The organism is Afipia sp. GW821-FHT14H12 (assembly GCF_058803465.1).
Genome location: NZ_JBXAOZ010000002.1, coordinates 288,358 through 401,197, shown reverse-complemented (window position 1 = coordinate 401,197; position 112,840 = coordinate 288,358). Strand labels below are relative to the sequence as shown.

106 protein-coding genes, 1 tRNA gene and 1 pseudogene (2 of these 108 running past the window's edge) are annotated in these 112,840 nt (G+C 62.6%); 59 read left to right on the top strand and 49 right to left on the bottom strand.

Annotated elements, in window-relative coordinates; translation table 11 throughout:
* The 5 genes from AC1RNA_RS13455 to AC1RNA_RS13435 form a co-directional block, all read right to left on the bottom strand.
* Positions 1–996: the 5' portion of a beta-ketoacyl-ACP synthase gene (locus AC1RNA_RS13455; protein WP_492951429.1), read on the bottom strand. 285 nt of this gene lie to the left of the window's left edge; the window shows 996 of its 1,281 coding nt (coding positions 1–996); the start codon lies at positions 994–996; the stop codon falls past the left edge of the window.
* 15 nt (positions 997–1,011) lie between these two features.
* Positions 1,012–2,211 (bottom strand): beta-ketoacyl-ACP synthase, encoded by a 1,200-nt coding sequence (locus tag AC1RNA_RS13450; protein ID WP_492951428.1) that lies wholly within the window; start codon positions 2,209–2,211, stop codon positions 1,012–1,014.
* A complete protein-coding gene (locus tag AC1RNA_RS13445; protein ID WP_009339180.1) occupies positions 2,208–2,675 on the bottom strand; it encodes a 3-hydroxyacyl-ACP dehydratase FabZ family protein in 468 nt (155 codons plus the stop codon). Before AC1RNA_RS13445 ends, AC1RNA_RS13450 begins: the two co-directional genes overlap by 4 nt.
* Positions 2,676–2,686: 11 nt before the next feature.
* Positions 2,687–2,968 (bottom strand): acyl carrier protein, encoded by a 282-nt coding sequence (locus tag AC1RNA_RS13440; protein WP_002711294.1) that lies wholly within the window; start codon positions 2,966–2,968, stop codon positions 2,687–2,689.
* A gap of 174 nt (positions 2,969–3,142) precedes the next feature.
* Positions 3,143–3,427, bottom strand: coding sequence for a hypothetical protein (locus tag AC1RNA_RS13435; RefSeq protein WP_009339181.1), 285 nt, complete (start codon positions 3,425–3,427; stop codon positions 3,143–3,145).
* Positions 3,428–3,654: 227 nt separating this feature from the next.
* On the opposite strand from AC1RNA_RS13435, the gene AC1RNA_RS13430 reads away from it, so the two are divergent.
* Entirely contained in the window at positions 3,655–4,278 is a 624-nt protein-coding gene (locus AC1RNA_RS13430; RefSeq protein ID WP_048756272.1) for a ParB-like protein, read from the top strand.
* A gap of 34 nt (positions 4,279–4,312) precedes the next feature.
* Here the strand turns inward: AC1RNA_RS13430 and AC1RNA_RS13425 are convergent, their stop codons facing one another.
* Both AC1RNA_RS13425 and AC1RNA_RS13420 read right to left on the bottom strand, forming a co-directional pair.
* Positions 4,313–4,771: an MgtC/SapB family protein gene (locus tag AC1RNA_RS13425; protein ID WP_492951427.1), complete on the bottom strand. Its 459-nt coding sequence runs from the start codon at positions 4,769–4,771 to the stop codon at positions 4,313–4,315.
* Positions 4,772–4,777: 6 nt separating this feature from the next.
* Positions 4,778–6,556 carry an ATP-binding protein gene (locus AC1RNA_RS13420; protein ID WP_492951426.1) on the bottom strand — a complete coding sequence of 593 codons (1,779 nt, stop codon included), beginning with the start codon at positions 6,554–6,556 and terminating at the stop codon, positions 4,778–4,780.
* A gap of 363 nt (positions 6,557–6,919) precedes the next feature.
* On the opposite strand from AC1RNA_RS13420, the gene AC1RNA_RS13415 reads away from it, so the two are divergent.
* A tRNA-Gln gene (locus tag AC1RNA_RS13415) sits at positions 6,920–6,993 on the top strand.
* Positions 6,994–7,095: 102 nt separating this feature from the next.
* Here the strand turns inward: AC1RNA_RS13415 and AC1RNA_RS13410 are convergent.
* Positions 7,096–8,100, bottom strand: a complete 1,005-nt coding sequence (locus AC1RNA_RS13410; RefSeq protein ID WP_492951425.1) for a SphA family protein — start codon at positions 8,098–8,100, stop codon at positions 7,096–7,098.
* 186 nt (positions 8,101–8,286) lie between these two features.
* Between AC1RNA_RS13410 and AC1RNA_RS13405 the strand changes: the two genes are divergently transcribed.
* The 5 genes from AC1RNA_RS13405 (at position 8,287) to AC1RNA_RS13385 (ending at position 14,010) form a co-directional block, all read left to right on the top strand.
* Complete coding sequence (locus tag AC1RNA_RS13405) at positions 8,287–9,282, top strand: HlyD family secretion protein (RefSeq protein WP_492951424.1); 996 nt, start codon at positions 8,287–8,289, stop codon at positions 9,280–9,282.
* A gap of 389 nt (positions 9,283–9,671) precedes the next feature.
* Complete coding sequence (locus AC1RNA_RS13400; protein WP_009339188.1) at positions 9,672–9,866, top strand: hypothetical protein; 195 nt, start codon at positions 9,672–9,674, stop codon at positions 9,864–9,866.
* 404 nt (positions 9,867–10,270) lie between these two features.
* Positions 10,271–12,637: a TonB-dependent siderophore receptor gene (locus AC1RNA_RS13395; protein WP_492951423.1), complete on the top strand. Its 2,367-nt coding sequence runs from the start codon at positions 10,271–10,273 to the stop codon at positions 12,635–12,637.
* A 12-nt stretch (positions 12,638–12,649) separates the two neighbouring features.
* Positions 12,650–13,804: a PepSY-associated TM helix domain-containing protein gene (locus AC1RNA_RS13390; RefSeq protein WP_492951422.1), complete on the top strand. Its 1,155-nt coding sequence runs from the start codon at positions 12,650–12,652 to the stop codon at positions 13,802–13,804.
* Positions 13,801–14,010 (top strand): hypothetical protein, encoded by a 210-nt coding sequence (locus AC1RNA_RS13385; RefSeq protein ID WP_492951421.1) that lies wholly within the window; start codon positions 13,801–13,803, stop codon positions 14,008–14,010. Before AC1RNA_RS13390 ends, AC1RNA_RS13385 begins: the two co-directional genes overlap by 4 nt.
* A 29-nt stretch (positions 14,011–14,039) precedes the next feature.
* Here the strand turns inward: AC1RNA_RS13385 and AC1RNA_RS13380 are convergent, their stop codons facing one another.
* Positions 14,040–14,531, bottom strand: a complete 492-nt coding sequence (locus AC1RNA_RS13380) for a MarR family winged helix-turn-helix transcriptional regulator (RefSeq protein WP_009339201.1) — start codon at positions 14,529–14,531, stop codon at positions 14,040–14,042.
* A gap of 150 nt (positions 14,532–14,681) precedes the next feature.
* Here AC1RNA_RS13380 and AC1RNA_RS13375 point away from each other — a divergent pair, with 150 nt between their 5' ends.
* Together AC1RNA_RS13375 and AC1RNA_RS13370 are read left to right on the top strand one after the other, a co-directional pair.
* Positions 14,682–15,830, top strand: coding sequence for an efflux RND transporter periplasmic adaptor subunit (locus tag AC1RNA_RS13375; protein WP_492951420.1), 1,149 nt, complete (start codon positions 14,682–14,684; stop codon positions 15,828–15,830).
* A gap of 2 nt (positions 15,831–15,832) precedes the next feature.
* Complete coding sequence (locus tag AC1RNA_RS13370) at positions 15,833–18,982, top strand: multidrug efflux RND transporter permease subunit (RefSeq protein WP_492951419.1); 3,150 nt, start codon at positions 15,833–15,835, stop codon at positions 18,980–18,982.
* Between the two features lie 22 nt (positions 18,983–19,004).
* Here the strand turns inward: AC1RNA_RS13370 and fabF (AC1RNA_RS13365) are convergent, their stop codons facing one another.
* Both fabF (AC1RNA_RS13365) and AC1RNA_RS13360 read right to left on the bottom strand, forming a co-directional pair.
* Positions 19,005–20,267 carry a beta-ketoacyl-ACP synthase II gene (gene fabF / locus AC1RNA_RS13365; protein WP_492951418.1) on the bottom strand — a complete coding sequence of 421 codons (1,263 nt, stop codon included), beginning with the start codon at positions 20,265–20,267 and terminating at the stop codon, positions 19,005–19,007.
* A 36-nt stretch (positions 20,268–20,303) separates the two neighbouring features.
* The gene (locus AC1RNA_RS13360; protein WP_492951417.1) at positions 20,304–21,587 is read right to left on the bottom strand and encodes an MFS transporter; all 1,284 of its coding nucleotides are present in this window, start codon (positions 21,585–21,587) and stop codon (positions 20,304–20,306) included.
* 129 nt (positions 21,588–21,716) lie between these two features.
* Between AC1RNA_RS13360 and AC1RNA_RS13355 the strand changes: the two genes are divergently transcribed.
* From AC1RNA_RS13355 to AC1RNA_RS13340, 4 genes are all read left to right on the top strand, one after another.
* The gene (locus AC1RNA_RS13355) at positions 21,717–22,349 is read left to right on the top strand and encodes a TetR/AcrR family transcriptional regulator (RefSeq protein ID WP_492951416.1); all 633 of its coding nucleotides are present in this window, start codon (positions 21,717–21,719) and stop codon (positions 22,347–22,349) included.
* Positions 22,350–22,438: 89 nt separating this feature from the next.
* Positions 22,439–23,326: a 3-hydroxyisobutyrate dehydrogenase gene (gene mmsB / locus AC1RNA_RS13350; RefSeq protein ID WP_492951415.1), complete on the top strand. Its 888-nt coding sequence runs from the start codon at positions 22,439–22,441 to the stop codon at positions 23,324–23,326.
* Between the two features lie 15 nt (positions 23,327–23,341).
* Positions 23,342–24,565 (top strand): TIGR03862 family flavoprotein, encoded by a 1,224-nt coding sequence (locus AC1RNA_RS13345; RefSeq protein ID WP_492951414.1) that lies wholly within the window; start codon positions 23,342–23,344, stop codon positions 24,563–24,565.
* Positions 24,566–24,679: 114 nt separating this feature from the next.
* Entirely contained in the window at positions 24,680–25,879 is a 1,200-nt protein-coding gene (locus AC1RNA_RS13340) for an ABC transporter substrate-binding protein (protein ID WP_009339210.1), read from the top strand.
* A 58-nt stretch (positions 25,880–25,937) separates the two neighbouring features.
* On the opposite strand, the pseudogene AC1RNA_RS13335 reads toward AC1RNA_RS13340, so the two are convergent.
* A pseudogene (locus tag AC1RNA_RS13335) lies at positions 25,938–27,159 on the bottom strand (MFS transporter).
* A 92-nt stretch (positions 27,160–27,251) separates the two neighbouring features.
* Between AC1RNA_RS13335 and AC1RNA_RS13330 the strand changes: the two are divergent.
* Positions 27,252–28,148, top strand: coding sequence for a LysR family transcriptional regulator (locus AC1RNA_RS13330; protein ID WP_009339212.1), 897 nt, complete (start codon positions 27,252–27,254; stop codon positions 28,146–28,148).
* 11 nt (positions 28,149–28,159) lie between these two features.
* On the opposite strand, the gene AC1RNA_RS13325 is transcribed toward AC1RNA_RS13330, so the two are convergent.
* On the bottom strand, positions 28,160–29,977 hold the full coding sequence (locus tag AC1RNA_RS13325; protein ID WP_492951413.1) for an ABC-F family ATP-binding cassette domain-containing protein: 1,818 nt from the start codon (positions 29,975–29,977) through the stop codon (positions 28,160–28,162).
* Positions 29,978–29,982: 5 nt separating this feature from the next.
* A complete protein-coding gene (locus tag AC1RNA_RS13320; protein ID WP_492951412.1) occupies positions 29,983–30,441 on the bottom strand; it encodes a YaiI/YqxD family protein in 459 nt (152 codons plus the stop codon).
* A gap of 194 nt (positions 30,442–30,635) precedes the next feature.
* Here AC1RNA_RS13320 and AC1RNA_RS13315 point away from each other — a divergent pair, with 194 nt between their 5' ends.
* The gene (locus AC1RNA_RS13315; RefSeq protein WP_009339215.1) at positions 30,636–31,688 is read left to right on the top strand and encodes a Ppx/GppA phosphatase family protein; all 1,053 of its coding nucleotides are present in this window, start codon (positions 30,636–30,638) and stop codon (positions 31,686–31,688) included.
* A 43-nt stretch (positions 31,689–31,731) separates the two neighbouring features.
* Positions 31,732–32,412 carry an RlmE family RNA methyltransferase gene (locus tag AC1RNA_RS13310; RefSeq protein WP_492951411.1) on the top strand — a complete coding sequence of 227 codons (681 nt, stop codon included), beginning with the start codon at positions 31,732–31,734 and terminating at the stop codon, positions 32,410–32,412.
* Between the two features lie 34 nt (positions 32,413–32,446).
* Here AC1RNA_RS13310 and AC1RNA_RS13305 read toward each other — a convergent pair whose 3' ends face one another.
* Both AC1RNA_RS13305 and AC1RNA_RS13300 read right to left on the bottom strand, forming a co-directional pair.
* A complete protein-coding gene (locus tag AC1RNA_RS13305) occupies positions 32,447–34,105 on the bottom strand; it encodes an LTA synthase family protein (RefSeq protein WP_492951410.1) in 1,659 nt (552 codons plus the stop codon).
* Positions 34,080–35,543 carry an MFS transporter gene (locus AC1RNA_RS13300; protein WP_492951409.1) on the bottom strand — a complete coding sequence of 488 codons (1,464 nt, stop codon included), beginning with the start codon at positions 35,541–35,543 and terminating at the stop codon, positions 34,080–34,082. The genes AC1RNA_RS13305 and AC1RNA_RS13300 overlap by 26 nt, the downstream gene beginning before the upstream one ends.
* 334 nt (positions 35,544–35,877) lie before the next feature.
* Here AC1RNA_RS13300 and guaB point away from each other — a divergent pair, with 334 nt between their 5' ends.
* From guaB to guaA, 4 genes are all read left to right on the top strand, one after another.
* Complete coding sequence (guaB, locus tag AC1RNA_RS13295) at positions 35,878–37,374, top strand: IMP dehydrogenase (RefSeq protein WP_492951408.1); 1,497 nt, start codon at positions 35,878–35,880, stop codon at positions 37,372–37,374.
* Between the two features lie 78 nt (positions 37,375–37,452).
* On the top strand, positions 37,453–37,815 hold the full coding sequence (locus AC1RNA_RS13290) for an MAPEG family protein (RefSeq protein WP_009339220.1): 363 nt from the start codon (positions 37,453–37,455) through the stop codon (positions 37,813–37,815).
* 16 nt (positions 37,816–37,831) lie between these two features.
* The gene (locus AC1RNA_RS13285) at positions 37,832–39,133 is read left to right on the top strand and encodes an RsmB/NOP family class I SAM-dependent RNA methyltransferase (protein WP_492951407.1); all 1,302 of its coding nucleotides are present in this window, start codon (positions 37,832–37,834) and stop codon (positions 39,131–39,133) included.
* Between the two features lie 102 nt (positions 39,134–39,235).
* Positions 39,236–40,831: a glutamine-hydrolyzing GMP synthase gene (gene guaA, locus AC1RNA_RS13280; protein WP_492951406.1), complete on the top strand. Its 1,596-nt coding sequence runs from the start codon at positions 39,236–39,238 to the stop codon at positions 40,829–40,831.
* A gap of 32 nt (positions 40,832–40,863) precedes the next feature.
* Here the strand turns inward: guaA and AC1RNA_RS13275 are convergent, their stop codons facing one another.
* Complete coding sequence (locus AC1RNA_RS13275) at positions 40,864–41,853, bottom strand: GlxA family transcriptional regulator (protein WP_492951405.1); 990 nt, start codon at positions 41,851–41,853, stop codon at positions 40,864–40,866.
* A gap of 60 nt (positions 41,854–41,913) precedes the next feature.
* On the opposite strand from AC1RNA_RS13275, the gene AC1RNA_RS13270 reads away from it, so the two are divergent.
* Entirely contained in the window at positions 41,914–42,612 is a 699-nt protein-coding gene (locus tag AC1RNA_RS13270) for a DJ-1/PfpI family protein (RefSeq protein WP_492951404.1), read from the top strand.
* A gap of 106 nt (positions 42,613–42,718) precedes the next feature.
* Complete coding sequence (locus tag AC1RNA_RS13265) at positions 42,719–43,060, top strand: Lin0512 family protein (RefSeq protein WP_492951403.1); 342 nt, start codon at positions 42,719–42,721, stop codon at positions 43,058–43,060.
* Between the two features lie 24 nt (positions 43,061–43,084).
* Here AC1RNA_RS13265 and AC1RNA_RS13260 read toward each other — a convergent pair whose 3' ends face one another.
* Complete coding sequence (locus tag AC1RNA_RS13260) at positions 43,085–43,480, bottom strand: RidA family protein (protein WP_492951402.1); 396 nt, start codon at positions 43,478–43,480, stop codon at positions 43,085–43,087.
* Positions 43,477–44,400, bottom strand: a complete 924-nt coding sequence (locus AC1RNA_RS13255; RefSeq protein ID WP_492951401.1) for a LysR family transcriptional regulator — start codon at positions 44,398–44,400, stop codon at positions 43,477–43,479. Before AC1RNA_RS13255 ends, AC1RNA_RS13260 begins: the two co-directional genes overlap by 4 nt.
* 95 nt (positions 44,401–44,495) lie before the next feature.
* On the opposite strand from AC1RNA_RS13255, the gene AC1RNA_RS13250 reads away from it, so the two are divergent.
* The 3 genes from AC1RNA_RS13250 (at position 44,496) to AC1RNA_RS13240 (ending at position 46,174) form a co-directional block, all read left to right on the top strand.
* Entirely contained in the window at positions 44,496–45,128 is a 633-nt protein-coding gene (locus AC1RNA_RS13250; RefSeq protein WP_492951400.1) for a pyridoxamine 5'-phosphate oxidase family protein, read from the top strand.
* A gap of 22 nt (positions 45,129–45,150) precedes the next feature.
* Positions 45,151–45,708, top strand: coding sequence for a methylated-DNA--[protein]-cysteine S-methyltransferase (locus AC1RNA_RS13245; protein ID WP_492951399.1), 558 nt, complete (start codon positions 45,151–45,153; stop codon positions 45,706–45,708).
* A 91-nt stretch (positions 45,709–45,799) separates the two neighbouring features.
* Positions 45,800–46,174: an ArsC family reductase gene (locus AC1RNA_RS13240; RefSeq protein ID WP_492951398.1), complete on the top strand. Its 375-nt coding sequence runs from the start codon at positions 45,800–45,802 to the stop codon at positions 46,172–46,174.
* A 43-nt stretch (positions 46,175–46,217) separates the two neighbouring features.
* Here the strand turns inward: AC1RNA_RS13240 and AC1RNA_RS13235 are convergent, their stop codons facing one another.
* Positions 46,218–46,850: a PAS domain-containing protein gene (locus tag AC1RNA_RS13235; protein WP_009339231.1), complete on the bottom strand. Its 633-nt coding sequence runs from the start codon at positions 46,848–46,850 to the stop codon at positions 46,218–46,220.
* 286 nt (positions 46,851–47,136) lie between these two features.
* On the opposite strand from AC1RNA_RS13235, the gene AC1RNA_RS13230 reads away from it, so the two are divergent.
* From AC1RNA_RS13230 to AC1RNA_RS13215, 4 genes are read left to right on the top strand one after another with little or no spacing between them, the layout of a single operon-like run.
* The gene (locus AC1RNA_RS13230; RefSeq protein ID WP_492951553.1) at positions 47,137–47,859 is read left to right on the top strand and encodes an ABC transporter ATP-binding protein; all 723 of its coding nucleotides are present in this window, start codon (positions 47,137–47,139) and stop codon (positions 47,857–47,859) included.
* Positions 47,852–48,568, top strand: coding sequence for an ABC transporter ATP-binding protein (locus tag AC1RNA_RS13225; RefSeq protein ID WP_492951397.1), 717 nt, complete (start codon positions 47,852–47,854; stop codon positions 48,566–48,568). The genes AC1RNA_RS13230 and AC1RNA_RS13225 overlap by 8 nt, the downstream gene beginning before the upstream one ends.
* Positions 48,569–48,570: 2 nt before the next feature.
* Positions 48,571–49,434, top strand: coding sequence for a branched-chain amino acid ABC transporter permease (locus AC1RNA_RS13220; RefSeq protein WP_048756237.1), 864 nt, complete (start codon positions 48,571–48,573; stop codon positions 49,432–49,434).
* A 1-nt stretch (position 49,435) separates the two neighbouring features.
* Entirely contained in the window at positions 49,436–50,404 is a 969-nt protein-coding gene (locus tag AC1RNA_RS13215) for a branched-chain amino acid ABC transporter permease (RefSeq protein WP_009339235.1), read from the top strand.
* A gap of 3 nt (positions 50,405–50,407) precedes the next feature.
* Here the strand turns inward: AC1RNA_RS13215 and sugE are convergent, their stop codons facing one another.
* Positions 50,408–50,722, bottom strand: coding sequence for a quaternary ammonium compound efflux SMR transporter SugE (gene sugE, locus AC1RNA_RS13210; protein WP_009339236.1), 315 nt, complete (start codon positions 50,720–50,722; stop codon positions 50,408–50,410).
* Positions 50,723–50,924: 202 nt separating this feature from the next.
* Here sugE and AC1RNA_RS13205 point away from each other — a divergent pair, with 202 nt between their 5' ends.
* The 6 genes from AC1RNA_RS13205 to der all read left to right on the top strand — a co-directional run bounded on the left by AC1RNA_RS13205 (position 50,925) and on the right by der (position 56,854).
* On the top strand, positions 50,925–52,547 hold the full coding sequence (locus tag AC1RNA_RS13205; RefSeq protein WP_040298333.1) for a peptide chain release factor 3: 1,623 nt from the start codon (positions 50,925–50,927) through the stop codon (positions 52,545–52,547).
* Positions 52,548–52,666: 119 nt separating this feature from the next.
* Positions 52,667–53,251 carry an NnrU family protein gene (locus tag AC1RNA_RS13200; protein ID WP_197083216.1) on the top strand — a complete coding sequence of 195 codons (585 nt, stop codon included), beginning with the start codon at positions 52,667–52,669 and terminating at the stop codon, positions 53,249–53,251.
* 2 nt (positions 53,252–53,253) lie between these two features.
* Complete coding sequence (panB, locus tag AC1RNA_RS13195) at positions 53,254–54,084, top strand: 3-methyl-2-oxobutanoate hydroxymethyltransferase (protein ID WP_009339239.1); 831 nt, start codon at positions 53,254–53,256, stop codon at positions 54,082–54,084.
* Between the two features lie 161 nt (positions 54,085–54,245).
* Positions 54,246–54,890, top strand: a complete 645-nt coding sequence (locus tag AC1RNA_RS13190; RefSeq protein ID WP_492951396.1) for a tetratricopeptide repeat protein — start codon at positions 54,246–54,248, stop codon at positions 54,888–54,890.
* 4 nt (positions 54,891–54,894) lie between these two features.
* Positions 54,895–55,413: a hypothetical protein gene (locus tag AC1RNA_RS13185; protein ID WP_492951395.1), complete on the top strand. Its 519-nt coding sequence runs from the start codon at positions 54,895–54,897 to the stop codon at positions 55,411–55,413.
* A gap of 55 nt (positions 55,414–55,468) precedes the next feature.
* A complete protein-coding gene (der, locus tag AC1RNA_RS13180) occupies positions 55,469–56,854 on the top strand; it encodes a ribosome biogenesis GTPase Der (RefSeq protein WP_492951394.1) in 1,386 nt (461 codons plus the stop codon).
* Positions 56,855–56,860: 6 nt separating this feature from the next.
* Here the strand turns inward: der and AC1RNA_RS13175 are convergent, their stop codons facing one another.
* On the bottom strand, positions 56,861–57,601 hold the full coding sequence (locus AC1RNA_RS13175; RefSeq protein ID WP_009339243.1) for an SDR family NAD(P)-dependent oxidoreductase: 741 nt from the start codon (positions 57,599–57,601) through the stop codon (positions 56,861–56,863).
* Between the two features lie 186 nt (positions 57,602–57,787).
* On the opposite strand from AC1RNA_RS13175, the gene AC1RNA_RS13170 reads away from it, so the two are divergent.
* Complete coding sequence (locus AC1RNA_RS13170; RefSeq protein WP_492951393.1) at positions 57,788–58,291, top strand: GNAT family N-acetyltransferase; 504 nt, start codon at positions 57,788–57,790, stop codon at positions 58,289–58,291.
* 6 nt (positions 58,292–58,297) lie between these two features.
* Here the strand turns inward: AC1RNA_RS13170 and purF are convergent, their stop codons facing one another.
* The 6 genes from purF to AC1RNA_RS13140 form a co-directional block, all read right to left on the bottom strand.
* On the bottom strand, positions 58,298–59,803 hold the full coding sequence (gene purF / locus AC1RNA_RS13165) for an amidophosphoribosyltransferase (RefSeq protein ID WP_009339245.1): 1,506 nt from the start codon (positions 59,801–59,803) through the stop codon (positions 58,298–58,300).
* A 79-nt stretch (positions 59,804–59,882) separates the two neighbouring features.
* Positions 59,883–60,527, bottom strand: a complete 645-nt coding sequence (locus AC1RNA_RS13160) for a CvpA family protein (RefSeq protein WP_009339246.1) — start codon at positions 60,525–60,527, stop codon at positions 59,883–59,885.
* A 250-nt stretch (positions 60,528–60,777) separates the two neighbouring features.
* Positions 60,778–62,190 (bottom strand): DNA repair protein RadA, encoded by a 1,413-nt coding sequence (gene radA, locus AC1RNA_RS13155; protein WP_009339247.1) that lies wholly within the window; start codon positions 62,188–62,190, stop codon positions 60,778–60,780.
* 78 nt (positions 62,191–62,268) lie between these two features.
* Positions 62,269–63,459, bottom strand: a complete 1,191-nt coding sequence (gene alr, locus AC1RNA_RS13150; RefSeq protein ID WP_492951392.1) for an alanine racemase — start codon at positions 63,457–63,459, stop codon at positions 62,269–62,271.
* A 59-nt stretch (positions 63,460–63,518) separates the two neighbouring features.
* Positions 63,519–65,015 (bottom strand): replicative DNA helicase, encoded by a 1,497-nt coding sequence (locus tag AC1RNA_RS13145; RefSeq protein ID WP_009339249.1) that lies wholly within the window; start codon positions 65,013–65,015, stop codon positions 63,519–63,521.
* A 140-nt stretch (positions 65,016–65,155) separates the two neighbouring features.
* The gene (locus AC1RNA_RS13140; protein WP_048756227.1) at positions 65,156–66,406 is read right to left on the bottom strand and encodes a cyclopropane fatty acid synthase; all 1,251 of its coding nucleotides are present in this window, start codon (positions 66,404–66,406) and stop codon (positions 65,156–65,158) included.
* A gap of 250 nt (positions 66,407–66,656) precedes the next feature.
* Here AC1RNA_RS13140 and AC1RNA_RS13135 point away from each other — a divergent pair, with 250 nt between their 5' ends.
* On the top strand, positions 66,657–67,463 hold the full coding sequence (locus AC1RNA_RS13135) for a hypothetical protein (protein ID WP_492951391.1): 807 nt from the start codon (positions 66,657–66,659) through the stop codon (positions 67,461–67,463).
* A gap of 111 nt (positions 67,464–67,574) precedes the next feature.
* Here AC1RNA_RS13135 and rplI read toward each other — a convergent pair whose 3' ends face one another.
* The 4 genes from rplI to rpsF form a co-directional block, all read right to left on the bottom strand.
* Positions 67,575–68,171 (bottom strand): 50S ribosomal protein L9, encoded by a 597-nt coding sequence (gene rplI / locus AC1RNA_RS13130; protein ID WP_009339252.1) that lies wholly within the window; start codon positions 68,169–68,171, stop codon positions 67,575–67,577.
* A 56-nt stretch (positions 68,172–68,227) separates the two neighbouring features.
* A complete protein-coding gene (locus AC1RNA_RS13125; protein WP_492951390.1) occupies positions 68,228–69,193 on the bottom strand; it encodes a DUF2232 domain-containing protein in 966 nt (321 codons plus the stop codon).
* 145 nt (positions 69,194–69,338) lie between these two features.
* Complete coding sequence (gene rpsR, locus AC1RNA_RS13120) at positions 69,339–69,578, bottom strand: 30S ribosomal protein S18 (protein ID WP_009339254.1); 240 nt, start codon at positions 69,576–69,578, stop codon at positions 69,339–69,341.
* A gap of 5 nt (positions 69,579–69,583) precedes the next feature.
* The gene (gene rpsF / locus AC1RNA_RS13115) at positions 69,584–70,036 is read right to left on the bottom strand and encodes a 30S ribosomal protein S6 (RefSeq protein ID WP_009339255.1); all 453 of its coding nucleotides are present in this window, start codon (positions 70,034–70,036) and stop codon (positions 69,584–69,586) included.
* Positions 70,037–70,432: 396 nt separating this feature from the next.
* Between rpsF and fabD the strand changes: the two genes are divergently transcribed.
* The 7 genes from fabD (at position 70,433) to gmk (ending at position 77,261) form a co-directional block, all read left to right on the top strand.
* Complete coding sequence (gene fabD / locus AC1RNA_RS13110) at positions 70,433–71,389, top strand: ACP S-malonyltransferase (RefSeq protein ID WP_492951389.1); 957 nt, start codon at positions 70,433–70,435, stop codon at positions 71,387–71,389.
* 17 nt (positions 71,390–71,406) lie between these two features.
* Positions 71,407–72,144, top strand: a complete 738-nt coding sequence (gene fabG / locus AC1RNA_RS13105) for a 3-oxoacyl-[acyl-carrier-protein] reductase (RefSeq protein WP_492951388.1) — start codon at positions 71,407–71,409, stop codon at positions 72,142–72,144.
* A gap of 393 nt (positions 72,145–72,537) precedes the next feature.
* Entirely contained in the window at positions 72,538–72,777 is a 240-nt protein-coding gene (locus tag AC1RNA_RS13100) for an acyl carrier protein (RefSeq protein WP_009339258.1), read from the top strand.
* Between the two features lie 84 nt (positions 72,778–72,861).
* Complete coding sequence (fabF, locus tag AC1RNA_RS13095; protein WP_492951387.1) at positions 72,862–74,127, top strand: beta-ketoacyl-ACP synthase II; 1,266 nt, start codon at positions 72,862–72,864, stop codon at positions 74,125–74,127.
* 97 nt (positions 74,128–74,224) lie between these two features.
* A complete protein-coding gene (mltG, locus tag AC1RNA_RS13090) occupies positions 74,225–75,586 on the top strand; it encodes an endolytic transglycosylase MltG (protein ID WP_492951386.1) in 1,362 nt (453 codons plus the stop codon).
* Between the two features lie 131 nt (positions 75,587–75,717).
* Positions 75,718–76,605 carry a YicC/YloC family endoribonuclease gene (locus AC1RNA_RS13085; RefSeq protein ID WP_048756222.1) on the top strand — a complete coding sequence of 296 codons (888 nt, stop codon included), beginning with the start codon at positions 75,718–75,720 and terminating at the stop codon, positions 76,603–76,605.
* Positions 76,606–76,610: 5 nt separating this feature from the next.
* Positions 76,611–77,261: a guanylate kinase gene (gmk, locus tag AC1RNA_RS13080; protein ID WP_009339262.1), complete on the top strand. Its 651-nt coding sequence runs from the start codon at positions 76,611–76,613 to the stop codon at positions 77,259–77,261.
* On the opposite strand, the gene AC1RNA_RS13075 is transcribed toward gmk, so the two are convergent.
* On the bottom strand, positions 77,158–78,213 hold the full coding sequence (locus tag AC1RNA_RS13075; protein ID WP_492951385.1) for a hypothetical protein: 1,056 nt from the start codon (positions 78,211–78,213) through the stop codon (positions 77,158–77,160). The genes gmk and AC1RNA_RS13075 overlap by 104 nt on opposite strands.
* Before the next feature lie 335 nt (positions 78,214–78,548).
* On the opposite strand from AC1RNA_RS13075, the gene AC1RNA_RS13070 reads away from it, so the two are divergent.
* Positions 78,549–78,869, top strand: coding sequence for a hypothetical protein (locus tag AC1RNA_RS13070; protein WP_009339266.1), 321 nt, complete (start codon positions 78,549–78,551; stop codon positions 78,867–78,869).
* Between the two features lie 6 nt (positions 78,870–78,875).
* On the opposite strand, the gene AC1RNA_RS13065 is transcribed toward AC1RNA_RS13070, so the two are convergent.
* The 6 genes from AC1RNA_RS13065 to lptG all read right to left on the bottom strand — a co-directional run bounded on the left by AC1RNA_RS13065 (position 78,876) and on the right by lptG (position 86,396).
* Entirely contained in the window at positions 78,876–79,940 is a 1,065-nt protein-coding gene (locus tag AC1RNA_RS13065; protein ID WP_492951384.1) for an alcohol dehydrogenase catalytic domain-containing protein, read from the bottom strand.
* Positions 79,941–79,945: 5 nt separating this feature from the next.
* Complete coding sequence (gene rsmA, locus AC1RNA_RS13060) at positions 79,946–80,797, bottom strand: 16S rRNA (adenine(1518)-N(6)/adenine(1519)-N(6))-dimethyltransferase RsmA (RefSeq protein WP_492951383.1); 852 nt, start codon at positions 80,795–80,797, stop codon at positions 79,946–79,948.
* Positions 80,794–81,804 (bottom strand): 4-hydroxythreonine-4-phosphate dehydrogenase PdxA, encoded by a 1,011-nt coding sequence (gene pdxA / locus AC1RNA_RS13055; protein ID WP_492951382.1) that lies wholly within the window; start codon positions 81,802–81,804, stop codon positions 80,794–80,796. The genes rsmA and pdxA overlap by 4 nt, the downstream gene beginning before the upstream one ends.
* A gap of 5 nt (positions 81,805–81,809) precedes the next feature.
* Positions 81,810–82,754 (bottom strand): SurA N-terminal domain-containing protein, encoded by a 945-nt coding sequence (locus AC1RNA_RS13050; RefSeq protein WP_009339275.1) that lies wholly within the window; start codon positions 82,752–82,754, stop codon positions 81,810–81,812.
* Positions 82,755–82,818: 64 nt separating this feature from the next.
* Positions 82,819–85,263 carry an LPS-assembly protein LptD gene (locus AC1RNA_RS13045; RefSeq protein WP_492951381.1) on the bottom strand — a complete coding sequence of 815 codons (2,445 nt, stop codon included), beginning with the start codon at positions 85,261–85,263 and terminating at the stop codon, positions 82,819–82,821.
* A gap of 50 nt (positions 85,264–85,313) precedes the next feature.
* The gene (gene lptG / locus AC1RNA_RS13040) at positions 85,314–86,396 is read right to left on the bottom strand and encodes an LPS export ABC transporter permease LptG (RefSeq protein WP_492951380.1); all 1,083 of its coding nucleotides are present in this window, start codon (positions 86,394–86,396) and stop codon (positions 85,314–85,316) included.
* A 453-nt stretch (positions 86,397–86,849) separates the two neighbouring features.
* Here lptG and AC1RNA_RS13035 point away from each other — a divergent pair, with 453 nt between their 5' ends.
* From AC1RNA_RS13035 to AC1RNA_RS13025, 3 genes are all read left to right on the top strand, one after another.
* A complete protein-coding gene (locus AC1RNA_RS13035; protein ID WP_492951379.1) occupies positions 86,850–88,352 on the top strand; it encodes a leucyl aminopeptidase in 1,503 nt (500 codons plus the stop codon).
* A gap of 33 nt (positions 88,353–88,385) precedes the next feature.
* Positions 88,386–88,853 (top strand): DNA polymerase III subunit chi, encoded by a 468-nt coding sequence (locus tag AC1RNA_RS13030; protein ID WP_009339282.1) that lies wholly within the window; start codon positions 88,386–88,388, stop codon positions 88,851–88,853.
* 174 nt (positions 88,854–89,027) lie between these two features.
* Positions 89,028–89,597, top strand: a complete 570-nt coding sequence (locus AC1RNA_RS13025; protein WP_040298336.1) for a hypothetical protein — start codon at positions 89,028–89,030, stop codon at positions 89,595–89,597.
* 6 nt (positions 89,598–89,603) lie between these two features.
* On the opposite strand, the gene abc-f is transcribed toward AC1RNA_RS13025, so the two are convergent.
* The 3 genes from abc-f to AC1RNA_RS13010 all read right to left on the bottom strand — a co-directional run bounded on the left by abc-f (position 89,604) and on the right by AC1RNA_RS13010 (position 92,246).
* The gene (abc-f, locus tag AC1RNA_RS13020; RefSeq protein WP_492951378.1) at positions 89,604–91,463 is read right to left on the bottom strand and encodes a ribosomal protection-like ABC-F family protein; all 1,860 of its coding nucleotides are present in this window, start codon (positions 91,461–91,463) and stop codon (positions 89,604–89,606) included.
* 56 nt (positions 91,464–91,519) lie between these two features.
* Positions 91,520–91,735 carry a hypothetical protein gene (locus tag AC1RNA_RS13015; RefSeq protein ID WP_245258158.1) on the bottom strand — a complete coding sequence of 72 codons (216 nt, stop codon included), beginning with the start codon at positions 91,733–91,735 and terminating at the stop codon, positions 91,520–91,522.
* Positions 91,736–91,952: 217 nt separating this feature from the next.
* Complete coding sequence (locus tag AC1RNA_RS13010) at positions 91,953–92,246, bottom strand: hypothetical protein (RefSeq protein WP_009339289.1); 294 nt, start codon at positions 92,244–92,246, stop codon at positions 91,953–91,955.
* 295 nt (positions 92,247–92,541) lie between these two features.
* Here AC1RNA_RS13010 and ndk point away from each other — a divergent pair, with 295 nt between their 5' ends.
* The 3 genes from ndk (at position 92,542) to AC1RNA_RS12995 (ending at position 94,976) form a co-directional block, all read left to right on the top strand.
* Entirely contained in the window at positions 92,542–92,964 is a 423-nt protein-coding gene (ndk, locus tag AC1RNA_RS13005; RefSeq protein WP_009339292.1) for a nucleoside-diphosphate kinase, read from the top strand.
* 121 nt (positions 92,965–93,085) lie between these two features.
* Positions 93,086–93,943, top strand: a complete 858-nt coding sequence (locus AC1RNA_RS13000) for a TerC family protein (RefSeq protein WP_009339294.1) — start codon at positions 93,086–93,088, stop codon at positions 93,941–93,943.
* 196 nt (positions 93,944–94,139) lie between these two features.
* Positions 94,140–94,976, top strand: coding sequence for a YjbE family putative metal transport protein (locus AC1RNA_RS12995; RefSeq protein ID WP_009339296.1), 837 nt, complete (start codon positions 94,140–94,142; stop codon positions 94,974–94,976).
* Here the strand turns inward: AC1RNA_RS12995 and AC1RNA_RS12990 are convergent.
* The 3 genes from AC1RNA_RS12990 to purM all read right to left on the bottom strand — a co-directional run bounded on the left by AC1RNA_RS12990 (position 94,966) and on the right by purM (position 97,906).
* Positions 94,966–96,048, bottom strand: coding sequence for an autotransporter outer membrane beta-barrel domain-containing protein (locus tag AC1RNA_RS12990; protein ID WP_492951377.1), 1,083 nt, complete (start codon positions 96,046–96,048; stop codon positions 94,966–94,968). The two genes, AC1RNA_RS12995 and AC1RNA_RS12990, sit on opposite strands and share 11 nt — an antisense overlap.
* Before the next feature lie 134 nt (positions 96,049–96,182).
* Positions 96,183–96,836: a phosphoribosylglycinamide formyltransferase gene (gene purN, locus AC1RNA_RS12985; protein ID WP_048756212.1), complete on the bottom strand. Its 654-nt coding sequence runs from the start codon at positions 96,834–96,836 to the stop codon at positions 96,183–96,185.
* The gene (purM, locus tag AC1RNA_RS12980) at positions 96,833–97,906 is read right to left on the bottom strand and encodes a phosphoribosylformylglycinamidine cyclo-ligase (protein WP_009339299.1); all 1,074 of its coding nucleotides are present in this window, start codon (positions 97,904–97,906) and stop codon (positions 96,833–96,835) included. Before purM ends, purN begins: the two co-directional genes overlap by 4 nt.
* A 159-nt stretch (positions 97,907–98,065) precedes the next feature.
* On the opposite strand from purM, the gene AC1RNA_RS12975 reads away from it, so the two are divergent.
* From AC1RNA_RS12975 to AC1RNA_RS12955, 5 genes are all read left to right on the top strand, one after another.
* Complete coding sequence (locus AC1RNA_RS12975) at positions 98,066–98,608, top strand: CDP-alcohol phosphatidyltransferase family protein (protein WP_040298270.1); 543 nt, start codon at positions 98,066–98,068, stop codon at positions 98,606–98,608.
* A gap of 8 nt (positions 98,609–98,616) precedes the next feature.
* Positions 98,617–99,306: a P-loop NTPase family protein gene (locus AC1RNA_RS12970; protein WP_492951552.1), complete on the top strand. Its 690-nt coding sequence runs from the start codon at positions 98,617–98,619 to the stop codon at positions 99,304–99,306.
* A gap of 172 nt (positions 99,307–99,478) precedes the next feature.
* Entirely contained in the window at positions 99,479–101,665 is a 2,187-nt protein-coding gene (locus AC1RNA_RS12965) for an RNA degradosome polyphosphate kinase (RefSeq protein ID WP_492951551.1), read from the top strand.
* A 13-nt stretch (positions 101,666–101,678) separates the two neighbouring features.
* Positions 101,679–103,211 (top strand): exopolyphosphatase, encoded by a 1,533-nt coding sequence (gene ppx, locus AC1RNA_RS12960; RefSeq protein ID WP_492951376.1) that lies wholly within the window; start codon positions 101,679–101,681, stop codon positions 103,209–103,211.
* A 148-nt stretch (positions 103,212–103,359) separates the two neighbouring features.
* Positions 103,360–104,493, top strand: coding sequence for a hypothetical protein (locus AC1RNA_RS12955; protein WP_492951375.1), 1,134 nt, complete (start codon positions 103,360–103,362; stop codon positions 104,491–104,493).
* An 8-nt stretch (positions 104,494–104,501) separates the two neighbouring features.
* Here the strand turns inward: AC1RNA_RS12955 and rnd are convergent, their stop codons facing one another.
* Positions 104,502–105,650: a ribonuclease D gene (gene rnd, locus AC1RNA_RS12950; protein WP_492951374.1), complete on the bottom strand. Its 1,149-nt coding sequence runs from the start codon at positions 105,648–105,650 to the stop codon at positions 104,502–104,504.
* 390 nt (positions 105,651–106,040) lie between these two features.
* Here rnd and aspS point away from each other — a divergent pair, with 390 nt between their 5' ends.
* From aspS to AC1RNA_RS12935, 3 genes are all read left to right on the top strand, one after another.
* On the top strand, positions 106,041–107,813 hold the full coding sequence (gene aspS, locus AC1RNA_RS12945) for an aspartate--tRNA ligase (protein WP_492951373.1): 1,773 nt from the start codon (positions 106,041–106,043) through the stop codon (positions 107,811–107,813).
* 47 nt (positions 107,814–107,860) lie between these two features.
* A complete protein-coding gene (locus AC1RNA_RS12940) occupies positions 107,861–110,161 on the top strand; it encodes an NADP-dependent malic enzyme (protein WP_009339307.1) in 2,301 nt (766 codons plus the stop codon).
* Positions 110,162–110,320: 159 nt separating this feature from the next.
* Positions 110,321–110,773 carry a DoxX family protein gene (locus AC1RNA_RS12935; protein ID WP_492951372.1) on the top strand — a complete coding sequence of 151 codons (453 nt, stop codon included), beginning with the start codon at positions 110,321–110,323 and terminating at the stop codon, positions 110,771–110,773.
* Positions 110,774–110,777: 4 nt separating this feature from the next.
* Here AC1RNA_RS12935 and AC1RNA_RS12930 read toward each other — a convergent pair whose 3' ends face one another.
* From AC1RNA_RS12930 to AC1RNA_RS12920, 3 genes are all read right to left on the bottom strand, one after another.
* The gene (locus AC1RNA_RS12930; RefSeq protein WP_048756207.1) at positions 110,778–111,323 is read right to left on the bottom strand and encodes a dihydrofolate reductase family protein; all 546 of its coding nucleotides are present in this window, start codon (positions 111,321–111,323) and stop codon (positions 110,778–110,780) included.
* A gap of 10 nt (positions 111,324–111,333) precedes the next feature.
* Positions 111,334–112,278: a polysaccharide deacetylase family protein gene (locus AC1RNA_RS12925; RefSeq protein ID WP_492951371.1), complete on the bottom strand. Its 945-nt coding sequence runs from the start codon at positions 112,276–112,278 to the stop codon at positions 111,334–111,336.
* 109 nt (positions 112,279–112,387) lie between these two features.
* Positions 112,388–112,840, bottom strand: partial view of a L,D-transpeptidase gene (locus AC1RNA_RS12920; protein ID WP_492951370.1) — the end only. It continues 891 nt past the right edge of the window; the window shows 453 of its 1,344 coding nt (coding positions 892–1,344); its start codon lies beyond the right edge, outside the window — the gene reads right to left on this strand; its stop codon occupies positions 112,388–112,390.

Sequence of the window (112,840 nt, the reverse complement as noted above, 5' to 3'; positions counted from 1 at the left end):
CGAGATGCCGAGATATTCCATCTTGTCGTTTTCCGGCGTGCCGGTGCCGTGGGCGTTGATGTAGTCGATCTGTTCGACGCTCATGCCCGCATCGTCGAGCGCCTTGCGCACGCAGCCGATGATCGGCTTGCCGTCGGGGCTCGAGCGGGTGCGATGGAAGGAATCGGCGAGTTCGCCGCAACCGGCCAGCACACCCAGAATTTTGGCGCCGCGCGCGGTCGCGGCTTCATAACTTTCCAGCACCAGTGCGCCTGCGCCTTCCGCCATCACGAAGCCGTCGCGGTTCTTCGCGAACGGGCGCACGGCGGCCTGCGGCGGATCGTTGTTGGTGGACAGAGCCGAGAGCAGCGAGAAGCGGATCAGCGCTTCGGGATTCACCGAGCCGTCGGTCGCAACGCACAGCGCGGCATCGGCCTCGCCACGGCGGATCGCCTCGACGCCGAGCTGGATCGCGGTCGCGCCCGATGCGCAGGCGGTGGAGAGCGAAATCGGCGAGCCCTTGGTGCCGAAGCGTTCGACCAGATGGTCGGCAACGGAGCCGAACAGGAAGCGTTTGTGGAAGCCCGCGAACTTACCGCCGCCGCTGACCTTGAGCATAGCGTCGTAGTCGATGCCGGATGTGGCGCTGGTCGCGCGCGCGGCTTCAAGACGCGCCATCCATTCGACTTCGACGGGCGCAACCGCGAGAAACAGCGGGCCGGGGAAATCGCCTTTGCTGCCGATGGCCGCTTGAGTCACCGCTTCCTCGGTGGCGAGGTCCGCGAGCTTGTCGGACAGCGCCGTGGATGTGAACGGCTCGATCGGAATGAAATCGACGGTACCAGCCATGGTGGTGCGCAGCCCGTCGGTCGGAAAGCGGGTGATGGTGCGGATTCCGGATTCGCCCGCCGTGAGTTTTTTCCAGTTCTCGGCCTTGCCCGCGCCGAGCGAGGTGACGACGCCCATGCCGGTGACGACGACGGTGGGGCGGCCGAACTTGTCTTTCGCTGCGGTCATGCGGGTTCTCCGATCTCAGGCCGGAACAGATTCGACCAGCGCCATGCCTTCGCCCCGCCAGTGTCCGGTGTTGACCACGACAATCTGGGAGGGGGAGGCGGTAGTTTCAACCTCAAGGCCGGTCGTATCGTTGGCTGCGAACAATTTCCCCCTGGACAGCGACAGCGCGGCCAGCGCGAGTCCGAGCGGAAACTGGGCCTCGATGAGATGGCCGAACGAGGTGCCGAGCGCACGCACTGGCGCGCCTGCATGTTTCTTCAGGAAGGCGCGTTCTTCATCGGTGGCCTGAGCAGCGCCGGTCGCGCTGGTGAGGATCGGCGCATCCGCCTTTGCACCGAGCTTCGCCCACAGGCCGTCGAGCACGGCGGTGATGTTGCCCGGCGTCGAGCGGCGGGCGTGATCCGCGACGACATGCGTGAGCCGCGCGAACGGCTTGGCGCCACGTGCCTGCGCGTGGTCTTTCGATTCGATCACGAGGAAGACACCGCCAGAGCCGAGCGCGAAACCGGAATGGCTTGCATCGCGTGCCCAGACCGGAGCGAACTTGTTCTTCAATGCGAAGTCGCCGAACTCGTAGAGCATCAGCAGGTCTTTGCGCTCGCCATTATGCGCGGCCCCCACCAGTGCGATGTCGCTCTGGCCGGAGACGATCCGCGCAAGCGCGATGCGGAAGGCATCGGTACCGGCCGCTTCCTCGCCCATGAAGGTGCGGGAGGAGCCGGTGACGCCGTGCACGATCGAGATGTTGCCCGCGAGCAGGTTGGACAATTGCGCCAGAAACAGTGTCGGACGCAGGTCGCTCATCAGCCGCTCGTTCAGCGTGCCGGGGGCGGCGTTGCCCTGCGCCTGATCGTTGATGACCGCAGCATCGACGGCGAGATCGCGCTCGCCGCCGCCTGCGGCAACGATCATGTCCATGCGCGAGAGAATGTCGGTGTTGCCCTTGAGGCCCGCGCTGTCGAGCGCAAGACCGGCCGCGTAGGTGCCGATCCGCTGCCAGGCTTCCATCTGGCGCTGGTCGCCCTTCTTCGGAATCTGCGCGTCGTAGTTCAGTTTGACGATCGGATGCACCGGGTAGGGCGCGAAAGTCGCTTCGTCGACATTGACCTTGCGCGCCTCGAGCGCGTCCCAATGCTGGTCGAGGCCTTCGCCCAGCGACGAAGCAAGACCGATGCCGGTGATCCAGACCTCACGGGTTGAAGAGGTGTTGCTCATGACGTGGCCTGTCCGGGGAAGCCGATCTGCCGGGCCATCTGTTCCATGTGGCCACGCAAATCTGCGTTGGGAAACGGGGTGTGGCGGAAGGTGAGTTCCGCATTGCATTTCAGCTTGCCGTCAACACTGATCTTAGCGGCGGTGACGGCGAAACCGGAGCCGTCATGGACGACATGCGCGTCCACGGTGAGCGGTTCGCCCGGCTTGATGAAATCGCGCATCTTGGCTTCCTTGACGGAGGCGAGGAACGGCATGCGTTCAAACTTCAACATCGCGATCAGCAACCAGCCCGATGTCTGCGCCATGGTCTCGATCAGCAGCACGCCGGGCATCAGCGGATAGCCGGGGAAGTGGCCCTCGAAGATCGAGCTTTGCTGCGGCACCTGCGCGGAGACGGTGATGCGGCGCTCGCCGACATTAAGATCGACGATGCGATCGACCATCTGGAAATATTCGAGGCGCATGGGCGTGCGCGTCAGGCGCCCTTGGCGGCGACCAACTCGTCGATGCGCGCGCTGAGGTTTTTCAGGACGAAGTACTGTTCCGTCGTCGCCTTGCCGTCGTTGACCTCCTGCGTCCACTTCTCCAGCGGCAGCTTGATGCCGAACGCCTTGTCTATGGCGAACGCGATATCGAGGAAGTCGAGGCTGTCGATGCCGAGATCATCGATCGCGTGGCTTTCCGGCGTGATGGTATCGCGCGGGATATCGCAGGTTTCAGCAATGATCGTGGCGACCTGATCGAACGTAGAAGACATTCATTAAGCCTTTGATTATTCTCGGTAAACGCCGATCGGCGCAAAGGAGAGCACGGCCCGGTTAGCGCACCCCCATCGGCACGTCCGAAGCAAATGTTCGTATAACGGAGCGGGGCGATGAGTTCAATGGCGGCGAGACGGCCCTCCCGGGCGGCTCACGAAGGCGTTTTGGCCCTAACTATGGGGCGAAGTGTCGATTTCCCCGCAATTGCGCAGGCCCATCATGATGCAATCCTGCGTCTGCCGCATGTGATTGAGGCTGGTGACGAGCCACACGCCGACCGCGATCAGGACAACCGCAAACACGGTCGCGGCGAGATTCGCCCACATCCGCTGACGATAGTCGACCGGTTCCGGCGCAGGGGATTGCTGGGGAGACAAAGGCGCAGGCTTGGCCGGTCGCGGGCTGAATTTCACCACGCGGCGCTCACTGTCGGGAAAATCAGGCGGACGCGCCATGTCTTTAAAGTCTCGCCTTCAGAGTCCGGCTCAGGGTCCGGTTGCTTCTGTCATTCAGGATAGGTCTGCATCATCATCGGGACAAGGCGCCGTGGCGACCCATTCGGGGGATACCAATTCGATTGTCCGATGCCGCACAAGTGATCCGCTGTCGCTCCTCACAAAATGGATGAACTGGCAACATTGCGATCCATCGCCTGCGAGGGACGAGCCGAAGGAGGATCAAGATGGTCATCAAGCGCGAGCCGGTGCTTGAGCCGGTGCCGATCATGTCGTTGCGCCCGACCCAGATGACGGTCGGAATGCGGGAGGTGAAGGAAAAGCGGAAGCGCTGGCGCGAACACGATGACAGGAAGCGCGCGAAACTGCTCGGCAGGCACCAGATCCCTGTCGTGGTCGGGCCTGACAAGATGAATTATGTGATCGATCACCATCACTTGGCGCGAGCACTTCATGAAGAGGGCGAGAAGGATGTGCTGGTCAGCGTGATTGCGGACCTGACCATGGTGGACCCAAAGGCGTTCTGGGTCGTGCTCGACAATCACCGTTGGGTCTATCCCTACGACGAGAACGGAGAGCGGCGTCCTTACAAGGATTTGCCGAAGAATGTCGGCAAGCTGAAGGATGATCCGTTCCGCAGTCTCGCCGGCGAGCTTCGGCGCGTGGGAGGTTTTGCCAAGGACACGACGCCGTTCAGCGAATTCCTGTGGGCGGATTTTCTGCGGCGGCGATTGGTGCGCAAGGTCGTCGACAAGGATTTCGAGAAGGCGATGGAAAAGGCTCTCGCGCTCGCCAAGAGCAAGGACGCGATCTACCTGCCGGGCTGGTGCGGACCGGCCGACGATAATTGAGCAGAGTGTTGCCGTGACGGCTAAGGTGATGCGCTTAAGTCGGCTTTTCGCCTGAAAGTAGCCGGTGCAGGGTCCGCTCCAGCGGGCCGCCCGCGATCAGGAGGATGAGCGCCACGGCGAGCGCGACGGCGACGAGCCGCCATTCGCCCGCGCCGCAGATCACGCCAACGCAGGCGGTGAACCAGACGCAGGCGGCACTCGTCAGGCCGTGGACCTTGTGCTGGCCGGCGACTTCGGCGTGAACGATGACACCCGCGCCGAGAAAGCCGATGCCGGTGAGGATGCCCTGGATGACGCGGCTTGTTGCATCGGAAATCCGGGCTTCGCCGGATATCGGCATGGCGAAGATGACGGCCGCGGCACAGGCTAGGCCGACGAGGCCAAGCGTGCGCATGCCGATTGGCTTGCCGTGCAGGTCGCGATTGAGGCCGATCGCGGCGCTTGCGAGCGTCGCAACCCCAAGCCGCAGCACAATGTCGTCCCAGGCGATCATGGCTTGCTACCGCAGCGGCTTCTTCAGCAGCGAATAGCGGTCCGGTTCCAGACCCAGCGGCGAAGTCGGCTGCAACATCGGCGAATCGACCAGCCGTTGCAGCGGACGATCGCCCATGCGTTCGGCAAACCGATCCGAGACGTGCGGATCGCTCGGTGCGTCGCGATGCGTGGTGGAGCCGCGCCAGCGGTCGACCACCGAGTTGACGAAATTGATGTCGTGCCCGTTGTCCGATATCGGCGTGGTCGCAATTGTCGCTTCGCTGCGCGGCAATTGGTGCGCGGGCACTTCCTTGAAGCGCAGCCGCGTCGGCAGCGCGACGCCTTCACCGAACGCCAGCACTTCACGGGTGCCGAGCGACGGCACGAAGGACAGAAGGTTGGCGGCGGCATCCGAGACGGCGGAGCGCAGCAGCCCCTGGTCGCGTTCGTTGGCGAGCCGCATGGCGAACAGCGTGTTGCACTGGGACAGGATGGTGGCGTCGAGTTCGGCCGGACGCTGGGTGATGAGGCCGAGATAGACGCCGTATTTGCGGCCTTCCTTGGCGATGCGCGAGACCGCCTTGCGGGTCGGGCCGAAGCCGATGGTGCGGTCGGCGGACGCATAACGATGCGCTTCCTCGCAGACGAACAGCAGCGGCGAGGCGCCGTCGCTCCACAGGCCGAAATCGAATGCCATGCGGCACAGCACCGAGACGACGGAATCCACCACGTCGGCGGGAAAGCCCGCGAGTTGCATCACCGTCATCGGCTTGCCGTTGGCGGGCAGGCGGAACAGGTGGCTGATGACTTCGGCCATGCTGTCGCCGCCGACATTGGCGTTCTCGAACATAAAGCTGTAGCGCGCATCGTTGCGCACGACTTCGATGCGCTGGATCAGCTTGTGATAGGTGATGCGCGAGGAGCGATTTTCCAGCCTGCCCATGCGTTCGTCGATCAGCGAGATCAGATCGACCAGGCGATAGGGCACCGGCGTATCGGGCGTGAAGCCGGAGGCGCGCGGCTCGGAGCGCTTCAATCCGTGCCGGTCGGAGTTGCCGTATTGCAGATAGGTCGCCTTGGCGATCGGGATGACTTCGGAGAGGACTTCCATTTCATCGGGCACGCCGGGACGGCCGCCGAACAGAACGTCCACGAACTCCTCGAAATTGAACAGCCAGAACGGCAATTTGAGATTGCGCGGGTTCAGCACCTGCGCGCGCGAACCGAAGCAGCGGCCGTATTCGTTGTGCACGTCGAGCAGAAAGACGCGCAGGTTCGGCCGCGCCAGCAGGATCTCGTTGAGCAGCAGCGAGACGCTGGTCGATTTGCCGACGCCGGTGGAGCCGAGCACGGCGAAGTGCTTGCTCAGCATTTCCTCGATGTTGACGTAGGCCGAGATCGCCGAATCCTGCTGTAGCGCGCCGATGTTGACCTGATCGCGGCCCGTGGGCGTGTAGATGGTGCGCAGCTCGTTGGTCGTCAGGATGTCGACGGCATCGCCGATGGTCGGATAGGACGTGACGCCGCGCTGGAAGCGGCCTTCGTGCGAGATTTCACCCAGCAGGTCCACCGACGCGACGGCAATATGGTTGTCGCGCATGTCGATGTTCTCGCGCGACATCTCGGTGATCATCGCGACGATGGTCGCCCGGGCGCTCCGGATGCCGAAGAACTGGCCGACGGTGGCGTGCAGAGTGGTGGGCGTCACCTCGGGGCTGGCCATGACACCGATACGGGCTTGTGAGCCCCGCACGGAGACGACACGGCCAAGGGCGGCGATCTGGGGAACGGGCGGATTCAGCATGTGAGTTTGGCTTCGGAGACCTGTTTTCCGGCCAACTATGCGCCCGCCATGTTGCAGAAATTGTTAAGGGATAGCGGAGTTTGGTCGGGTTTGGGCAGGCCGAACTGCCGCCCTTTCGGGGGCTCGGCGTCTCCGGTGCCGATTTTGCAGCCTTTGTCGCCATTATCTAATGGCGCCAGGAGCCGGGCGGCTGCCACGGCTTAAATACATTGTTTACCGTCTCGAAGGAGGGCGGTGGTTCCATACCGTGGGGATGGCGGGCGGAAAGGGGTAGACCGCCGCCCGTTCGCACTTTATATCCACCCCGCGATCGCGATTTGCCGGCCGATTTGAGACGCCCTGCGTCCTGTGCCGGCAACGCATTGGGGAATGGTGTAACGGTAGCACAACAGACTCTGACTCTGTTTGTCTTGGTTCGAATCCAGGTTCCCCAGCCATCACCGGCTTAAACTTCCACAATTCCTCGCTAATTCAGAACAATTGCAGTCTCTCACGCGATCCTTGTCGCGAAACGCGGATATTCGCAGCCGGATGCCGTGTCAGTACTTCGTGGTGATCGGCTTTTCGTGAGCCTTCGGTGAGAGCTGGAAGGTCAGCCAGACATTCCAGCCTTCCGGCCGGTTTTCGGCGGCGAATTCCTTGTAAGCCTTCACATTGACGTAGCCCTGCATGTCATTGATCGGGAACAGGTAGCCGATCTGCGGGCCGACACCTGCGACACGGGATTTGAAATCTCCCAGCACGGCTCCCGAACCGCTGTCGCCGGTCACCTGCTGGAAGTAATAGCCCACGAGGCCGATCATCCATTGCTTCGTGACGAAGTGCGACGCGCCCAAATCCAGATGGAGATCGACGCCGTTCTGATATTGCGTGGAGGTGTTCTTGAAATTGTAAGTGGCGCCGAGCACGGCAGAGAATTCGTTGCCGGTTTGCGGATTGAAGTAGGTGTAGCCGAAGCCGCTGTCGATCGCGCCGTGGCCGATACCGAGATTGGCGAGGCGTCCCTTCTGATAGGAGCCGACCGGAACGTCGCCGGTGCCGTACCACAAGAAATTGTTGACGCCCTGATTCCACTTCAGCGTGAATTGCGGAATGACGTCGCCGACATCAACCAATGCATCGGTGCGATGGCCGGAGATGGTGTTGCCAAGAGGGCCGGTTAACGTTGCATCGATCGACGCCTGATTTCTGCCGGCGACGCCGAGAAGGCTGACGGCGGCCTGCGCGCCGAGAAAAGGCGTTGCGAATGTGTAGGTCGGGCCGAAAATAGCGAGGTCGCCTTGTCCCTTGAGGCCGGCGACGACCGCGCCGCCGCGCGTGAAGGCCTTGCTTCCGCTCGCATCGACCGACGTGTGATAATAGAGCGTGACCCAGGACCAGCCGGGAGCGCCCGGTGCGGCAGCCAGACTGCCATTTATTCCCGGAAGCCAGAAGCTGATGCCGCCTTCATCGGCATGCGCTGAATTGTTCGATACACCGGCAAAGGCAATGACGCCGACGATCAATCCGAATAAGCGCGGCGAGCTGACCAAGGATCGTTTCATCGCTGCCCCCATGGCGCCTGTCTTTTGAAAAACGCGCGCCGAATCTTCGTGGTGGTCTCAACGTCGCACAGTCCATCGCATCGAGACAGATTTATTTGTACCTTTCACTCAAGGGAACCGTGCCCACTTATGCTTCATCTTAGCATGGATGCTGAATAGGCGATATATATCGCGGATATTGTCTTCGTGAACGATCTCGTGGTCGGGATATCTGTACTTGCTGTGAGGCCTGCGCTTCCGCATGGCGTCGCCCGGGTTAACGTCTATCTGGTGCTGCTGTTCGTACTGGTGAAGCTGCACATCGTCCGTTTCAATCTGTTCTGGAAGGTGTCGCCGCTTCTGGTGCTATGCCTGCTGATGTTCGGATTGTTCATTCCGATGGGGTGGGGCGCGCCGTCGGGGCCAACGCTGGTTGTCAGGCAATCGATTGCGATCGTGCCGGATGTTGCCGGCGAGGTGATCGATGTGCCGGTCGAGCCGAACACGCGCCTGAAGGCAGGAGATGTTCTGTTCAAGATCGATCCGGTTCCTTACCAGGCTCAGGTAGGTGCGCTGGAAGCGCAATTGAAGCTTTCGGAGTTGCGCCTCGCGCAGATGACCCAATTGCTTGAACGCGACTCGGGCCGCGCGTTCGACGTGCAGCAGCGGCAGTCGGAAGTCGACCAGCTCAAGGCACAGCTTGAAGGTGCGAAATGGAATCTGGACAAGACTGTCGTGCGTGCGCCGAGCGATGGCTATGTCACCAACGTCGCGCTGCGCAAGGGCGCGCGGGTTTCCAATCTGCCGTTGTCGCCCGTCATGGCCTTTATCGACACCAGCGACACGCTGATTGGCGTCGAGATTGATCAGATCTACGCGCGCTATCTGAAGGCCGGACAGCCGGTCGAAGTCACTTTCAAGTTTCGGCCGGGACAAGTCTACACCGGCAAGGTTGAAACGGTGCTGCAGGCAATCTCGGCGGGACAGGTCCAGGTCTCGGGCACTGCGGTGACGCCGAAAGGCATTCAGGCCGGGCCGCTTGTTGTTCGGATCAGACTGAACGATGCAGCCGTCGCCGAGGATCTTCCCGCAGGGAGCGCAGGCGCCGCGGCGATTTTCACGGATCACATCAAGTCGGCGCATATCATTCGCAAGGTGCTGCTGCGCCAGATCGCGATTACGAATTACATCAATCCGTTTTAGCCGAGAGGGGCTTGGCGGAGTCTCCGATCTGGATTCGACAGAGGCTTCGCTTTCCGGAGCGGCATGGCCGACTGCGCCAGCGTCGATTCCCTGCGATCATGTCGCGCGCCTCTTCGGCTAAGTATCTCAGCCTCTTGGTTCTTTCTTCTCTCTTGTCTGCAAACACGCAGATCCGCCTGCTGCTTGGCAGCCCCCACGTTGGCCTGCGACCAAAGCGCCGATGGGGGGCATTTGGCTGGAATTGGAGCAAACGGAGGTATATCGGTGGGGAAGCAGGCAGAGTCCGGCATATGATACCGTCCCTGCCTGGATTACGCCGAGAGAAGTCGGTTTTGATCTCGCCGGTCGGTGGCAGACGAACTTCCCGCGACGATAAGTGGGAGAATGTCATGTGGACATTGGACAAAAACGCGATCGGTAGAAAACCGAATGACGGTTCTGCCTCGCCAACCTTAATCCTCATAGCTCTGGGTCTGTTTTCTCTGCTCGTGCTTGGCGCGGCAGACGTGCATCGCGACTTGCTGATTGCTGCGATCTTTGCAGTCGGCGAATACGGCATCGAACCTCTCTTCGTCGGCCCATAGCTTCCTGCGATCGTTTAAGAGACCAGAAAGACAGACGGCGCCCGAAGCGGACGCCGCCGCGACAGTTCTTGTCTCGTCGTTTGATGAAAATCGCTTTCGAGATTCTCCGATAATAATGAAGACGCGCGATCCTCACTGCGGTCGAGAATCGTCTTCATGCGTTTAGCATTCGCTTCCTGCGCACTCGCACGATGAGCCGCGAGAAAAATTAGAATCCTTCAAAATCTAAAACTAGAATCTCTCAAAATATATCGCGTGATATTGTCGCGAGGTATGGAAGCCACACGCGCGTCGGCAATGCCGCTTTTCGATGGCTTCTAATTTCCAAAAACGTGTCAACGCGATTCCGCGTGATAGGAGGACAAAGAAATCCGCGAGGGGCGGAATAAATCGTGGGGCACGAAATGAGCGGCAAGTCGAAGGTTTTCAAACGCGCGATCTGCATGGGCGCGGTCAGTTATCTCGCGCTGATGATCAATGCTCCTTCGACAGTTCACGCGCAAACTTTGCAATCATCATCGTCCGCGCTTCCTGCCGTCACTGTCGATGCGCCGAAGCCGCAAGCGAAACGCCGCGCGGCGGTGCGTCCTTCATCGCGTGTCCGCAGCACATCGAGCAACGTCGCGCGCAACAGGGGCACGGAGCAGGCTCCGGCAAATCCGGCGAATGGGCGTGGCCGCCTCGAGCGCGGCACCGGGCCGGTCGACGGTTATCTTGCTCACCAGAGTGTTTCGGGCACCAAGACTGACACGCCGCTTCTGACAACGCCGCAATCGATCTCGGTAGTCACGCAGGATCAGATCGCCGCGCAAGGCGCACAAAGCGTTCAGGATGCGCTTCAATATACGCCCGGCGTATCGCTCCAGAGCTACGGCGCTAACGCATTCTTCGATGGCTTCAAGATTCGCGGCTTCAACGCGGTGAGCTATCTCGACGGCTTGCGTCTGCCGGCCGACAGCACGACCTTCGCCATCCCGAAAATCGAAACCTACGGTCTCGAGCGGCTGGAAGTCGTGAAGGGTCCGTCGTCCGGTCTCTACGGCCAGACCGAGCCGGGTGGTTTCCTCAACATGGTGAGCAAGCGCCCGACGGCGACGACGCACTACGATTTCGAAACGACATTCGGAAACTTCAACTACAAGCAGGGCGCGTTCGACATCGGTGGTCCGATCGATAAGAACGGCGAGTTCCTGTACCGCATCGTGGGTCTGGGCCGGCTGGCCGACACACAGACCGACTTCATGCAGAACAACATGGCGTTCATTGCGCCGAGCTTCACATGGCGTCCGACCAACGACACCAGCTTCACGATCCTGTCGCAGTATCAGAAGATCGACAACAAGGGTTACCAGCAATATCTGCCCGGCCAGGTCACCTTTCTGCCAAATCCGAACGGGCACGTTCCGTACAATACGTATATCGGCGAGCCGGCATTCGATGGTTACAAGCTGGAACAGAAGTCCATTGGCTATGCGTTCGAGCACCGCTTCGACAACAACCTCCAGTTCCGCCAGAACTTCCGTTACATGGAAGTGGACAACGATCTGCGGTCAGTTCGTTCGGAAGGCATGGATCCCGCCAATCCGACGCAGCTTGTCGCGCGTTCCTACAATTACGTGAAGGCGCATTCGCAGAACGTCACACTCGACAATCAGTTGCAGGCCGATTTCCGCACTGGCCCGGTTACGCACAAGGTGCTGCTCGGTTTTGACTTCCTGCATCAGACAGGTCACGTCGATTATCGAACCCAGGGCAGTCAGGCGTTCGGCGGCACGTTCCCCAGCATCAACCCTTACAATCCGGTCTATGGCGCAGTTCCAACTCCGTTCGACGCCCTGTCACCGTTCATCCTGAACAACAACAAGATCGATCAGGCCGGCCTTTACGCCCAAGATCAGATGAAGCTTGACCGCTGGACGCTGACGCTCACGGGGCGGCAGGATTTCGTCAACACGAGCCTGACCAGTCTGTCTCCGGCATTTTATCCGCCTCCCAATGCGTATTCGCGCAGCGATTCCGCACAGACCGGTCGTGTGGGTCTGAACTATTTGTTCGATAACGGCGTGTCGCCCTACATCAGCTATTCGACGTCGTTCGTGCCGAATACGGGCGCTGCCGCCGGTAGCACAACTCCGTTCAAGCCGACGACAGGCGACGGCAAGGAAATCGGCGTCAAGTTCATGCCCAACGGCATGAACCTGATGATGACCGCGGCGCTGTTTGAGATCAATCAGAACGATATTCTGACGGGCAATCCGACGATCTTCTTTACGAGTTTGCAGACCGACTCGGCGCGCTCGCGCGGCTTCGAGTTCGAGGTGCGCGGAAACGTGACCCGCGAACTGGAAATCATTGGCGGTTACACCCGGCTGGATACAAAGATCACGAAAAGCCTGGCGCCGGCTGCGGCCAACAATCTCGGCAAACACCTTCAGGCCGCCCCTGAAGATCAGGCATCTCTCTGGGCCAAATACACATGGTATAACGGCCCAATGGCGGGTTTTGGCCTTGGCGCGGGTGTGCGCTATGTCGGCAAGAGCTGGGGCGACGGACAGAACACGTTCGTCATCCCCGACCATACGCTCCTCGACGCGGCTGTCAGTTATGACTTCTCCTATCTGCGCCCGGACATGAAAGGCTGGAGCGCGCAGATCACCGCAAAGAACCTGACCAACAAGTATTACGTCGAGTCGTGCCTGACTGGTCTGGCCTATTGCGGTCTTGGAACGGCCCGTACGGTTCTGGGCACGCTGCGATACAGCTGGAAATAAAAGGAGTCCAAATTGGCGGCGAGCAAGTCACTGCGGCGGTGGGGATGGGTGCACAAATGGTCGAGCATCATTTGCACGGCCTTCATGCTGCTGTTGTGCGTGACGGGCCTGCCGCTGATCTTCCACGAGGAGATCGATGACGTCCTGCATTCGCAGGTGAAGGCGGCGGATGTGCCTGCGGGCACGCCGCTTGCCAACCTCGACGATGTCGTCGCGGCGGTGAAGGCGCAGAAGCGGGACATGGTGCCGCATTTCCTGATCTGGGATCGCGACGATCCGAACGCACTGATGGTAAGCGTCGGCAAGACCATCGATGCCGATCCGTCAAAGAACACGCTCGCGCGCGTGGATGCGCATACGGCGAAATATCTCGACGCGCCGGATGTCACCGGCCGTTTCACCTACATCATGCTGAAGCTGCACACCGATATGTTTGCCGGTCTGCCGGGCAAATTGTTTTTGGGCTTCATGGGCATCCTGTTCTGCGTGGCGATCATTTCCGGCATCGTGGTCTATGCGCCGTCGATGCGGAAACTCGACTTCGGCACTTACCGGCGCGAGCGGAAGCGGGTGGTGCGCTGGCTCGATGTGCACAATCTCGCGGGCATTCTTTTGGTGATGTGGACGCTGGTCGTCGGCTTCACCGGCGTCATCAACACCTGGGCCGATCTCGTCATCAAGTACTGGCAGTTCGATCAGCTCGCGGCGATGACGGCGCAATACAAGGATCGTCCCGTCGTCATGAACCCGGCCTCGATCAACGAAGCGGTGAAGATTGCGATCAAGGCCGAGCCGGACATGAAGCCGTCCTTCGTTGCGTTTCCGGGCACGATCTTCAGCAGCAAGAGCCATTATGCCGTGTTCATGCGCGGCGACACGCCTTTGACATCGCGTCTCTTGAAGCCCGCGCTGATCGATGCGCAGACCGGCGCGATGACGGACAGCCGTGACATGCCCTGGTACGTCTCGACGCTGCTCTTGTCGCAGCCGCTGCATTTCGGCGATTACGGCGGCATGCCGTTGAAGATCCTCTGGGCGATCCTCGACGTCATCACCATCGTGCTTCTGGTCACGGGACTTTATCTCTGGCTGCGGCGACGAAAATCGGGTGTTTCCATCGAGCGCTCCGTCGCGAGCGTCTCGGCACTGGAGCCGCAGACACCATGAGTGGACGCAGCGTTTTTCCCAAGCGTCGCACGCTCGGGCAGATTTTCGCGGTCCCGGCGCTCATCGGTGTCATGAGCATCGTCGGCGTAGTGGCCGCGCTGGTCGGCGATGGCGTGTGGGACGGGTTGTCGTGGCTGATGCTACTCACGCCGGTCGTTATCTACGCGGCCTGCATTTATATTCCGCGCCGTCCGAAAGCGCGCTGACCGGCGGAGAGCCGGTGGGCGAGCGCGATCTATCGTCGCAACCGCCGTGTCCGGGCCGGTGGGGGCGGGACAGTGTCGGCAACGCTGTCGGCGTTGTTCTTGACGTTATCCTTGACCTGGAGGAGCACGTCGAGCGCGGTCTGGATCGCGGCCGTGGATGTTTCGCGCAGCGCCTCGGAGGCGATAGAATCGCGAAGGCTGTCGAGATCGTCGACGAGCCGCCGTCCCATATCGGTCAAATATAGTTGATTGGCCCGCCGGTCGGTGGGGTGAGGACGGCGTTCAAGAAGACCTTGATCGACAAGGCGATCCAGCAACCGCACCAGCGATATAGGCTGCAATTCCATCACTTCCGCGAGATCGACCTGCGACAACCCTTCCTGCTGACGCAATCGAAAGAGCACGATCCATTGGGCGCGCGTGGTCCCGCGGCTCTTGGCGCGGTGTTCGATATAATTGCGCAGCAGCCGGGAAGATTCGACGAGCTGTGTGATGAACTGCCGTTTGAGATCGAGTGACATGGACGCTGGACCGTGACGGTTGCCATGACCAGGGGGGCGGTTTGGTCTGACGAAGAGTTCATTAGCATGTCATGATATTAAGTGCTTGCATACTAAATAATCGCAGTCATATGAGTAATATGTAAGAGTATCGGGTTTACGAGAGACGGAATGACGAAGCCTGGAATGCCTCGCTGGGGATTTTTGCTGATCGCGCTGGTGGCTGTCGGCGCGCTGGCCGCCGCTTGGCGTGGCCTTGGTTCGCACAAGCCCAAGGCAGGTCCGCCGCCAGCGGTTCCGGTGACGATCGCCCCGGTCGAGAAGGCGGATTTCCCGGTCTATCTGTCGGGCCTTGGAACCGTGCAGGGTTTCAACACCGTGCAGGTCCGCACGCGCGTCGATGGCGAGATCACGCAGATCGTTTTCAAGGAAGGGCAGTTCGTCAAGGAAGGCGATCTCCTGGCGCAGATCGATCCGCGCCCGTTCCAGGCGACGCTCGACGCAGCGAAGGCCAAGAAGGTGCAGGACGAGGCGACGCTTAACAACGCCAAGCTCGATCTCGCCCGCTCGACCAAGCTCGGCGAGTTCGCGACCCGCCAGACTGTGGACACCCAGAACGCCAATGTCGCGCAACTCACCGCGCAGATCGCAGGCGATCAGGCCGCGATCGACAACGCGCAGACGCAGCTCGATTACACCAGCATCCGTGCGCCGATCGCCGGCGTCACCGGCATCCGCATGGTCGATGTCGGCAATATCGTCACCGCGGCGGCGCAGACGGCGATCGTGTCCATCGCGCAGGTCGAACCGATCTCCGTGATCTTCACCGCGCCCGAGCAGCAACTGCCCGCGATCGCGGCTGCGATGAAGCGCGGCCCGCTCAAGGTCATCGCCTATACGACAGATGGGCGGAAGCAACTCTCGGAGGGCGTGCTGGCGCTCATCAACAATCAGGTGGATTCCACCAGTGGAACCATCCGCCTGAAAGCGACGTTCGACAACAAGGATCATGCGCTGTGGCCGGGATTGTCGGTTTCCACGCGCCTTCTGATCGAGACGGTCAAGGATGCCACTGTCGTGCCTGAGGATGCCGTGCAGCACGGTCCCGATGGGCTGTTCGCCTTCGCAGTCGGCGAGGGCAACAAGGCCGTGGTGCGGCCGATCAGGGTCCGGGAAACCGGCAACGGCAAAAGCCTGATCGACAGCGGCCTTGCGCCGGGCGAAGAGGTGGTGACGCGCGGCCAATACCGGGTTCAGGCGGGATCGCTTCTGGCCACGAAGGTTGCTGGCTCAGGCGACAACGAACCGAAAGCTGATTGATCATGGCTTACGGCGGCGTTTCGGCTCCTTTCATCCGCTACCCCATCGCAACTTCGTTGCTGATGGTCGGCGTCCTGTTCGTCGGTCTCGTGGCGTATCCGTCGCTGCCGATCGCGCCTCTGCCGCAGGTCGATTTTCCGACCATTCAGGTCTCGGCGAGCCTGCCGGGCGCCAGTCCTGAAACGATGGCGTCGTCGGTCGCCCAGCCGCTCGAGCGGCAGTTCGCGCAGATTCCGGGCGTCGCGCAGTTGACCTCGACGAGCTCGCTCGGCTCGACGGCGGTGACGATCCAGTTCGATCTCAATCGCAATATCGATGGCGCGGCGAATGACGTGCAGGCGGCAATCAATGCCGCGGGCGGCCAGTTGCCGAAAAGTCTTCCCAGCCCGCCGACCTATCGCAAGGTCAATCCGGCGGATGCCCCGATCATGATCCTGTCGGCGACCTCCGACACGATGCCGCTGATCGAGGTCAATGACGCGGTCGACAGCCAGCTCGCCCAGCAACTCAGCCAGATCACCGGCGTCGCCCAGGTCACCATCGGCGGCCAGCAGAAGCCTGCGATCCGCGTGCAGATCGATCCGGCGAAGCTGGTGGCGAAGGGGCTCGGTCTGGAAGACGTGCGCGCCCAGCTGGTGCAGACCACGGTCGACAGTCCGAAGGGCAACATCGACGGCAAGACCCGCAGCTACACGATCTACGCCAACGACCAGTTGCCGGCGTCGAAAGACTGGAACGACGTTATTATTGCCTATCGCAATGGCGGCCCGTTGCGCATCCGCGATATTGGGCAGGCGGTGTCCGGGCCTGAGGACATGAAGCAGGCGGCGTGGGCGAACGGCAAGCGCGGCGTGTTCCTCGTCGTCTTCAAGCAGCCCGGCGCCAACGTCATCGAGACGGTCGACAAGATCAAGGCTCAGTTGCCGCGGCTTGAGAAAGCCATCCCGCCGGCGGTCAAGATTCATATCATGAGCGACCGCACTACGACCATCCGTGCGGCGGTGGAGGACGTGCAGTTCACGCTGCTCCTGACCATCGCTCTCGTGGTGATGGTCATCTTCATCTTCCTGCGCAGTTTCTGGGCGACCGTGATCCCGAGCGTCACGGTGCCGCTGGCACTCTTGGGCGCCTGCGCGCTGATGTGGATGGCGGGTTATACGCTCGACAATTTGTCACTCATGGCGCTCACCATCGCGGTCGGTTTCGTGGTCGACGACGCCATCGTGATGCTGGAGAACATTTCGCGTTACGTGGAGAAGGGGGAGGACCCGTATCGGGCCGCGCTGAAGGGCGCGAGCGAGATCGGCTTCACCATCGTGTCGATCAGCGTGTCGCTGGTCGCGGTGCTGATTCCGCTGCTGCTGATGGGCGGCATCATCGGGCGCCTGTTCCGCGAATTCGCGGTAACGCTGGCGATGACGATTTTCGTCTCCATGATCGTGTCGCTGACGTTGACGCCGATGATGGCGTCCCGCTTCCTGCAACCGCACCAGGAGCACCAGCAGCACGGCAAGTTCTACCAGTGGAGCGAGCGCATGTTCGACGGCATGCTCTATTGGTACGAGCGTGGCCTGAACGTGGTGATGCGCTGGCGCTTCACCACGCTGATGGTGTTCTTCGCGACGCTGGCGCTGTCCGTGATCCTGTTCATCGCGATCCCGAAGGGCTTTTTCCCGCAGCAGGATAACGGCCTGCTGACCGGCGCCTCGCAGGCCGCGCAGGACATTTCCTTCGCCGACATGAAGCGCAAGCAGGAAGAACTCGGCAAGATCGTGATGGACGATCCCGACGTGTATAGCGTCGCGATGGCAATCGGCGGCGGCGGCAGCGCGCTGAATACCGGCCGTCTTTATATTACGCTGAAGCCGCGGGACGAACGGACGGCGCTTGCGCCGCAGATCATCGCGCGCATTCGCGCCAAGGCCGAGAAGGTGGAAGGCGCGAAACTCTATTTGCAGGCGTCGCAGGACGTGCGCCTCGGCGGCCGCGCGACCCGCACGCAATTCGAATACACGTTGCAGGACGCCAACCTTGCAGAACTGAATGAGTGGGCGCCGAAGATTTTGGCGAAGATGGAGACGTTGCCGCAACTGCGCGACGTCGCGACCGACCAGCAGACCAAGGGCACCACACTGACGCTGACCATCGACCGCGATACGGCGTCGCGCTACGGCATCTCGCCGCAATTGATCGACGACACGCTATATGACGCATTCGGCCAGCGTCAGGTCGCGCAGTATTTCACCCAGCTCAACAGCTATCATGTGGTGATGGAAATCCTGCCCGAGATGCAGGGCGATCTGGACAGCCTCCAGAAGATCTACATCAAGTCACCGACGACAGGCGATCAGGTGCCGCTCTCGACCTTCGTGCGCTGGACCACCGATCCGGTGCGGCCGCTGTCGATCAGCCATCAGGGGCAATTCCCGGCGATCACCATCAGCTTCAACCTCGCGCAAGGCGTTGCGCTGGGGCAGGCGACCGACGCGGTGCAGAAGGCGGTGGCCGAGCTTGGCGTGCCGGGCACGTTGAACGGCAGCTTCCAGGGCACCGCGCAGGCGTTCCAGCAATCGCTCAGCACCATTCCGCTCCTGATTTTCGCCGCGCTCATCGTGGTGTATCTCATCCTCGGCATTCTCTACGAGAGCTACATCCACCCGATCACCATTCTGTCGACGCTGCCGTCGGCGGGTGTCGGCGCGCTCGCGACGCTGATGATCTTCGGCTACGACTTCAGCCTCATTGCGCTGATCGGCATCGTGCTTCTGATCGGCATCGTGAAGAAGAACGGCATCATGCTGGTGGACTTCGCGATCGTGGCCGAGCGCGACGAGCATTTGACGCCGGAAGAAGCGATCCACAAGGCGGCGCTGCTGCGTTTCCGCCCGATCATGATGACGACGATGGCGGCGCTGCTCGGCGGCGTGCCGCTGATGCTGGGCCACGGCACCGGTTCGGAAATCCGCCAGCCGCTTGGCTACGCCATGGTCGGCGGCCTGCTTGTCAGTCAGGTGCTGACATTGTTCACGACGCCGGTGATCTATCTTTACCTCGATCGCCTGTCGAACTGGATGTCGCAGTTCGGGCGCGGAACGCCGTCCGATAGCGATCATTCCGAGCCGCCGAGCGCGGTGTCGGAGGCGGCGGAGTAGTAGGGCTTACCCGCGCAAGCCGTCAGATCTTGCGGAAGATCACGCTGGCGTTGACGCCGCCAAAACCGAACCCGTTTGAAAGCACGTGATCGATCTTCATTTTGCGGGCCTGCCCGCGGATGAGATCGACGCCCTCCGCGGCGTCGTCGGGATCGTCGAGATTCAGCGTCGCGGGCGCGATCTGGTCGCGCAGCGACAGCACCGAATAGATTGCTTCGAGACCACCAGCGGCACCGAGAAGATGGCCCGTCGCCGATTTGGTCGAACTCACCGCCACGCTGTTGTTTGTCCCGAACACCGATTTGATTGCGGTCAGTTCGCCGAGATCGCCCACCGGCGTCGAAGTGGCGTGGGCGTTGAGATACTGGATCTGCGACGGATCAAGCCCCGCCTGTTGCAGCGCCTGTACGACCGCGCGGCGCGCGCCGTCGCCATCCTCGGGGCCGGACGTCATGTGGTAGGCGTCGGCGCTGGTGCCGTAGCCGATCAGCTCCGCGATCGGTTTGGCTCCGCGCGCGAGTGCATGCTCCAGTTCTTCGATCACGAGAAGGCCCGCGCCTTCGCCCATCACGAAACCATCGCGCGCCTTGTCGAACGGGCGCGAGGCCCGCTCGGGCGTGTCGTTGAAACCGGAGGAGAGTGCGCGGGCCGCCGCGAAGCCGCCAAGCGCGGTGCGCTCGACGCAGGCTTCCGCGCCGCCCGCCAGCGCGATGTCGGCTTCGCCCGCGCGGATGATCCGCGCGGCATCGCCGATCGCCTGCACGCCGGCGGCGCAGGCCGTCACCGGCGCGCCCAGCGCGCCCTTGAAGCCATGCTTGATCGAGACCTGACCGGCAGCGAGATTGACGAGGAAGGAGGGAACGGTGAAGGGCGACAGCCGCCGCACGCCGCGCGAATCCGCAAGCCGCACGGAATCGGCGATGGCCGGGAAGCCGCCGACGCCGGAACCGATGATGGTCGCGGTCCGTGTGCGGTCCTTTTCCTCGGCCGGGTGCCAGTTCGCCTGCGCCACTGCTTCCTCAGCCGCGAGCAGCGCGAACAGGATGAAGCGGTCCATCTTCTTCTGGTCTTTGACCGGAGCCGCGCAGTTCGGATCGAAGCCGGCTTCCGGGTCCTCGGTGGTGTCCGGCACGAGGCCCGCCACCTTGCAGGGCAGGTCGGCGCAGGCTGCCTCGGGCAGACGGCGAATGCCCGATTTTCCGGCGGTCAGCCGTGACCAGTTGGTTTCCACGCCGCAACCCAGCGGGGACACCGCACCCATACCCGTAACAACAATCCGTCGCATCGTCCTGCCTTGCCGGAGAAATCTGTCGGTACAGACCTAGGCGACTACGGGGCGTTTGTCACGGCGGATCGACAGGGCGGCGAGCGATGCAATCAGGCACAGGAGCCCGGCTGTGAAGAACGCGGGCAAATAGCTGGCCAGATAGGTCCGCGACAATCCGGCACCTAGCGCCACCGAGGCGGCGCCGATCTGGTGGCCGGCGAAAATCCAGCCGAACACCAGATTGGTGCGCTCGGCTCCGAAGGTCGAGGCGGTCAGGCGCACGGTCGGGGGGACCGTGGCGATCCAGTCGAGCCCGTAGAACACCGCGAACAGCGACAGGCCGTAGAAGGTGAAGTCGGTGAACGGCAGCATCATCAGCGAGAGTCCGCGCAGGCCGTAGTACCAGAACAGCAGCCAGCGATTGTCGTAGCGGTCCGACAGCCAGCCGGACATGATGGTGCCGATGAAATCGAAGATGCCCATCGCCGCCAGCAGCGTTGCGGCGCCCGTGGCGGGAATCGAATAGTCGGCGCACAGCGTAATAAAGTGCGTCTGGATCAGGCCATTGGTGCTGGCACCGCAGATATAGAAGGTGAAGAACAGCACCCAGAAGACGCGGCTTTGCGAGGCCTCCCTCAATGCGCCGAGAGCAGCCGATGTGATCGGCGCATTCGCGGGTGCGGGCGGAGGGATCGGCGTGCTGCCGTCATCGCCAAAGGGGCGCAGCGCGAGATCGGACGGACGGTCGCGCACCACCAGAAGCACGGCAAGTGCGGCGACGGCCATCAGCACGCAGAGCGCGCCGGTGGCGACGCGCCAGCTATAGAGTTCGGTGAGCTTCGCCATCACCGGCAGAAACAGAAGCTGGCCGGTGGCCGAACTCGCGGCGAACATCCCGACGACCAATCCGCGCCGCGCGGTGAACCAGCGCGCGGCGACCGTCGCGCCGAGCACCAATGCAGTCATGCCGGTGCCGAGGCCGACGACGAATCCCCACAGCACGATCAGTTGCCAGACTTCGGTCATGAACAGCGAGAGCACGAGGCCCGAGATGATCGTCGTCAGCGCGCAGAGCACGACATTGCGCATGCCGTAGCGGTTGATGAGGGCTGCGGCGAAGGGGGCCACCAGCCCGTACAGCAGCAGGCGGATCGACAGCGCGCTGGAGATTTCCGCGTTGCTCCAGTGAAATTCCTGCTCCAGCGGCACGATGAACACGCCCGGCGCGCTGATCGAGGCGGCGCTCGCCAGCGTCGTCAGGAAGGTCGCGGCGACGACGGCCCATCCGTAATAGATGTCGCGGGAGGCAACGCGCGCCGAGAGCCAGTTCGAGATCATGGTCGGTCCTGTGGGGCAAGTCGGAAACTGAGAGTATGATAAGTATCATATCACGAGGATTGGATCACAATCCCTTTACGGAGCGGCTTCTTTCGTATTATATGATACGTGACATATAAAGGACAGGCCATGCGTTACGCGCGGGATCACAAAGCGGCGACCCATGAGAAAATTCTGAAAGGCGCGGTCATGCGTCTGAAGGAAAATGGTTCAGCCGGCATCGCCATCGCGGAATTGATGGAGGAGGCGGGACTCACCCATGGCGGCTTCTATGCGCATTTCAAATCCCGCGACGCGCTGATTGAAGAATCCTTCCGCGATGCGCTGGATACGACTGCGCGGCGCTGGCGGGCCCGGGCGGAGAAAGCGCCGAAAGGCGAAGGGCTGGCCGCCATCGTCAATGGCTATCTGACGCGCGAGCATCGCGACGACGTGTCGGGCGGTTGCGCGTTACCGGCGCTGGGCGCCGAACTGGCCCGCTCCAGTACAAAGACGCGGCGGATTTTCACCGCCAAACTTGAAGAGGCGATCGATCTTGTCGCCTCGCAACATGCGGAGCGCCCGACCAGGGCTATGCGCGAAGAGGCGATCGGCGCCATCGCAACCATGGTCGGAAGCCTTCTGCTGGCGCGCGCGGCAGCGGCCGATGAAGAATTATCGGCAGATATTCTCAGGGCGGGCCGGAAGAAGGCGCTGGCGGGGAATGCGGTGCGCGTCAAACGCGCTGTCCCAAAATCCGCACAAGGAAAAGTCGCTCGCTAGCGGCACAGCGCATCTCGTTCTTATGTTGAATATCGCGCTCGCTCCGTTCGGACGCTAAATTGCTTTACGTTCACCAGACGGAGTCGGTCATGACGCAGATTGCTTTTATCGGTCTCGGCAACATGGGCGGGCCAATGGCCGCCAATCTGGTGAAGGCGGGATTTGCGGTTCGCGGTTTCGATCTCGCCGAATCTTCCAAGAAGGCGGCGGCCGCGGCAGGCATCGCCGTTGCAGCCAGCATCAACGATGCGGTGCAGGGAGCCGAAACCGTCATCACCATGTTGCCTGCGGGTCAACATGTCCTCGATGTCTGGAACGAGATCGTGCCGCTGCTCGAGAAGGGCACCCTGATTATCGATTGCTCGACCATCGATGTGGGAAGCGCAGGAGAGGCCCACGAACTGGCGGCGACCGCGGGCCTGCGTTCGGTCGATGCGCCGGTGTCCGGCGGCACCAATGGCGCGAAGAACGCGACATTGACCTTCATGGCGGGCGGCGATCCCAAGGCATTCGCCGCCGCAAAGCCGATCCTGGAAAAGATGGGTGCCAAAATCATCCATTGCGGCGAGGCAGGCGCGGGGCAGGCGGCGAAGATCTGCAACAATATGATCCTCGGCATTTCGATGATCGGCGTCTGCGAGGCGTTCACGCTCGGCGAGAAACTCGGTCTGTCGCATCAGGCGCTGTTCGATGTCGCGTCCACCTCCTCGGGACAATGCTGGTCGCTGACGAGCTATTGTCCGGTACCGGGTCCGGTGCCCGCATCGCCCGCCAATAATGATTACAAGCCGGGCTTCGCCACGGCGCTGATGCTGAAGGACCTGCGATTGTCGCAGGAGGCGGCGCGCGCGGCCGGCGCGTCCACGCCGCTCGGCGCGCATGCGCAGGCGCTTTATCAGGCTTTTTCGGATGCCGGACACGGCATGGTGGACTTTTCCGGCATCATCGCGCAACTCAGGGCCCAGTCGAAGGGATGAAGCCGGTTTGATGTCGTGAGCGCGCCGGATGTTGCCATTATCGGGGCCGGTCCGGCCGGCCTGATCGCGGCCGAAACGGTGGCGGCGGCAGGCGCGTCGGTCATCGTGTACGACCGGATGCCGTCGGTCGCGCGCAAATTTCTGATGGCCGGGCGGGGCGGGCTCAACCTCACCCACAGCGAGCCGCTCGATATTTTCCTTGCGCGCTATAACAACGCGCCGCCGCTTCTGCGCGCGACGATCGAGGCGTTTCCGCCGGAGGCGTTGCGCGACTGGGCGCATGGGCTCGGGCAGGACACCTTCATCGGCTCGAGCGGGCGGGTCTTTCCCAAAACCTTCAAGGCCTCGCCGTTGCTGCGGGCGTGGCTGTCACGGCTGGAAAGTCTTGGCGTGCGGTTCGCGCTTCGTCATCGATGGCTTGGCTGGGACGAGAATGGTGCGCTGCGTTTCGAGACGCCGCAGGGCGAGCAAAGCATGCGACCGCACGCGACGATCCTCGCACTCGGCGGCGCAAGCTGGCCTCGGCTGGGGTCGAACGGCGACTGGCGCGACATCCTGTCGGCGCAGGGGATCGCGGTCAGCGAACTGAAACCAGCGAATTCCGGTTTCCGCGTCGCATGGAGTGACTCCTTTCGGGAGCGGTTCGAAGGCCAGCCGCTCAAGAACGTGGCGCTCGGCTATGAGGCGCGCACATCGCGCGGCGAGATCGTCATCACGAAGGACGGCATCGAAGGCGGCGGCATCTATGCGTTGTCGGCGGCATTGCGCGAGGGCGTTGCCGCGAAGGGACATGCCACGCTCACCGTCGATCTGCGCCCGGATCTCACCTTGCCGGATCTCGTGGCGCGGCTGTCGCGTCCACGCGGCAAGCAGTCGATCGCGACATTTTTACGTAAAGCGCTAACCTTGCCGCCGCACGCGATAGGGCTTCTGCATGAGGCCGCATTGCATCGTGACACGATGCTTTCGGCCATGCCGCCGGAGGAGCTGGCGCGCCTGATCCGCGCGCTGCCCGTACGGGTGGAAGGGGCGGCGTCCCTGGCGCGGGCGATTTCGACCGCGGGCGGGGTGGCTTTTTCGGAGGTCGGTCCGGATTTCAGCCTGCGTTCGCGGCCCGATGTCTTTGTCGCGGGCGAGATGCTCGACTGGGAGGCGCCGACCGGCGGATATCTCCTGCAGGCCTCTTTTGCCACCGGCGTCGCGGCCGGGCGGGGCGCGCTGGCCCGGGTGGGCCGTTAAGAATTTCGGACGATAGAACTATGGCGGTGTCGCATAAAACCGCTAGGCTGTCCGGGAACCACAACCTCGTTCGTCTCTTTCGCGTTGCAAAATAACGATAATCGGGAGTGAAACATGAAGTCCAAATATCTGTCGGCAATCTCGGCCCTGGCCCTTCTCTGCGCGGCCGGCCCGGCATTCGCCGCCGAGGGCGTCAAGATTGGTGTCTTGAACGATCAGTCCGGCGTCTACGCTGATTTCGGCGGCAAATGGTCGGTCGAAGCCGCCCAAATGGCCATCGATGATTTCGGCGGCTCCGTGCTCGGCCAGAAGATCGAACTGGTTAACGCCGACCACCAGAACAAGCCCGACCTCGGCGTGAGCATCGCGCGCCGCTGGTACGATGTCGAACATGTCGACATGATCACCGAACTGACGACATCTTCTGTCGCGCTCGCCGTGCAGGAACTCTCGAAGCAGGAAAAGAAGATCGACATGGTGGTCGGCGCGGGCTCGTCGCGCATCACCGGCGACCTCTGCTCGCCTTACGGCTTCCACTGGGCCTATGACACGCATGCGCTCGCTGTCGGCACCGGCGGTGCCTTGACCGAGGCGGGCGGCAACACCTGGTTCTTCCTGACCGCCGACTATCAGTTCGGCTATTCGCTGGAGCAGGACACCGCCGCGATCGTGAAGGAAAAGGGCGGCAAGGTGCTGGGCGCGGTGCGTCACCCGCTGAACACCTCCGACTTCTCGTCGTTCCTGTTGCAGGCGCAAAGCTCGAAGGCGAAGGTCATCGGCCTTGCCAACGCCGGTCTCGACACCTCGAACGCCATCAAGCAGGCGTCTGAATTCGGCATCGTGCAGGGCGGCCAGAAGCTCGCGGCGCTGCTGTTCACGCTGGCGGAAGTGCACGGCCTCGGCCTTCAGGCGGCGCAGGGCCTGCAACTGACCGAGAGCTTCTACTGGGATCGGGACGACAGGTCGCGCGATTTCGCCAACCGCTTCTTCAAGAAGACCGGCCGGATGCCCAACATGGTCCAGGCCGGTACCTATTCGGCCGTGACCTCGTACCTGAAGGCTGTGAAGGCCGCCGGGACCAAGGATACCGAAGCCGTCACCAAGAAGCTGAAGGAAATGCCGGTGGATGATGCCTTCACCTCGCACGGCAAGGTTCTCGCCAACGGCCGCATGGTCACCGACCTCTATCTGTTCGAGGTCAAGAAGCCTTCGGAAAGCAAGAAGCCGTGGGATTATTACAAGGTGATCGCCACCGTGCCGGGCGACAAGGCCTACCCGACCGCGAAGGAAAGCGGCTGCCCGCTGACCAAGTAAGTTCCGGTCAAGATAAAGAATCCGCGTCACGCGAAAGCGTGGCGCGGATTTTTTGCGGCTATGACGTCCCTGTCGAGGTTACCGCATCCGTTATCAGGGCAATAAAGCCAAAGCTTCCGGCGGCGAGACAGACGGCTGACCATCCCCCGTATGACCACGCTAAGCTGGCTGCGGCTGCGCCGATACCGCCTCCGATGAAGAACAGGCCGACATAGAGACCGTTGATGCGGCCTCGCGCTTCTGGCTGTAGCAAGTTGATGGCACGGCGGCCAAGAATCTGGTCGCAGGTGAAGCCGATGTCGAGAAGGATCGCACCGAGACCTTCTACGGTGAGCGCCAATGTTCGTGACGAGACGAATTCAGCCAATGCACACAGCACGGGCGCCACGATAATGAGAAGATGCGATGCGCATAATCCCCGCCGTGTCCAGCCGCGATCGCCCATCCGGCCCGCTAGCGGTGTCGCAATCGCGCCGGCTGCGCCGACCAGCGCGAAGATCGCAATGCCGCGCGCTGTGAGGTTGAAGGGGCTGGCGGATAGCCGGAGTGCAATGGCAGTCCAGTAGGCGGAGAAGGATGCCATGGCCAGCGAGGCCGTCCATGAGCGCACGCGCAAGACCGGTTCATCGCGCCACAATGTCCAGAACGACCCCAGCAGCCCGGCGTAGCTTATGCGTGCGGCGGGCTGCAGCGAGGGAAGGCGTCGCATCAGAGCGATGGCAAGAACTGCGATCGCCGCAGCAGAGGCCGCATAGAATCCGCGCCAGTCCCAAGCATCCGCCCGCTATTAAACTCGCGAGCGGGCGAGACAGCATGATACCGATCATTAATCCACCCATCACATCGCCGATGACGCGCCCGCGTTCGGATGGATGCGCCATCGCAGCGATGAGCGGCACGAGCATCTGGATCGCGGAGCAGAAGACGCCGAGCACGAACACGCACAGCAGCAAAAGGGAGGGTGTCGGTGCGAGTGCGGTGCAGATCGCGGCAGTGACGGTGCAGGCGAGCGTGAAGCCAATGAGGTTGCGGTTTTCAAAGATGTCGGCGAGCGGCACCAGCAGAAACAATCCGGTGGCGTATCCGAGCAGGGTCGAGGTGCTGACCATGCCAGCCTGTGCGGTGGATATGCCGAAGGACGAGCCGATCAACGCGACAAGGATTTGTGGCGCGGACAGGTTAGTCACAATGACGCCGGTGGCGAGGGCACCCAGCCGGATGAAGGAGCGGGAAACGGTTTGTTGAGGGTCGGGAAGGGTCGTGGCCGGAAGCAGGGTCATTGAAAGCCTCGCAAATGATCGCGAGGCCCTTTAAGCAGCACGCATAATATGCAACAATTCAATTATATCGATAATCAATATGCGTGTTGGTCATGAATACCAATGATCTGGTCGCCTTCGTCGCGGTAGTCGAAACCGGCTCCATCGTCGCCGCGTCCGCGCGGCTGAATCTGACCCAGCCGGGGGTGACGCGCCGCGTGCAGAATCTCGAAGACATGCTTGGTGTGGAATTGCTCGACCGGCAATCGAAGCCATTGAAACCAACAACGGCAGGTCGCGAAGCGTATGAGCAGGGGCGCCGGGTGTTGCGGACGCTGGACGATCTTAAATCGGGGGTTGCGGCCGATGGCGTCGTGCGCGGCGAATTCCGCCTGGGCATTACACCTTATTTATCCGAAGCCGGTTTGAGCGTGCCGCTGGATAGGCTGCGCGCGCAATTTCCATCGCTGAGCCTGCGGGTCATTTCCGGCTGGTCGCTGGAGCAGACGGAGCGGGTTGGCCGCAACGAACTCGATGCCGCTGCGATCTGTCTGCCTGACGGTGTCGCGCCACCGGAAGAACTAGAATGTGACGATCTCGGAACGCAGGCTGTCATTTTCGTCGTCCCTCGCGACATGAAGGTGCCGAAGACGATTGGCCTGCCGGACCTGTCGCGCCTGCCATGGGTCATCAATCATGATGGCTGCGGATTTCGCAGGGCGCTCAAGCGCCGGTTTGACGCAGCGCATCTGCCGTTTCAGATTGCTGTGGAGGCGATCGACCCGGAGCTTCGATTGTCGCTGGTCGCGCGCGGCATGGGAATTGGACTGGCAACGCCTGCGGCTTTGAAGCGCAGCCCCTTTCGCAGCAAGCTGAAGATCGTCAAGGTCGAAAACTTCGAACCCGCCGTGAGGGCATGGGTCGTTCATCGTCCGCCGGCCGGCCGTCTGGCGGCTCCGATCGAAGCCTTCCGCGATGCGCTCGCTCTGGAGCTTCATGAAGTGCGCTGAAGGAAGCCGCGTTACGTCCCGCCCTCGATGTCCTCGCGCAGGATTTCCAGCTCCAGCCATTGTTCCTCGGCGGCCGCGAGATCGGCATGGGCTTTTGTCATCGCGGCGGAGGCGGCATCGAAGGCCTTGCGGTCGCGTGTGAACAGCGTCGGGTCGTCCAACTGGGTTTGCAGTTTCGCGATCTCGGCCTGCAGCTTCGCCATCGTCTTCGGCAGTGTGTCCAGCGCGTGCTTGTCCTTGAAACTGAGGCGGCGTTTCGGAGCGGGCGCGGCGGCGGAAGGAGAAGCTTCCTTCGCGGCCTTTGCGGGCGCGGGCGTGCCCTTGACGGTCTTTTCCTTTAAGTCGCTGCCGCGCTGCGCCAGCATGTCGCTGTAGCCGCCAGCATACTCGACCCAGCGGCCTTGGCCTTCCGGTGCGATCACGGATGTGACGACGCGGTCGAGGAAGTCGCGGTCGTGGCTGATAAGCACCACCGTGCCCTCGTAATCGCCGAGCATGTCTTCCAGCACGTCCAGCGTTTCCAGATCGAGATCGTTGGTCGGCTCGTCGAGCACCAGAAGGTTCGAGGGCTTGGCCAGTGCGCGCGCCAGCATCAGGCGGCCGCGCTCGCCGCCGGACAGTGCCTCGAGCGGCGTGCGTGCCTGTTCCTGCGAAAACAGGAAGTCCTTCATGTAGCCGATGACGTGCTTCGGCTTGCCGCCGACCATGATGTGATCGCCGCGTCCGCCGGTCAGGGCTTCCGAGAGCGTCGATTTGGGATCGAGGCTTTCGCGATGCTGGTCGAGCGTCGCCATTTCGAGATTGACGCCGAGCCGCACCGTGCCGCTATCGGGCGGCTCCGCGCCGGTGAGAAGATTGATCAGCGTGGTCTTGCCCGCGCCGTTGGGGCCGACGATGCCGAGCCGGTCGCCGCGCGCGATGCGGGTAGAGAAATCGCTGACGATGGCGCGCTCGCCGAACGCCTTCGAGATGTGTTTCGCCTCGACCACGAGCTTGCCGGACACGTCGGATTCGGCCGCGGCGAGCGCCGCCTTGCCGGTCGCGCCGCGATAGTCGCGCCGCTGCTCGCGCAGCGCATGCAGGTTGCCGAGCCGCTTGACGTTGCGCTTGCGGCGGCCGGAGACGCCGTAACGCAGCCAGTGCTCTTCCATCACGATCTTGCGGTCGAGCTTGTGCTGATCGCGTTCTTCTTCCGCCAGCACCTCGTCGCGCCATTCCTCGAACGCATCGAAGCCTTTCTCGATGCGGCGCGTCTCACCGCGGTCGAGCCAGACGGTGGCGCGCGACAGATTGGCGAGGAAGCGGCGGTCGTGGCTGATGATGACGAGCGCGCTGCGGCGCGAGGCGAGTTCGCCTTCCAGCCATTCGATGGTGGTGAGGTCGAGATGGTTGGTCGGCTCGTCGAGCAGCAGGATGTCGGGCGAGGGCGCGAGTACGCGCGCCAGCGCGGCGCGGCGTGCTTCGCCGCCCGAGAGGTTCGCGGGGTTCTCCTCGCCGGTGAGGCCGAGCTGTTCGAGCAGATAGCGCGCCTGATAGGAATCGTCGCCGGGGTTAAGACCAGCTTCGACATAGGCCAGCGTCGTCGCGGCGCCGGAGAAGTCCGGCTCCTGCGGCAGGTAACGCACCGTCGCACCGGGTTGGACAAAACGTGTGCCGCGATCCGGTTCGATCAATCCGGCGACGATCTTGAGCAGCGTGGATTTGCCCGAGCCGTTGCGACCGATCAGGCAGACGCGGTCGCCCGCTTCGACGGCCAGTTCCACGCCGGTCAGAAGCGGCGTGCCGCCGAAGGTGAGAGCAATGTCCTTGAGCTGGATAAGGGGAGCCATGTGCCTCAGTCTGATGGTTGCGCGCGCAGAATGCGGCGGATGGCCTGATCGAGCGCCGAGAGAAAAGCAGAACGATCCTTCGGCGAGAAGCCGCGCGGGCCACCGGTGATCTCGCCGCTGGAACGCAAATCCGTCATCAAATTGCGCACGGCGAGCGTCATGCCGATTGACTCTTCCGTGAAGGCCTTGCCGTTCGGCGCGATAACGGACACGCCCGCCTTCACGCAACGGCTGGCGAGTGGAATGTCGGCGGTAATGACGACATCGTCTTTCGTCGCGCGTTCGGCGATCCAGTCGTCGGCTGCATCCATGCCGGACCCGGCGGCGATGCGCTCGATCATCGGATCGTCCGGCACGCGAATGAAATTCCCCGCGACGACGCTCACGGGCCAGTGGTGGCGCGCGGCGACACGGTAGATTTCATCCTTCACCGGACAGGCATCTGCGTCGATATAGATTCGCATATTGTTCGTTCGTTTAACGTCCTGCGTTTTGCGTTGCGATAACATGGCTCGCGCCGCCGCGAAAGCAGGCCCGCATTCCTTTGTTTTCAGGCGTTTTGGCGGGGCGGGAACAGGATGGTTGCGCGAGCCGCCTGCGCTGGTACATTTAATGACGAATGGTGTTTCGCGCCGCCTCGGCGCAGATTTGGATCTGCATGACGGAGCATGCACAGTCACGCGCCGCTGAACAGCGGAACGCGGATTTGCTGGCAGGCGAAGCGCAAGCAAGCCGTGCTCCCAGCGCGCCTGCCTATGCCGCGATCGATCTCGGCACAAACAATTGCAGATTGCTGATCGCGCGCCCGACCGGCGATGGCTTCCGTGTGGTCGATTCATTTTCGCGCATCATCAGGCTCGGCGAGGGGATCGTCTCCTCGGGCCGCATCAGCGATGCCGCGATCGAGCGCGCGGTTGGGGCGCTGTCGGTCTGCCGGGACAAGATGGATGCGCGGGGTGCCGTGCGCCGCCGCACCATCGCAACCGAGGCCTGTCGCGCGGCGGACAATTCCGATCTGTTCCTGTCCCGCATCAAGTCGGAAACCGGAATCGAGCTTGAGATTGTCGACCGCGAGACGGAATCGACATTCGCCGCGATCGGCTGTTCGCCGCTGCTCGACGATCGCGCGCGCGGCGCGATCCTGTTCGACATCGGCGGCGGCTCGACCGAAGTGGTGAAGCTGATGCGGCCCGACGGCCAGCCGGATGCGCCGCCGGTCAAAGGGCCGTGGATTTCGCTGCCGCTCGGTGTCGTCACGCTGGCGGAACATTTCGGCGGCATCGACGTGACGCGGGAGTCCTATGCGGCGATGATCGATGAAGTCGCCCAGCATCTCGCGCCGTTCGCCGCCGCGCATAACGGCGATCTCGCGGGCATGCATCTGCTCGGCACGTCCGGCACCGTGACCACGGTGGCGGGCGTCCATCTTGGCCTCGTGCGTTATGACCGCCGCAGGGTCGACGGGCTCTGGATGAAGGGCCACGACATCGAGGCGGCGGTCGAGAAGCTGATGACGATGACCTACCGCCAGCGCGCCGATAATGCCTGCATCGGTTCCGAGCGCGCCGACCTGGTGCTGGCGGGCTGCGCCATTCTCGACGCGATCCGCGCGGCGTTCCCGGTGCCGCGGCTGCGGGTCGCCGACCGGGGCCTGCGCGAGGGCATGCTGGTCGAAATGATGCGCGAAGACGGCTATATCCAGCCCGTGTAAGATCGCACACGGATACTCAAGCGATTCCTGCAAGGCTCAATTCATGGCGAAAGACACGACGGGGCGGCTGCACGTCACGGTGAAAAGCGGCGGCAAGCGCAAGCTGTCGTCCAAGCTGTGGCTGGAGCGCCAGCTCAATGACCCCTATGTCATGCAGGCCAAGCGCGACGGTTATCGCTCGCGCGCCGCCTACAAGCTGCGCGAGATGGATGACAAATACCATTTCCTGAAGCAGGGGCAGGCGGTGGTCGATCTCGGTGCGGCACCCGGCGGCTGGAGCCAGATCGCAGCGAAGCGCGTCGGCGCGGAAGCGGGCAAGGGCAAGGTCATTGCCATCGACCTTCTGGAGATGGGCGAAATTCCCGGCGTGACGTTCGCGCAACTCGATTTCCTTGCCGACGATGCTCCCGAGAAGTTGCGCGCAATACTGGGCGGTGGCGCCGATATCGTGATGTCCGACATGGCGGCCAACACCACCGGCCATCGCAAGACCGATCAGCTCCGCATCGTCGGTCTGGTCGAAAGCGCGGCCGCGTTCGCGGCCGAGGTGCTCAATCCCGGCGGCGTGTTTCTGGCGAAGGTGTTTCAGAGCGGGGCGGATGCCACGCTGCAGAACGAGTTGAAGCGCAATTTCGCCACCGTGCGCCACGTCAAGCCTGCGGCGAGCCGTCAGGATTCATCCGAGCGCTACGTGCTGGCGATGGGTTTTCGCGGCGGCGCCTGACGATCCGTCGATCCATCGCGGCCTGATCGCAGCCTCATCCCCCGATATCGTACATCATGTGGATGTCGTGCGTGATGTGGTGATTTGAAATCACGCGCGGGGTTCCGCTCGAGGTGTCGATAATATCCTCTCCGATCGCCGAGATGTGGCTGTAGGGGCTTTCGCACGAAGTCGAGAACAGCGAGCAGCCGAGGAAGAAGTTGACGCCCTTCCGGATGCCCAGGAGGTGCAGAAGCGTCGGAGCCAATGACAGGCTGTTGCCATTTCTGGCGTCGAGCTTCTGGCTCTTGACCCCTTCGCCGTAAATGATGAGCGGAATGCGATCGACGAACAGGTCGATATCCGTCCGGAAGCTCTTTTTGTAGGCGGGGCTGGGATAGGTAGCGTGATCGGCCGTGAGAACGATCACCGTGTCCTTGGCGGCGGGCGAAACTGAGAGCCAGTCGATAAATTTACCGAGCTGCTGATCGTAATTATAAAACTGGTTGTAAAGCTGATTGGAGCCGGTGCGGTATTCGGCATCGCAATTCGTCATCCCGAGATGTGTGCCACTCGGATAGACGCCGAGGAAGAACGGTTTTCCAGCCGACTGGAATCTGGCTGTCAGCGTTTGGAGCGCATCGAACGTCTGAAGGTCGGACATCATCGCGCTCGGTTCGTAGAAATCCTCGACGCCGAAAACCTTGTCGAAACCCATATCCGACAGCATGCGGTTCAATGTGCTGTCCGTCGGCGCCGATGTGAGGAAATACGTGCTGTATCCGGATGTGCCGAGGATATGTGGCAGCGAGACCAGTCGCCCGCCAAAGGCCTCGTCGACGTCCGACAGTTTCATCTCCTGTTCCATGCCGAATTTGGGATTTGGCAGGAAGGCATCCCTGTATTGATAGAACGATGTCAGTTGTCCGCGCAGCCCGCGATAAGTCGCTGCCGTGTGATTGAAGTAATTCTCGAAAGTGGTGCCTCGCGCCACGAGCTTGTCCATGTTCGGCGTCAGGTCGAGGCCGAGGTTGTTTTCTGTGTCGATCACCCGGCTGGACAGGCCTTCGGTAAAGATGACGATGACGTTCTTGCCCTTGAGCGAGAGCCCTCGGGTGTCGCCATCTGTCCAGTATGAGTCTTTCATGAATTTGGTGGCACGTGGATCCAGCTTCCGTTTTGGGAGGAAAGCGTATTCACGGTCAGCGGCCGCCACGCTTTTGGCGAAGCTGCCAAGGGGCGTGACCTGCAGGATGATTGTCGCCGCATACAGGATGGCCGCGGCAATCCTGGTCTTCGATCCGAAGCCGCTGGCGCGCGATGTGAAATAGAGCGCGAAATTAAAAAGATTTGAAAACACGAATGCCGTGGCGAGGACGGTCAGGGTCCTGGTTCCGAGCCACTGATATCCGTCGATATTTGCGATGACGAGAGAAGAGAGAAGGTGCCCCGTCAGGAGCACGCTTGCGCCTTGCAGCGAGAGCGCGATGCTCAACAGCAGAAAGAGCAGCCTCCATATCATGCGCGACGATGACAGGATGACGGCCAGGAGCGTGGCATCCAGCAGGATATGAAGCCACAGCGGCGCTGACTCAGCGCCGCGCGTGAAGATCAGGGCGATCGCCGCTGTCACCAGAGCGATAAAAACGCACCGGTAACGCAGGGCATGGCTTCGCCAGTTCGTCCGGTTATCCGAGCCGCTGGTCGCGCACATCGGCGGTGCTCTCGTTGGCGGCGGTATCGGCGGCCTTCGGGCCTTCCATCGCCTCGACCTTCTGGCCGGAAATCTGGTGCCCCGCGTTGGCGGGCAGGCGATAGAACGCCCAGAACGACGACACCGAGATCAGCGAGACCACAACAAACGCAGGCCAGAAATCGATGGCGGTGAGTTCGGCGGCCTGCCGGAAATGCTGCGTGGCTTCGACCGCGAACGCGCCGACCGCGACGCCCGCCGAAATCGCGAGTTGCTGGTTGACGCTGGCGAGCGTAGTGGCGCGGCTCATCTGCGGCGGCTCGATCTCCGCATAGGCGAGCGTGTTGATCGCAGTGAATTGCAGCGAGCGGAAGAAACCGCCGACGATCAGGACAATCATGATGAGCAACAGCGGCGTGCCGGGCATGAACAGCGCGCAGGCGGCGACGGACGCCGATGCGACGAACACGTTGAACAGGATAACGGGCCGAAAGCCGAAGGTGCGGATGATGCGCGCGGCGAACGTCTTCATGCCCATCGCGCCGATGGCGGAGGCGAACGTCACCATGCCGGACTGAAACGGCGACAGTCCGAATCCGAGCTGCATCAGCAGCGGCAGCAGGAACGGTAACGCGCCGATGCCCATGCGGAACAGGAAGCCGCCGCCAAGGCTGGCGCGCAGCGTCGGCAGTTGCAGCAGCGAGAAGTCGAGCACCGGCGAGGCCGTCTTGCGGGCATGGCGGATGTAGAACAGGCCCGAGACAGCGCCGCCCACGATCAATCCGACGACCAACTGCCAGGGCAGGAGATTCAATCCCGCGACCGATAACCCGAAGGCGAGACCGGCAACCGCAAGCCCGGCCAGCAGCAATCCCACAAGGTCGAACCGCTCGAGGCTGTCGCTGGGGATCGGGTCGATGAATCGGATGGCGAGGTAGATCCCGAGAAATCCGATCGGGATGTTGATCAGGAAAATCCAGTGCCACGAAAAATAGGTCGTGATGAAGCCGCCGAGCGGCGGCCCCATCACCGGGCCAAGCAGAGCGGGCACTGTGACCCACGCCATCGCATTGACGAGCGCGCTCTTTTCGATGGTCCGCAGCAGCACCAGGCGGCCGACCGGCATCATCATCGCGCCACCCATGCCCTGCAGGATGCGGGCATAGACGAAATCGGTCAGCGAGGATGAGATCGCGCAGCCGATCGAGCCGACCATGAAAACGGCGATCGCGCAGGCGAACACGTTGCGGGCGCCGAACCTGTCCGCCATCCAGCCGCTGCCGGGAATAAAGACCGCGAGCGAGAGCAGATACGATGTGATCGCGACCTTCAGCGCCAGCGGATTGGTGCCGATGTCGGTCGCAATCGCGGGGAGCGAGGTCGCGATCACCGTGGAGTCCATGTTCTCCATGAACAGCGCACAGGCGACGATCAGCGGAATCAGGCGTTCTTTCTGCATCGTCAGGTTGGTAGCAATGGCGGGAGGATCGGCAAAGCCCGGCCAGAGATGAAAAAGGGGCGAAAGTGGCCGGTCCCGTGGGTGAGGGCGGTCTGGCCGGGTCAACTCGCCGTGAGCGCAGCCGTTCCGGCGCAAGGGCGTGAGGGCGGTATGGCTGCTATCGCCGAAAAGCCTGTCAAAACCGCGAGAAAGGCTTTGAAATACGGGGTCGCCATGCTATCGACCACCGCCAATCCCATCGATGGGCTACGATTCGCGTGTGGTGCCGCAGCGCCGCCGGATCGTCGTACATCCTGAGATGTTATCGCGGCGAGGCCGCTGGAGGGAGTTGGCAATGGCGTCCATCAATCAGACAATCCGGGAAGCGTTCACCTTCGACGATGTGTTGTTGAAGCCCGGTCTGTCGGAGGTCATGCCTTCCGACGCCGATCTGCGGACCCATCTCACGCGCGCCGTTCCTCTCAATATCCCGATCATGGCGTCGGCCATGGATACCGTGACCGAGGCCCGCATGGCGATCGCGATGGCGCAATCGGGCGGCATCGGCGTCATCCATCGCAATTTCAATAGTCCCGAAGATCAGGCCGCGCAGGTGCGGCAGGTGAAGAAGTTCGAATCCGGCATGGTGGTCAATCCGCTGACCATTTCGCCTGACGCGCGGCTCGCCGACGCGCTGGCGATGATGAAGGACCACGGCTTCTCCGGCATCCCGGTGGTCACCGGCGGCAGCAACGGCCAGCCCGGCAAGCTTGTCGGTATCCTCACCAACCGCGACGTGCGCTTCGCCACCAACCCGGACCAGAAGATCTCCGAGTTGATGACCCACGAAAATCTCATCACCGTGCGCGAGGGCGGCGTCAACCAGACCGAAGCCAAGAAGCTCCTGCACCAGAACCGCATCGAGAAGCTGCTCGTCGTTGACGATCAGTACCGCTGCGTCGGCCTCATCACGGTGAAGGACATGGAGAAGGCGGTGGCCTATCCGCTGGCCTCCAAGGATGAGCAGGGCCGCCTGCGTGTTGCTGCCGCGACCACGGTGGGCGATGGCGGATTCGAGCGCACCGAACGGCTGATCGACGCGGGCGTCGATGTCGTCGTGGTGGATACCGCGCACGGCCATTCGCAGCGTGTGCTCGATGCGGTCAACCGCATCAAGCGGCTGTCGAACGCGGTGCAGGTGGTGGCGGGCAACGTCGCGACCAAGGAAGGCACCCAGGCGTTGATCGATTCCGGCGCGGACGCGATCAAGGTTGGCATCGGTCCGGGCTCGATCTGCACCACGCGCATCGTCGCGGGTGTCGGCGTGCCGCAGCTCACCGCGATCATGGATTCGGTCGAGGCGGCGAAGAAGGCGGGCATTCCGGTAATCGCCGACGGCGGCATCAAGTTCTCGGGCGATCTCGCCAAGGCGCTCGCCGCCGGTGCGGATGTCGCCATGGTCGGCTCGCTGCTCGCGGGCACCGACGAGACGCCGGGCGAGGTGTTCCTGTGGCAGGGACGTTCCTACAAGGCCTATCGTGGCATGGGCTCGGTCGGCGCGATGTCGCGCGGCTCGGCCGACCGCTACTTCCAGCAGGACATCAAGGACACGCTCAAGCTGGTGCCGGAAGGCATCGAAGGGCAGGTGCCATACAAGGGGCCGGTCGCCGGTGTCCTGCATCAGCTGGCCGGTGGCCTTCGCGCCGCGATGGGCTATGTCGGCGCCAAGACGCTGCAGGATTTCCACGCCAAGGCGGAATTCGTCCGCATCACCGGCGCGGGCTTGCGCGAAAGCCACGTCCACGATGTGACGATTACGCGCGAGAGCCCGAACTATCCCGGCGGAGCGTAGTTATTACGGCGAGCCCGCGTGCATTCCTGATTGGGATGCGCGCGGGCGATCCATACTTTGATATTTGGAGAACGCCGTATGATGTACCAAGGCATTTTGCTGCCGGTTTTCGTGCTCGTGGCCCTGACCTTCGGGGTGCTGTTCTGGACCGGACAGCGCCTCTCGCTCGCGGGCGGACCTGCACAGGGCTGGTTCAACTATCACCTCCACACTCTGTTCTATGTCGTTGTGGCGCTTGCATTGCCATTGCGACAGGCCGATCTGGTGATGGTGCTGCTGGCATGGGTTTTCGTGGTGCTGCAAATTCTCCATGCCGGTATTTTCATTCGCTCATCGGGCGAAGGTTCGCAGAGTTCCTCGCTCTTTATCGCAGGTGCACTGGTATTGCTGGCGATGTGGGTGTACTTCGCGCTACGCATCCTGTTTCCCACAATCACGTAACGACTGAAGGATAGTCATGACGCCCGCCGCACGGCTGTCCGCTGCCATTGAAGTTCTCGAAGCCATCGACACCAACCGCTCCCCGGCGCAAAGCGCGCTGAAGGAGTGGGGCACGGCGCACCGTTTCGCGGGCTCCGGCGATCGCGCTGCGATCCCCGGGCTGGTGTTCGACACACTGCGCCGCCGCGCGTCGGGTGCGTATGTGATGGACGAAGATACGCCGCGCGGCCGGCTGCTCGGCGCGCTGCGGCTGGAGCGCGGCCTCGACACCGATGCCATCGCGGCCCTGTGCAGTGGCGAGCGTTTCGCGCCCGCGCCGCTCTCGGAGGCGGAGCGCAGCGCATTGGACACGCGCACGCTCGACAATGCGCCACCGGACATCGCGGGTGATTATCCTGAATGGCTCGACTCGCATCTGGCGGAAGCCTTCGGCGATGATCGCGTCAGGGAAGCGGCGGCGATGGCGAGCCGCGCGCCGCTCGATCTGCGCGTCAACACGCTGCGCTCCAAGCCGGAGAAGGCGCTGGCCGCGTTGTCACATCTCGGCGCGCAGCCGACGCCGTGGTCGCCGCTCGGCCTGCGCATCGTGCTCGGGGCGGATGCGCGCAATCCCGGTGTCCATGCCGAGGAGGTTTTCATCAAGGGCGGTGTTGAAGTTCAGGATGAAGGATCGCAGCTTGCGGCCTTGTTCGCGCAGGCAAAACCGGGCGAGCAGGTAATCGATTTGTGTGCGGGGGCGGGTGGCAAGACGCTGGCGCTCGCGGCGATGATGCAGGGCAAGGGCCGCCTGATCGCGACCGACCGCGACAAGCGCCAGCTTGCGCCGATCCATGAGCGGCTGTCGCGCGCGGGAATTCATAACGCCGAAGTTCGGGGCCCTAAGGGAGCCGAGAATCCGCTCTCCGATATCAAGGCGACCGCTGACCTCGTGGTGGTGGATGCCCCCTGTACCGGTACCGGGACATGGCGGCGCAACCCGGACGCCAAGTGGCGGATGCGGCCCGGCGCGCTGGAGGTTCGGCTCAAGGATCAGGCGGAGGTGCTGGAGCGCGCCGCAGCGCTTGTGAAGCCCGGCGGGCGCATCGCCTACATTACTTGCTCCGTATTGCCGCAGGAGAACGGCGGCCAGATTGCAGCCTTTACGGCCCGCCACGGGGACTTCGCCGTGGTGCCGCCTGCCGAGGTCATTGGCGCGCTTGGGGACCGTGCCGGGGCTTTCGGGAAAGCCGTGCGCCAGTCGCCGCAGGGGCTGCTGATGACCCCGCTGCGGACCGGGACCGACGGGTTTTTCGTCTCGATCCTGCGCAAGGCCGGATAACGACACAGGCGGGGTGGCTTTGCCGCCAAAACCTGCCGATAAGGCCGGTTTTGCAGGCGTTCCGGGGTTGCGACTCCGTCCCCCCTCGCGTATCTCCCAGCCATGACAGCACACAGCCAGACCGGTGCCGCGACGCCTGATGTGGCGGCCGCGCACGAGAAGATTCTGATCGTCGATTTCGGCTCTCAGGTCACGCAACTGATCGCCCGCCGCGTCCGCGAGGACGGCGTCTATTCCGAGATCGTGCCGTTCCAGAAAGCCGAGGAAGCCTTCCAGGCGATGAAGCCGAAGGCCGTGATCCTGTCCGGCGGTCCGGCTTCGGTGCTGGATGAGGACGCTCCGTCCGCGCCGATGTCGATCTTCACCTCGGGCGTGCCGGTGCTCGGCATCTGCTACGGCGAACAGACCATGGCGCAGCAGCTCGGCGGTACGGTGGAAGCAGGGCACCATCGCGAATTCGGCCGCGCCGCGATCGAGATCACCGACGACTGCGCGCTGTTCGAGGGCGTGTGGAAGAAAGGCGAGAAGCACGACGTCTGGATGAGCCATGGCGACCGGGTGACGAAACTGCCTGAAGGTTTTCGCGGCGTGGCGAAGGCGGCGGGTTCGCCGATTTCCATCATCGCGGATGATGCGCGCAAATTCTATGCGATGCAGTTTCACCCCGAGGTGGTGCATACGCCGGATGGCGCCAAGCTGATCAAGAATTTCGTGCGCAAGGTTGCGGGGCTGAAAGGCGACTGGACCATGCGCGCCTTCCGCGAGGAAGCGATCGAGAAGATCCGCGCGCAGGTCGGCCAAGGCCGCGTGATCTGCGGTCTGTCCGGCGGCGTTGATTCAGCGGTGGCTGCCGTGCTGATCCATGAAGCGATTGGCGATCAGCTCACCTGCGTGTTCGTCGATCATGGCCTCTTACGCATGGCGGAAGCCGAGACGGTGGTCGATCTGTTCCGGCATCATTACAACATCCCGCTGGTGCATGTGGATGCTTCGAAGACTTTCTTGGGCGAGCTCGCGGGCGTCACCGATCCGGAAGCCAAGCGCAAGATCATCGGCAAGCTGTTCATCGACGTGTTCGATGAGGAAGCCAAAAAGATCGGCGGCGCGGATTTCCTCGCGCAGGGTACGCTCTATCCCGACGTGATCGAAAGCGTGTCGTTCACCGGCGGGCCTTCAGTGACGATCAAGTCGCATCACAATGTCGGCGGTCTGCCCGCGCGCATGAAGATGAAGCTGGTCGAGCCGTTGCGCGAATTGTTCAAGGACGAGGTGCGCGCGCTGGGCCGCGAACTCGGCCTGCCGGATGTGTTCGTTGGCCGTCACCCATTTCCGGGGCCGGGCCTCGCGATCCGTTGTCCGGGCGAAATCACGCCGGAGAAGCTCGACATCCTGCGGCAGGCGGATGCGATCTATATCGAGGAAATCCGCCGCGCGGGCTTGTACGACACCATCTGGCAGGCGTTCGCGGTGCTGCTGCCGGTGAAGACGGTTGGCGTGATGGGCGACGGGCGCACCTATGAATTCGTGGTCGGCCTGCGGGCGGTGACATCGACCGACGGCATGACGGCGGATTTCTATCCGTTCGACATGAAGTTCCTCGCCGAAACCGCGACCCGCATCATCAACGAGGTGAAGGGCGTCAACCGCGTCGTCTATGACGTGACTTCGAAGCCGCCCGGCACGATCGAGTGGGAGTAGGGCGAACCTCGCCCCCGCGCCGCCGTCTAGAATCACGAACTGAACCGCGCGCGATAATCCTGCGGTGTTGCGGCAAGCGTGCGCACGAAGCTGCGGCGCATGGTTTCCTCCGAGCCGAAGCCGCAGCGCGCGGCGATGCGCTTCACCGGCAGCCGCGTGTCGGACAACAGACGCCGCGCGGCTTCCACCCGCAGCCGTTCCACCGCGCGGGCGGGCGTTTGTCCGGTGGCCTCGACATAGCGGCGGCTGAAGCTGCGCTCGCTCATGCCCGCCTGCCGCGCCAGCGTGGGCAGCGACAGGTCGCCACCGACATGATTTGAAATCCAGTGGTGCAGGGGGCCGAAGCGGTCCTCGGCGCTTTGCAGCGACAGCGCGACGCTGAACTGCGCCTGTCCGCCGGGCCGCTTGAGGAACATCACGAGATGCCGCGCGACCGCGAGCGCCATCTCGCGTCCGATGTCTTCCTCGACCAGCGCCAGCGCGAGATCAATCCCCGCCGTGATCCCGGCCGAACTCCACACCGCGCCATCCTGCACGAAGATCGGGTCGGGCTCGACACGGATCGCGGGGAAGCGCCGCGCCAACTCCTTGCATTCGGTCCAGTGTGTCACCGCGCGCTTGCCATCGAGCAGTCCCGCCGCACCGAGCAGGAACGCGCCGGTGCAGACGGACGCGACACGGCGCGCTTGCGCCGCGCGGCCCTGAACCCATTTGACGAGCGCCTTGTCGGTCGACGCTTTGCGGACACCGGCGCCGCCCGCCACCAGCAGGGTATCGAGCGTGGATCGTGCGCGCGGCAGCGGCGCGGTCACGAGGCCAAGCCCGGCCGACGTCGTGACCGGCGCGCCCTTCGGCGCGACGACTTGCAGATCGTAGGGCGCCGCGCCGCCGGATTTCGTGGCGATCACGTTCGCCGTCGCGAACACCTGCAACGGCCCCGCGACGTCGAGCAGTTGCACGCCGGGAAAAGCGAGGATTTCGACGCGGCGCGGCTTTGGCGGAAAACGAGGGGTCTTTGGCATATCCGCCAGAGCCTGTCAGCCTATGGTGGGCTTGTCCAGACCCATTCTTCGGAGCCTCGCATGATCCCGCCCGACACCCACCTTCAGATCGGCTCGCTCTTGTTCGAAGGCCTCGACCAGATCGACCTCACCGGTCCGTTCGAGATCCTGTCGCGCATGCCGAATTCGACCTATCGCCTCTACGGCAAGACCCTCGACACCGTGCGCGACATTCGCGGTCTGCGCCTTGCGGCTGATGCGCTGCTGGCCGATGCGCCGCAACTCGACGTGCTGCATGTGCCCGGCGGTTACGGGCAGGAGATGCTGATGGAGGACGAGGAGGTGCTGTCCTGGGTCCGTAAACAGGCGGCGGGCGCAAAGTGCGTGCTGTCGGTCTGCACCGGCGCGCTGATCTGCGGCGCGGCTGGCCTGTTGAAGGGCAGGCGCGCGACCACGCACTGGTCGGCGTTCGAACTGCTGCCGATCTTCGGCGCCATTCCGGTGAACCAGCGCGTGGTGGCAGACGGCAACATGGTGTTCGCGGCAGGCGTCACCGCTGGCATCGATGGCGGGCTGCGTGTCGCCGCCGACCTGCGCGGCGCGGAGGCGGCGCAAACGATCCAGCTTTATATGCAATATGCGCCCGAGCCGCCGTTCAATGCGGGCACGCCGGAAACCGCTCCCGCGAGCGTCGTCAGCGCCGCCCGCAAGAATGCGCGGGCCATCACCGAGCAGCGGCGTGAGACGGCCCAGCGGGTGGCGCAGCGGCTTGGTCTTTGAAGCCGTCTTGAGTTGGCCAGCTTCGGCATGCTGATCCGGTCTTGTCGTGCCGGACGAGACCGGTTATGGCGATCCAGCTGATGGTTGGTTCAGGAGCAAGACGACAATGGCAAAGGTACGTTGCATCACCGAGATGGGCATGGGCGTGGATGTTCATGGCAAGGATGGCACCAAGGCGGCGCGCCGCGCGGTGTCGGATGCGCTGCGTCACTCGAGCCTGAGCTTCTTTCCTCTGGTCGGCCAGACGCGCGACGACATGTTTGTCGATGTCACGGTCGCCGTGCCGGACCCGAGCGGGGTGGACACCGCTGCGGTCGCGAAGGAATTGCCTTATGGCAAGATCGCCGTGAAGGCGGTGCAGGGCGGTCTGGAAGTGCCCTATGAGGGCAAGGACTCCATCCTGATCGCGAACGCGGCCATCATCGTCTACATCGACGACGGCAAGTGATCGTCATGCCTGCTGTCGGCGGCCTTACACCGCCGCAATGCAGTCGATCTCGATGTCGAAATGGCCGGGCCATGCCGGCACGTTGACGAAAATGCGTGCTGGCGGGTCTTTCGGAAAGTAGCGCGCATAGACCGCGTTGACGGCCGCAAACTTCTCCACGGACGTGCAGTACACGTTGCACTTCAAAACCTTGTCGAGGGACGATCCGGCTGTTTCCAGGCATAGCTTCATCTGTTCGAGCACGATTTCGGTCTGTCTTTCGATGGGTGCATCGATCACTTCGCCTGTTGCGGGATCGAACGGCGGAAAGCCGGAGACATAGACTGTGTCGCCGTGGCGCGTGACCGCAGAGGTTGGCGCCTTCCAGCGTTCGAGGTACGTCGATAGCGGCTCGACCCGGATGATCTCGCGTTTGCTCATGGTGTCCTCTTTGTGGATTCTGATCCAAGCGCCTTCCTGATACGTGGCGCGGCGAACTCCAGAAAATGCCGCATCTTCAGCGGCAGGATATTCTGGCCCGCGTGCATCAGATGAACCGGGATCGGCGCAGGCTCATGGTCCTGCAAAACGATTTTCAGCTTGCCCTGCCGGATCGCCTGTTCGGCCTGATAAGACAGCACACGGGTCAGGCCGATGCCCGCGATCGCGGCATCGACGGCGGCTTCCGCGGTATTGACCGCAAGCCGGCAGACCGGGCGGACCGGTCTCGGAGGTCCTTTTCCCTTTTTTGCGAAGGTCCAGAACGATGCCGGGGAGGCGATCGCAAAGGCCACGCACTTGTGCGCATTGAGATCGTCCGGCGTCTGCGGCGTGCCGTGCGCCTTGAAATAGGCAGGGCTGCCGCAGACCACCCGCCGGATCGCGCCGACGCGGGTGGCCACCATCGTGCTGTCCGGCAGCTCTCCGATGCGCACGGCCATGTCGATGTGATCCTCGATCAGGTCGATGTTCTTGTCCGACAGTGTCATGCGCACGTTGATCTCGGGAAAGCGCAGGAGAAAGTCGTTGACGATGGGCAGGACGTGCAGCCTGCCGAATGCGACAGGCGCGGTGATGGCGAGGCCGCCGCGCGGCGCGCTGTATTCGCCCGTGGCCTGTTCTTCGGCCTCGTCCACCCATTCCAGGATGCGCTTGCAAGCCGCGATGTAGGCGGTGCCGGCTTCGGTCAGGCCGAGCTTGCGTGTCGAGCGGACGAGAAGCTGGGTTTTCAGGTGGGCTTCGAGTTCCGAAACCTTGCGGCTGATGGTGGGAAGCGGGACGCCAAGCTTGCGTCCGGCGGCCGACAGGCTGCCTTCCTCCACGGCCGTGACCAGTAGCGACATTGCCTCGAGCCGGTCCATCTGGTTCTCATTTTTCGAGAGGGTACTTCTCGAAAATACAGGATTATGACTTATTCCGGTAGGCCATATTTTGTGCGCAACCGAGGGAGGGTGCGATGATTCATCGATTTCTCGAGATTGCTACAACGCCCAGCGTCAAGGCGGCGCAGGCTGCCAATGGTGTCGCTGAGTACTGGGAGCACCTCACAAGCACGCGCACGCGCGATCGTTTCACCGAGGCCGAAATAGCCTTCATTGCCGAACGCGACAGCTTCTACATCGCGACGTCGTCGGAAAACGGGTGGCCTTACATCCAGCATCGTGGTGGACCGAAGGGGTTCCTGCGCGTGCTGGACGACAAGAGGCTCGCTTTCGCCGATTACCGGGGCAACCGGCAATACATCACGACCGGGAATCTGGCGGCCAACGATCGCGTCTGCCTGTTCCTGATGGACTATCCCCGGCGGGGCCGGTTGAAGGTTTATGCGCGTGCCGAGGTGAAGGAGGTTCGCGACGATGCTTCGCTGGTGGATCGGTTTGCCATCCCCGGATACAAGGCGAAGGTGGAGCGTGTGATGATCCTGCATCTGGAGGCGTTCGACTGGAACTGCTCGCAGCACATCACGCCCCGGTTCACCGAAGAGGAACTGGCCGAGGCGCTGGAGCCGGTGAGGGCACATCTGGCCGAACTCGAAGCCGAGAACATGCGTTTGCGTGAGATGGTTGGGAAGGAGAAGGCGCTCATCTGAAAGCGCCGGATAAGGGCAAGTCATGAAGAATGACAGCTACGCCATTTTCCAAACACGTTCGGGATTTTGCGGCATCGCATGGAGCGACGACGGTATCACGCGGTTTCAGTTGCCCACGGATAACGCCGCTGCCACGGAGCGGTTGCTGCTCCGGCGCATGTCCGCTGCGAAGGTGGCGGAGCCGACGCCGGACATCACCGGTGTGATCGATGCAGTGCGGCGTTATTTCGAGGGCAGCGAAGTCGATTTCTCGGATTTGAATCTCGACCTCGAGGGTCAGGACGATTTGTTCAAACGGATTTACGCTCTGGCCCGGCGTCTTTCATGGGGGCAGACGACCACCTACGGGGCGCTGGCGAAGGAGATCGATGCCGATCCGCGGCTGGCCCGCGATGTCGGTCAGGCGATGGCCAAAAATCCGATCCCGCTCATCATTCCGTGCCATCGCGTGCTGGCCGCAGGCGGCAAGGTCGGCGGGTTTTCCGCGCCGGGCGGAGCGGCATCGAAGGTCCGGATGCTGGAGCTGGAAGGCGTCGTGATGGCGCCGGAAGAGCCCGCGCAAGCCTCGCTTGGGTTTTGAAATAATCCTGTTCATGCATCGGCGGAGCCGGTTTTGTGCTGTTCGCGCGATGCCGTAAGATGGCGGCATCTCCAGTCAGCATGAGGTCGGCGTGTCTGTCACCATCTATGGCATCAAGAACTGCGACACGATGAAGAAGGCGTTCGCCTGGCTCGACAAGACCGGCGTCGCCTATGATTTTCATGACTACAAGAAAGCGGGCATCACCAAGGGCGATCTTGAGAAGTGGTGCAAGGTCGCAGGCTGGGAAACGGTTCTCAACCGCGCCGGGACCACGTTCAGGAAACTGCCGGACGCCGACAAGGAAGGGCTGACCGAGCGCAAGGCCATCGCCCTGATGATGGCGCAGCCTTCGATGATCAAGCGGCCCGTACTCGACGACGGCAAACGCCTTTTGGTCGGCTTCAAGCCGGATGAATACGAGAAAGAGCTGGGGAAAGCGGCGCGCAAAAAGGCAGCCCGCTGATGCGGGCCGCAAGTTTGCCTGAACTTAGCAAGTTGGCCTGAACTTACTCGAACTCGATCTTGTCGCGCGGCGAGATTCGCGGTGGCGGCTTGAAATAGAGCTTCTTATCGATCACGGCGCGGACGACATCGATCGGGAGCCGCTCACGCATGAGCTGATTGATGTCGAAATGCCCCTCCGGGCTGATCGTCTCGAACGAGGCGAAGATGCGGGTGATGCGCTTGCCATCGCTGAAGGGAAGCAGAAGCCGCTCGAGATCGACCTTGCGCTTGTCGCGGTCGTGAAGCCGCGACACGGTATAGACCGGTAGCCCGCGCCGGATGCATTCCTCGTAAATGGGCATGATGACGGGGATAAGTTTGGGGCCGAGATACTCGCTCAATTCCCGACCAATACCGGTTGCGCCATAGGCCTTGGCGAGCCGTGTGCCGCCGCTGTCGATCATGATGCGCTGGTGGCCGTTCTCGACCTTCACGGTGTAGAGCACCGCCGAGGCGCAATCCGTCTCGTTGCATTCGAGATGGAATTCTTCAAATGGCGGGGCGTGCTGAAGCGGCGTGTAGAGGCTGAGCCATTTGTTCAGCAGGTCGCGCTGCTGAATCGCGCGGACGACTTCAATCGTTGTTCCCGGAAACGAAGCGGTATCGTCAGGAAGAATGTCTCGTTTGGCCGACATGGTGACAGCCTCCGAAATCAATTCCGATAAAGGTCCATCATGTTCCTGATATTTACAAACGCAAGACAGAAAATGCGTTGAGAGTTCCTAACGCCGCTTTTTTAAACTTGAGATGTTGTGCGGTGCACTTCACTGTCCAAAGGTCTCGTTGCGCGGCACGGAAGGTTCGCTGCATATTCGGCGAGGGCAGGTGGCGTTTAGGCAGATAAGGCAAATAATGCCGATGCTTATTGCAATGCGAAGGCGGGGATTCTGATTGTCGGACTACATCCTTGAAACACATGGCCTGACCAAGGAGTTCGCAGGTTTTTCCGCGGTCAGCGACGTCAATCTGCAGGTTCGGCGCCATACCATCCACGCGCTGATCGGGCCCAATGGCGCGGGCAAGACCACCTGTTTCAACCTGCTCACCAAATTCCTCCGTCCCTCGAAGGGGACAATTATCTATAACGGCGAGGACATCACCGAGATGAAGCCCGCCGATGTGGCGCGGCTCGGCCTTGTACGCTCCTTCCAGATTTCGGCGGTGTTTCCCAACCTGACGGCGCTGGAGAATGTGCGCGTCGCCCTGCAGCGCGAGCACGGCGAGTCGTTCGATTTCTGGCGGTCGAAATCGGTCCTCAACCGTTTCAACGAGCGGGCGAGCGCGCTGCTGGACGACGTGGGACTGTCGGCCTTCGCCGATATCCGTGCGGCTGAAATGCCCTATGGGCGCAAGCGCGCGCTGGAGATCGCAACGACGCTCGCGCTCGAGCCGGAACTGATGCTGCTGGACGAACCGATGGCCGGCATGGGCCATGAGGATATCGACAAGATCGCCACGCTCATCAAGCGCATCGCCGCCGACCATACCATCCTGATGGTCGAGCATAACCTCAACGTGGTGTCGAACTTGTCGGACAAGATCACTGTGCTGACGCGCGGCCAGATATTGGCCGAGGGCGATTACGCGACCCTGACCCAGGACGAGCGTGTGCGGGAAGCCTATCTGGGGGCCGGGCATGCCTGAGGCAGCAACGGCGCCGGTGCTCGACGTCAAGGGACTGCAGGCCTGGTACGGGGAGTCCCACATTCTCCACGGCATGGACTTTCAGGTCCGGCCCGGCGAGGTGGTGACGCTGCTCGGCCGCAATGGCGCGGGCAAATCCACCACGCTGAAATCGATCATGGGCATCATCGGCAAGCGCCGGGGCTCGGTGATGTTCGAGGGGAAGGAAACAATCAACCTGACCTCGGACAAGATCGCGCGCCTCGGCGTCGCGTTCTGTCCCGAGGAGCGCGGGATTTTCTCCAGCCTCGACGTGAAGGAAAACCTGCTGCTGCCGCCGCAGATACGTCCGGGCGGCATGCCGGTGGAGCGGATCTTCGACCTGTTTCCGAATCTGAAAGAGCGGCTCACCAGCCAGGGCACCAAGCTGTCCGGCGGCGAGCAGCAGATGCTGGCGATCGCGCGCATCCTGCGCACCGGCGCGCGCTTCCTGATGCTGGATGAGCCGACGGAAGGACTGGCCCCGGTCATCATCCAGCAGATCGGCCGCACCATCTCGCGGCTGAAGGCGGAAGGCTTCACCATTCTTCTGGTCGAGCAGAATTTCCGGTTCGCGGCGGATCTGGCGGATCGTTTCTACGTCGTCGAGCACGGGCAGGTGATCGACACCTTCGCGAGCGGCGAGCTGGAAGCCAATATGCAGAAACTTCACCAATATCTCGGCGTGTGACGATGCAGGCGCTTTACGGACAGCTTCTTGTCGGACTGATCAACGGCTCGTTCTACGCGCTGCTCAGTCTTGGCCTTGCCGTCATCTTCGGCATGCTCGAAATCATCAATTTCGCCCACGGCGCGCTCTACATGATGGGCGCGTTCACCGCGTATTTCCTGCTGCATTATTTCGGCCTGAATTACTGGTGGGCGCTGTTGTTCGCGCCGCTGATCGTGGGCGCGTTCGGCATGCTGCTGGAGCGCACGCTGCTGCGCTGGCTTCAGGGCCTCGATCCGCTCTACGGCCTGCTGCTGACCTTCGGCCTCGCGCTGGTGATCCAGGGCATCTTCCAGAACTATTTCGGCTCCTCCGGCATGCCCTATGCGATGCCGGCCGAACTGCGCGGCGGCGTCAATCTCGGCTTCATGTATCTGCCGATCTATCGCGGCTGGGTCGTCGTCGTCTCGCTGATCGTGTGTCTGGCGACATGGTTCCTGATCGAACGGACGCGGCTAGGTGCTTACCTGCGCGCGGCGACCGAGAACCCGACGCTGGTGCGCGCCTTCGGCATCAACGTGCCGCTGATGATCACGCTGACCTACGGGCTTGGCGTCGGCCTCGCGGCGCTGGCCGGTGTGCTGTCGGCGCCGATCAATCAGGTCGGGCCGCTGATGGGAGCGGACCTCATCATCGTGGTGTTCGCGGTGGTGGTGATCGGCGGCATGGGCTCGATCATGGGTTCGGTCATCACCGGCTTTTCCCTTGGAGTGATCGAGGGGCTGACCAAATATTTTTACCCGGAAGCATCCAACACCGTGGTCTTCGTGTTGATGGTGCTGGTGTTGCTGGTAAAGCCGACAGGGCTGACGGGACGGGCGAACTGACATGGCGACCATCACCGAAAACGCGACCCCCACCAAGAACCGCTCGATGGCGGACGAGATCGTCGGCTTCATCGTCATGGCGGTGCTGCTGGCCGCCGTGCCGCTGACCGGCATCTACCCTTACTTCGTGATGCAGGCGCTGTGCTTTTCGCTGTTCGCCTGCGCCTTCAACCTGTTGATCGGCTATAGCGGCCTGTTGTCGTTCGGCCATTCGATGTTCCTGGGCACCGCGGGCTATTTCACGGCCTATTCGCTGAAGTCGTGGGGCGTGCCGCCGGTCGCCGGCATCCTGATCGGCGTGTTCGCGGCCGCTGTCTTGAGCGTCATCACCGGCGCCATCGCGATCCGGCGGCAGGGCATCTACTTCGCCATGATCACGCTGGCGCTGTCGCAATTGATGTTCTTCATCTATCTGCGCGCGCCGTTCACCGGAGGCGAGGATGGCATTCAGGGCATTCCGCAGGGCACGCTGTTCGGGATCTTCGATCTCTCGCACACCAACACGCTTTATTATTTCATCCTCAGCGTGTTCCTGCTGGCGTTCCTCCTGATCCACCGCATCGTCAACTCGCCCTTTGGCGAGGTGCTGAAGTCGATCCGCGAGAACGAGCCGCGCGCGATTTCGCTCGGCTACAAGGTCGATCAATACAAGCTGATGGCGTTCATCCTGTCGGGCACGCTGGCGGGTCTTGCGGGATCGCTGAAGATGTTCGTGACCCAGAATGCTTCGCTCACCGACGTGCACTGGACGATGTCGGGCGAGGTCGTGCTGATGACGCTGGTCGGCGGCCTCGGTACGTCCTTCGGCCCCATCGTCGGTGCCTTCATCATCGTCGCGATGCAGCAGTATCTCGCATCATTCGGCCAATGGGTGATGGTGATGCAGGGCGCGGTATTCATCGTCTGCGTGCTGACCTTCCGCCGCGGCATCGTCGGCGAGATCGCGCACTACTTCAAGCGCTCGCTGTGAACCTCAGGTCGCGAGTTTCAACCCGACGATCCCGGCGATAATCAGCCCGATGCAGGCGAGCCGCCCGGCCGTCGCCGGATCGCCGAACAGCACGATGCCGAGAATCGCGGTGCCGACCGCGCCGATGCCGGTCCAGACCGCGTAGCCGGTTCCGACCGGCAGCGTTTTCAGCGCGATCGCGAGCAGGATGACGCTGATCGTCATCGCGGCGAGCGTCAGGACCGAGGGCACCAGCCGGGTGAAACCCTCGGTATATTTGAGCCCGATGGCCCAGCAGATTTCCATCAACCCGGCGAAAAACAGGATGACCCACGCCATGAAGCGCTCCTTCAACGGGCAGGGTCGTCCCCGCGAAAATGATGGGATTTAACGGGCGCGCGAGTTCCGCAAGCCGCGAAGCGGGGTCGTCCCCGCCAAAGGGCTATTTAGGGAAACAAGGGCGGTTTCCGCAAGGGCAGGACGAGGCGGAAGGGCGGTTTCCCTTGATCCTGAGGCGTTTCCCTGCCACATGCTCGCGATCATGACCGACACTGTAATTGCCGCCGATTCTGCGTCTCCGCTTGCCCATGAAGTCGAGCGCAGGCGCACCTTCGCGATCATTTCCCACCCCGACGCGGGCAAGACCACGCTGACCGAAAAGCTCCTGCTGTTCGGCGGCGCGATCAATCTCGCCGGGCAGGTCAAGGCCAAGGGAGAGCGCCGCTCGACGCGCTCGGACTGGATGAAGATCGAGCGCGACCGCGGCATTTCCGTCGTCACCTCGGTGATGACGTTCGAGTTCGACAACCTCGTTTTCAACCTGCTCGATACGCCGGGCCACGAAGACTTCTCCGAGGATACCTATCGCACGCTCACCGCGGTCGACTCCGCCGTGATGGTGATCGACGCCGCCAAGGGCATCGAGGATCGCACCCGGAAGCTGTTCGAGGTCTGCCGCCTGCGCGATATCCCGATCATCACCTTCATCAACAAGATGGACCGCGAGAGCCGCGATCCGTTCGATTTGATGGACGAGATCGAGAAGACGCTTGCGCTCGACACCACACCGATGACCTGGCCGGTAGGACGGGGCCGCGACTTCCTCGGCACCTACGACATCGCGACCGGCGGCGTGCGCCTTCTCGAAGGCGGCGGCGCCAAGACCGGGCAGGCCGAGCAGATCGAGATCAAGGAGTTGGCGGGCCGTAACCCCAATCTCGATGCGAACGCGATCAGCGAAGAACTCGCGCTGGTGTCTGAGGCCTGCAAGCCGTTCGATCTGGAATCGTTCCGCGAGGGGCATCTGACGCCGGTGTTCTTCGGCTCGGCGCTGCGCAATTTCGGCGTCGGTGACTTGCTCGAAGGGCTCGGGCGCTATGCGCCGCCGCCGCGCGCACAGGACTCCAGCACGCGCAAGGTCGAGGCTTCGGAGCCGAAGATGAGCGCGTTTGTCTTCAAGATTCAGGCGAACATGGACCCGAACCATCGCGACCGCATCGCGTTCGCGCGGCTGTGCTCGGGCAAGCTGACGCGCGGCATGAAATCCAAGCTGGTGCGGACCGGCAAGAACATGACGCTGTCCGCGCCGCAGTTCTTCTTCGCGCAGGACCGCGCCATCGCGGACGAGGCCTTCGCGGGCGACGTCGTCGGCATTCCGAACCACGGCACGCTGCGGATCGGCGATACGCTGACGGAGGGCGAGGACATTCAGTTCGTCGGCGTGCCGTCATTCGCACCGGAAATCCTGCGCCGCGTGCGTCTGGGCGATGCGATGAAGGCGAAGAAGCTGAAAGAAGCCTTGCAGCAGATGTCGGAGGAGGGCGTCGTGCAGGTGTTCCGTCCGCGCGACGGTTCGCCCGCGATGGTCGGCGTCGTCGGCCAGTTGCAGCTCGACGTGCTGAAGGCGCGGCTGGACGCGGAATATTCGCTGCCGGTCGATTTCGAGATCAGCGAATTCCAGTTAGCGCGCTGGTTCACGGCGGAAGACCGCAAGACGTTCGACACGTTCGTCAACGCCAACGGCTCCAGCATCGCCGAAGATGTCGATGGCGATCTGGTGTATCTCGCCAAGAATGAATTCTATCTCGGCTACACCCGCGAGCGCTCGCCCGGCATCACCTTCACCAGCATCAAGGACGTGAAGAAGGCGGGCAAGGGCGAGTAAACCGTATCAAACTGAGATACGCCGCATGCCGGTGATGTGAAGGCGCATGCTTCTGGCGCATTGCGCGCTGCACCATAAAAATGCTACCCGAGCCCATCGATCTGATGGGCGGTGCTCTCATGGGTTTTGCACTTCTGATTTTGGGGCTGGCGCTTGTTCTGGGCGTCCATGTGCTGACGACACGCCGTGATCTGCGTGCCTCGCTGGTCGCGCGGCTGGGCGAGGGCGGCTACAAGGTCGCTTTCAGCGTGGTTGCGATTGTCGGCATCGCGCTTGCGGCCAAGGGCTTCAGCGTCTATCGCGCCACCGAATGGATCGATGTCTGGCATCCGCCCAAGGCGATGCGCCATCTGACGCTGGCGCTAATGCTGCCTGCCGTCATTCTGGTCGTGGCGTCCTACATTCGCGGGCGCATTTTCGCGAAGCTGAAGCATCCGATGCTGGCCGGCGTGAAGTTGTGGGCGTTGGCGCATCTTCTGGCGAACGGCGATCTCGGTTCGATCATCCTGTTCGGCTCCGTGCTGGCATGGGCCGTCTATGACCGCATTTCGCTGAAGCATCGCGCCGATGCCGGCGCACCGCCGATTCCGGTGGGCGGCATTGGTAATGATCTGATCGCGGTCGCGGTCGGGGTCGTGGCCTATCTCGCCCTCGCATTGGCCTTCCACCCGCTGGTGATCGGCGTTCCTGTCGTCGGAGTCTGACCATGTCCATTCAAAACGCAGCCAAGCGCAAAACCGCGCCTGAGATTTTCGCGCGCAAGGGCGGCGAGCCGATCGTGATGCTGACCTCGTATCACGCGCACACAGCGGCATTGGTCGACAAATATTGCGACATCATTCTGGTCGGTGATTCACTCGGCAATGTGATGCACGGTTTCGAGACGACCGTGCCGGTCACGCTCGAGATGATGATCCTGCAAGGCCATGCGGTGATGCGCGGCTCGAAGCAGGCGATGGTCGTGGTCGACATGCCGTTCGGCTCCTATGAGGCATCAAAAGAGCAGGCGTTTCACTCCGCCGCGCGCGTACTGAAGGAAACCGGCTGCGGCGGCATCAAGGTCGAGGGCGGGGTGCGGATGGCGGAGACCATCGCGTTTCTCGTCGAGCGCGGCATTCCGGTGATGGGCCACGTCGGCCTCACGCCGCAGTCGATCAACACGCTTGGTTCGTTCCGGGCGCGCGGCCGCGACGAGGCGGACTCGGCGATGATCCTGGAAGACGCCAAGGCGGTGTCGGAGGCGGGCGCGTTCTCGATCGTGGTCGAGGCGGTGGCCGAACCATTGGGGCGCAAGATCACCGAGAGCGTCGCGTCACCGACCATCGGCATCGGCGCGAGCGTCGCCTGCGACGGGCAGGTGCTGGTGCTGGAAGACATGCTCGGCCTGTCGCCCTGGGCGCCGAAGTTCGTCAAACGCTATGGCGACCTCGGGCCGGGCATCGAGAAGGCGATTCAGGACTACGCCAGCGAGGTGCGGTCGCGCGCGTTTCCGGGCCCTGAGCATGTTTACAACCTGAAGCCGAAAACCGCGAAATAGCCATGATCTAGCCCTGATCGGGTTTTGGGCCACGGATGGCGGTTAACGCTTTGATCCGCCTCGCTTTGCCTTGTGGCTGCCACAGCGTTACTGTATCGGCTTGCATCATCGCAGGGGAATGGTGCGCCAGCGCGCCGCGACGATCGGTGGGGTTTTATTAAGTGTCTGAATTATTTAGCGAAATCGATGAGGATTTGCGCCGCGAGCAGCTCAAGAAGCTGTGGGACCGCTATTCGCTGCATTTCATCGTGCTCATCGTCCTGATCGTCGGCGGTGTCGGCGGTTGGCGCGCCTACCAGTATTTCGAGAATCAGAAGGCGGAAGCCGCTGGAAAGGCCTTTGAGGCTGCGGTGGCGTTGACCGATCCGGCCCAGGCGCAGGCGGCTTTCGACAAGATCGCGAGCAGCAACGCGCAGGGTTACAGCACGCTGGCGCGGCTTCATGCGGCGGCTGAAGCAGCCAAGCAGGATTCGCAGAAAGGCATTGCCGCGTTCGACGCGATCGCCAATGACGGCAAGGTCGAAGCGCCGATCCGCGAGATCGCCCGTTTGCGCGTGGCGAGTTTGCTGCTCGACACCGCGCCTTACGCCGATATCGAGAAGCGGTTGTCGGACGATGCATCCGGCACTCACACGTTTCGCCACTCCGCGCGCGAGTTACTGGCGCTATCGGCCTGGCGGGCGAAGAACAACGACGCGGCGCGCAAGTGGCTCGACATGATCGGCGACGATCCGCAAAGTCCCGCGACGCTGCGCAGGCGCGCGGAAGCGTTGCTTGCGCTGTTGCCTCCGGCCGCGAAAAGTTAAGCCGATGCTGGTCCGCTTTCCCAGACGCCATCTATCCCGTGCATTCACCGGCGCTATTCTGGTGAGTATTGCCAGCGTTCTGTCGGGTTGCGGAGGCGCGGCAAACAGCTTCGATCCGACCGACATGTTGAGCTTCCTCGACACCAAGAAGCCGCTACCCGGAACACGTCATCCGGTATTCCCGGAAGGCGTGCCGGGCGTCGAGCAGGGCGTGCCGAAGGAGCTTTACAAGGGCGCGCAGCAGAACGATCTCACGGCGACAGACCCTGCTACGCCGGGGGCCCCGTCTGCAGCAGGTCAGGCAAACGCAGCTCCGGCTGCCGCCGCAGCACCGCCGCCTGAAGAGAAACCGAAGAAGCGGGTACGCACCGCCAAGCGCAAGAGCATTACGGCGCCGCCGCCGGACGAAGCACCAGCACCGGCCCCTTCACAACAGCAGCAGCAACCGGCTGCCCCCCAGCCTCAGCAGCAGCAATTGTCGCCATTCCCGGCGCCGTTGCCGAGCGGCAGCTTCTCGCATTAAATCCGCGTCGCGCGGCACTTGCATATGGCCGCGTAAAGGGCGGACGGGATCGATCATGTCCTTCACCATTGCGATCATCGGCCGTCCCAACGTCGGCAAGTCGACGCTGTTCAACCGGCTGGTCGGACAAAAGCTCGCGCTGGTGGACGACCAGCCTGGCGTTACGCGTGATCGCCGCGAGGGGCTTGGTCGCCTTGGCGATCTCGAATTCACCATCATCGACACGGCGGGCCTCGATTCAGGGCCGCGCGGTTCGCTCACCGCGCGGATGCAGGAGCAGACCGAGACGGCGATCGCTGCGGCGGATGCGCTGATGTTCGTGATCGACGCGCGCGCGGGTCTCACGCCGAATGACCGTGCCTTCGCCGACTTTGCGCGCCGCGCCAACAAACCGGTGCTGCTGCTCGCCAACAAGAGCGAGGGTAAGCAGGGCGAAGCAGGCATCGCGGAATCCTATGCGCTCGGCCTTGGTGAGCCGATCGGCATTTCCGCCGAGCACGGCGAGGGGCTAGGCGATCTGTATGACGCGCTGCGCGAATTGATGCCCGATCCGATCGATGATGAGGCGGACGAGGACGACGCAGACGGGGCGGAAGACTTCGAAGACGATCCCACGCGCCCGATCCGCGTCGCGGTGTTGGGTCGCCCCAATGCGGGCAAATCGACGCTCATCAATCATCTGCTCGGCGAGGAGCGGCTGCTGACGAGCCCGGAAGCGGGCACCACACGCGATTCCATCGCGGTAGATGTCGAATGGAAAGGCCGGAAGCTGCGGGTATTCGACACCGCGGGTTTGCGCCGGCGTTCGCGCATCGACGACAAACTCGAAAAGCTGTCGGTGTCGGATGCGCTGCGCGCGGTGCGCTTCGCCGAAGTCGTTGTGCTGGTGATGGACGCGCAGAACCGCTTCGAGGAGCAGGATCTGCGACTGGCCGATCTTGTCGAACGCGAAGGCCGCGCTCTCGTGCTTGCTGTCAACAAATGGGATCTGGTGGAGCGCGCGCCGAGTGCGATCGGCAAGCTGCGCGAAACCGCCGATCATCTGCTGCCGCAGGTGCGCGGTGCGCCGGTGGTGGCGATTTCCGGCCTGATGGGAGAAGGCATCGACCGGCTGATCGGCGCGATCGAGAAAGCCTATGCCACCTGGAACAAGCGCATTCCCACCAGCGCGCTGAACCGCTGGTTCGAACAGGCGACGCGCAACAATCCGCCACCCGCCGTGTCGGGCCGCAGGCTGAAGCTGAATTACGTGACGCAGACCAAAGCGCGGCCGCCGAGCTTCGTGGTGTTCTGTTCGCGCGCCGACGCTGTCCCGCAATCCTATCTGCGCTATCTCACAAATACATTGCGCGAGGCGTTTGATCTGCCGGGCACGCCGGTCCGCATCACGCTGCGCGAGAAGGCCAACCCGTTCGCACACAAGGCGAAGCGAAAATCGTAGCTTCCCTCACACCGGCGGACGGAAGTGCATCAGCGAGCGGGTGCGGTAGTCGTAGACCTTGCCGGTCTCGTTCCAGTCCGGCATGCACATCGGCAGGATGTATTCGGCGGCTTGCTCGGGCGTGTCGAGCGTCATCGGGTCCTCGCCCGGCATGACGGAGGCGCGCATGCGGGTGCGGATCGGTCCCGGATTGAACAGGTTGACGCGGATCTCGCTTGTCGCTGTCTCGTGCGCCCAGACCCGCGCCAGTGCTTCCAGCCCGGCCTTGGAAGCGGCGTAAGGTCCGCGATAGGCGCTGGCCTTGGAGGCAGTGCCGGAGGTGATGAACACCGCGCGGCCAGCATCCGAATGGATCAGCAATGGCTCCATGCAGCGGATCAGCTGGAAGTTCGCGGTGAGGTTGACCCCGATCGCGTCCATCCACGGCTTCAAATCAATATGGCCAAGCGGCGAGGAGGGGCCGGCGACGCCGGCATTGCCGATCAGGATGTCGAGCTTGCCGTGGCGGTCGTTCAGCGCGGCGCCCAGCCGTGCCACGCCGTCGTAATCGGTGATGTCGAGCGGGACCAGCGTAGTGCTGCCGCCTTCGCTGCGGATTTCATCGTCGAGTTCTTCCAAGCCGCCCTGCGTCCGCGCCACGGCGATGACATGGGCCCCGGCGCGGGCCAGCGCGCGCGCCGCTGCGTGGCCGATGCCGCGCGAGGCGCCGGTGACGAGAGCGATGCGGGAAGCGAGGGGTTTGGTCATTTTTAAACTCTTCAGCCTGCGTCATGCCCGGGCTCGTCCCCGGCATCCACGCCTTTGCGGCAGGTTTTACAGACGCCGGTGGCCGGGCGAAAGGGCGTTCACGCCGGTCTTCGACGGGCTATGCCCGGCCATGACGGGAGGGATGGTTATTGAGGGAGAAGACGGACGGCATGCTAGAAGGGTGACATGCTGACCGAACGTGCTTCATGGCGACAGATGCAGCCTGCCGATCTGCCCGCCGTCCATGCGCTGCAAGCGCTGATCCATCCGGCCTATCCGGAGGATGCGGCGGTATTCGCCGAACGGCTGCGGCTTTATCCGCCGGGCTGCCGGGTGCTGGAATGCAATGGGAGGCTCACGGCTTATGCTATCAGCCATCCGTGGCTTGACCGCGCGCCGCCGCAACTCAACACGCTGCTCGGCGAATTGCCGCCACAGCCTTCGACCTATTATCTCCACGACATCGCGTTGCTGCCCGAGATGCGCGGCACCGGTGCGGCGGCCGAAGTGGTGACATCGCTGGCCGAGCAGGTGCGGGCCGAGCGCCTGCCGTCACTATCGCTGATCGCAGTCAACGGTTCGGAAGGCTTCTGGCAGCGGCAGGGCTTTGTGGCGGTGGTGGACAATGCACTGGCGGAGAAGCTGAGCAGCTATGGCGAAGATGCGCAGTTCATGATGCGAAGGCTTTGAGCGAACTCAGCTTGCTTCCGCCAGCAACGAGAGCTGGTGCTGCGGCTGTTCCACCTGCGTCTGGTCGGTGAGGTGGGTCGGGTAGTCGCCGGTGAAGCAGTGATCCGAGAACTTCGGATTGGCCGGGTCGCGTCCCGGCTCGCCGACCGCGCGGTACATGCCGTCGATGGAGAGGAAGGCGAGAGAGTCCGCACCGATGATGTCGCGCATTTCTTCCAGCGTATGCGTGGCCGCGAGAAGGCCGCCGCGGTCCGGCAGGTCGATACCGTAATAATCCGGGTGGATGATCGGAGGCGAGGCGAGGCGGAAGTGAACTTCCTTGGCGCCCGCGTCGCGCATCATGCGCACGATCTTCTTCGAGGTGGTGCCGCGCACCAGCGAGTCGTCGATCAGAATGATGCGCTTACCTTCGATCGCGGCGCGGTTCGGCGCGTGCTTCATGCGCACGCCGAGTTCGCGCACGCTCTGCGTCGGCTGGATGAAGGTGCGTCCGACATAGTGGTTACGGATGATGCCGAGTTCGAACGGTACGCCCGATTCCTGGCTGTAGCCGATGGCGGCAGGGACGCCGGAATCCGGCACCGGCACGACCACGTCCACATCGACATGGCTTTCGCGGGCGAGCTGCGCGCCGAAGCCTTTGCGGACTTCATAAACGGAACGCCCGCCGACGACGGAATCCGGGCGGGCGAAATAGATGTACTCGAAGATGCAGGGGCGGGGCGGCTGCGGCGGGAAGGGTTTGTGAATCTCGGTACCCTTCTCGTCGAACACGATGACTTCGCCGGGCTCGATGTCGCGAACATATTTCGCGCCGATGATGTCGAGCGCGCAGGTCTCCGAAGCGAGGATCGGGCAGCCGTCAAGCTCGCCGAGCACCAGCGGGCGGATGCCGAGCGGGTCGCGTGCACCGATCAGCTTCTTGTTGGTGAGCGCCACCAGCGCGTAGGCGCCTTCTATGGCGCGCAGCGCCTCGATGTAACGCTCGATGAAGCGGGTGCGTTTGGAATGGGCGACGAGGTGGAGAACGACTTCGGTATCGGTGGTCGATTGCATCATCGCGCCCTGGCGGACCAGTTCGCGGCGCAACGACAGGCCGTTGGTGAGGTTGCCGTTATGGGCGATGGCGAAGCCGCCGGCGTTGAGTTCGGCGAACAGCGGCTGCACGTTGCGCAGGATGGTTTCGCCGGTGGTGGAATAGCGGACGTGACCGATGGCGTTGTCGCCGGGAAGACGGTCGATTACGGCTGCGCGGGAGAAGGTGTCGCCGACGAGGCCGAGGCGGCGTTCAGAGTGGAAGCGGTGGCCGTCGAAGGAGACGATACCGGCGGCTTCCTGGCCGCGATGCTGGAGGGCGTGAAGTCCGAGGGCGGTGATGGCGGCGGCGTCGGGATGACCGTAGATGCCGAAGACGCCGCATTCTTCCCGTAGCGTGTCGCCTTCGCCGTGCAGATCGATATCGCGCTGGTCGCGTTCGCCTGTGGCGGCCGTGCTACCGGAGAAGTTGTTCATCGTGTCACCAAGCCTCCGCGCCATTGAGACGATATCTAGCTGAAACCACCACCCGATTCCCAAGCATCATGGCCTACAGTTAACGCCCCGTGGCTTTGCCGTCGATTAACGACTTCATCCCGTCGCGCTCCGACTTGGCATAGCCGCCGGGGTCCGACGGGTTCTCCGTCCGGTTGTCCGGAGCGGAATCGGCCGGCTCGTCTTCCGGCTTGGTTTTCTTGAACCGTTTCAAGATGGTATTTTCAGGGTCGTCCGGCAAGAGCGACAAAAGCCAATCGCCGGTTCCTTGCAGCACAACACGCGATTTTGCGCCGCGAACCCAGTCGGGCTGCTGCTTCTCGGGTACCAGCCATGCAAAAAACAGGAAGGCCACGACCATGATGAGCAAGCCGCGAGCGAGGCCGAACAGGAAGCCGAGGGTGCGGTCGAGCGCACCGATTCGCGAATCCAGGATCATGTCGGAGATGCGCACGGTGACGATCGACACCACGATCAGCGTGACGATGAAGATGCCGGCGACGACGGCGACGGTCGCGAGCGTGTCGCTGGCGATGTAGGTCTTCGCTGTCGGAAGAAGTTTCTGGTAGGCGTAAAGGGTGGTGAGCGCCGCCGCGCCCCAGGCCGTGATCGATAGTACCTCGCGCACGAAACCGCGGATCATCGCAAGCAGGCCGGAGAGCAGAAGAACGGCGAGGACGATGATATCGAGTAGCGTGATCGGCATCGGAGAGGCTGTTCCAGTTATGGCGGTGGCCCGAATCGCAGGGCTCACCGGATTTCAGGAGACGGCGTAGCGGCGCGGCCCGCAAGCCGCGCGCGCGTTGTATAACCAGCCATTTTTCGGGCGTCACGCGGTGTGGACCCGTAGAGGCATCAAATCGGGAACTCGAGGCGGATTTTTCCCCGCCTGTGGCTTTTCAAACCGTCCATGTGGCGCCATCCGGCGGTGAATATTTCAAATTTTACCCATGGATCTATCCCTGAGCGGCGGGACGCAAACGCTTCTCGCTGCGGGCCGCGATGTCCGCCACCAGCGAGGTCAGTGAATTGACGGTGTTCAGGCTCAATCCGACATCGCCAGCGCCTGCATCGCCGCGTGCTGTGTCCGGCAGCACCGCGCGGGCGAAGCCAAGCTTGGCCGCCTCCTTCAGGCGTGCGGAGGATTGTGCGACCGGGCGCACAGCACCTGATAGCGAGATTTCCCCGAAATAGACGGCATCGACCGGCAGCGGTGCGTTGGCGAGCGAGGAGACGAGGGCGGCCGCCGCGGCAAGGTCAGCGGCGGGCTCCTGGATGCGCAGACCGCCCGCGACATTGAGGTAGACATCGTGGCCCGAGAGCTTGATGCCGCAATGGGCTTCCAGCACCGCCAGCACCATGGAGAGGCGGCTCGGATCCCAGCCGACCACGGCACGGCGCGGTGTGCCGAGCGAGGTCGGCGCGACCAGCGCCTGCAATTCCACCAGCACCGGGCGTGTGCCTTCGATCCCTGCGAACACCGCCGTGCCCGGGCTGCCGAGATCGCGCTCCGAAAGAAACAGTTCGGACGGGTTGGTGACCTCGCGCAGGCCAAGCCCAGTCATCTCGAACACGCCGATCTCGTCGGTGGGGCCGAAGCGGTTCTTCACCGAGCGCAGGATACGGAACTGTTGCGAGCCTTCACCCTCGAAAGACAGCACGGCATCGACCATGTGCTCGACGACGCGGGGGCCGGCGATCTGGCCGTCCTTGGTGACGTGACCGACGAGGATGAGGGCCGCGCCAGATTTCTTGGCAAAGCGAATGAGTGCCTGCGCCGAAGCGCGAACCTGCGTCACGGTGCCGGGCGCGGATTCCACCGTATCGGTCCACATCGTCTGGATCGAATCGATCACCACGAGCCGGGGAGGCGTGCCTTCTGAAAGGGTTGCGATGATATCTTCAACCGAAGTTTCGGCGGCAAGTTGGACGGCGGCGTCAGCAAGGCCAAGCCGTGCCGCCCGCAGCCGCACCTGCGCCACGGCTTCCTCGCCCGAGATATAGACGGCGCGATGGCCCGCGCGGGCCAGCATGCTGGTAGCCTGTGTCAGAAGGGTTGATTTGCCGATGCCGGGATCTCCCCCGACCAGCAGCACCGAGCCGCGCACGAAGCCGCCGCCGGTGACGCGGTCGAGTTCCGCCATCCCCGACGGAAGACGCGGGGCCTGCTGGGATTCGCCCGTCAGTGTTTCCAGCGTGAACAGGCGGCCCTTGCGCTTCGGGCGGATGCTGGAGGGCATGGCGGCGGCCGCAATCGAGTCCTCTTCGGACAGCGTGTTCCACTCGCCGCAGCCTTCGCACTTGCCTTGCCACTTGGTGTAGGCCGAGCCGCAATTCTGGCAGACGAAGGAGGGAAGATTTTTGGCCATCGGGAGCCCCAGACAGATATGTTCTATCTTTGTTCTTATTCGAGTTAAAAAGTCAACCCATGGCCTGAAAGGTAGGGGTCAGGCCGAGGACTTTTCCGGAGCCGTTTTCGAATCTTGACTGACGCTGCCCCGGTAGTCGCGCGCGTAGCGGCGGCCGAGGCTGGTCAGCACCTCGTAGCCGATGGTGCCGAAATGGTGCCCGAGTTCATCGAGGGTCAGGCCTTCGCCGATCAGGGTGATGAAGTGACCGCGCCGTATGCCGCCGTGCGGCACGTCGGTGATGTCGATCGCCATCAGGTCCATCGAGATGCGGCCGACGATGGGGCAGCGCTGGCCCGCGACAATCGCCTGCGCGCTGCGGGTTCCTTCGATGCCGCTCGCGGCGCGGAAATAGCCGTCGGCATACCCGGCGCTGACGATGGCAAGCCGCGTCGGCCGCTTGGCGTGCCACAATGCGCCATAGCCGACCGTCTCGCCCTTGGGCACGTTGCGGATTTGCGCGATGCGAACCTTGAGGCCGACCACAGGCTGCATCGGGTTGTCGGCTTCCGGCGTGGGGTTGACGCCGTAGAGCGCAGCACCCGGCCGCACCATGTCCATGTGGAAGTGCGAGCCGAGAAAGATGCCGGACGAATTCGCCAGCGAAGCGGTGATGCCGCTGAATTCGGATGCGACGCTCCGGAAGGCGGCGAGCTGGCGCGCGTTCATCGCGTTGCTCATGTCCTCGGCGCAGGCGAGGTGGCTCATCACCAGCGCGATGCCGTGATCGGCTTGCTTGATGCGCGGTACCAGCCCGCGCGCCTCGTCGGGGGTGAGGCCGAGGCGGTTCATGCCGGTGTCGATCTGGAGCGCGGCGAGGCCGGTCCAGCCGCGGGTGCGCCGGAACGCATCCCATTCCGCAAGCTCGTTAAGGTCGCCGATCACGGGACGGCAATCGATCTTGGCGAAATCGCCTCCACAATTGGCGAAGAAACCATCGAGCACGTAGATCGCGGCTTTTGGCGCGGCCTCGCGTGCGCGCTTCGCTTCATCGAGGGTTGCCACGAAGAACGTCTTGCAGCCGATGCTGACGAGTTTGCGCGTCACGGGTGTGAGTCCGCAGCCATAGGCGTCGGCCTTGACCACGGCGGAGCATTCCGCCGGCACAGCGCGGCTCTCCAGCGCCTTCCAGTTCGTGGCGAGCGCGTCGAGATCGATGGTCAGGACGCCGGGCGTTCCCTGCAACGTGTGCGCATCGATCTGGACTGAGGTATCGGGAAAGGGTGTCATGAAAGGACGCGGCTGGAGGCGAAGATCAGCCTCTCATATCACGCTTCCCGCGCCAAAGATCAAATATGCGTTGGCATGTGGTCGTCTTCGACGAGATCGGCGAAGCGCGTGACGCTGGAATCGAAATGCAGCTTGATGGTGCCGGTCGGGCCATGGCGCTGCTTGCCGATGATGACTTCGGCCTTGCCGTGAACCAGCGACATTTCCAGTTGCCATTTTTCGTGTTCCGGCGTGCCGACCTTCGGTTCTTTGTTCTGCAGGTAGTACTCCTCGCGGAATACGAACAGCACCACGTCGGCGTCCTGCTCGATCGAGCCGGATTCACGAAGGTCGGCGAGTTGCGGGCGCTTGTCGTCACGCGCTTCGACCTGACGCGAGAGCTGCGAAAGCGCGATGATCGGAACATTCAGCTCCTTCGCCAGCGCCTTCAGGCTGGTGGTGATCTCGGTGATTTCCTGCACGCGGTTGTCGGAACGCTTGCCCGAACCTGACAGGAGCTGGATGTAGTCGATGATCAGAAGATCAAGGCCCTTCTGCCGCTTCAGCCGCCGTGCCCGCGCCATCAGTTGCGCGATTGACAGGCCGCCGGTGTCGTCGACGTGGAAGGGCAAATGCTGCATTTCGATGGCGTGGTCGCGGATCTTGTCGAAATCGCTTTCGGTGATGCCGCCGCGCCGGATCGAGCTTGAGGAAACGCCGGTGCGCTCGGAGAGAATACGGGTGGCGAGCTGTTCGGCCGACATTTCCAGCGAGAAGAAACCGACCACGCCGCCATTAACGGATTTCGTCGTCCCGTCGGGCTGCAACTCGCCCTGCCAGGAACGGGCGACGTTATAGGCGATGTTGGTGGCGAGTGCGGTCTTTCCCATAGCCGGGCGTCCGGCGAGGATGATGAGGTCGGACGGCTGCAATCCGCCCATCTTGGTGTCCATGTCGCGCAGTCCCGAGGCGAGGCCGGAGAGATTGCCGTCGCGCGCATAGGCCTTGGCCGCCATGTCGATGGCGACCGTCAGGGCCTGTCCGAATTTCTGGAAGCCGCCGTCATACTGGCCTTGCTCGGCCAGCTCGTAGAGCCGCCGCTCGGCATCCTCGATCTGCGCGCGGGGCGCGAAGTCCACCGGCGCGTCATAGGCGACGTTGACCATGTCCTCGCCGATGCGGATCAGGTCGCGGCGCTGGGAGAGGTCGTAAATCGTGCGGCCGTAATCCTGCGCGTTGATGATGGTCGTCGCTTCGGCGGCGAGGCGGGCGAGGTACTGGCTGACCGTGATGCCGCCGAGATCGGTGTCGGCGGGCAGGAAGGTTTTCAGCGTCACCGGCGTGGCGACCTTGCCCGCGCGGATCAGGCTTGACGCCGTCTCAAAGATCACCTGATGGATCGGCTCGAAGAAGTGCTTCGGCTCGAGGAAATCCGAAACGCGGTAGAACGCGTCGTTGTTGACGAGGATAGCGCCGAGCAGGCTCTGTTCCGCCTCGATGTTGTGGGGCGCAGTGCGGTAGGCCGGTGCGCCGGCTTCGGGCGCGAGCTTGACAATGTTCGAGTCGGAAACGGCCATGGTGTTCAGATGCGCTTTCAAGTTGGAAGAGGCGGGCAGGTATCAAGCACCTGCACCGCAAGGGGCGTAAGTCAGAACTGACTTTATGCCCGATTCTCACACCCGGCCGGGGAAACCCTGCTTCCCTGTAATTCCACTTGCTATTCGCCGGCGATTTGGAGTGGGGGAGCTTTTGCAGCTTCCAGCCCGCGCAGTCGCTGCTCCTCCCGCGCGATGTAGTCGCGGGTAATCGGAACCACGCCTTGCCGTTTGCTGAGCTGAATCTGGAACACCATCATGTTCTGCTTGCGGAAACTCATCTCCGAGCAGGCGAGATAGAAGCGCCACATCCGCACGAAGCGCTCGTCATAAATGCGTGCGGCTTCTTCCTGCTGGGCAAGGAACCGTTCGTGCCAGGCTTTCAGCGTGTCGGCGTAATGCAGGCGGAGGATTTCGATGTCATCCACCAGAAGGCCCGAGCGCTCGATCCTGGGCAGCACTTCCGACAGCGCCGGAATATAGCCGCCGGGGAAAATATACTTGGCGACCCATGGGTTGGTGATGTCCGGTCCCTCGGAGCGGCCGATGGCATGCAGCACCATCACGCCGTCATCCTTGAGCAGTTCGGCGCAACGATCGAAATAGGTCTGGTAGTGGTCGATACCGACATGCTCGAACATGCCCACCGAAACGATCCGGTCGAACGGACCCGGCACCTTGCGATAATCCTCAAGCAGGAATTTGGCGCGCTGGGACAGCCCCTTGGCCTTGGCGCGCTGGTTCGACATCTCGAACTGCTCGTTGGATAGAGTGACGCCGGTGACGAGGCCGCCTGCGATTTCCGCGATATAGAGACCAAGGCCGCCCCAGCCGGAGCCGATGTCGAGCACGTGCTGATCCGGTTGCACCAGCAGCTTGGCGGTGACGTGGCGGCGCTTGGCCAACTGGGCCTCGTCGAGCGACATGTCCGGCTGTTCGAAATAGGCGCAGCTATATTGCCGGTCGGAATCGAGAAAGAGCGAGTAGATCCGGCTGTCGAGATCGTAATGGCTCTGGATGCGGCGCTTCGCCAGACCCATCGGATTGAACTGATGCCACCGGCGGATCAAAAAGCGCTGCAGGTGATGGAGCTTTGCCCAGCCGGGCAGGTCGTAGGGCTGGCCAAGCACCACGGCGAGGACGTCGGTGATCGATCCTTGCTCGATCACGAGTTCGCCATCCATGTAGATCTCGCCGAAGGCCATCTCCGGATCGAGTAGCAACCTGCGTTGTGCCGAGTGGGTGGTGAAGCGGACCGTGACCGGTGTGCCGGTCCCGTCGCCGCACGTGAAGGACTGGCCGTCAGCGGTGATAAAAGTGATTGAACCGTAGCGGAAAAACCGGCGGAGAACGGATTTCAGCAAAAAGCTCATGGGTAGTGGCCTTGGCTCTAATGTGCTATTCCTATTGAACGGGCCCCACGGTCGAAAGTTTCCCCCTTCTTGCCCGCTCCTTCAAGCCCGAATAGAGGGCAGGAGTGGCCATGCCGCATCACTGCAATCTTACCTAGAGTGTTGCATTCTCAACGTTTCCATCCGGCGGATTATCCGCTAAGGACTTGTCGTACGATCATTTGACCTCCCGGCATGACGATGCCGGTCGAGCAATTTCTGGAGACCATCTATGTCGAGGCGAGCGCTCACTCTGGCGGCGGCGGTGCTTTGGATGAGCGCTGCCGGTCCGGCGGCAGCGCAAAATCTCGAGGCCGGTAAAACCCCGGCCCAGATTTTTGCCGCGACATGCGCGGTCTGCCACAAGAGCCCCCATGGGCTGCTTAAGAGCGTGGCGCCCGGATCGCTCCCCGGTTTCCTGCGCCAGCACTATACGACGAGCACCGGGATGGCGGGCGCGATGAGTGCTTACGTCCTGTCGAACGGCGCCGCGAACAGGCGCGCCGGTGACGACCTTACGCGCGAGGGACGCGAGTTGACGGCGCCGAAGCCGCGGGAGCGGGATGCCGAGCCGAAGGAAAGACAAGAACGGCATATCGGGGCCGAGAAGCCCACACACGGGCACGCCGCCAAGCCGAAAGACGAAGGAGCGGGTGAAGTCGACGCCAAGGGTAAAAAGCCCAAGGTTGACAAGCGTAAGCCGAAGAATACTCCGGCAAAGGATGAGCCGAAGGATACCTCCAGGCCGAAATCCGATACTGCTTCCCAGCCGAAGCCGGAAACGCCTGCGGCCGAGAGCAGCAAGCCTGCCGCGGCGCCGGAAAAGCCCGCGGAATCCGCCACACAGCCTGAGACCAAGCCTGCCGTGTCTGCTCCTGACGCCGCAGCGGACGCCCCCGTGAAGAAGCCGGATGAGGAGAAGCCTGCCTCCTCGAATATGCCGGTCTTCAACGTCGAGCCCAAACCGGAGGCGAAGCCGGATTCCAAATCCGAGGCTCCGGCTGCTCCGGAAAAGCCGGCGGCGCCGGTTTCGCAATAATATCCATCAGTCTGAAAGCGGTCGGCTCTGCGCCCATCGCCTTCAAAAGCGCATGAAAAAATCCGGCCCGTTTCCGGACCGGATTTGATGATGATTGCAATGGAGCGAAGCTTACTGCTCGCTCGGTGCTTCCGGTGCTTCGATCCGGTCCTGGGCTTCCGGGTCGAAGAATTCGCCGGCCGCAGCGATCGCTTCTGCCGCCGCGTCCTGATCTTCCTGGCGGGTGCTGATGTCTTCGCCACGGTTGATGCGCTCGGCTTCCGCCTCGCTGCGGGCCACGGTGGCGGTCACATGAATCTCGACCTCGGGGTGAACGGCGATCGTGATCTTGTGCTGGCCGATCTCCTTGATCGGGTGTTCGAGCAGAACCTGATGACGGTTGAGCGAAACGCCATCGGCAGCCAGCGCCGCCATGATGTCGCGCACCGAAACCGAGCCGAAGAGCTGGCCGCTTTCGGCGGCCTGGCGGATGACGATGACGTTGCGGCCCTCGATCTTCTCGGCAACCTTGCTGGCTTCGCCCTTGGCCGCGATGTTCTTGGCTTCGAGGTCGGCCTTCATGCCTTCGTATTTGGAACGGTTCGCCTCGGTCGCGCGCAGCGCCTTGTGGCGCTTGAGCAGGAAATTGCGGGCATAGCCGTTTTTGACGTTCACGATGTCGCCCATCTGGCCGAGTTTGGCGACGCGTTCGAGTAGAATGACTTCCATGATGTTCTCCTTGGCAAAGACTGGATAGAGGGATTTCTTGAGGTGACGGTTGAAGTTCAGTGGGGGTCTGGCAGGCTGTGCTGTTTCCGCCAGTAGCGTCTGCGAATGCCGAAGGCGGCGTCGGCAAGGCCGAGCACGATCGCGCCTGCGAGCGGCCAGCCGATGAAAGCGGTGAGGGCGTAGATGCCGCTCAGCATGAAGGAGCGTCCCGCCATGGTCTGGCTGACGGTGTGCAGAACGGCAAAGCCGGTCATGCCATAGGCGAGCAGCAGTGAAGCGCTGACGATCTTGGCGACCAGCGCGGTTAGCCCGCCGAAGAAGCAGAGCACGATGGCGATCGCGAGCGCAGCCATCACCGGCCGCGGCATCTCGGTCGTGCGCAGGTCTGGCCACGGGCGCTTCAAAAGCTGCGAGGTCTGAGCGATCTTGGCCGCAAGCCACAGATTGAGCGTCAGAGTCAGCATCGCGACCAGCGCGGCCGCGCCGGGGGCGATCGCAACCAGTGCCTCGATGACGGGATCAGGCGTGGTGCCATGGGCGACCCCACCCTGGTTCGCAACGTCGGAGAGGTGCGTCAGGCTCTTCCGCATGACCGCCATGATCGTGTCGACGTCGGTGCCAAGGGTCAGAAGTGCCCCGGCGGTGGTGAGAGCCGCAAAGCCTGCGGTCCAGACCAGGATGCGGCCGACCGGGTACCAGTCGAGCGCGGACGGAGGCGTGTAACCATCATCGTGAGCACGTGCGAGCAGCACGAGATGGCCGAGCCAGAGCGCGGGCAGGGCGACCATGACGCCATAGGCCAGCATGTACATCGGCCCGAAGACGGCGCCGAGGCCGAGCACCGCAGCCGCGCCGGCGATGAATCCGCTCCGCGATCCCCAGCCGAGCGCGACCACCATCAGCGGCAATGGTGCGAGATAGAACAAGGCAAGCGACAGCACCGCGCCCGATGCGATCGAGGCGAACATCATGGCCGACGCAAGCGCGGCCGCCAGTGCAATGAGAATCGTCGTTGCCATCATCAGCTGTCCCGCCCCCTTCGAGCGGTTAGAGGCTGTTTGCCCCAACCATCCACGACTGCTGTCGCCGCCGTGTTATGAAAATCGCTCCTCATGGAGCGCGAAGTTTGCTCCTCATCCCGTGGGATGAGGAGCGGAATTATTCGCCTTAGCGGATCACGTAAGGCAGAAGACCCAGGAACCGCGCGCGCTTGATGGCACGGGCGAGTTCGCGCTGCTTCAGCGCGGACACGGCCGTGATGCGGCTCGGCACGATCTTGCCGCGCTCGGATACGTAACGCATCAGGAGCTTGGAATCCTTGAAGTCGATCTTCGGCGCGTTCGGGCCCGTGAACGGGCAGGTCTTGCGACGGCGGAAGAACGGGCGGCGTGCACCAGCGTCAGCCATATCTCTTACTCCTCTACCGATGCGGTTTCGTCATCACGCGAACGGCGCGGGCCGCGCTCGGAGCGGAAGCCGCCATCGCGGTCGCCGCCACGGCCACCAAAGCCGCCGCCACGGTCGTCGCGTTCGCGATCACGGTCGGCCTTGCGCATCATTGCGGACGGGCCTTCCTCGAGTTCGTCGACACGCACGGTCAGATAACGGATGATGTCTTCGTTGATGCGCTCCTGACGCTCGATCTCGGAAACGATCGCAGCCGGGCCGTCGATGTTCAGCAGCACGAAGTGAGCCTTGCGGTTCTTGTTCATGCGGTAGGTGAGCGAACGCACGCCCCAGTTCTCGGTCTTGGCAACCTTGCCGCCGAGACCTTCGATCACGCCGGTGATCTGGGTGGTGAATTCTTCGACCTGTTGGGCACTCGCGTCTTGGCGCGCGAGGAAAACATGCTCGTAAAGAGGCATGGGAGTCCTTTCCTGTGTTAGCGCGGGTCCTGGCGGCAAGCCCTTCGAGACCTTCGGAAAGGACCTCGATATTGCTCAGAAGGCGGAAGCACGGGACGACGGACCGACTGGCCCTGTCCCATCAACCCAATTTCGTTGTCGAAATGAAGGTTGCTGAGACCGTCCGTTCAGCTCCCGGCCGGGATCCACGGATGCGCGCTTTATAGGTGATTTGCGGCGGTTGGCAAGGGACTAGAGAGGCGGTTTGAGCCGGATTTGGCCCGAAAATCGAGACGTTTACGGTGGTTTTGAGGGGGGCATGCTCTCAAAATCGGGGATTTGCCGGCAGTTCCGTGTCGTCAGCTTGACAGCCCCCGGCCTGGCGGTGTCTTACCACCCCACGTTTGGGAGGCCTTTATGACGGCAGCATTTACATTTCCGGGACAGGGTTCACAGGCCGTCGGCATGGGCAAGGCGCTCGCCGAGGCGTTTCCGGTTGCGCGCGCGGTATTCGACGAGGTGGATTCGGCGCTCGGCCAGAAACTCAGCACCGTGATCTGGGAAGGGCCAGCCGAAGCTCTCCAGTTGACCGAGAACACCCAGCCCGCGCTGATGGCGATGTCACTTGCGACCCTGCGGGTGCTGGAGACAGAGGCGGGGATCGATCTTGCGCGTGACGCTGCGTTCGTGGCGGGCCATTCGCTCGGCGAATATTCGGCACTGGCTGCGGCTGGTAGCCTCTCGATTGCTGATACGGCGCGGTTGTTGCGGATTCGCGGCACGGCGATGCAAAAGGCGACGCCGGTGGGTGTCGGCGCGATGGCGGCCTTGCTCGGCCTCGATTACGAGACCGCCGTGGCGGCAGCCGATGAGGCCGCACAGGGGCAGGTCTGTCAGGCGGCGAACGACAATGGTGGCGGTCAGGTCGTGGTGTCCGGTGATAAGGCCGCGGTCGAACGCGCTGTCGAGATCGCGAAAGCTAAAGGCGCCAAGCGCGCCATGCTGCTGCAGGTGTCCGCGCCGTTCCATTGCCGTCTGATGCAACCGGCCGCCGACGCCATGGAAGAGGCGCTCGCCAAGGTCACGGTCAACAAGCCGGTGGTCCCGGTGGTTGCAAACATCCTCGCGGGTCCGGTCACTGATCCCGATCAAATCCGAAAGCTGTTGGTGGAGCAGGTCACCGGCACGGTGCGCTGGCGCGAAAGCGTCGCTTATATGGCCGCCCACGGCGTCACGCATTTTCTGGAGATCGGTTCGGGCAAGGTGCTTACCGGCCTCGTCAAGCGTATCGCGGATGGTGCCGTCGGTGTCGCGGTTGGTGGTCCCGGTGATATTGCCACTGCAAAGGATGCGATCGCCGCCGCGCGCGGGTGATTTCAGGGAGAATTTCAATGTTCGATTTGACAGGCAAGACCGCGCTCGTCACTGGCGCGACCGGTGGGATCGGAAATGCGATCGCCAAGGCGTTGCACAAGCAGGGTGCGACGGTTGCGATTTCGGGTACCCGGCGCGAAGTGCTCGACACGCTCGCCGGTGAGTTGAAGGAGCGCGTCCACGTCCTGCCGTGCAACCTGTCCGACAAGGATCAGGTCGAAGCGCTGGTGCCCGCTTCCGAGAAGGCGATGGGGCAACTCGACATCCTCGTGGCGAATGCGGGCATCACCAAGGACAACCTTTTTGTGCAGCTGCGCGACGAGGACTGGGATCAGGTGATCGACGTCAATCTCACCGCGACCTTCCGCCTGGCGCGTGCTGCGACCAAATTGATGATGCGTAAGCGTTTCGGCCGCATCATTGGCATCACCTCCGTGGTCGCCGTCACCGGCAATGCGGGGCAGGTCAATTACGTTTCGTCGAAAGCGGGCCTGATCGGCATGATGAAGTCGATCGGTCAGGAATATGCGCGGCGGAACGTCACCGCGAATTGCATTGCACCCGGTTTTATTGCGACTGCGATGACGGATGCACTGAACGACAAGCAGAAGGAGGGTATCCTTGCCAAGGTTCCGGCAGGACGGCTCGGCTCGCCCGACGACATCGCTGCGGCCGCTGTCTATCTGGCGTCGAACGAGGCGGCCTACGTCACCGGCCAGACCATCCATGTCAATGGTGGAATGGCAATGATTTGAGGGCTTTAGGGGAGCCATTGTGTTGTTTTATGACGGTTTGGCGGTTGCTCCCGGCTTGGCCAAGTCCCCCGACCTGTGCTATTCGGATGTTGTCTCGTTGCGCGATTTCCGGTCGCATGGGGGAAAGTTTTCGACCGGTCAGACTTCAGGATCGGGGCGGATTCGCTGCAAAATGGCTGGCTGTTTTGTGGTGAGCGCGCAAGGGAAGAACGTCATTGCAGGAAATCAAAACCCTGTATATTCCCGATGCGCCATCTGTTGAGGTTCGCAGGGGACTGACGGTCTGCGGGTGCGCGGATCGAACTGGGCGGGCGGCATAGAGTTTTAGAAGGTCAACACCGGCTCGTATCGTTTTACGATCGGGTTAAACGAAGCAAACACGAGGTTGAAACGATGAGTGAGATTGGCGAGCGCGTGAAGAAGATCGTTGTGGAGCACCTCGGTGTCGAACCGGAGAAAGTGGTGGATACCGCGAGCTTCATCGACGACCTCGGCGCCGACAGCCTCGACACTGTCGAACTGGTGATGGCTTTCGAAGAAGAATTCGGTTGCGAGATTCCGGACGACGCGGCGGAAACCATCCTGACGGTTGGCGACGCCACCAAGTTCCTTGAAAAGAACGCGAAGAGCTAAGCTCCTTCTGCGGTAGCTGATGTCGGCGGGTTGTTGCGCGCAACGGCCCGCCGTCTTTCTGTTTGGCACATCGGAGCATCGGACATGAGGCGAGTGGTCGTCACCGGCCTCGGCATGGTTTCGCCGCTGGGTGGCGGCGTCGAGCCGACCTGGAAACGCATCCTCAACGGTGAAAGCGGCGCACGGAAGATCGAACATTTCGATGTTTCCGACCTGACCAGTCAGATTGCCTGCGTCGTGCCGCGCGGCGACGGCACCGACGGCACTTTCAATCCCGATCAGTGGATGGAGCCGAAAGAGCAGCGCAAGGTCGATGACTTCATCATCTTCGCGATGGCGGCTGCATCCGAAGCGCTCAACGACGCTGGCTGGCATCCGTCCACCGAGGAAGAACGCTGCGCCACCGGCACGCTGATCGGCTCCGGCATCGGCGGTATCGAGGGCATTGGTGAGACGGCGGTGCTGTTGCATGAGCGCGGCCCGCGTAAAGTCTCGCCGTTCTTCATTCCGGGACGTCTCATCAATCTTGCCTCCGGTTACGTCTCGATCCAGCACGGCCTCAAGGGTCCGAACCACTCGGTGGTCACCGCGTGCTCCACAGGCGCGCACGCCATCGGCGATGCGTCGCGGCTGATCATGCTTGGCGATGCCGACGTGATGGTGGCGGGCGGCGCGGAATCGCCGGTCAATCGTCTGGCGATGGCGGGCTTCTGCGCGCTGCGTGCGATGTCCACGAAATTCAACGACAGGCCGACCGCTGCGTCGCGGCCCTATGATGTCGATCGCGACGGCTTCGTGATGGGCGAGGGCGCAGGCATTGTCGTGCTTGAGGAATACGAGCACGCCAAAAAGCGCGGTGCGAAGATCTACGCCGAAATCGTCGGTTACGGCCTCTCCGGCGATGCCTATCACATCACCGCGCCGGCTTCCGATGGCGATGGCGCCTATCGCTGCATGAGTGCTGCGATGAAGCGTGCGGGATTGCTTGCATCCGACATCGATTACATCAACTCCCACGGCACCTCGACGCCGCTTGGGGACGAGATCGAACTGGGTGCGGTGCAGAAGCTGCTCGGCAATACGGCCTCCAGGGTATCGATGTCGTCGACCAAGTCCTCGATCGGCCATCTGCTCGGCGCAGCGGGAGCCGTGGAGGCGATCTTCTGCGTGCTGGCGTTGCGCGACAATATGGCGCCGCCGACGCTGAATCTCGACAATCCGTCGATCGAGACCGCCATCGATCTCGTGCCGCACAAGGCCAAATCGCGCGAAATCAATGTCGCTTTGTCGAACTCGTTCGGCTTTGGCGGCACCAATGCATCGTTGATCATGAAGCGGGTGGTGAACTGAGGGAAATGCCTCGGCTTCACCGCAGGAGAACTTTCGGTCATATTGCGATCCCAAGTTTGTGCGAGAGATCGGGCCAGAACGGATTCGGATTTCGGACATGAGTCAAAGGCCTCCCATTGAACCGCGCAGTCCGCGGGCGGCGTTAGAGCCGCAGCAGGTTCCGCCTCCGAAGCGTTCCGACAGCGCGCGCAATCCCTTCGTGGTTGCGGGCAACGCCATCATCACGATTCTGCTGGTGGTGATCCTCGGCGCGGGCGGTCTTTACATCTACGGCAAGCAGATGCTGACCGCGAAAGGTCCGCTGACCGCCGACAAGGTCGTCAATATTCCGCCACGCGCGGGCATGACCGACATTGGCGACATCCTGCTGCGAGAGGGTGTCATCAAGGCGGATCGCTGGACCTTTATCGGCAGCGTGCTGGCGCTCAACGCGCGCACCTCGCTCAAATCGGGCGAATTCCTGTTCCAGAAGAATGCGAGCCTGTCGGATGTCATCGGCACCATCGTCGATGGCAAGGTGGTGCAGCATGCCTTCACCATTCCGGAAGGGCTGACATCGGAACAGATCGTTCAACGGTTGCAGGATAACGACATCTTCTCGGGTTCGCTGCGCGAAGTGCCGCGCGAGGGCACGCTGCTGCCGGACACTTACAAGTTTCCGCGCGGTACCCCGCGCGAGCAGGTGATCCAGCGCATGCAGCAGGCGCAGAAGCGGCTGCTCGCGGAAGTCTGGGAGCATCGCAATCCCGATCTGCCGCTGCGGTCGCCCGATCAGCTTGTGACGCTGGCTTCTATCGTTGAGAAGGAAACCGGCCGCGCCGATGAGCGCAGCCGCGTCGCTTCGGTCTTCGTCAACCGGCTGCGCCAGCGCATCAAGCTGCAGTCCGATCCGACCATCATCTATGGCCTTGTCGGCGGCAAGGGTACGCTCGGACGGCCGATCAAGCGCAGTGAGATCCAGCAGCCGACGCCGTACAACACCTACGTCATTGAGGGACTGCCGCCAGGCCCGATCGCCAATCCGGGGCGTGCCTCGCTGGAAGCGACCGCCAACCCCGCGCGCACGCGTGATCTCTATTTCGTGGCCGACGGCACCGGTGGGCATACGTTCACCGAGAACTACAACGAGCACCAGAAGGCGGTGGCGAAGCTTCGCTCGATTGAGCGTCAGCAGAACGACGCTGCCGAGCCGGACGACGTGCCGCCTCCGGTCGCGGTCCCGTCCGGCGCGCCCACCGAGCCCGCTGCAGCGCAGCCTCCGGCCGCGCCTGCCAGGCGCGCGGCGCCGAAGGCCGCTCCGAAATCATCCCACGGCAAGCAATCGCTCGCTCCCAAGGCCAGCGATGCGTGGGCGGGCGTAACCTCGGCGGCGCCGAAGGCCCATAAGCCTGCATCCCACGCCAAGCCGGTCCCGCCGTCGGCCAACGCTGCGGCGGATGCGGCTTCCGCAACGCGCTGAATTCCAGGCAATTCGCAAGAAATTCTCAAGGGACGGGCGCCAAAACGTCTGCACCATGGCCCAATTCGGGGTATGGTCCGCGGCGGTTCACGCACAGCGAATCCACCTGATCTGGACGGAGTTTTTCGACAATGGCGTTGTCGAGCATGACCGGCTTTTCGCGAAGCCACGGCACCAGCGGACTTTATACGTTCGAGTGGGAATTGAAGTCGGTCAACGCCAAGGGTCTGGATCTACGTGTGCGCCTGCCGCAGGGATGGGACGATCTCGAAGGTACTGTGCGCAAACGGGTCGGTGAGGCGGTGTCGCGCGGCACAGTCTACGCCAACCTCAACGTCAAGCGGGCGGGCTCTGCGGCGGTCGCGCGCATCAACGAGGACGTTCTCGCTTCGGTTCTCGACGCGGCGCGAGGACTGGCATCGAGAGCAGGCGCGTTGCCGCCGACCGTCGATGGTCTGCTCGCGGTCAAGGGCGTGATCGACATTGTCGAGCCGGAAAGCGGCGAGGCTGAAATTGCTACGGCCAAGGCTGCTGCTATAGCCGCGTTCGAGACGGCACTGTCCGGCCTCGTCGAGATGCGCGACCGCGAAGGCGTTTCGCTCGGCGAGATCCTGACACAGCGTGTTAACGACATCGAACGTCTTGCCGCCAGGGCCGAAGCCGCACCGGGCCGCAAGCCGGAGGCGATCAAGACACGCCTCGCCGAGCAGATCGCAACGCTGCTCGATGCATCGGATCGGTTCGATCCTGATCGGCTGTCGCAGGAAGCGCTGCTGATCGCGACCAAGGCCGACATCCGCGAAGAACTCGACCGGATCGGTTCGCATGTCGCGCAGGCGCGCGAACTGCTGTCGAAAGGCGGGCCGGTCGGCCGGCGGCTGGATTTCCTGTCGCAGGAATTCAACCGGGAAGTGAACACCACCTGTTCCAAATCGAACGATGTCGAATTGACCAATATTGGTCTCGAGATGAAGAACATCGTCGAGCAGTTCCGCGAGCAGGTTCAGAATCTGGAGTGAAGGCGATGGTTCGCAATGCGCTCGCCGGTGAGCGGCGTGGCCTGATGTTCGTGTTGTCGTCGCCGTCCGGCGCGGGCAAGTCTACGCTGTCGCGCATGCTGATCGAGAAGACGCCGGGCCTGCGGATGTCGGTATCGGTAACGACGCGTGCGAAGCGGCCGGGCGAGGCCGAAGGCGATCATTACTACTTCATCGACAAGGCGCGCTTCGACCAGATGGTCCGCGCGGGCGAATTGCTCGAACATGCGCCGGTGTTCGACAATCACTACGGCACGCCGCGTCATGCGGTGGAGAAGGCACTGTCAGCTGGAGAGGACGTGCTGTTCGATATCGATTGGCAAGGCACGCAGCAATTGCGGGAGAAGGCGCGGGCCGATGTCGTCAGCGTTTTCATCCTGCCGCCGTCGGCGCAGGACCTTGAAAAACGGCTTCATACCCGCGCGCAGGATTCCGACGCCGTGATCCGCGGCCGTATGGATCGCGCGGCTCATGAGCTGAGCCACTGGGCCGAGTACGACTATGTCGTGCTCAACAACGATCTCGACCAGGCATTCAGCGAGGTCGAAACGATCCTGCGCGCTGAGCGGTTGAAGCGCGAGCGGCAGACGGGGCTGTCGGCGTTCGTGCGCGGATTGCAGGATCAGCTAGAGAAATAACATTTTCGGACTCGCGTGCGGCACGGCGCAGGAGTTGCTCGATTTCGTCGAGGTCCTGCGGTGCTCTTGATGTGCGCGCGGCAGAGGCCCATCGGGATGGCGCGATCATCTCCGTGTAGGCCGGCGAAGATGTCTCCGTGTCTTCGGCTTCGCCCCAGATGTTGCGACGCTGCGCCGGCGCATTGCGGACTTTGTCGCCCGTTCGCCAGAAATATCTGAACGTGACAAGGGCGAGGATCGCGATCAGCGCCAATACAAGAAATGCTACACCGAGAATAACGCGCCATGGCGTGAGGTCGGCGGCTTGTTCGGATGATTTGGCGCGCGGTGCCGTTGGGGCGGCTGCGGGTTTCATCGCGGGAGCGGGCGGCGCGGCTTCCGACGTTGCGGGCTGCGAACTGGCAAGCGGTGTGGACTGCCCGGTGGTCTGCTGGCTTGTCGGGCGGAAGGCGTCGGCGTCAGGCCAGCGCTCGGTGAGCAACGGCGTTGAGGCAGCAGGATTTGGCGTCGGTTGCGTCGTCACCGCTTCAGTTGTTTGCGGTGCTGTATTGGATGTGGCCTCGGATTCGGCAGGGGGTGCAGGCTTTGCAACTGACGGCTTCGAGGCCTGCGACGCCGGAGCCTCTGCACGGGCGTTGTCGATATCCTGTCGGGCTGTGGGCGCCGTGTCAGACTTCGGTTTCGCAGCGGCAGAGGACGTAGTCGTCTTCATCCCGGCCTCGCCGAGATACCAGCACTTGCGGCCAGCGCTGCGGTCCGTGTGGTAGTACCAATGCTTGCCCTGTGGCGCTGCGCCTTTCGGTGTGCGCTGGCAGGCCTCGGCGGCATTCGTTTGCTGCGCCGGAGTTGTCTGTTCCGCAGCAGGCGCTGCTTGTTGTGCGACCGACGGTGTCAGGCCGCCGAGAACGGCGCTCAAGGCCACCGCCGCAAGTTTGAAATTCCGGTTTGTCATGGTTCCCCCACGTCGGATCGTGACGTCGTGCGCGACGCGCGGGTTAATCGTTGTCAACGAGATGGGCCGCAATGGGCCGCAAATGCGAAACGCATGAGACAAAATTGGGGCGATGCAAGCCTTTTGGGAACGCCACAATTCTGATTCTCATACGGGTGATGCGTGAACAGGTGCGCAAGGCGGTAAGGGCAGAGCTTCACGGTAGGCGCGTGAAGTCTTGTCTACGTATCAACACGGCATTCGCGCTTCTAAATCGTGAAATTAAAATCGCATTAACCACGCGACTTCGATGCTTCACGTCATTGATCTGCTGAAATCAGAAAGCGAGGATTGTCATGACTGGAGACACTGCAAACGACGCGGGCGTGTTGAGCGAGGAGATCAAGGCGCTTCTGATTTTGCTGTTGTTGAAGGGAGGCACGCCATCCGATGAGATCGAGACGGCGCTGCGCCTTGCGGGCAGCCGTCCGGCTCATTCTGAGCTGCCCGCACAGGAGGCGATGTGTCCGTTGGCCCGCGCGGCGGTGCTGGCGATGGCGCCGCCGGTGTCGGTTGCGCAGCCGCCGGCCCGGCAGGCTTCATTGCAGCCGGTGTTGTCGGCGAAACAGATTTTCCGAAACGATAAATTAGCGCCGCTGCACGGCTACGCAGCGTAAGGCGGCTCACGCGCCGTTGGTGAGGATAATTCGCCCGGTTATGCCACCGTGGCGCAGCTTCTCCATCCAGTCAGCTGCTTCGCGCATCGGAGCCTCATGCATCGGCACTGCCGCGATGCGGCCGGTGCGAGCGAGATCGAGCAACTCGCGCGCCTCAAGGAGCGTTCCGGTCATGAACCCTTCGATGCTCATGCGCTTGTGGACCCAGCTTACTGCCGGCGTGGTGAAGGAGCCGCCCATCAGGCCTGACACGACGATCTTGCCGCCGCGCGCGAGCGCGCTCATCGCGAATGCCAATGATGCCTCGCTGCCTGCGAAATCGACGATGACATCGAAGCCGCCGCCGCTGTCCTTTAGCATGCGGCGCGCCGTCTCTCGTGCCGCCGGATCGTAAGCCGTCGCGGCGCCCGCATCGAGCGCGGCGGCACGCGCGGCCTCGCTGAGGTCGGCGACCGCGATGGTCTCCATGCCCATCGCGCGCGCGATCGACAGCCCCATCAGCCCGACGCCGCCCATGCCGATCAGCAACAGATTGCGGCGGCGCGGATGAGTGGCCGCGCGCTTCAACGCACCATAGGCGGTGAGGCCGGAGCACATCAGCGCGGCGGCGAAGCCCGCAGGCAGCGGCTCGTAAGGCAGGAGATAGCGGCTGTCGGGCACGAGAACATGGCTGGCGAAGCCGCCATCCAGCGCGACACCGAGATAGCGATTGCGTGCGCAGAGGTTCTCGTCGCCGCTGATGCAGTCGCGGCAGGCGCCGCATCCGATCCATGGAAAAACGACGCGCGGTTGCCCGATGAGATCCCGCGGTGCATCGGGACCTGCCGCCTCGACAGTGCCGACGATTTCGTGGCCGAGCGTGAAGGGCAGCTTGATGCCGCGTGTAATGTCGATGCGCTGGCCATTTCCTGCGTCGAAAAACCCGTCCTGCAAATGCAGGTCGGAATGGCAGAGGCCACATTTCGCCACGCGCAGCAGCACCTCGCTGCCTTGCGGCACAGGGGCGTCCACAACCGTCTCGCACACGGGGGCCGCGAATTGCGTGAGGGATTGGCGATATATCAAGGCCATGGAGATCAGGATTGCTTGAGTTCGGACAGGCGATTGGCCATCGCCACGAAACCGGCAATGGACACTGTCTCGGCGCGCCGTGTCGGATCGATGCCGGCGGCCTCGGTGAGCAGTGCGGGATCGACGCCGAGCGGCTTCAGGCTCTGGCGCAGCATCTTGCGGCGCTGGTTGAAAGCGGCAGCGGCGACCTGTTCCAGCGCGCGGCGTGGGCAAGGCAGCGGCTCCGCTCGTGGGACGAGGCGCACGACAGATGACGTGACCTTCGGCGGCGGCACGAACGCGCCGGGAGCGATATCGAACAGGATCCTGGTCTCTGTGCGCCAGTTGGCGAGCACGCCGAGGCGGCCATAGGCGTCGTCGTTTTCCTGCGCGACGATGCGCTCGGCCACTTCGCGCTGGAACATCAGCACCATCATGTCGAACCATGGTGGCCACGGCTCGCTTGTGAGCCAGCCGGTGAGCAGCAGGGTCGCGATGTTGTAGGGCAGATTGGCGACGATCCGCGCCCGTGCACCGTCGAGTATTGTGGTCGGGTCAAAATCGATGGCGTCGCCGTGAACGATCTCGAGGCGGCCGGGATAGTACTGCGCGATGTCCTCCAGCGCCGGGATCGCGCGATCGTCACGTTCGACCGCGATCACGCGCTTCGCGCCGGTGGCGAGCAAAGCCCGCGTCAGCCCGCCCGGGCCGGGGCCGATCTCGATCACGGTGGCGTCGTCGAGAGGTCCGGCGGCGCGCGCGATCCGTGCTGTGAGGTTAAGATCGAACAGGAAATTCTGGCCGAGCGATTTGCGCGGGGCGAGGTCGTATTTGCGGATGACCTCGCGTAGCGGCGGCAGATCGTCGATCTGGCTCATGATGCGGCGTTCGCGCGCGCCATGCGGGCGGCGAGGCGCAACGCCGCGATCAGGCTCGACGGGTTGGCGCGGCCGGTGCCTGCAATGTCGAAGGCGGTGCCATGGTCGGGCGAGGTGCGGATGAAAGGTAGCCCGAGCGTGACGTTAACGCCGCTGTCGAATGCAAGCGTCTTGACCGGGATCAGCGCCTGATCGTGATACATGCAGATTGCGCAATCGTAGGTCTTGCGCGCGGCTTCATGGAACATGGTGTCGGCGGGCAGCGGGCCGCGTGCGTCGATACCCTCGCGCCGCAATTGCTCGACGGCCGGCGCGACGATAGCGCCATCTTCCTTGCCGAGCGTGCCGTCTTCACCGGCGTGCGGATTGAGACCCGCGATGGCGAGGCGTGGCGTGGGCAAGCCGAGCCGATGTTTCATATCGGCGACGACGATGCGCGCGGTTTCAAGAATCAGATCGGTGGTGAGGTCGGCAATCGCCTGCCGCAGCGGCAGATGGATGGTGACCGGCACGACGGCGAGCGTCTCGGACCAGATCATCATCACGGGCTTTGGTGTCCTGCCGCCATTGGCCGCCAGTTCGGCGAGAAATTCAGTGTGGCCGGGATGCTTGAAGCCTGCACTGTAGAGGACGCTCTTGGCAATCGGATTAGTAACGACAGCGGATGCAACGCCCGTCTTCACATCCGCCACGGCCTGCTCGATGGAGGCGATCGCGGCCCACGCGCTGGTCGCGTCGGGTTTCCCGGGCGTGCCCGTGGCGGTGTGGCCGGTTGGTGCGACGGGCAGGGCGCGCGCGAAAATTCCGACAGCGTCCTGTGGCGATGTTTCGACGACATCGATCCGTTCTCCAAGCAAAGCGGCCCGGCGGCGGATCAGATCGGCATCGCCGATCAGGTAAAACGGAGGAAGATTGTCGGCGTTACGCTTCAGCCATGCAGCAATCGTGATATCAGGCCCGATCCCGGAGGGCTCACCGATCGTGAGAGCGAGCGGGGCTTGGTGCATCGGCCTTATTTCTGCTTGTACTCGATCATCGCGGCCTTGCGGAGGTCATCGAGGTAGGATTTCGACTTCGCCTCGTATTTCTGAGCGAACAGCTTGTCGCGCGCCGCCCGCTTGGCGGGCGTATCGGCGGAGGTCACCTTGCGGTCGCACAATACAACCATCTCGATGCCTTGCCGGGTCACTTCCGGCGGGGTCATGTGGCCGACAGGCGTCTTGTCCAGAAGCTCGCGCAAATTCGCGGGCAGGTCGGCCGAAGTCTTGATGATGGTGTCCCGGATGGTGCCCTGACGCAGCGACTTGAATGTGGTCGCGGCCTCCGCGCAACTCTGGACACGGTCGCGAATGATCTCGGCTTCCTTCTTGCGTTGCTCGACGACAGCCGAAGACGAACCGCGCGGGACGAAGATCACGACCGGGCGCAGGTGATATTCATAGCTCTCGGTATCTTGCGGCGAGCTATCGCCGCCGGAAGCCGCACGGACATCGTGTTCGCTCACCATCAGGCTCTGCTTGTAGCGGCCGCGCACCAGCGCGCCCCAAGCGGTGTCGGCCGACATCCGCAGCTTCATGGTTTCGGGGCGCACGCCCTGCGCCATGAGAACCTTGGACAACTGGTCCGCGGACATTCCCATCCGCTGGCCCATGGCCGCGTAAGACGAATCGATTTCCGACGGGGTCATGTTGATCCCGAATTTCTTGGCTTCTTTGATCTTGAGGCGGTCGTCGATCAACTGATTGATGACTTCCTGGCGCGGCGCGCTCTTGTGCGTGGTCAGGGCGATGAGCTTGGCGCGCTGTTCGATGTCGTAGGTCGTGATCGGCTCGCCATTGACCATCACCACCACGGCCTGCGCCCGCGCAGACGGCGCTGTTGCGAGAAGCGTCAGCAAGGTTGCGAGGGAAAGGGCAAGGCGGCTGGCAAAAACAGAGAGGAATGTCGCGTTCATCATCACATTGCTGTCGGTTTCACCACGGTCGAGCCGCACCGTAGACGTGCAATCGACCACAATTATGTCACTGGGTGGATGAGGAGACGTTTTGCGAAATCGAAGTTCCGCCGATGGTACGCAAGCCAAGCTGGAACATCACGCGGTGATCGGTGACGGGCGCGATGCTGCCGATTGTCGTGTAGTTGTAGTCGGTCACGTAGTTGACGGCGAGCAGGAAGCAATCGTCCACGTATCCGGCACCGACGATGTACTGGTTCACCTTGCTGTTGGCGATGTCGTAGCGCAACCCGCCGGAGACCTGCCAGTTGGCAGCGAGCTTGAACGAACCGGTGCCGAGCAGGCCCTGCCGTTCGGTCAGATAGCCGAGTTCAGGTTGTGGCGCATACTTGCCGTACAGGAGGCTGACCGACCAGCGGTCGAAATTGGCGCGGCCTTCGGTCTCGAAACGCTTGATGTCCATTGTCGCTTCGTCGAGCCGGAAGCGTGTCGTCAGGCTGAAGATCTTGTTGGGCGAGTAAGCGACGCGGCCGACGTAATCGGACGCTGGCTTGTCGAGACCGGAATCGAGGCCGGTGTTGGTCAGGCTCTGCACCGCATAGGAGTTCAGGCCGTAGAGCTGGTAGGACTGGCCGAACAGCACGTTGACGGTGCCGCCGCGGTCGAACTGCGTTGTCGCCTGCACGCCGACGTTGGCGCGGCCGCCGCCTTCGACGCGGTCCCAGCCGGAGAATTTGTTGACGCTGAACAGATTGGTGTCGTCGAAGGTCAGGCTTTGCGCGTCTTCGTTCGGCAACTGTCCGGCCCTTTGCTCGTTCGGGCGGATGATGACCTGCGCGATTGGTTCGATCGTCGTGGTGCCCCACGGCTGCACGTTGATGAACGGATAGCGATATTCGAGGCCGACCGCCGGCATCAGGCGGGCTTCCTGATGGTTGCCGGGATCTAGATAGCCATTGGCAGCAGAAACGCTTGGATCGTGAGCGACATTGGCGTTGATCAGGTCGCCACGCAACGAAACGAATGGCGTGAAAATCTGACCCCACGGATCGGTGAAGGACCGACGCCACTGAGCTTCGCCCGAAAGGCGGGTGTAATCGCCAGGCACGCCGCGCAGCAGGCAATCGGCCCGCGTTTTTTGGGCGGGGTCTGCTGACAGGCAAGTCGTATTACCAACGGTCTGAGCGTTCTTTGAGATCGCGTCGAAATTCGCCTGGTCGCGCGTCAGATTGACGAAGTTGCCTTTGTAGCTGAACTCGCCGCCCAGCAGGTTGTGGCCGAGTACGTTGTTATAGTCGACCACCGGCGCGACGATGGGAATCTGCTTTTGCACGTCGGCGGCATTGAAGCCGTAGTAGTAGATCGAACGAATGTCGAAATAGCTGCGGTTGCCGACGCCGGTGAGGTACACCTGCGAGATGCCTTCGGTCGGCGTCAGCAGGAACGAGCCCAGCGGGTTCTTGTAGGGGCCAAGCTTGTAGTCGCTGAAGAAGCGATTGTCGGTTGCAAGCACGGCGGTCCAGCCCGCGACCCATTTGTCGTTCAGCGCGAACTGGCCGTTCGAATCGAGGCCGCCGCGCCAGTTGCGGTCGCCAACCTGTCCGGCATAGGCATCCGGGTCTTCCTGATGAATACCGTAGCCGCGGATTTCATACGCGCCGTTGACCAGGCGCTGGCGGAAGTCGATCTGGCCGAGCACGCCCTGCCGCGATGTGATGCGCGGCGAAATGGTCATGTCGTAGTTCGGTGCGATCGCCCAGTAGAACGGAATCTCGGCGCTGTAGCCGGTGTACGAGTTGTAGCCCGCCCACGGCATCAGGAAGCCGGTCTTGCGCTTCACGGTCGGATCCGGCGTCGAGAAGTACGGCAGGTAGGCGAGCGGATGACCGAAGAACTCCACCTTCGCGTCTTCGAAGTAGAGCATCTGTTCGGTCTTGTTGTGGATGATGCGCGCGGCCTTCACCTGCCACAGCGGCGGACGTTCGGGATGGTCGCGGCACGGCGCGCAGGCGGTGTAGGTGCCGCTCTGGAAAATCGTGATGTCACCATTGCTGCGATCGGCGCGTGCCGCCGACATGCGCGTTTCGTCCGGCGTGTTGAGGCGCAATGAATCGACAAAGCCATCGCGATAGTCGTCGGACAGGTCGAGCAGGTTGGCGTTCACAACCTTGCCGTCGGCCTCGGTGAGGCGGACGTTGCCCTCGGCGTGAAGGCGCTTGGTCTTCTGGTCGTAGATGACCTTGTCGGCTTCGAGCGTTGAGCCGTTGTAGTAGATCTGGACGTTGCCGACGGCGGCGACGCGGTTGTTGTTGTAGTCGTAATTGATCTCGAGCGCCTTCACGAGCATCTGCCCGTTATTGGCGTTCTTGTCCTTCGGCGGTTTCGGCACCGGTGGACGCTTGTTGTAGATGAAGGTGTTGGTCGCCGCCGTGGCGGAGCCGGGCAGGGCCAATGCGCCCGCGCCGAGCATCAGGACGGCGGACATGGCAAGGCGATAGCGGCGCAGCCTCATGCGCCGCCTGAACCCAGGCGTCCGTCCATGGAGGGCGGCAAAACCAGCCACTACCCGTCCTCCTGATGCAGCAAGGCCAAAAAGCCGGTCAGGCCGCCCACACAGACAGGCAGCCATGCGGCAGCGAGCGGATACATCAACTCGGCCTTGCTTAAATCCTCAGTTACTTTCGACAGGACATAGAGCAGAAAGCCTGCTGCCACGCCACTTAAAACCATCTTTTGCACGCCGCCGAAGCGGAAGAACCGGAGGCTGACGGCGGCCGCGACGAGCACCATCGAGGCCAGCAAAAACGGCCTCGCGAGCAGCTTCTGATACTGCAAACGGTATCCTGCTGTGGCCAGACCAGAGCTTGCCGAAGACTGGATGTACCCCGGAAGTTGCCAAAATGACACAGTTTCAGGCGTGGCAAAGCTGTTCCGGACCTGCGCTGGGGTCAGATTGGTCTTGAGCAGGAGGTTGTCCTGAACGACCGGCGCGGCGGTCATGGAATGGATTCGCGCGCCTCCGAGCCGCCACTCACCGGGCTCCAGATTCGCGTCATTGGCGTCGATTCGGTCCCGGAAGCTGCCGTCCGGGTTGAAGCGGAAGACGGTTACGCCGGAGAGCCGCGTACCCTGATTCTGGGAAAGCGCCGCGCTGATGATGGACTGGCCTTCCGACGTCACCTGATTGATCCAGGATTGTTCGACGTTCTGAACGCCACCGTTGGAGAAGAGCTTCGCCTCCATCTCCTTGCTGCGTTCCTGCATCGCGGCCGAAATCGGATTGTAAACGACGGTCGCGAGCACGCCCATCAAGAGGGCGGCGACCAGCGCGGGCGTGATGAATTGCCACGCCGAAATCCCGGCGGCGCGCGCCACAACCAGTTCGAGGCTGCGCGACAGTGCGAGATAGCAGCTCATCGCACCGATCAGGATGCAGAACGGCATCAGCTTTTCCAGCAATTGCGGCACCCGAAACAGTGAGGTTTCCGCCACCATGATCGCGGAGGCAGTCGGGATGCTCGAGGTCCGGCGCACCATTTCGATGTAGTCGACCAGGACCAGCAGCAGGAAAATACCGAGGAACACCGCGAGCGAGGCGATGATGAAACGTCTGGCGAAATAGCGGGCGAGCGTGGTGGTCAGCATGCGGCCGATGGCTCGTTTGCGGAATGCTGCGTCAGCGCGCAGGCCCGCCGCGCGCATTCCGCGCAACGATCAAAAGCAGGGCCCGGCATAACGGCCGGCCCCGCGCAGGCGATATCAATCGACGCCATCGAACTGCAGTATCCCCAGTGTCTCCGAGCGATGCCGGCCCGGATCTGGCTGTGAGGCCAAATCCCCCTCGGACCGTATCGCGTGAAGCTATTATAACTCAACTATCCCGTTGATCCGCCGATAAAATGGCTGGCCTAAGGCAGCGCGGGCGGAGTGGTTAACAAAAGCTGTTTGCGTGGCTTTCGCGTCACGATTCGGGGTATCTCCGTCCGTATCGTGATGAAGCCGCCTTTGTCCGGCACTTTGCAGGGCGGAGACGGAGGCGCATATAGTCCCGCACCCACCGCAGCACTCAGCCGCAAGTTCAAGTTTGGAGGATTCCCCATGACCGACGCCGTTAAGGTCGGCTTTGTCCCGTTTTCGACCGCGCCGAAGGGCGTCCTCGTCGTTTTCACCGATGAATCGATGAAGTTCGGCCCAGCGAGCCGCAAATTGCTGGCGGGCGCTGAGAACTCCATCAAGCGCGCCGCATTGGCAGCCGAGTTCAAGGGCAAAAGCGGCTCGGCGCTTGATCTTCTCGCGCCTCAGGGCCTGAAGGTCGGACGTCTGATCGTCGCGGGCACCGGCAAGGCCGGCTCGGTGAAGGAAGAGGATTTCATCAAGCTGGGCGGTGCCGTGACTGGCAAGCTCGGATCGAGCGCGAGCGCGGTGACACTTGTCGCCGAACTACCAAGCGGCGCGATGAAGCCGCATCAGGCAGCGAACGTCGCCGCCGGTGCACGGCTGCGCGGCTACAAGTTCGATCGCTACAAGACCAAGACGAAAGACAAGGACAAGGCGCTCGTCGCGCAGGTTTCGGTCGCCGTCGCCGACGTCGCGGCCACGCGCAAGGCGTTTACGCGCGATGCCAATATCGTCGATGGCGTGCTGCTCGCGCGCGAACTCGTCAACGAGCCGCCGAATGTGCTGTTTCCCGCCGAGTTCGCGCGCCGCGCCGCGCAGTTGCGCAAGCTCGGCGTCCAGGTCGATATTCTTGACGTCAAGGCGATGACCAAGCTCGGCATGGGCGCGCTGCTCGGCGTGTCGCAGGGCTCGTATCATGAAGGCCGTATGGTGGTGATGCGCTGGAATGGCGCAGCCAACAAGGCCGACAAACCGGTCGCCTTCGTCGGCAAGGGCGTGTGTTTCGACACCGGCGGCATCTCGATCAAGCCCGCGGGCAGCATGGAAGACATGAAGGGCGACATGGCGGGCGCGGCCTGCGTGGTCGGCCTGATGCATGCGCTTGCTGGACGCAAAGCAAAGGTCAATGCGATCGGCGCGATCGGTATCGTCGAAAACATGCCGGACGGCAACGCGCAGCGCCCGGGCGACATCGTCACCACGATGTCGGGCCAGACCATCGAGATCATCAACACCGACGCGGAAGGCCGCCTCGTGCTGGCGGATGTGCTGTGGTACGTCGCGCAGAAGTACAAGCCGAAATTCATGATCGATCTCGCGACATTGACCGGCGCGATCATGGTGGCGCTCGGCACCGAATATGCGGGCTTGTTCTCCAACAACGATCAGTTGTCGGAGCGGCTGTCGAAATCCGGCGCCGCCACCGGCGAGCGCGTCTGGCGCATGCCGCTCGGTCCTGAATACGACAAGCAGATCGATTCCAAATTCGCCGATATGAAGAACGCGGCCGGGCGCTGGGGTGGTTCGATCACCGCAGCACAACTGCTGCAGCGCTTTGTCGATGACGTGCCATGGGCGCATCTCGATATCGCGGGCACCGGCATGGGCGCGCCATCGAACGACATCAACACGAGCTGGGGCTCGGGTTATGGCGTGCGTCTGCTCGACCATCTTGTTGCCGAGCATTACGAGGCCAAGCGATAGCCGCCTGCGATCCAGCGCCGGAGTCCGATGACGATGACGGAAGTCCTGTTCTACCATTTGCAGGATATGAAGCTGGAAAACGTGCTTCCGCCGCTGCTCGAGAAATCGCTCGAGCGTGGCTGGCGTGTCGTCGTGCAGGTGGGCTCGGAGGAGCGCGCCGACATGCTCGACTCCCATCTGTGGACGTATCGCGACGATTCATTCCTGCCGCACGGCACATGGCGCGAAGCCGATGCCGCGAGCGAGCCGGTGGTGCTCACGGTGAGCGACGCCAATCCCAACGGCGCGTCGGTGTGCTTTCTGGTCGATGGCGCACCGGTGCCCATAGATTGTTCGGCGTATCAGCGCGTCGTTCTCATCTTCAACGGTGATGACGACGAGGCCCTTGGTGCGGCGCGTGCGGCGTGGACCGATTGCAAGGCGAGGGGATTCGAGCAGACTTACTGGCAAGCGGATGAGCGGGGCCGCTGGCAGCGCAAGGATTTGCGCGGCGGTGGTTAAGGATAGGGCGATCTTTCCTTTTTGATGCTTGCGGTTAGCCACCATCGTGCCGCAAAGTGATGATGCAAGCGCCCGTGGGGACGGGTGCTCGCCGTTGGCGGAGTGATTTGCGCCAAGGAAATGAAGCGGAACGTGGGGGTTCCAGTTTTGCGGTTGATTGACTTGAAGAGTTTCGTGTCTCGATCCGTTGTGAAAGCGGCGCTATCCGTGCTCGTCATTGCTCCGATGATGAGCGGTTGCGGTGGCACCTTGAGTGATTACTCACTCAAGGATCAGGAATGGTTCACTCGCCCCGGGAAGCTCTTCAACACCAAGTCGCTGTCGCTTGAGACGCCTCCGCTGCATACGGACAAGCCGGTTTCGCCGGACGATCTCATCACCGCGGAAGGAGCTTGCCCCGGTATGGCACCTGCCGGATTGCCGGCGGACGTCAATGCCCAGCAGCAGGGCGAAGCAGCCAATCCGCAGGCTGGTGCGACGCAAGCAGCCCCGGCATTGCCTGCGGGAGGTGTGGTCGCGCTCGGTCATACCGAATGCGATGTGGCGCGGGCTGCCGGTACACCCAACAACGTCAATATCGGAGCGAATGAGCGCGGTGAACGTCAGACTGTGTTGACCTATACGCAGGGTCCGCGTCCGGGCATTTACACGTTTACCGCAGGCCGTCTCACAGCGATCGATGCGGTCCAGGCGCCGCCTCCGCCGAAAAAACCGGCCAAGCATTCCAAGAAAAAGCACACGTAATGCGCTTTAGTCAGCGCCTTCATACGAGGCGCTGGCCTCCAGCCATTCTTCCTCGGCTTTTTTGAGCGCAGCCTCGGCGGCGGCGCGCGCCTTGGTCAACTGTGTCGCCTGTTTCGGGTCGCGCTGGAAGATATCGGGCAGGGCAAGCGCCGTATCGATCTTCGCAATGATGCCGCCGATGCGCTCGATCTCGGCTTCCGCGCTTGAGATTTTCTGCTTCAGCGCGTTCTTTTCAACTTTGCTTCGCGCTGGTTTCTCGGTTTCGCGAACGGTACGGGTCTGATCGGCCGTGCGCGCGCTTCGTGCGCTCAGGACGGAGCGGCGATATTCATCAAGATCGCCGTCATATGGCTTCACGGTGCGGTCCGAGACCACCCACAATTGATCGGCGCAGGCCTCGATCAGATAGCGGTCGTGCGAGACCATGATGATCGCGCCGGAAAATTCATTGATCGCCTCGGCGAGTGCTGCACGGCTGTCGATGTCGAGATGGTTGGTCGGCTCGTCGAGGATGATCATGTTCGGTGCGGCGAAGGTCGCAAGCCCGAGCAGCAGGCGCGCCTTCTCGCCACCGGACAGATTTTTCACGGTGGTGTCGCCCGCCTTGCCGGAGAAACCGATCGCGCCGACACGGGCGCGGACTTTCGTCTCCGTCGCATCCGGCATCAGCCGCCGCAGATGGTCATAGGACGAACCTTCCAGATCGAGTTCGTCGGTCTGGTGCTGAGCGAAATAGCCGACCGACAGATTGGCGGCGCGGACAATCTTGCCCGAGAACGGCGGCAGCTTGTCCGCGAGTAGTTTCACCAGCGTGGATTTGCCGTTGCCGTTGGCCCCGAGCAGGGCGATGCGATCGTCGTTGTCGATCCGCAGCGTGACGCGCCGCAGGACCGGCTTGCCCGGTTCATAGCCGACACTGACATCATCGACCGCGATGATCGGCGGCGACAGCAGTTTCTCCGGCTCGGGAAACGTGATCTCGCGCACGTCCTGCGTCACGAGGGCCGTGACAGGCTTCATCCGCTCCAGCATCTTGACGCGCGACTGCGCCTGTTTCGCCTTCGATGCCTTCGCCTTGAAGCGATCGACGAAAGCCTGCAGGCGCTTGCGCTCGTCGGCCTGCCGCTTTGCGTGCTTGGCGTCCAGCATCTCGCGCGTGGCGCGCTGTTCTTCGAACGAGGAGTAGCTGCCTTTGTAAAGCGTGAGCCTGCCGTGATCGAGGTGCAGGATCTGGTCGACGGAAGTTTCGAGCAGATCGCGGTCGTGGCTGATGACGATGACCGTGCGGGGGTAATTGGCGAGGTGGTCCTCAAGCCAGAGCGTGCCTTCGAGGTCAAGATAGTTGGTCGGCTCGTCGAGCAGCAGCAGATCCGGCGCGGCGAACAGCGTGGCCGCGAGCGCCACGCGCATCCGCCACCCACCGGAGAATTCCTGGCAGGCGCGCAACTGGTCGGCTGCGGAAAAACCGAGGCCGCTCAGGATCGCCGCCGCGCGGGCAGGCGCGGAATGGGCTTCGATATCCACAAGCCGGGTTTGGATGTCGGCGATCCGCACCGGGTCGTGCGCGGTTTCGGCCTCCTGCAATAGCGCGTGGCGTTCGACGTCGGCTTTCAGCACGACGTCGATCAGGCTTTCGGGTCCGTCGGGCGCTTCCTGCGCGAGACTGCCGATTCGCCAGCGGGGCGGTATGGAAATCGATCCGCTCTCCAGCGCGAGGTCGCCACGGATCGCCCGGAACAGCGTGGATTTGCCCACGCCGTTACGGCCGACGAAACCCACACGCGCGCCCGGTACGATCTGCGCCGTGCTGTTTTCAATGAGCACGCGCCCGGCGATGCGGATCGAGATGTCCTGGATGGAAAGCATGCCGGGGTTCTCCCCGGAATGAGGTGCGAGTGCAAGCCGCCAGAAGGCGAAAAAGCCTAGCGCCGGGCCATGCCCGCATCAGGGATGATCGAGGGGGCATCCTCGATCTCCCGGAAGCGGTTCATGAGCTCCTGAAGATGGTGGGGCAACGCCGCGGTCGGCTTCATCTGCTCGCGCAACCGCTCACCGATGCCTTCGCAAACCGCGCGGCTGGTGCGGTGATCGATCTCGATGCCGCCATGCGGAGACGATTTTGCCGAAAGGTTTGCCATGACGCTCACCATCGCCACCATTTCATTCAAATTGATCGTATCTCACCAATGGTGAGAGCCAAGGAATGTTTCAGGCCTTCGAAAGTGATGGTGAGTAATCGGTAAATATTGAATCGATTTGTCGCGAAGCGAATCGGGAACCATCCCATCGCACGGGTCGTGCGCGCACAAAAAAGCCCGGCTAGAAGCCGGGCTTTTCTGAAAGAAGGGTCGTGTCTTAGTAGCAGCGGTTGATGAGCCGCCAGCGCGGACCCCACGGGGTCGGGACGAGGCGGCGAACGTAGCAGCCGCCATAGCCGCCGTAATAATAGGGGCCGCCATAGAAGCGGGGACCCCATCCACGATGGCCCCAGCCACCGCCGTGCCAATGGCCGCCACCGCCATGCCAGTGGCCACCGCCGCCGTGATGACCACCATGCCCGCCGCGCGCCGATGCCGTGGATGTCATGCCGGCGGTGCCGATAATGAGTGCGGAAGCGGCAACCAGTCCGAGGCCGAATTTGCGTAACATGATCATTTCTCCTTGCCATGGCGCGAACCGCGCACGTCGGTGAAGTTGACGCTCTCACGCGCGCCGTAACGCACCTTCAGGTCAGTGACGAAACCCTATGCTATCCAACGTGAATGGCGTGCGGATGGCCCCTTCAGATCGGGTTCATTTTGATGAAATCGACGTAATGTTACGCCCGGAATTCCGGGTGACGAAAAGGCTCTGGTCTCAAGATACCGGCGCTTGCCGCGCTGCGGGGGCACCGCTATAAGCCCCGCACAATTCCCATTTTCAATTCCATCAAGGATTAAGTCTCATGGCGACCGAGCGCACCTTTTCGATCATCAAGCCCGACGCGACCGAGCGCAACCTGACGGGCGCCGTCAACGCCATCATCGAAAAAGCCGGTCTGCGCATCGTTGCCCAGAAGCGCATCCTCATGACCCGCGCCCAGGCCGAGACGTTCTACGCGGTCCACAAGGCCCGTCCGTTTTTCGGCGAGCTGGTCGATTTCATGACCTCCGGTCCGGTCGTGGTGCAGGTCCTCGAAGGTGAGGGTGCCATCGCCAAGTATCGTGACGTCATGGGCGCGACCGACCCCTCGAAGGCCGCCGAAGGCACGATCCGCAAGGTGCACGCCAAGTCGATCGGCGAGAATTCGGTCCATGGTTCCGATGCGGCCGAAACCGCGGCCATTGAGATTGCACAGTTTTTCTCCGGCAATGAGATCGTCGGGTAAAAACGGGAACTGTCGCGCGTCACTTTGACGCGGCCCACTGGGCCCCTACGAAAATACTGGTATTGAATATGCCACCTGCGGCAAAATGGCCTGCGGCATAATAACCAGTGGGGGAGACACGGTGCACGACATACTCCAGACAATCGGCTCATTTTCCTTTGTCGATGCGTTTGCTCAAATGCGGACTGAGGTTGTCCAACCTCAGTTCTGGGTTGGCCTGAGCAAAATCATCTGGATCAACATCCTTCTGTCAGGCGACAACGCGCTCGTCATCGCGTTGGCCTGCCGTGGCCTGCCGCCGAAGGAACGCCGTCTCGGCATGGTGATCGGCGCGGGCATCGCGGTTGTCCTGCTGATCCTGTTCACCGGCATCGTCGCCCAGTTGATGACGCTTCCGTTCCTCAAGCTCGTCGGCGGACTGGCGCTGGTCGTGATTGCGGCCAAGCTTCTCGTTCCGGACGACGGCGAGGGCCATGTCGCGGAGGGCGCCAATCTCTGGCACGCCGTCCGCATCGTCGTCATCGCCGACATCATCATGAGTCTGGACAACGTGATCGCGGTGGCCGCCGCCGCGAACGGTCAGCTCACGTTGCTGATCGTCGGCCTTGCCGTCAGCATCCCGATGATCATCGCCGGCGCCGCGCTCATCATGGCGATTCTCGATCGCTTGCCGATTCTTGTCTGGCTCGGCGCGGTTCTGCTCGGCTGGATCGGTGGTGCGGTGATTGCAACGGATCCTGCAGTCGCGCCGCGCCTGCATGCGATGCTCAACGGTGACATCAGCATCAACGTCGATACGACGTCGCCGCTGTTTGGCTTCGTCGAACATCTGCGCCTGGATGGCGAGATCGACGAGCTCATTTTCGCGGCGCTCGGCGTGATTATCGTTCTCACGTTAGGAACGATCTGGCGCCGTCGCAAGCTCGAAGAGATGGCGGCTGCGTCGACGGAAGCAGAAGTCGCGACTGCGACAACTTGACCATCGCGTTGCTCTAAATCGCAGAGCGAAGCGCATCAACTGCGACATTCTGTTCAAATTAGTCAAAGCCGGGGCTGACTAGCCCCGGCTTTGCGACATATCGTCTCAAAAGTTTGCGACATATCGCCTCCCAGACAAGACTCATCATTTGCGGTACCGAGAGGTGGTACCCAGGTGGAGGCGAAGCTCAGAGACGATGTTGGATATTTTTGATACGGCGACGATCAGCACATTCTTCAGCAGTTTTTTAACAGAACTTGAGCAACCGCAGTTCTGGGTAGCGCTGACAAAAATTATCTGGATCAACATTCTGCTTTCCGGCGACAACGCGCTCGTTATTGCGCTGGCTTGCCGCGGCCTCGAACCGCGTCAGCGGATGTGGGGCATGATCCTCGGTGCTGGTGTCGCGGTAGGCCTCCGTATCATCTTCACCTTCATCGTCGCCTCTCTGTTGGCGCTGCCTTATCTCAAGCTGGTCGGCGGTATCGCGCTGCTCGTCATCGCGGCGAAGCTGCTGGTGCCCGAAAAGCATGAAGAAGATAATGTGCAGGCGGCACAGCATCTGTGGGCGGCCGTCAAGATCGTTGCCGTCGCCGACATCATCATGAGCCTCGACAACGTGATCGCCGTGGCCGCCGCTGCGAACGGCAGCGTGGTTCTTCTGGTGCTGGGTCTTTTGATCAGCATTCCGATGATTGTCGCGGGCGCCGCGTTGATCATGGCGTTGCTTGATCGCCTCCCTGCGCTGGTTTGGCTCGGCGCTGCGTTGCTGGGCTGGGTTGCTGGCGAGGTCATCGCAACGGATCCGGGCGTGCACCCGTATCTGCAGCGCGTTCTCGATGGTCAGATCGCTCTCAACATCGATCCGACATCGGCGGTGTTCAGTCTGCCGAGCCATATGCAGGTCGGCACCAACCTGGGCGAGCTCATCCTTGGTCTTCTCGGTGTCGCACTGGTTCTGGTCGTCGGCTCGATGTGGCGCAGGCGTGCGATGTCAGAGCACGCCGCCGTGCCGGTGGAGGCTACCACTTAAACTCGAGGCCCAGCGTGCCTTGGTGAGAGTGGAAGCCATCGCGGAATTTTCCGTCATAATTGGCATAAAGCCGCGCCGTCCTGTTCATGCTCCATGACAGGCCGGCGCCGGCGTCTGCGCCATACTGGCTTTCACGGATGCCTTGCATGAGGATGCTGCTGGAGCCAAGGCTGACGAGATACGGCGACATCGTCTGCGAGAAATTGTCGACGAATTTTCCATAGCCCGACACGTCGATGATCTGGCTGCCGACGATCCAGTAATGGCCGGCTTCAGCGCCGAGCAGGACTCGCGCGCGCTGCGCGTTCGATTCGGCGACATTGACGGGCTCGAACCCGCCGGTTTCGTTGAAAGCGTTGGTGTGAGCGACGACATATTCGATCGCGACCTTCGGTACGATACGGCTATGGCCAAGCGCCTGGTAATAACTCAGTTCACCAAGCGCGCCATCGACGGCGCCACGATAGTTTGAAAGCGCAAATCCGCTGACCGTCTGACGTTTCGCATCGACGGATGCAAATCCATGCACTGCCGCGAAGGCCACCGTCCATGGGCCACTGACATAGGAGCCGTTGACGCCGAGTTGGGTCAGGTCGAGTTTCGCCGACTGCAATGCGAGCGGCACGTCGATGTTGGTGTGGCTTTGATCGACCGCGATGCCGAGATTAAATCCGGGCGCCACAGTCATGCCGATGCCCGCGACGCCACCTCCGGTCGAGCGTTTGTCGCCGGGAAATCCCAATTGCGCGCCGGTGCGCGCGGATGTGCCGTAACCCTCAAACCAGCTTCGATAGACAGGCTCGGCGAAATCTGACGAGGCACCGCCGCCGGCACTGTTATCGCGCGCGGCGTATCCGCTCGCCGCCGCGCGCTCCAGCCGTTGCAAGAAATTGCTTCCCAGATCGAGCTGGGCTGCGCTTGCTGAATTGGTGCTGTAGAGGGGTGTCGGCGTGGGAAGGAACTGCGCGTAGGCAGCGGATGGCAGCGTTACGGCTGCACATGCGATCGTGGCGATGCGAGACAACGCGGCCACGGAACAGGTGCGTTTCGCTGCGGATTTCAATGGGCTCATGCGGCTGCCGGTACCGGAGACACGATATATAGCCGGAATGATCGCATGGAACCGCGCACAGCCTCAACGCGCCGCAGCCTTGGCCATGAGCTATTGAAGGGATTTGTGGTCAATGCGCCACAGTGTATGCCACACTAGGAAGCGGGTGAAATCAGCGTCTTTTCGGTGGCCGTCGTAACGGTGTTCTTGCAGATCCCGCCGTCGATGGAGATCTGTCCGCTTGCCACCATCCGCAACGCCTGCGGATAGATGCGATGCTCGATCTGGAGCACGCGCGCGCCAAGAGAATCCGGCGTGTCGTTGTCATGCACCGTGACAGCGCCTTGCACGATGATCGGCCCGGCATCGACATCGGGGATGACGAAATGCACGGTCGCGCCGTGGATTTTCACGCCGTCCGCGAGCGCGCGCTCATGGGTGTGCAGGCCGCGATAGGACGGCAGCAGAGCGGGGTGGATGTTGATCATCCGCCCGTCCCATTGCTGGACGAACCATGGCGTCAGCAAGCGCAGGAATCCGGCAAGGCAGACGAGATCGATGTTGCGCTTGAGCAGTTCGTCCTGCATCGCGCGCTCGAAGGCTTCGCGATCTTTTCCGAACGGTTTGCTCTCCACAGTCACCGCCTCGATGCCGGCCGCGCGTGCGCTCTCCAGCCCGCCTGCGCCTGCGATGTTCGACATCACGAGCACAATCTCTGCTGGAAAGTTTGGAGCCCGGGCCGCCTGGATCAGGGCCGCCATGTTGGAGCCCCGGCCGGAAATCAGAATGGCGACGCGGCGCTTGGTCATGGTGCGAGATCGAGATGGCCGTCATAGACGACGCGCTCGGAGCCGGTGGCTTCCGTCACCTCGCCGAGCAGGACGGCACGCTCGCCGTTATCCGAAAACACCTTCATGATATCGACGGCCTTGTCGCGTTGGACCACCGCGACCATGCCGATGCCGCAGTTGAAGGTCCGCAGCATCTCGAGTTCGGCGATGTTGCCTTCTTGGGCGAGCCATTTGAACACCGGCAGAACCGGTACGGCGGCAAGGTCGATGCGAACGCCGAGAGTCTTCGGCAGCACGCGCGGGATATTGTCGGTGAAACCGCCGCCGGTGATATGGGCCAGTGCCTTGATGCCGCCGGTCTCGCGGATCGCCTTCAGGCAGGACTTCACATAGAGCTTTGTCGGAGTGAGCAGGGCACCGCCGAGCTTCATCACCGGCGCGAACGGCGCGGGCGCGTCGAAGGCCAGGCCGGTGCGCTCGACCACCTTGCGTACCAGCGAGAAGCCGTTGGAATGCACGCCCGAGGAGGCCAGCCCGATCAGGGCGTCGCCTGGCCCGATGTCCTTGCGGGGCAGCAGCGTGCCGCGTTCGGCTGCGCCAACCGCGAAGCCCGCGAGGTCGTAATCGTCCTTCTGGTAGAGGCCGGGCATTTCGGCGGTCTCGCCGCCGATCAGCGCGCAGCCGGATTCCCGGCAGCCTTCGGCGATCCCGGCCACGATGGTCGCTGCGGAGTTCGGGTCGAGCTTGCCGCAGGCGAAATAATCCAGGAAGAACAAGGGCTCGGCACCCTGAACGACCAGATCGTTGACGGACATGGCCACCAGATCGATGCCGATTCCGTCGTGGATGCCGGTCTCGATCGCGATTTTCAGCTTGGTTCCGACGCCGTCCGTGGCGGCGACCAGCACCGGATCGCGAAAACCGGCCCCTTTGAGGTCGAACAGGCCGCCGAAGCCGCCGATCTCGGCATCCGCGCCGGAGCGGGCGGTCGCGCGAACCATCGGCTTGATGAGGTCGACCAGCCGGTTACCGGCATCGATATCAACGCCGGAAGACGAATAAGTGAGGCCGGATTGTTTGTCGCTCATGCCATTTTCCCGAAACTTGGGCGGTGGTTACGTCGGATTCCCAAGCCGTGCAATGGCTCGCCTCCGCAGCAAGGGTAGATTATTAGAAGGAACGGAGCCGGAGCGCATCACCGCTGCCCCGGCGCCGCGCAAATGAAGCCGCCAAACGGGATTTACGGGTTGAATATCCCCAATTTCATTACGCTCGGCCGCATCGTCCTCGTCCCGCTGGTGGTGTGGGCGATCGCTGCCTCGCAGATGACGGTCGCCTTCGTCCTGTTCGCTGTGGCGGGCCTGAGCGATGCCGTGGACGGGTTCCTGGCCAAACGCTTCAACATGACCACCGAGCTTGGCGCGCTGCTCGACCCGATCGCCGACAAGGCGCTTCTGGTCTCGATTTATGTCGCGCTGGGGATTACAGGAGCGATCCCGCGCTGGCTCGTCATTCTGGTGGTGTCGCGCGATTTCATGATCGTGGGTGCGATGATCGTTTCGTGGATACTGGACAATCCGATGCCGGTGAAACCGCTGATGGCCTCGAAGCTGAACACGGTGGCGCAGGTGGGCTTCGCGGCGCTGGTGCTGGCCGCACTCGGGTTCAAGTTCAACGCCTCGCCCTATGATGCGATCCTCATGGCGGCGGTGACCATCCTGACGCTGTGGTCGGTCGTCCTCTATTTCATTGCCTGGGTCCGCCATGTCGGCACCCCGGAGGCGATGTGAGCGCGCCGATGTCCCGCACGCCGCCCCGTCAGCTTGCGCTCGAATTGCCGCATGCGGAAAGCCTGTCGCGCGACGATTATCTGGAAGGGCCGAGCAACGCGCAGGCGCTGGGGCTGGTGGAACGCTGGCCGGACTGGTCGAACCGCGTGATGATGCTGGTCGGGCCGGAAGGGTGCGGCAAGAGCCATCTCGCGGCGATCTGGGCGGCGATCTCCGGCGCGCGCATCGTGGGGGCGCATGCGCTCACGTCCGCCGATGTTCCGGCCTCGCTCGCGACCGGCGCGCTGGTGGTGGAGCATCTGGAGCCGGGCCACTTCGACGAGCGCGCGATTTTCCACCTGCTCAATCTCGCGCGGGAAACCAATGCGTTCGTGCTGATGACGGCGCGGATGGCTCCGGCGTCGTTCGAGATCGAACTGCGCGATGCCGGATCGCGCCTGCGCGCCATTCCGGTCGTGACTGTGGAGCCGCCGGACGATCAATTGCTGCGCGCGCTGCTGGTGAAATTCTGTGCCGACCGGCAGATGGCGGTGGACGAGGGCGTGGTGGGCTATCTCGCGACCCATATCGAGCGGTCGTTCGCGGCCGCGCGTCAGGCGGTGGAATTGCTCGACGCGGAGGCACTGCGGCAACGCCGCCCGATCACCCGCGCGCTGGCGGCGACGCTGTTTCGGGGGCAAGGCACGCTGCCGCTTTAAGCCTCCGCTGAGGACTCCCTGATACCTGACATTTCAAGAGGATCAGCTTAGGCTTCGCCGCCGGGGCGCTTCCCGCTGCGTCTTATTGGCGGAGGAACGTTCCTGTCATCTATTCGTCATGTGCTTTGCCGATGATGGGCGAGAGTCGCTCTAAATCTTCATGGATTACGTCATGGATGCGGTGGAAGCTTCTGTAAATAAAAGTGAAAACGAAACGGAGGTTTCCCTGACCGGAATCGGCGAAAGCCCCGAACGCTTCATCAACCGGGAACTGTCCTGGCTTCACTTCAATCGCCGGGTGCTGGAAGAAGCGGTCAATACCGACCATCCCGTGCTGGAGCGGGTCCGGTTTCTGTCGATTTCGGCCAACAATCTGGACGAGTTTTTCATGGTCCGCGTTGCGGGCCTGAAGGCTCAGATCCGCGAGGGCGTGGCCGAGCGCAGCCCCGACGGCCTCACGCCCACGGAACAGCTGCACCTCATCAATCAGACCGTCTCGGAGCTGGCCAACGATCAGCAGGCGATCTGGCGCGAGCTGCATAAGGTGCTGGCGGATGCCGGGATCGTGCTGGTCGAAGGGCGCGACGTCACCAAGTCCGAGACCAAATGGCTTGAGGATCATTTCCTTCACAATATCTTCCCGTTGCTGACCCCGCTCGCGATCGATCCGGCCCATCCGTTCCCGTTCCTGTCGAGCCTCGGCTTCACCATCGCGCTGCATCTCGTCCGCAAGTCGGACGGCAAGGCGATGAATGCGCTGATCCGCCTGCCGGTGAAGATCGACCGCTTCATTCGCCTGCCGGCGGGGACCGATGGCAGCGTGCGGATGATCACGATCGAGCAGGTGACGAGCCTGTTCATCGGCCGGCTGTTTCCCGGCTACACGGTCAGCGGCCGCGGCGCGTTCCGCATCATCCGCGACTCCGAGCTGGAAATCGAGGAAGAGGCCGAAGATCTCGTCCGTCTGTTCGAGACGGCCTTGAAACGCCGCCGCCGCGGCTCGGTGATCCGCCTCGAGGTCGAGGCAGCGATGCCCGAGGATTTGCGCGCCTTCGTGCAGCGGGCGCTGTCCACGCCGGATGACGACGTACTGGTGGTGGACGGGCTGCTCGCGATGAACGAACTGTCGCAACTGACTCGCGTCGATCGTCCCGATCTCGAATTCACGCCTTATGTGCCGCGCCATCCCGAACGCGTCCGCGACCATGGCGGCGATATTTTCGCGGCGATCCGGCAGAAGGACCTTATCGTCCATCACCCTTACGAGTCGTTCGACATCGTCGTGCAGTTCCTGCAACAGGCGGCGCGCGATCCTGATGTCGTGGCGATCAAACAGACGCTGTATCGCACCTCGCGGGATTCCCCAATCGTGCGCACGCTGGCGGAAGCGGCGGAGGCGGGCAAGTCGGTCACGGCGCTGGTTGAGTTGAAGGCGCGTTTCGACGAGGAGGCCAACATCCGCTGGGCGCGCAATCTCGAGCGCGCGGGCGTGCAGGTCGTCTATGGTTTCCTCGAACTCAAGACCCACGCGAAACTGTCCTTCGTCGTGCGGCGCGAGGGGGGCGGGCTCACCACCTATGTCCACACCGGCACCGGCAACTATCATCCCGTGACGGCGCGCATCTACACCGACCTGTCGTATTTCACCTCCGATCCGGTGATCGCGCGCGACGCCGCGCGGGTCTTCAATTTCATCACCGGCTACGCGGAGCCCGTCGATATCGAGAAGATGGCGGTGTCGCCGCTGACGCTGCGCAAGCGCATTCTCGAACATATCGAGGCGGAGGCGAACTTCGCTCGCCACGGCAAGCCTGCCGCGATCTGGATGAAGATGAATGCGCTGGTCGATCCCGATATCATCGACGCGCTTTACGCGGCCTCGCAGGCAGGTGTCTCGATTGACCTCGTGGTGCGAGGCATTTGCTGCTTGCGGCCGGGCGTGCCGGGGCTATCGGAAAACATCCGCGTCAAGTCGATCATCGGCCGTTTCCTCGAGCATGGCCGCATCTATTGTTTCGGGATGGGACACGGACTGCCGAGCGTGAAGGCTGCTGTGTATATCGCATCCGCCGACATGATGCCGCGCAACCTCGACCGCCGCGTGGAGGTGTTGTGTCCGCTGCAGAATCCCACCGTCCATTCGCAGGTTCTCGACCAGATCATGGTGGCGAATCTGGAGGACAACGAACAGAGCTGGCAGTTATTGCCGGATGGATCGTCAACGCGTATGAAGGCCGGGAAGGGCGAGGAACCCTTCAACGTGCACAAATACTTCATGACGAATCCGAGTCTGTCCGGCCGTGGAAAATCGCTCAAAGAATCGTCGCCGCGCAGGCTCACGCGCCGCTCGAAACGCTGACCCGGCTTCTGTCGTGCGGTCGCGCGCGTTGCGGCCGCACCCCTCAGCTCGTCGCAAGCCAAAAGAGAAAACGGTCGGCGTCATCGACATCGGCTCGAACTCGGTGCGCCTTGTCGTCTACGAGGAATTGACGCGCAGCCTCGCGCCGATCTTCAACGAGAAGGTCCTGTGCGGACTGGGGCGCGCGGTGCAGACCACGGGGCTGCTAGGCGAGAGCGAGGTCGCGAAGGCGCTGACGGCGTTGCGGCGGTTTCATGCACTTTGCAAATTGATGAAGGTCGGGCAGCTTTATGCCATTGCCACCGCCGCTTGCCGCGATGCGACCAACGGCCCGGCATTCATCGCCAAGGCGGAGCGCATCTGCGGCGTCGATATCGAAGTCCTGTCCGGTGCGCGCGAAGCCAAATTGTCCGCGCTCGGCGTGGTGTCCGGCGTACACAGGCCGGACGGCATCGTCGGTGACCTCGGCGGCGGTTCGCTGGAATTGATCGATGTGCGTGGCCATCGCGTGCGCTCCGGCGTCACGCTGCCGCTTGGCGGGCTTGCGCTGCAGGATTCCTCGCAGAAATCGATCAAGAAGGCCGTGCGTATCGTGCGCACCAAACTTGCCGCGGTGCCGCAACTGCTGGAAGGCAGGGGGCGTACTTTCTATGCGGTGGGTGGCACATGGCGCGCGCTGGCGCGCATTCACATTCTCCAGAGCGGTTATCCGCTGCGGGTGATGCACGGCTACAGCCTTCCGGCCGCGAGCGCGCTCGATTTCGTCCGCCGCCTGCGCAAGCTGGTGCTGAACAACATGCTGGCCGATGTGGAAACAGTGACGGAAGCCCGCCGCCCGCTGCTGGCCTATGCCGCGCTGGTTCTCGAATACATCATCCTCACGGCAAAACCCGAGACGGTGATGTTCTCGAGCTTCGGCGTCCGCGAGGGCTTGCTGTACGAGATGCTGCCCGAGCCGGTACGCAGGGAGGACGGCCTGCTTTCGACCGCGCGCCATCTGAACGATCTGCGCTCGCGGGCGCCGGATCACGCCGATGATTTGATCGACTGGACCGACCGTTTCGTCAGGGTTGCGAAAATCAAGGAGACCGAGGAAGACCGGCGGTTGCGCCATGCTGCATGTTTGTTGTCCGATCTCGGCTGGCGCGCGCATCCCGATTATCGCGGCGACGAGACGCTGCATGTCATCGCCAACGGCAATTTCGGCGCGGCAACCCATGAAGAGCGTGTGTTCCTCGCGCTCGCGGTTTATTTCCGCTATGCGGGCATCGGCGAGAAGAACCAGCCGCGCACCGGGCTGAGCGTGCTGCTGTCACCCGCGATGTCGGAACGCGCACGGCTGGTCGGACAAATGTTGCGTGTCGGGCATCTGGTCTCTGCCGCGCATCCGGGTGTGTTGCCCGCGACGCATTTTAGGGCGCGGGGGCGGAAGCTCGTTCTGGCGTTTGATAGGCGAATCGGCGGTCTGGTGGGCGACCGCATCAGTAATCGCTTCAAGCAGCTCGCGCGGCTGGTGGGGCGTAGCGGCGTGGCCGAAGTGCACTAAACCGACCGGCAGATTTTGCCGGACCCGGCTGCTTTTGCAGTGGCGGGAGAGGGAGCCCTCTCAAACATCCCTGAATTTTACATCGCTGGCGTGGCACGACTCCTGCAATGCCCTTCCGAGAGGTAACAACAGCCTCCGGAGCCAGCCCATGACGACCATCGGAGCCTATTCGACATCGCTGCTCAATTCCGCTTCGCAAGGATACGCGACGACGACAGCGCAGCCGAGCCTCGCACAGGTGCTGGACGAGCAGGATTCCGATTCGTCATCTTCCTCATCGACCAATGTGACGCTCTCGGATGCGGCGAAAAGCTATCTCGCAAGCATGCAGGATGCGGCTGCGACCGGCGACAGCGCAGACGTATCGCTCGACACGCTCGCGGCGAATGCGCGCGAATGGTTCGATACGCAATACGATTCACTCGGTATTTCGTCGGCGATGCTCGATGGCAAGGTGGCCGTCGATTTCAGTTCGCAGAGCCGTGCCACGCTGTCGGCCGTGGCCTCCAATACCGATGGCCTTTTCACCTCAGACGAGAGTGCGGCCGCAACCAGCGAATTGCAGGCGCGTTTCAACAACGCGATGGCGTCGCATGTCGTCATCGCCCGTCACACGGGGGACTATGCGAGTCTCTATCAGGCGGCGTCCGACTATCTCGATCAGGCGAGCGACGGCGAGAAGGCAACGGCTACCTGGAAAGCGCAGAAGCTTGCTGTCACAACTGGCCTGTCTGCCGCCAAGAGCAATTTCGGGAAGGCACCGGACACGGGTGACGCCAACGATCCCGTCGCGGCGCTGCTCGATGCACCCGACAGCGGTATCACCACGCTCGGCTCCGATGCGACGACCTCGCAGGTTGCTGCCAATGCCCGCGCGATGCTCGACGATCAGGAAAACAAGGCCAAGGATAACGGAACCACGCTGTCGTTCTACTCGTCGCAGACCAGCGGGCAGAAGGTCGATTTTACGAATTTCGACAACCGAACGCTCGCAACGATCGTGCTCAATCCGGATTCGTCCTTCTCCAGCGACGAAATCTATGCTGCGAAGCAGGAACTCAATCAGCGAACGCGCACCACGATGTACAATACGCTGTTCCCGACCAGTAACGGCAGCACTGATTCAAGCTCGACCGGTGCGCTCGGCCTGATGCAAACCTACAACAATATGAGTGCGGAGGAGAAAACCGTTCTGGGCGTGACTGACACCACCACGAGTCGTGTGTTGGCAAGCTACAAGACCCAGCAGTCGGTGCAGAACACGCTGGCGTCGTATCTCTAAGACTGGGGCTATTTGCGCTCGGTGCCGATCACGCGGCCTTTTTCGATCGCCAGCGCAAGTTTGCCGTGCTTGAGCGCGAGCGCGGATTCGCCGAACAGCTCCCGTCGCCAGCCGTGCATGGCGGCAACGTCGGCCTCGTCGTCGGCGGCGATCTGTTCGAGATCGTCCACCGTGGCGATGATCTTGCTCGCGACCGCATGCTTCTCGGAGGTCATCCGCAGCAGCACTTTCAGAAGCTCGACGGTAGCCCCGGTGTTGCCGTTGCCGCGCGGCTTGTCGAGCTTGGGCAGCGTCGCGGGATCGCGATCGACCCCGCGTCTCACCGCCTCGACGATGTCCTGCCCCCAGCGCGAGCGATCGAAGCCTTTCGGCAGCGAGCGCAGGTGCGCGAGCTTCTCCAGCGTCGTCGGCGCATGGGTGGCGATGTCGCCGATGGCGTCGTCCTTCAACACGCGCGAGCGCGGCACGTCGCGGGTCTGCGCCTCGCGTTCGCGCCACGCCGCGACCTCGATCAGGACGGCGAGGTCGCGCGGCTTGCGCACGCGGGTCTTGAGGCGCTCCCAGGCGCGCTCCGGTGGTGCGTTATAGGTGGAGGGCGAGGTGAGGACGTCCATTTCCTCGCTCACCCAGTCGGCGCGCTTGCGTTTCTTGAGGTCGGCGTCGAGTGCCGTGAACACGTCGCGCAGATGGGTGACGTCGGCAAGCGCGTAGGCGCTCTGTTCCTTGGTCAGCGGGCGGCGTGACCAGTCGGTGAAGCGGTGGGTCTTGTCGAGCTTGTGCCCGGTGATGCGGCCGACAAGCTGATCGTAGGCGATGGAATCGCCATAGCCGAGCACCATGGCGGCGACCTGCGTATCGAACACCGGATGCGGGACGATCCCGGCCAGATGCCAGACGATCTCGATGTCCTGCCGCGCGGCATGGAAGACCTTCAGAACCTTCTCGTCGGCCATGAGATCGAAGAACGGCTTGAGGTCGATGCCTTCGGCAAGGGCATCCACGACCACTGCTTCGTCGGAGCTGGCGAGCTGCACCACGCAGAGCAGGGGATAGTAGGTCGTCTCGCGCAGAAACTCAGTGTCGACGGTGACGAACGGGTGCCGGGCGAGCCGCGCGCAGACGGCGGCCAGTTGCTCGGTGCTGTTAATCAATTCCATGGCTGCTGCATAAACGTTCCTCGGCCGGATGTCGCGTCCGTTTGGGCGGATGACCGATTTTTTGATCTGCTTTTTCAAGCAATCTGAAGGGGTAACGTCAACCGCCTATCCCCTCGCGGCGGATTTGGCGGGACGGTTTCCTATTTCCGGAATCTGGGGAAGCGGCTCGCCCGGAGCCCGGCGATCAGGCCGGAGGAAGTTGAGGCCGGGAGCTCGGCCAGCTTTTCAGGTGGTGATATTTTGTATTGTTTTTATTGGCCTTTTAGGTCGATTTGCCCCCGCTTTCGGCGATCCCTCGGTTGCCCGGTGAACCCGGCTCGGGTAAACCCCTGCCACGCGCGCCCGTCCGCGCTTTTCCGATTCTTTGTTCGACCCTTTTTCAGGATTCCCATGCATCGCTACCGGTCCCATACCTGCGGCGCGCTCCGCGAGAGCGACATCGACTCCAACGTTCGCCTGTCGGGCTGGTGCCACCGCATCCGCGATCACGGCGGTCTCCTGTTCATCGACCTGCGCGATCATTACGGCATGACGCAATGCGTCATCGATCCGGATTCCAAGGCGTTCAAGCTGGCGGAAAAGCTGCGCTCGGAGTGGGTGGTGAAGATCGACGGCAAGGTTCGCCGCCGCCCCGAGGGCACCGACAATCCCGATCTGCCGACCGGTGCCGTCGAGGTGTTCATCGCCGACATCGAAGTGCTGGGCGAGGCGGCCGAACTGCCGCTGCCGGTGTTCGGCGATCTGGAATACCCCGAAGAAGTCCGGTTGAAATACCGCTTCCTCGACCTGCGCCGCGAGAAGCTTCACCAGAACATCATGACCCGCGGGCAAATCATTGATTCCATGCGGGCGCGGATGAAGAAGGAAGGCTTCTTCGAATTCCAGACCCCGATCCTGACCGCGTCCTCGCCGGAAGGCGCACGTGACTTCCTGGTGCCGTCGCGCATCCATGCCGGCAAGTTCTACGCGCTGCCGCAGGCGCCGCAGCAGTACAAGCAACTCCTGATGATGTCGGGCTTCGACCGTTACTTCCAGATCGCGCCGTGCTTCCGCGACGAGGACCCGCGCGCCGACCGCCTGCCGGGCGAGTTCTATCAGCTCGACCTCGAGATGAGCTTTGTCACGCAAGACGATGTTTTTGCTGCGATGGAGCCGGTCATCACCGGCGTGTTCGAGGATTTCGCCAACGGCAAGCCGGTGACGAAGAACTGGCCGCGCATTCCGTTCGCCGAGAGCTTGCGCAAATACGGCACCGACAAGCCGGACCTGCGCAATCCGCTGATCATGCAGGACGTCTCCGAGCACTTTCGTGGTTCGGGTTTCAAGGTGTTCGCACGCATGTTGGAGCAGGCGGGCAACGAGGTCTGGGCTATTCCGGGGCCGGGCGGGGGGTCGCGCGCGTTCTGCGACCGCATGAATTCGTGGGCGCAGGGCGAGGGCCAGCCGGGCCTCGGCTACATTATGTGGCGTGAAGGTGGCGAGGGCGCAGGGCCGCTCGCCAATAACATCGGCCCCGAGCGTACCGCCGCGATCCGTACGCAACTCGGCCTCAAGGACGGCGATGCCGCGTTCTTCGTCGCGGGTGATCCGCAGAAGTTCTGGAAGTTCGCAGGTCTCGCCCGCACCAAACTCGGCGAGGAATTGAACCTGATCGACAAGGACCGGTTTGAGTTGGCCTGGATCGTCGACTTCCCGATGTACGAGTATAACGAGGAGGAGAAGAAGGTCGACTTCTCCCACAATCCGTTCTCGATGCCGCAGGGCGGTCTTGAAGCGTTGCAGACGCAGGACCCGCTCACCATCAAGGCGTTCCAGTACGACATCGCCTGCAACGGCTACGAGATCGCCTCGGGCGGTATCCGCAACCACAAGCCTGCCGCGATGGTGAAGGCGTTCGAGATCGCCGGTTACGGTGAGGAAACCGTGGTGGAGCGCTTCGGCGGTATGTACCGCGCCTTCCAGTATGGTGCTCCGCCGCATGGCGGCATGGCGGCGGGGGTAGACCGAATCGTTATGCTGTTATGCGGAACGAACAACTTGCGCGAAATCTCGCTTTTCCCGATGAACCAGCGTGCGGAAGATCTGCTGATGGGCGCGCCGTCGGACGTATCAACCAAGCAGTTGCGTGAACTGCACATCAGGCTCAACCTTCCACAAAACTGATCGAGGGAGCGCCGAGACCACATCGGCGGAAAGCATTGGCTTCAGAAATGGGAAATTCGTCGGACGAGTTACGTAACGCGGCGTTGTCCTACCATCGCCTGCCGCGTCCCGGTAAGTTCGAGATCCAGGCGACCAAGCCGCTCGGCAACCAGCGCGACCTGGCATTGGCCTACACGCCGGGCGTTGCGGCGGCTTGCGAAGTGATCGCCGCCGATCCCGCGCAGGCAGCCTCGCTGACGATCCGCTCCAACCTCGTCGCCGTCGTCACCAACGGCACCGCCGTTCTCGGCCTTGGCAATATCGGCCCGCTGGCGTCCAAGCCGGTGATGGAAGGCAAGGCGGTCCTGTTCAAGAAGTTCGCCGGCATCGATGTGTTCGACATCGAAATCGATGCGCACACCGTTTCTCATGTCGTGGATACCGTGGCCGCGCTGGAGCCGACCTTCGGCGGCATCAACCTCGAGGACATCAAGGCGCCCGAGTGCTTCGAGATCGAGGAGCAGCTCAAGGCAAAAATGAAAATCCCGGTGTTCCATGACGACCAGCATGGCACCGCGATCATCGTCTGCGCCGCGATCCGCAACGCGCTGGTGCTGAACGGCAAGAAGCTCGAAGACATCAAGATCGTGACGGCGGGAGCGGGTGCTGCGGCGCTCGCCTGTCTCAACCTTCTCGTGTCGATGGGCGCGAAGCGCGAGAACATCTGGGTCAACGACATCGACGGTCTCGTTTATGAGGGCCGCAATACGCTGATGGACAAATGGAAGTCCATCTACGCGCAGAAGACCGACAAGCGTACGCTGGCGGAATCCATCGTCGGCGCCGACGTGTTCCTCGGCCTGTCCGGTCCGAACGTGTTGACGCCCGAGATGCTCAAGACGATGGCGGACGGCCCGCTCATCATGGCGCTCGCCAACCCGACCCCGGAGATCATGCCGGACGTGGCGCGCGAGGCGCGCCCCGATGCGATGATCTGCACTGGCCGCTCCGACTTCCCGAACCAGGTCAACAACGTCCTGTGCTTCCCCTTCATCTTCCGCGGCGCGCTCGATGTCGGCGCGACGGCGATCAACGAGGAGATGAAGCGCGCGGCGGTCGATGCGCTGGCGCAGTTGGCACGTGATCCGCCGTCTGACGTGGTGACGCGCGGCTTCGATGGCGCGGAGTCGACCGGCTTCGGTCCGGGTTCGCTGATCCCCGGCGCGTTCGATCCCCGCATCATCCTGCGCGTTGCGCCGGCCGTCGCCAAGGCGGCAATGGAGTCCGGCGTGGCGACACGGCCGATCGCGGATTTCGATGCCTATGTCGAGCAGCTCGACCGTTTCGTTTTCCGCTCCGGTTTCATCATGAAGCCGCTGTTCGCGAAGGCCCGCAAGGAGCCGATGCGCGTGATCTACGCCGAGGGCGAGGACGAGCGCGTCCTGCGCGCGACGCAGGCCGTGGTGGAGGAGAAGATCGCGCGTCCGATTCTGGTCGGCCGCCCCAACGTGGTGACCACGCGGCTCAAGCGTGCGGGATTCTCGATCAAGCCGGGCGAGGATTTCGACCTCATCAATCCGGAAGACGATCCGCGTTATCGCTCTTACGTGCAGAGCTATGTCGATATCGCCGGCCGTCATGGCATCACGCCGGATGCGGCGCGCACGCTGGTGCGTACCAATTCGACCGTGATTGCGGCCCTTGCGGTCCAGCGCGGCGAGGCCGATGCGATGCTGTGCGGCGTCGATGGGCGTTACCTCAGCCATCTGCGCCGCGTTCGCGAGATCATCGGCATCCGGCCCGAACTGACCGATTATTCGGCGCTGGCGCTGCTGATTACCAACAAGGGCTCGTACTTCATCGCCGATACGCAGATCCGCCCGAACCCGACCGCGGAGGAACTGGCGGAAATCGCCGCGCTGGCGGCCGTGCATGTGCAGCGTTTCGGTATCAAGCCCCGCATCGCCTTCCTGTCGCATTCCGATTTCGGCAGCCATGACTCGGAGTCGGCGAGGAAGATGCGACGCGCCACCGAACTGCTGGCGCAGTCGCACCCCGAGATCGAGGCGGACGGTGAAATGCAGGGCGACACCGCCTTGTCGGAAGTGACACGCAAGCTGGTGCTTCCGCACTCGCGTGTCGAAGGCTCGGCAAACATCATGATCATGCCGAACCTGGATGCGGCGAACATCGCCTTCCAGATGATCAAGGTGCTGTCCGGGGCGCTTCCGGTCGGACCGATCCTGATCGGGCCGGCGAGGCCCGCGCATATCCTGACGCCGTCCGTGACCGCGCGCGGCATTCTCAACATGACGGCGGTGGCCGTTGTGGAAGCGCAGGAGCGGATGAAGCAGCCGAACCTGCTGTGAGCCTTGCCGGGCAGGGAGCGCCAAGGGATGGCGCTCCTTCCGGCATCCGCTATGCTGGTCTGGCTGACATGATGGGGGTGGCCTCAAACGGGCCGTCCTGTATGACGGCGTTGTGACTTCGTTTGTTGAACCGTTTCGCTCGGACAATGGGGATAAGTCATGCCGGCGCTTTACGTCATCGGGCGGATTCTGTTCGCGGCCCTGTTTCTGGTTTCGGGCATTAACAAATTTCTCGATCTTCAAAGCGCCGCGCAGGCCATCGGCGCTCACTTCGCCGTGCCCGCGCAATTGACGGAGTACACGTCGCAGATCGAGACCTTCACGGGGATGCCGATCACGCAGGTGATAGCCATTCTCGGCGGCGTGATCGAGATTCTGGGCGCGCTGGCGATAGCGACCAATCTGGGCGCACGCACCTTCGCGGTGCTGCTTGCGCTGCTCCTCGTGCTCACGGTTTTCTATTTCAACGATTTCTGGAACGCGGCCGCCACTGAGCGGACGGCGAGCCTGTTCGAGGCGTTGAAGAATCTGGCCTTGATCGGCGCGTTGTTGATGATTGCGGGCCGTCCGCGCGAGCTTGCCGCGTCGGGATCATCCTACACAGATATCTGAGGCGTCAGCGCCGCCAGGCGGTGAGATCGACACGCTTTGCTGCGTCGAGCACCTGCGTCTCGGCCGCATGCAGTCCTGCGGCAGCGAGAATGGCCTGCGGCGTTCGTTGCGGCACGCCAGGCATGACGCCGAGGCCGTCAGCAAGGTGGACGCCATGTGCCTGCGAGAGCCAGAACGCATCGTAGCGGTCGAGAAAGAAGGCATAGACATGCGGTCCGCCGATGATCGCGATCTTCGCGGAAGGCGAGACGCCAGTTGCCTTGCAGGCTTCCTCGAATGAGGCCCCCTTGGGATTCCACAGCGTCGAATGAGGATGTCCGGTATCCGGCGCGAGCGCGGGAATGGAGCTGGTCAGAATGAGCCGCGTCCGCTCGTTCGATCGCTTCTGTTCCTCGTGTGAGTGGCGGCCGTGAACGATCAGATCGGCATTGTCGAGAGCGCTCTCGAAGAAAGCCTGATCGGCCGGGAATTTTAGCGAATCCGGCATGACACCGGTGGAATCCGCCAGCATGCCGTTGGCGGAGACGATGACGTAGGCTTCGATCGGCAAGACAGACTCGCTATTCGGAAATGGTTTCGACGACGCTCGACACCGGGCGTGAATTGATCACCGGCTGTTTCAGGCCTTTTACGACTTCCTCGTCATATTGCGCAATCGATTGCAATTTGGTTTTGGCCTTGACCTGCACGACCTTGTAACCGCCATCCTTCAGGCGCTTAAGCAGTTCCGGCAAGGCTTCGGCGGTGTGCTTCTGGAAATCGTGCATCAGGATGATGCCCTTGCCGAGCTTGTCGAGTTTGCCCATCACGGTGTCGATGATCTTCTTCGGATTGTGGGCCTTGAAGTCAAAGGAGTCGGCATCGCACGACCAGATCGCGATGTTGCGCTCGCCCATATAGGCCACCATCGACGGCGGATGCTGGAGCGCCGGGAAACGGATGAAGGGCGCGGGTGCCTCGCCGAGCGCCCATTTCACGGCGCTGATGCCTTTCTCGATTTCGGCCTTGCGCTGGTCGTCCGTGAGTTTCTTGCTGTTGAGATTGGCGTGCGACCATGTGTGCGAGCCGATGGTGTGACCGTGGGCGGCGACCGCCTTGAGGATTTCCGGATGCCAGGTCGCATGTTTGCCGATCGGGAAGAAGATCGCCTTGGTGCACTGGTCATCCAGCGCCTTGATGACGGCGGGCGTGTTGACCGGCCATGGGCCATCGTCAAACGTCAGCACCACCTCTTTGTCGCGCAGGAAGTCGAGTTGCTTGAAATGCTCGAAGCCGAAGCCGGGCCCGCCCGTGGTGTCGATGGCGACGACACGGGAAACCCCGAGCGCATTGGGATTGGCGCAGGCGGGCTTCGCAGGAACTGCGGGCGGAGGCGGCGGCGTGGCAGGTGTTGCGACTGGTGCCGCGGCATTCTGGCGTGGAACAGCCTTTTGCGCCGATGCGCCACCAAGCGCCAGCATCGATATGGCGGCAGCCAAAGGAATAACGGCGGTCTTGATACGCATGACCCAACTCCCCACAAGGCGGCATTCGCCGCGCCCCCGATGAGAAGCCTACTCGCGCAGCCTTACGACCGCCAAGGAAATTGTAACGGAATAAAACGCCAAACCACTGTTAACGCAGCGGCACGATGAAATCGGTGCCGAGCCCGGTTTCACCGCCAAGTCCGAGATCGGACACAATCAAGGAGTCGCCCGGCATGGCGGCTTCCGCGATTTTTTGCATTGCATCGTCGGGAATGGTGATGCGGTCAAGCGCGGCCGAAGGCGAGGGCAACGCCACTTCGACCGTGGCGCGCTCGCTTTCGCCATGCCGATGCTTGCGCGTCTGGAGAGGCGCGGGCGAGTGACGCGGCGGCAGCGACACCACCGACCACTGGAAGGTTTTGGGATCGTCGTTCGATGCGCGGACCGTGAAGACGTGGGTGCCGAGAGGCCCGCCATCGGCGATGGTGACAGGAGCTTCGAACAGCGGCGCGAAGTTTTGCCGCACGAAGATCTTGCCTTCCTTGCGGCTGATGAACGCGGCGATATGACCGGTGCGCTTCACCGGCTTAGCTTCTGCGGC

Bases quoted from the DNA above. Each gene is read 5' to 3' on its own strand.
- rpsF (WP_009339255.1), bottom strand. From the start codon at position 70,036: ATGCCTCTTTACGAGCATGTTTTCCTCGCGCGCCAAGACGCGAGTGCC.
- AC1RNA_RS12995 (WP_009339296.1), top strand. From the start codon at position 94,140: ATGTTGGATATTTTTGATACGGCGACGATCAGCACATTCTTCAGCAGT.
- mmsB (WP_492951415.1), top strand. From the start codon at position 22,439: ATGACGCAGATTGCTTTTATCGGTCTCGGCAACATGGGCGGGCCAATG.
- fabD (WP_492951389.1), top strand. From the start codon at position 70,433: ATGACGGCAGCATTTACATTTCCGGGACAGGGTTCACAGGCCGTCGGC.
- rplI (WP_009339252.1), bottom strand. From the start codon at position 68,171: ATGGAAGTCATTCTACTCGAACGCGTCGCCAAACTCGGCCAGATGGGC.
- pdxA (WP_492951382.1), bottom strand. From the start codon at position 81,804: ATGCACCAAGCCCCGCTCGCTCTCACGATCGGTGAGCCCTCCGGGATC.
- AC1RNA_RS13220 (WP_048756237.1), top strand. From the start codon at position 48,571: ATGCAGGCGCTTTACGGACAGCTTCTTGTCGGACTGATCAACGGCTCG.
- AC1RNA_RS13285 (WP_492951407.1), top strand. From the start codon at position 37,832: ATGACGCCCGCCGCACGGCTGTCCGCTGCCATTGAAGTTCTCGAAGCC.
- fabF (WP_492951418.1), bottom strand. From the start codon at position 20,267: ATGCGACGGATTGTTGTTACGGGTATGGGTGCGGTGTCCCCGCTGGGT.
- AC1RNA_RS13225 (WP_492951397.1), top strand. From the start codon at position 47,852: ATGCCTGAGGCAGCAACGGCGCCGGTGCTCGACGTCAAGGGACTGCAG.
- rsmA (WP_492951383.1), bottom strand. From the start codon at position 80,797: ATGAGCCAGATCGACGATCTGCCGCCGCTACGCGAGGTCATCCGCAAA.
- AC1RNA_RS13380 (WP_009339201.1), bottom strand. From the start codon at position 14,531: ATGTCACTCGATCTCAAACGGCAGTTCATCACACAGCTCGTCGAATCT.
- AC1RNA_RS13340 (WP_009339210.1), top strand. From the start codon at position 24,680: ATGAAGTCCAAATATCTGTCGGCAATCTCGGCCCTGGCCCTTCTCTGC.
- AC1RNA_RS13070 (WP_009339266.1), top strand. From the start codon at position 78,549: ATGACTGGAGACACTGCAAACGACGCGGGCGTGTTGAGCGAGGAGATC.
- AC1RNA_RS13075 (WP_492951385.1), bottom strand. From the start codon at position 78,213: ATGACAAACCGGAATTTCAAACTTGCGGCGGTGGCCTTGAGCGCCGTT.
- AC1RNA_RS12925 (WP_492951371.1), bottom strand. From the start codon at position 112,278: ATGCGTATCAAGACCGCCGTTATTCCTTTGGCTGCCGCCATATCGATG.
- AC1RNA_RS13200 (WP_197083216.1), top strand. From the start codon at position 52,667: ATGGGTTTTGCACTTCTGATTTTGGGGCTGGCGCTTGTTCTGGGCGTC.
- AC1RNA_RS13030 (WP_009339282.1), top strand. From the start codon at position 88,386: ATGACGGAAGTCCTGTTCTACCATTTGCAGGATATGAAGCTGGAAAAC.
- AC1RNA_RS13425 (WP_492951427.1), bottom strand. From the start codon at position 4,771: ATGATCGCCTGGGACGACATTGTGCTGCGGCTTGGGGTTGCGACGCTC.
- AC1RNA_RS13330 (WP_009339212.1), top strand. From the start codon at position 27,252: ATGAATACCAATGATCTGGTCGCCTTCGTCGCGGTAGTCGAAACCGGC.
- AC1RNA_RS12970 (WP_492951552.1), top strand. From the start codon at position 98,617: ATGTCCCGCACGCCGCCCCGTCAGCTTGCGCTCGAATTGCCGCATGCG.
- AC1RNA_RS13260 (WP_492951402.1), bottom strand. From the start codon at position 43,480: ATGAGCAAACGCGAGATCATCCGGGTCGAGCCGCTATCGACGTACCTC.
- purM (WP_009339299.1), bottom strand. From the start codon at position 97,906: ATGAGCGACAAACAATCCGGCCTCACTTATTCGTCTTCCGGCGTTGAT.
- AC1RNA_RS12965 (WP_492951551.1), top strand. From the start codon at position 99,479: ATGGATGCGGTGGAAGCTTCTGTAAATAAAAGTGAAAACGAAACGGAG.
- alr (WP_492951392.1), bottom strand. From the start codon at position 63,459: ATGACACCCTTTCCCGATACCTCAGTCCAGATCGATGCGCACACGTTG.
- AC1RNA_RS13265 (WP_492951403.1), top strand. From the start codon at position 42,719: ATGGCAAAGGTACGTTGCATCACCGAGATGGGCATGGGCGTGGATGTT.
- AC1RNA_RS13100 (WP_009339258.1), top strand. From the start codon at position 72,538: ATGAGTGAGATTGGCGAGCGCGTGAAGAAGATCGTTGTGGAGCACCTC.
- AC1RNA_RS13035 (WP_492951379.1), top strand. From the start codon at position 86,850: ATGACCGACGCCGTTAAGGTCGGCTTTGTCCCGTTTTCGACCGCGCCG.
- lptG (WP_492951380.1), bottom strand. From the start codon at position 86,396: ATGCTGACCACCACGCTCGCCCGCTATTTCGCCAGACGTTTCATCATC.
- AC1RNA_RS13450 (WP_492951428.1), bottom strand. From the start codon at position 2,211: ATGAGCAACACCTCTTCAACCCGTGAGGTCTGGATCACCGGCATCGGT.
- AC1RNA_RS13320 (WP_492951412.1), bottom strand. From the start codon at position 30,441: ATGCGAATCTATATCGACGCAGATGCCTGTCCGGTGAAGGATGAAATC.
- AC1RNA_RS12940 (WP_009339307.1), top strand. From the start codon at position 107,861: ATGGGAAATTCGTCGGACGAGTTACGTAACGCGGCGTTGTCCTACCAT.
- AC1RNA_RS12990 (WP_492951377.1), bottom strand. From the start codon at position 96,048: ATGAGCCCATTGAAATCCGCAGCGAAACGCACCTGTTCCGTGGCCGCG.
- AC1RNA_RS13420 (WP_492951426.1), bottom strand. From the start codon at position 6,556: ATGCTGAATCCGCCCGTTCCCCAGATCGCCGCCCTTGGCCGTGTCGTC.
- AC1RNA_RS13125 (WP_492951390.1), bottom strand. From the start codon at position 69,193: ATGATGGCAACGACGATTCTCATTGCACTGGCGGCCGCGCTTGCGTCG.
- AC1RNA_RS13205 (WP_040298333.1), top strand. From the start codon at position 50,925: ATGACCGACACTGTAATTGCCGCCGATTCTGCGTCTCCGCTTGCCCAT.
- purF (WP_009339245.1), bottom strand. From the start codon at position 59,803: ATGAACAACTTCTCCGGTAGCACGGCCGCCACAGGCGAACGCGACCAG.
- mltG (WP_492951386.1), top strand. From the start codon at position 74,225: ATGAGTCAAAGGCCTCCCATTGAACCGCGCAGTCCGCGGGCGGCGTTA.
- AC1RNA_RS13235 (WP_009339231.1), bottom strand. From the start codon at position 46,850: ATGTCGGCCAAACGAGACATTCTTCCTGACGATACCGCTTCGTTTCCG.
- guaB (WP_492951408.1), top strand. From the start codon at position 35,878: ATGGCGTCCATCAATCAGACAATCCGGGAAGCGTTCACCTTCGACGAT.
- AC1RNA_RS13410 (WP_492951425.1), bottom strand. From the start codon at position 8,100: ATGAAACGATCCTTGGTCAGCTCGCCGCGCTTATTCGGATTGATCGTC.
- abc-f (WP_492951378.1), bottom strand. From the start codon at position 91,463: ATGCTTTCCATCCAGGACATCTCGATCCGCATCGCCGGGCGCGTGCTC.
- AC1RNA_RS13015 (WP_245258158.1), bottom strand. From the start codon at position 91,735: ATGGCAAACCTTTCGGCAAAATCGTCTCCGCATGGCGGCATCGAGATC.
- AC1RNA_RS13445 (WP_009339180.1), bottom strand. From the start codon at position 2,675: ATGCGCCTCGAATATTTCCAGATGGTCGATCGCATCGTCGATCTTAAT.
- AC1RNA_RS13250 (WP_492951400.1), top strand. From the start codon at position 44,496: ATGATTCATCGATTTCTCGAGATTGCTACAACGCCCAGCGTCAAGGCG.
- AC1RNA_RS13215 (WP_009339235.1), top strand. From the start codon at position 49,436: ATGGCGACCATCACCGAAAACGCGACCCCCACCAAGAACCGCTCGATG.
- radA (WP_009339247.1), bottom strand. From the start codon at position 62,190: ATGGCCAAAAATCTTCCCTCCTTCGTCTGCCAGAATTGCGGCTCGGCC.
- AC1RNA_RS13375 (WP_492951420.1), top strand. From the start codon at position 14,682: ATGACGAAGCCTGGAATGCCTCGCTGGGGATTTTTGCTGATCGCGCTG.
- AC1RNA_RS13010 (WP_009339289.1), bottom strand. From the start codon at position 92,246: ATGTTACGCAAATTCGGCCTCGGACTGGTTGCCGCTTCCGCACTCATT.
- AC1RNA_RS13440 (WP_002711294.1), bottom strand. From the start codon at position 2,968: ATGTCTTCTACGTTCGATCAGGTCGCCACGATCATTGCTGAAACCTGC.
- AC1RNA_RS13065 (WP_492951384.1), bottom strand. From the start codon at position 79,940: ATGGCCTTGATATATCGCCAATCCCTCACGCAATTCGCGGCCCCCGTG.
- AC1RNA_RS13325 (WP_492951413.1), bottom strand. From the start codon at position 29,977: ATGGCTCCCCTTATCCAGCTCAAGGACATTGCTCTCACCTTCGGCGGC.
- fabF (WP_492951387.1), top strand. From the start codon at position 72,862: ATGAGGCGAGTGGTCGTCACCGGCCTCGGCATGGTTTCGCCGCTGGGT.
- AC1RNA_RS13275 (WP_492951405.1), bottom strand. From the start codon at position 41,853: ATGCCAAAGACCCCTCGTTTTCCGCCAAAGCCGCGCCGCGTCGAAATC.
- gmk (WP_009339262.1), top strand. From the start codon at position 76,611: ATGGTTCGCAATGCGCTCGCCGGTGAGCGGCGTGGCCTGATGTTCGTG.
- ndk (WP_009339292.1), top strand. From the start codon at position 92,542: ATGGCGACCGAGCGCACCTTTTCGATCATCAAGCCCGACGCGACCGAG.
- AC1RNA_RS13385 (WP_492951421.1), top strand. From the start codon at position 13,801: ATGAGTGGACGCAGCGTTTTTCCCAAGCGTCGCACGCTCGGGCAGATT.
- AC1RNA_RS13170 (WP_492951393.1), top strand. From the start codon at position 57,788: ATGCTGACCGAACGTGCTTCATGGCGACAGATGCAGCCTGCCGATCTG.
- AC1RNA_RS13430 (WP_048756272.1), top strand. From the start codon at position 3,655: ATGGTCATCAAGCGCGAGCCGGTGCTTGAGCCGGTGCCGATCATGTCG.
- rpsR (WP_009339254.1), bottom strand. From the start codon at position 69,578: ATGGCTGACGCTGGTGCACGCCGCCCGTTCTTCCGCCGTCGCAAGACC.
- panB (WP_009339239.1), top strand. From the start codon at position 53,254: ATGTCCATTCAAAACGCAGCCAAGCGCAAAACCGCGCCTGAGATTTTC.
- AC1RNA_RS13315 (WP_009339215.1), top strand. From the start codon at position 30,636: ATGACGGAGCATGCACAGTCACGCGCCGCTGAACAGCGGAACGCGGAT.
- AC1RNA_RS13370 (WP_492951419.1), top strand. From the start codon at position 15,833: ATGGCTTACGGCGGCGTTTCGGCTCCTTTCATCCGCTACCCCATCGCA.
- AC1RNA_RS13045 (WP_492951381.1), bottom strand. From the start codon at position 85,263: ATGAGGCTGCGCCGCTATCGCCTTGCCATGTCCGCCGTCCTGATGCTC.
- fabG (WP_492951388.1), top strand. From the start codon at position 71,407: ATGTTCGATTTGACAGGCAAGACCGCGCTCGTCACTGGCGCGACCGGT.
- AC1RNA_RS13400 (WP_009339188.1), top strand. From the start codon at position 9,672: ATGTGGACATTGGACAAAAACGCGATCGGTAGAAAACCGAATGACGGT.
- AC1RNA_RS13050 (WP_009339275.1), bottom strand. From the start codon at position 82,754: ATGATGAACGCGACATTCCTCTCTGTTTTTGCCAGCCGCCTTGCCCTT.
- AC1RNA_RS13245 (WP_492951399.1), top strand. From the start codon at position 45,151: ATGAAGAATGACAGCTACGCCATTTTCCAAACACGTTCGGGATTTTGC.
- purN (WP_048756212.1), bottom strand. From the start codon at position 96,836: ATGACCAAGCGCCGCGTCGCCATTCTGATTTCCGGCCGGGGCTCCAAC.
- AC1RNA_RS13360 (WP_492951417.1), bottom strand. From the start codon at position 21,587: ATGATCTCGAACTGGCTCTCGGCGCGCGTTGCCTCCCGCGACATCTAT.
- AC1RNA_RS13255 (WP_492951401.1), bottom strand. From the start codon at position 44,400: ATGGACCGGCTCGAGGCAATGTCGCTACTGGTCACGGCCGTGGAGGAA.
- guaA (WP_492951406.1), top strand. From the start codon at position 39,236: ATGACAGCACACAGCCAGACCGGTGCCGCGACGCCTGATGTGGCGGCC.
- aspS (WP_492951373.1), top strand. From the start codon at position 106,041: ATGCATCGCTACCGGTCCCATACCTGCGGCGCGCTCCGCGAGAGCGAC.
- AC1RNA_RS13305 (WP_492951410.1), bottom strand. From the start codon at position 34,105: ATGTGCGCGACCAGCGGCTCGGATAACCGGACGAACTGGCGAAGCCAT.
- AC1RNA_RS13355 (WP_492951416.1), top strand. From the start codon at position 21,717: ATGCGTTACGCGCGGGATCACAAAGCGGCGACCCATGAGAAAATTCTG.
- AC1RNA_RS12935 (WP_492951372.1), top strand. From the start codon at position 110,321: ATGCCGGCGCTTTACGTCATCGGGCGGATTCTGTTCGCGGCCCTGTTT.
- AC1RNA_RS13135 (WP_492951391.1), top strand. From the start codon at position 66,657: ATGTCGAGGCGAGCGCTCACTCTGGCGGCGGCGGTGCTTTGGATGAGC.
- AC1RNA_RS13085 (WP_048756222.1), top strand. From the start codon at position 75,718: ATGGCGTTGTCGAGCATGACCGGCTTTTCGCGAAGCCACGGCACCAGC.
- sugE (WP_009339236.1), bottom strand. From the start codon at position 50,722: ATGGCGTGGGTCATCCTGTTTTTCGCCGGGTTGATGGAAATCTGCTGG.
- AC1RNA_RS13140 (WP_048756227.1), bottom strand. From the start codon at position 66,406: ATGAGCTTTTTGCTGAAATCCGTTCTCCGCCGGTTTTTCCGCTACGGT.
- AC1RNA_RS13395 (WP_492951423.1), top strand. From the start codon at position 10,271: ATGAGCGGCAAGTCGAAGGTTTTCAAACGCGCGATCTGCATGGGCGCG.
- AC1RNA_RS12955 (WP_492951375.1), top strand. From the start codon at position 103,360: ATGACGACCATCGGAGCCTATTCGACATCGCTGCTCAATTCCGCTTCG.
- der (WP_492951394.1), top strand. From the start codon at position 55,469: ATGTCCTTCACCATTGCGATCATCGGCCGTCCCAACGTCGGCAAGTCG.
- AC1RNA_RS13290 (WP_009339220.1), top strand. From the start codon at position 37,453: ATGATGTACCAAGGCATTTTGCTGCCGGTTTTCGTGCTCGTGGCCCTG.
- AC1RNA_RS13270 (WP_492951404.1), top strand. From the start codon at position 41,914: ATGATCCCGCCCGACACCCACCTTCAGATCGGCTCGCTCTTGTTCGAA.
- AC1RNA_RS13175 (WP_009339243.1), bottom strand. From the start codon at position 57,601: ATGACCAAACCCCTCGCTTCCCGCATCGCTCTCGTCACCGGCGCCTCG.
- AC1RNA_RS13160 (WP_009339246.1), bottom strand. From the start codon at position 60,527: ATGCCGATCACGCTACTCGATATCATCGTCCTCGCCGTTCTTCTGCTC.
- rnd (WP_492951374.1), bottom strand. From the start codon at position 105,650: ATGGAATTGATTAACAGCACCGAGCAACTGGCCGCCGTCTGCGCGCGG.
- AC1RNA_RS13185 (WP_492951395.1), top strand. From the start codon at position 54,895: ATGCTGGTCCGCTTTCCCAGACGCCATCTATCCCGTGCATTCACCGGC.
- AC1RNA_RS13310 (WP_492951411.1), top strand. From the start codon at position 31,732: ATGGCGAAAGACACGACGGGGCGGCTGCACGTCACGGTGAAAAGCGGC.
- AC1RNA_RS13300 (WP_492951409.1), bottom strand. From the start codon at position 35,543: ATGCAGAAAGAACGCCTGATTCCGCTGATCGTCGCCTGTGCGCTGTTC.
- AC1RNA_RS13435 (WP_009339181.1), bottom strand. From the start codon at position 3,427: ATGGCGCGTCCGCCTGATTTTCCCGACAGTGAGCGCCGCGTGGTGAAA.
- AC1RNA_RS13145 (WP_009339249.1), bottom strand. From the start codon at position 65,015: ATGGCCGTTTCCGACTCGAACATTGTCAAGCTCGCGCCCGAAGCCGGC.